The 112930-nt window shown below is 51.7% G+C and carries 116 protein-coding genes (2 of these 116 cut by a window edge); 81 read left to right on the forward strand and 35 right to left on the reverse strand.

What is annotated here, in order from left to right; all coding sequences use genetic code 11:
• Nucleotides 1–960, reverse strand: partial view of a fumarate reductase (quinol) flavoprotein subunit gene (frdA, locus tag JIG40_RS11140; RefSeq protein WP_020329420.1) — the 5' portion only. The gene continues 846 nt to the left of window position 1, outside the view; the window shows 960 of its 1806 coding nt (coding positions 1–960); the start codon lies at nucleotides 958–960; its stop codon lies off the left edge, out of view.
• 306 nt (nucleotides 961–1266) lie between these two features.
• Between frdA and epmA the strand changes: the two genes are divergently transcribed.
• From epmA to cysE, 5 genes are all read left to right on the forward strand, one after another.
• Nucleotides 1267–2241 (forward strand): elongation factor P--(R)-beta-lysine ligase, encoded by a 975-nt coding sequence (epmA, locus tag JIG40_RS11145; protein ID WP_154183954.1) that lies wholly within the window; start codon nucleotides 1267–1269, stop codon nucleotides 2239–2241.
• 169 nt (nucleotides 2242–2410) lie between these two features.
• Nucleotides 2411–2845 carry a rhodanese-like domain-containing protein gene (locus JIG40_RS11150; protein ID WP_020329424.1) on the forward strand — a complete coding sequence of 145 codons (435 nt, stop codon included), beginning with the start codon at nucleotides 2411–2413 and terminating at the stop codon, nucleotides 2843–2845.
• A 162-nt stretch (nucleotides 2846–3007) separates the two neighbouring features.
• Nucleotides 3008–3478: a protein-export chaperone SecB gene (secB, locus tag JIG40_RS11155; RefSeq protein ID WP_020329425.1), complete on the forward strand. Its 471-nt coding sequence runs from the start codon at nucleotides 3008–3010 to the stop codon at nucleotides 3476–3478.
• A gap of 190 nt (nucleotides 3479–3668) precedes the next feature.
• Complete coding sequence (gpsA, locus tag JIG40_RS11160) at nucleotides 3669–4703, forward strand: NAD(P)H-dependent glycerol-3-phosphate dehydrogenase (protein ID WP_024373665.1); 1035 nt, start codon at nucleotides 3669–3671, stop codon at nucleotides 4701–4703.
• A gap of 93 nt (nucleotides 4704–4796) precedes the next feature.
• Nucleotides 4797–5618, forward strand: a complete 822-nt coding sequence (cysE, locus tag JIG40_RS11165; protein ID WP_020329428.1) for a serine O-acetyltransferase — start codon at nucleotides 4797–4799, stop codon at nucleotides 5616–5618.
• A gap of 58 nt (nucleotides 5619–5676) precedes the next feature.
• On the opposite strand, the gene JIG40_RS11170 is transcribed toward cysE, so the two are convergent.
• From JIG40_RS11170 to argE, 3 genes are all read right to left on the reverse strand, one after another.
• Complete coding sequence (locus tag JIG40_RS11170) at nucleotides 5677–6216, reverse strand: PadR family transcriptional regulator (RefSeq protein ID WP_020429311.1); 540 nt, start codon at nucleotides 6214–6216, stop codon at nucleotides 5677–5679.
• A 356-nt stretch (nucleotides 6217–6572) separates the two neighbouring features.
• Nucleotides 6573–9206 (reverse strand): phosphoenolpyruvate carboxylase, encoded by a 2634-nt coding sequence (ppc, locus tag JIG40_RS11175; protein WP_020429309.1) that lies wholly within the window; start codon nucleotides 9204–9206, stop codon nucleotides 6573–6575.
• A gap of 229 nt (nucleotides 9207–9435) precedes the next feature.
• Complete coding sequence (gene argE, locus JIG40_RS11180; RefSeq protein WP_020329431.1) at nucleotides 9436–10572, reverse strand: acetylornithine deacetylase; 1137 nt, start codon at nucleotides 10570–10572, stop codon at nucleotides 9436–9438.
• A gap of 156 nt (nucleotides 10573–10728) precedes the next feature.
• Here argE and argC point away from each other — a divergent pair, with 156 nt between their 5' ends.
• From argC to argH, 4 genes are all read left to right on the forward strand, one after another.
• Nucleotides 10729–11733, forward strand: coding sequence for an N-acetyl-gamma-glutamyl-phosphate reductase (argC, locus tag JIG40_RS11185; RefSeq protein WP_032081689.1), 1005 nt, complete (start codon nucleotides 10729–10731; stop codon nucleotides 11731–11733).
• Between the two features lie 9 nt (nucleotides 11734–11742).
• Nucleotides 11743–12534 (forward strand): acetylglutamate kinase, encoded by a 792-nt coding sequence (argB, locus tag JIG40_RS11190; RefSeq protein ID WP_020429303.1) that lies wholly within the window; start codon nucleotides 11743–11745, stop codon nucleotides 12532–12534.
• Between the two features lie 84 nt (nucleotides 12535–12618).
• Entirely contained in the window at nucleotides 12619–13836 is a 1218-nt protein-coding gene (locus JIG40_RS11195; RefSeq protein WP_055451937.1) for an argininosuccinate synthase, read from the forward strand.
• Between the two features lie 251 nt (nucleotides 13837–14087).
• Entirely contained in the window at nucleotides 14088–15962 is a 1875-nt protein-coding gene (gene argH / locus JIG40_RS11200) for an argininosuccinate lyase (protein ID WP_020429301.1), read from the forward strand.
• A gap of 198 nt (nucleotides 15963–16160) precedes the next feature.
• Here the strand turns inward: argH and JIG40_RS11205 are convergent, their stop codons facing one another.
• Nucleotides 16161–16424, reverse strand: a complete 264-nt coding sequence (locus tag JIG40_RS11205; RefSeq protein ID WP_158125472.1) for a DUF3624 domain-containing protein — start codon at nucleotides 16422–16424, stop codon at nucleotides 16161–16163.
• Between the two features lie 128 nt (nucleotides 16425–16552).
• Nucleotides 16553–17287 (reverse strand): glutathione peroxidase, encoded by a 735-nt coding sequence (locus tag JIG40_RS11210; RefSeq protein WP_024374097.1) that lies wholly within the window; start codon nucleotides 17285–17287, stop codon nucleotides 16553–16555.
• A gap of 143 nt (nucleotides 17288–17430) precedes the next feature.
• On the opposite strand from JIG40_RS11210, the gene oxyR reads away from it, so the two are divergent.
• A complete protein-coding gene (gene oxyR, locus JIG40_RS11215) occupies nucleotides 17431–18327 on the forward strand; it encodes a DNA-binding transcriptional regulator OxyR (RefSeq protein WP_020329438.1) in 897 nt (298 codons plus the stop codon).
• A 60-nt stretch (nucleotides 18328–18387) separates the two neighbouring features.
• Here oxyR and JIG40_RS11220 read toward each other — a convergent pair whose 3' ends face one another.
• The gene (locus JIG40_RS11220; protein ID WP_199465350.1) at nucleotides 18388–20868 is read right to left on the reverse strand and encodes a PBP1A family penicillin-binding protein; all 2481 of its coding nucleotides are present in this window, start codon (nucleotides 20866–20868) and stop codon (nucleotides 18388–18390) included.
• A 142-nt stretch (nucleotides 20869–21010) separates the two neighbouring features.
• On the opposite strand from JIG40_RS11220, the gene pilM reads away from it, so the two are divergent.
• The 13 genes from pilM to JIG40_RS11285 all read left to right on the forward strand — a co-directional run bounded on the left by pilM (nucleotide 21011) and on the right by JIG40_RS11285 (nucleotide 35352).
• Complete coding sequence (pilM, locus tag JIG40_RS11225) at nucleotides 21011–22015, forward strand: type IV pilus assembly protein PilM (RefSeq protein WP_199465351.1); 1005 nt, start codon at nucleotides 21011–21013, stop codon at nucleotides 22013–22015.
• Entirely contained in the window at nucleotides 22005–22595 is a 591-nt protein-coding gene (locus tag JIG40_RS11230; protein WP_199465352.1) for a PilN domain-containing protein, read from the forward strand. Before pilM ends, JIG40_RS11230 begins: the two co-directional genes overlap by 11 nt.
• Nucleotides 22588–23178: a type 4a pilus biogenesis protein PilO gene (gene pilO, locus JIG40_RS11235; RefSeq protein WP_199465353.1), complete on the forward strand. Its 591-nt coding sequence runs from the start codon at nucleotides 22588–22590 to the stop codon at nucleotides 23176–23178. The genes JIG40_RS11230 and pilO overlap by 8 nt, the downstream gene beginning before the upstream one ends.
• Entirely contained in the window at nucleotides 23168–23680 is a 513-nt protein-coding gene (locus JIG40_RS11240) for a pilus assembly protein PilP (protein WP_020429290.1), read from the forward strand. Before pilO ends, JIG40_RS11240 begins: the two co-directional genes overlap by 11 nt.
• A gap of 24 nt (nucleotides 23681–23704) precedes the next feature.
• Nucleotides 23705–25441 (forward strand): type IV pilus secretin PilQ family protein, encoded by a 1737-nt coding sequence (locus tag JIG40_RS11245; protein ID WP_199465354.1) that lies wholly within the window; start codon nucleotides 23705–23707, stop codon nucleotides 25439–25441.
• Nucleotides 25442–25628: 187 nt separating this feature from the next.
• Complete coding sequence (gene aroK, locus JIG40_RS11250) at nucleotides 25629–26147, forward strand: shikimate kinase AroK (RefSeq protein ID WP_004728569.1); 519 nt, start codon at nucleotides 25629–25631, stop codon at nucleotides 26145–26147.
• A gap of 27 nt (nucleotides 26148–26174) precedes the next feature.
• Nucleotides 26175–27260, forward strand: coding sequence for a 3-dehydroquinate synthase (gene aroB, locus JIG40_RS11255; protein ID WP_020329448.1), 1086 nt, complete (start codon nucleotides 26175–26177; stop codon nucleotides 27258–27260).
• Between the two features lie 45 nt (nucleotides 27261–27305).
• Nucleotides 27306–28814: an AAA family ATPase gene (locus tag JIG40_RS11260; RefSeq protein WP_199465355.1), complete on the forward strand. Its 1509-nt coding sequence runs from the start codon at nucleotides 27306–27308 to the stop codon at nucleotides 28812–28814.
• 94 nt (nucleotides 28815–28908) lie between these two features.
• A complete protein-coding gene (locus JIG40_RS11265; protein WP_020329450.1) occupies nucleotides 28909–29739 on the forward strand; it encodes a Dam family site-specific DNA-(adenine-N6)-methyltransferase in 831 nt (276 codons plus the stop codon).
• Between the two features lie 125 nt (nucleotides 29740–29864).
• Complete coding sequence (gene rpe / locus JIG40_RS11270) at nucleotides 29865–30536, forward strand: ribulose-phosphate 3-epimerase (protein WP_020329451.1); 672 nt, start codon at nucleotides 29865–29867, stop codon at nucleotides 30534–30536.
• Between the two features lie 37 nt (nucleotides 30537–30573).
• Nucleotides 30574–31254, forward strand: a complete 681-nt coding sequence (locus tag JIG40_RS11275; protein ID WP_020429281.1) for a phosphoglycolate phosphatase — start codon at nucleotides 30574–30576, stop codon at nucleotides 31252–31254.
• A gap of 154 nt (nucleotides 31255–31408) precedes the next feature.
• A complete protein-coding gene (gene trpS, locus JIG40_RS11280) occupies nucleotides 31409–32425 on the forward strand; it encodes a tryptophan--tRNA ligase (protein WP_004728575.1) in 1017 nt (338 codons plus the stop codon).
• Between the two features lie 308 nt (nucleotides 32426–32733).
• Nucleotides 32734–35352 (forward strand): ExeM/NucH family extracellular endonuclease, encoded by a 2619-nt coding sequence (locus JIG40_RS11285; protein ID WP_199465356.1) that lies wholly within the window; start codon nucleotides 32734–32736, stop codon nucleotides 35350–35352.
• A 76-nt stretch (nucleotides 35353–35428) separates the two neighbouring features.
• Here the strand turns inward: JIG40_RS11285 and JIG40_RS11290 are convergent, their stop codons facing one another.
• Nucleotides 35429–36700 (reverse strand): FAD/NAD(P)-binding oxidoreductase, encoded by a 1272-nt coding sequence (locus JIG40_RS11290; protein ID WP_199465357.1) that lies wholly within the window; start codon nucleotides 36698–36700, stop codon nucleotides 35429–35431.
• Nucleotides 36701–36877: 177 nt separating this feature from the next.
• Between JIG40_RS11290 and JIG40_RS11295 the strand changes: the two genes are divergently transcribed.
• From JIG40_RS11295 to JIG40_RS11315, 5 genes are all read left to right on the forward strand, one after another.
• Nucleotides 36878–37456, forward strand: coding sequence for an aminodeoxychorismate/anthranilate synthase component II (locus JIG40_RS11295; RefSeq protein WP_055451933.1), 579 nt, complete (start codon nucleotides 36878–36880; stop codon nucleotides 37454–37456).
• Between the two features lie 432 nt (nucleotides 37457–37888).
• A complete protein-coding gene (locus JIG40_RS11300) occupies nucleotides 37889–39100 on the forward strand; it encodes an aspartate aminotransferase family protein (RefSeq protein WP_020329456.1) in 1212 nt (403 codons plus the stop codon).
• Nucleotides 39101–39199: 99 nt separating this feature from the next.
• On the forward strand, nucleotides 39200–40219 hold the full coding sequence (gene astA / locus JIG40_RS11305) for an arginine N-succinyltransferase (RefSeq protein WP_020329458.1): 1020 nt from the start codon (nucleotides 39200–39202) through the stop codon (nucleotides 40217–40219).
• A gap of 33 nt (nucleotides 40220–40252) precedes the next feature.
• Nucleotides 40253–41710, forward strand: coding sequence for a succinylglutamate-semialdehyde dehydrogenase (gene astD / locus JIG40_RS11310; RefSeq protein WP_024374086.1), 1458 nt, complete (start codon nucleotides 40253–40255; stop codon nucleotides 41708–41710).
• 185 nt (nucleotides 41711–41895) lie between these two features.
• Nucleotides 41896–42690: a DUF1338 domain-containing protein gene (locus JIG40_RS11315; RefSeq protein ID WP_199465358.1), complete on the forward strand. Its 795-nt coding sequence runs from the start codon at nucleotides 41896–41898 to the stop codon at nucleotides 42688–42690.
• 119 nt (nucleotides 42691–42809) lie between these two features.
• Here JIG40_RS11315 and crp read toward each other — a convergent pair whose 3' ends face one another.
• The 6 genes from crp to JIG40_RS11345 form a co-directional block, all read right to left on the reverse strand.
• Nucleotides 42810–43442 (reverse strand): cAMP-activated global transcriptional regulator CRP, encoded by a 633-nt coding sequence (gene crp, locus JIG40_RS11320; protein WP_004728582.1) that lies wholly within the window; start codon nucleotides 43440–43442, stop codon nucleotides 42810–42812.
• Between the two features lie 241 nt (nucleotides 43443–43683).
• Complete coding sequence (locus tag JIG40_RS11325) at nucleotides 43684–44553, reverse strand: phosphoribulokinase (protein WP_004728583.1); 870 nt, start codon at nucleotides 44551–44553, stop codon at nucleotides 43684–43686.
• 94 nt (nucleotides 44554–44647) lie between these two features.
• The gene (locus tag JIG40_RS11330; protein WP_020329461.1) at nucleotides 44648–44857 is read right to left on the reverse strand and encodes a YheU family protein; all 210 of its coding nucleotides are present in this window, start codon (nucleotides 44855–44857) and stop codon (nucleotides 44648–44650) included.
• Nucleotides 44858–44948: 91 nt separating this feature from the next.
• Nucleotides 44949–45926, reverse strand: coding sequence for a hydrolase (locus JIG40_RS11335; RefSeq protein ID WP_020329462.1), 978 nt, complete (start codon nucleotides 45924–45926; stop codon nucleotides 44949–44951).
• Nucleotides 45927–46038: 112 nt separating this feature from the next.
• Nucleotides 46039–46512, reverse strand: coding sequence for a TIGR02444 family protein (locus JIG40_RS11340; protein WP_020429267.1), 474 nt, complete (start codon nucleotides 46510–46512; stop codon nucleotides 46039–46041).
• Complete coding sequence (locus JIG40_RS11345) at nucleotides 46509–48431, reverse strand: ABC transporter ATP-binding protein (RefSeq protein ID WP_199465359.1); 1923 nt, start codon at nucleotides 48429–48431, stop codon at nucleotides 46509–46511. Before JIG40_RS11345 ends, JIG40_RS11340 begins: the two co-directional genes overlap by 4 nt.
• A gap of 136 nt (nucleotides 48432–48567) precedes the next feature.
• Between JIG40_RS11345 and kefG the strand changes: the two genes are divergently transcribed.
• The 7 genes from kefG to JIG40_RS11380 all read left to right on the forward strand — a co-directional run bounded on the left by kefG (nucleotide 48568) and on the right by JIG40_RS11380 (nucleotide 55305).
• The gene (gene kefG / locus JIG40_RS11350) at nucleotides 48568–49137 is read left to right on the forward strand and encodes a glutathione-regulated potassium-efflux system ancillary protein KefG (protein ID WP_158142557.1); all 570 of its coding nucleotides are present in this window, start codon (nucleotides 48568–48570) and stop codon (nucleotides 49135–49137) included.
• Nucleotide 49138: 1 nt separating this feature from the next.
• On the forward strand, nucleotides 49139–50941 hold the full coding sequence (gene kefB / locus JIG40_RS11355; RefSeq protein WP_032082363.1) for a glutathione-regulated potassium-efflux system protein KefB: 1803 nt from the start codon (nucleotides 49139–49141) through the stop codon (nucleotides 50939–50941).
• 13 nt (nucleotides 50942–50954) lie between these two features.
• Nucleotides 50955–51170 carry a YheV family putative zinc ribbon protein gene (locus JIG40_RS11360; protein ID WP_020329467.1) on the forward strand — a complete coding sequence of 72 codons (216 nt, stop codon included), beginning with the start codon at nucleotides 50955–50957 and terminating at the stop codon, nucleotides 51168–51170.
• Nucleotides 51171–51334: 164 nt separating this feature from the next.
• Entirely contained in the window at nucleotides 51335–51904 is a 570-nt protein-coding gene (gene slyD / locus JIG40_RS11365; RefSeq protein ID WP_020329468.1) for a peptidylprolyl isomerase, read from the forward strand.
• A 154-nt stretch (nucleotides 51905–52058) separates the two neighbouring features.
• Complete coding sequence (locus tag JIG40_RS11370) at nucleotides 52059–53000, forward strand: isoaspartyl peptidase/L-asparaginase (protein ID WP_104966447.1); 942 nt, start codon at nucleotides 52059–52061, stop codon at nucleotides 52998–53000.
• A 127-nt stretch (nucleotides 53001–53127) separates the two neighbouring features.
• On the forward strand, nucleotides 53128–54444 hold the full coding sequence (locus JIG40_RS11375) for an adenylosuccinate synthase (protein WP_020329470.1): 1317 nt from the start codon (nucleotides 53128–53130) through the stop codon (nucleotides 54442–54444).
• A 225-nt stretch (nucleotides 54445–54669) separates the two neighbouring features.
• The gene (locus JIG40_RS11380) at nucleotides 54670–55305 is read left to right on the forward strand and encodes a tetratricopeptide repeat protein (protein ID WP_032082232.1); all 636 of its coding nucleotides are present in this window, start codon (nucleotides 54670–54672) and stop codon (nucleotides 55303–55305) included.
• A gap of 53 nt (nucleotides 55306–55358) precedes the next feature.
• Here JIG40_RS11380 and JIG40_RS11385 read toward each other — a convergent pair whose 3' ends face one another.
• Nucleotides 55359–57194: a DUF3413 domain-containing protein gene (locus tag JIG40_RS11385; protein WP_199465360.1), complete on the reverse strand. Its 1836-nt coding sequence runs from the start codon at nucleotides 57192–57194 to the stop codon at nucleotides 55359–55361.
• A 182-nt stretch (nucleotides 57195–57376) separates the two neighbouring features.
• Here JIG40_RS11385 and rnr point away from each other — a divergent pair, with 182 nt between their 5' ends.
• The 30 genes from rnr to rplQ all read left to right on the forward strand — a co-directional run bounded on the left by rnr (nucleotide 57377) and on the right by rplQ (nucleotide 74673).
• The gene (gene rnr / locus JIG40_RS11390) at nucleotides 57377–59824 is read left to right on the forward strand and encodes a ribonuclease R (protein ID WP_199465361.1); all 2448 of its coding nucleotides are present in this window, start codon (nucleotides 57377–57379) and stop codon (nucleotides 59822–59824) included.
• Nucleotides 59825–59834: 10 nt separating this feature from the next.
• Nucleotides 59835–60575 (forward strand): 23S rRNA (guanosine(2251)-2'-O)-methyltransferase RlmB, encoded by a 741-nt coding sequence (gene rlmB, locus JIG40_RS11395; RefSeq protein WP_020329473.1) that lies wholly within the window; start codon nucleotides 59835–59837, stop codon nucleotides 60573–60575.
• A gap of 426 nt (nucleotides 60576–61001) precedes the next feature.
• Complete coding sequence (rpsJ, locus tag JIG40_RS11400; RefSeq protein WP_001181007.1) at nucleotides 61002–61313, forward strand: 30S ribosomal protein S10; 312 nt, start codon at nucleotides 61002–61004, stop codon at nucleotides 61311–61313.
• A gap of 14 nt (nucleotides 61314–61327) precedes the next feature.
• The gene (gene rplC / locus JIG40_RS11405) at nucleotides 61328–61957 is read left to right on the forward strand and encodes a 50S ribosomal protein L3 (protein ID WP_020329474.1); all 630 of its coding nucleotides are present in this window, start codon (nucleotides 61328–61330) and stop codon (nucleotides 61955–61957) included.
• A gap of 16 nt (nucleotides 61958–61973) precedes the next feature.
• Nucleotides 61974–62576 (forward strand): 50S ribosomal protein L4, encoded by a 603-nt coding sequence (gene rplD, locus JIG40_RS11410; RefSeq protein ID WP_020329475.1) that lies wholly within the window; start codon nucleotides 61974–61976, stop codon nucleotides 62574–62576.
• Nucleotides 62573–62875 carry a 50S ribosomal protein L23 gene (gene rplW / locus JIG40_RS11415; RefSeq protein ID WP_020329476.1) on the forward strand — a complete coding sequence of 101 codons (303 nt, stop codon included), beginning with the start codon at nucleotides 62573–62575 and terminating at the stop codon, nucleotides 62873–62875. The genes rplD and rplW overlap by 4 nt, the downstream gene beginning before the upstream one ends.
• A gap of 16 nt (nucleotides 62876–62891) precedes the next feature.
• Complete coding sequence (rplB, locus tag JIG40_RS11420; RefSeq protein ID WP_020329477.1) at nucleotides 62892–63716, forward strand: 50S ribosomal protein L2; 825 nt, start codon at nucleotides 62892–62894, stop codon at nucleotides 63714–63716.
• A 21-nt stretch (nucleotides 63717–63737) separates the two neighbouring features.
• Nucleotides 63738–64016, forward strand: coding sequence for a 30S ribosomal protein S19 (gene rpsS / locus JIG40_RS11425; protein WP_004394525.1), 279 nt, complete (start codon nucleotides 63738–63740; stop codon nucleotides 64014–64016).
• A gap of 10 nt (nucleotides 64017–64026) precedes the next feature.
• On the forward strand, nucleotides 64027–64359 hold the full coding sequence (gene rplV, locus JIG40_RS11430) for a 50S ribosomal protein L22 (protein WP_020329478.1): 333 nt from the start codon (nucleotides 64027–64029) through the stop codon (nucleotides 64357–64359).
• Between the two features lie 19 nt (nucleotides 64360–64378).
• Nucleotides 64379–65080, forward strand: coding sequence for a 30S ribosomal protein S3 (rpsC, locus tag JIG40_RS11435; protein ID WP_020329479.1), 702 nt, complete (start codon nucleotides 64379–64381; stop codon nucleotides 65078–65080).
• 11 nt (nucleotides 65081–65091) lie between these two features.
• On the forward strand, nucleotides 65092–65502 hold the full coding sequence (gene rplP, locus JIG40_RS11440) for a 50S ribosomal protein L16 (RefSeq protein WP_004728605.1): 411 nt from the start codon (nucleotides 65092–65094) through the stop codon (nucleotides 65500–65502).
• The gene (gene rpmC / locus JIG40_RS11445; protein WP_020329480.1) at nucleotides 65502–65693 is read left to right on the forward strand and encodes a 50S ribosomal protein L29; all 192 of its coding nucleotides are present in this window, start codon (nucleotides 65502–65504) and stop codon (nucleotides 65691–65693) included. Before rplP ends, rpmC begins: the two co-directional genes overlap by 1 nt.
• The gene (gene rpsQ / locus JIG40_RS11450) at nucleotides 65693–65947 is read left to right on the forward strand and encodes a 30S ribosomal protein S17 (protein ID WP_020329481.1); all 255 of its coding nucleotides are present in this window, start codon (nucleotides 65693–65695) and stop codon (nucleotides 65945–65947) included. Before rpmC ends, rpsQ begins: the two co-directional genes overlap by 1 nt.
• A gap of 162 nt (nucleotides 65948–66109) precedes the next feature.
• Nucleotides 66110–66481 (forward strand): 50S ribosomal protein L14, encoded by a 372-nt coding sequence (gene rplN, locus JIG40_RS11455; RefSeq protein ID WP_004394532.1) that lies wholly within the window; start codon nucleotides 66110–66112, stop codon nucleotides 66479–66481.
• Nucleotides 66482–66495: 14 nt separating this feature from the next.
• The gene (gene rplX, locus JIG40_RS11460; RefSeq protein WP_020329482.1) at nucleotides 66496–66813 is read left to right on the forward strand and encodes a 50S ribosomal protein L24; all 318 of its coding nucleotides are present in this window, start codon (nucleotides 66496–66498) and stop codon (nucleotides 66811–66813) included.
• 24 nt (nucleotides 66814–66837) lie between these two features.
• The gene (gene rplE / locus JIG40_RS11465) at nucleotides 66838–67377 is read left to right on the forward strand and encodes a 50S ribosomal protein L5 (RefSeq protein WP_020329483.1); all 540 of its coding nucleotides are present in this window, start codon (nucleotides 66838–66840) and stop codon (nucleotides 67375–67377) included.
• A 17-nt stretch (nucleotides 67378–67394) separates the two neighbouring features.
• Nucleotides 67395–67700, forward strand: coding sequence for a 30S ribosomal protein S14 (rpsN, locus tag JIG40_RS11470; protein WP_020329484.1), 306 nt, complete (start codon nucleotides 67395–67397; stop codon nucleotides 67698–67700).
• Nucleotides 67701–67729: 29 nt separating this feature from the next.
• Nucleotides 67730–68122 (forward strand): 30S ribosomal protein S8, encoded by a 393-nt coding sequence (gene rpsH / locus JIG40_RS11475; protein WP_020329485.1) that lies wholly within the window; start codon nucleotides 67730–67732, stop codon nucleotides 68120–68122.
• A gap of 12 nt (nucleotides 68123–68134) precedes the next feature.
• On the forward strand, nucleotides 68135–68668 hold the full coding sequence (rplF, locus tag JIG40_RS11480) for a 50S ribosomal protein L6 (RefSeq protein ID WP_020329486.1): 534 nt from the start codon (nucleotides 68135–68137) through the stop codon (nucleotides 68666–68668).
• A 9-nt stretch (nucleotides 68669–68677) separates the two neighbouring features.
• Nucleotides 68678–69031, forward strand: coding sequence for a 50S ribosomal protein L18 (gene rplR, locus JIG40_RS11485; RefSeq protein WP_020329487.1), 354 nt, complete (start codon nucleotides 68678–68680; stop codon nucleotides 69029–69031).
• 15 nt (nucleotides 69032–69046) lie between these two features.
• On the forward strand, nucleotides 69047–69550 hold the full coding sequence (gene rpsE, locus JIG40_RS11490) for a 30S ribosomal protein S5 (RefSeq protein WP_004728614.1): 504 nt from the start codon (nucleotides 69047–69049) through the stop codon (nucleotides 69548–69550).
• 7 nt (nucleotides 69551–69557) lie between these two features.
• Nucleotides 69558–69734, forward strand: coding sequence for a 50S ribosomal protein L30 (rpmD, locus tag JIG40_RS11495; protein ID WP_000201159.1), 177 nt, complete (start codon nucleotides 69558–69560; stop codon nucleotides 69732–69734).
• A 5-nt stretch (nucleotides 69735–69739) separates the two neighbouring features.
• On the forward strand, nucleotides 69740–70174 hold the full coding sequence (rplO, locus tag JIG40_RS11500; RefSeq protein WP_020329488.1) for a 50S ribosomal protein L15: 435 nt from the start codon (nucleotides 69740–69742) through the stop codon (nucleotides 70172–70174).
• Between the two features lie 20 nt (nucleotides 70175–70194).
• Nucleotides 70195–71529 (forward strand): preprotein translocase subunit SecY, encoded by a 1335-nt coding sequence (secY, locus tag JIG40_RS11505; RefSeq protein ID WP_004728616.1) that lies wholly within the window; start codon nucleotides 70195–70197, stop codon nucleotides 71527–71529.
• Nucleotides 71530–71566: 37 nt separating this feature from the next.
• Nucleotides 71567–71680, forward strand: a complete 114-nt coding sequence (gene rpmJ / locus JIG40_RS11510) for a 50S ribosomal protein L36 (protein ID WP_000868186.1) — start codon at nucleotides 71567–71569, stop codon at nucleotides 71678–71680.
• A 149-nt stretch (nucleotides 71681–71829) separates the two neighbouring features.
• Complete coding sequence (gene rpsM / locus JIG40_RS11515; RefSeq protein WP_020329489.1) at nucleotides 71830–72186, forward strand: 30S ribosomal protein S13; 357 nt, start codon at nucleotides 71830–71832, stop codon at nucleotides 72184–72186.
• A 19-nt stretch (nucleotides 72187–72205) separates the two neighbouring features.
• Nucleotides 72206–72595 (forward strand): 30S ribosomal protein S11, encoded by a 390-nt coding sequence (gene rpsK / locus JIG40_RS11520; protein ID WP_001118870.1) that lies wholly within the window; start codon nucleotides 72206–72208, stop codon nucleotides 72593–72595.
• A 27-nt stretch (nucleotides 72596–72622) separates the two neighbouring features.
• Nucleotides 72623–73243: a 30S ribosomal protein S4 gene (gene rpsD, locus JIG40_RS11525; RefSeq protein WP_020329490.1), complete on the forward strand. Its 621-nt coding sequence runs from the start codon at nucleotides 72623–72625 to the stop codon at nucleotides 73241–73243.
• Between the two features lie 24 nt (nucleotides 73244–73267).
• The gene (gene rpoA / locus JIG40_RS11530; protein ID WP_004728619.1) at nucleotides 73268–74260 is read left to right on the forward strand and encodes a DNA-directed RNA polymerase subunit alpha; all 993 of its coding nucleotides are present in this window, start codon (nucleotides 73268–73270) and stop codon (nucleotides 74258–74260) included.
• A 26-nt stretch (nucleotides 74261–74286) separates the two neighbouring features.
• Complete coding sequence (rplQ, locus tag JIG40_RS11535) at nucleotides 74287–74673, forward strand: 50S ribosomal protein L17 (protein ID WP_001216360.1); 387 nt, start codon at nucleotides 74287–74289, stop codon at nucleotides 74671–74673.
• A 66-nt stretch (nucleotides 74674–74739) separates the two neighbouring features.
• Here the strand turns inward: rplQ and JIG40_RS11540 are convergent, their stop codons facing one another.
• Nucleotides 74740–75228: a DUF2780 domain-containing protein gene (locus JIG40_RS11540; RefSeq protein ID WP_020429109.1), complete on the reverse strand. Its 489-nt coding sequence runs from the start codon at nucleotides 75226–75228 to the stop codon at nucleotides 74740–74742.
• 99 nt (nucleotides 75229–75327) lie between these two features.
• Nucleotides 75328–75948, reverse strand: coding sequence for an FKBP-type peptidyl-prolyl cis-trans isomerase (locus tag JIG40_RS11545; RefSeq protein ID WP_020329492.1), 621 nt, complete (start codon nucleotides 75946–75948; stop codon nucleotides 75328–75330).
• Nucleotides 75949–76178: 230 nt separating this feature from the next.
• On the opposite strand from JIG40_RS11545, the gene JIG40_RS11550 reads away from it, so the two are divergent.
• Nucleotides 76179–76757 (forward strand): LysM-like peptidoglycan-binding domain-containing protein, encoded by a 579-nt coding sequence (locus JIG40_RS11550; RefSeq protein ID WP_020429107.1) that lies wholly within the window; start codon nucleotides 76179–76181, stop codon nucleotides 76755–76757.
• On the opposite strand, the gene JIG40_RS11555 is transcribed toward JIG40_RS11550, so the two are convergent.
• Together JIG40_RS11555 and JIG40_RS11560 are read right to left on the reverse strand one after the other, a co-directional pair.
• Nucleotides 76703–77608 (reverse strand): DMT family transporter, encoded by a 906-nt coding sequence (locus JIG40_RS11555; protein ID WP_199465362.1) that lies wholly within the window; start codon nucleotides 77606–77608, stop codon nucleotides 76703–76705. The two genes, JIG40_RS11550 and JIG40_RS11555, sit on opposite strands and share 55 nt — an antisense overlap.
• Nucleotides 77605–78057: a GNAT family N-acetyltransferase gene (locus tag JIG40_RS11560; RefSeq protein WP_199465363.1), complete on the reverse strand. Its 453-nt coding sequence runs from the start codon at nucleotides 78055–78057 to the stop codon at nucleotides 77605–77607. Before JIG40_RS11560 ends, JIG40_RS11555 begins: the two co-directional genes overlap by 4 nt.
• Before the next feature lie 170 nt (nucleotides 78058–78227).
• On the opposite strand from JIG40_RS11560, the gene dbpA reads away from it, so the two are divergent.
• The gene (gene dbpA, locus JIG40_RS11565; protein WP_172567328.1) at nucleotides 78228–79610 is read left to right on the forward strand and encodes an ATP-dependent RNA helicase DbpA; all 1383 of its coding nucleotides are present in this window, start codon (nucleotides 78228–78230) and stop codon (nucleotides 79608–79610) included.
• Between the two features lie 3 nt (nucleotides 79611–79613).
• Here the strand turns inward: dbpA and JIG40_RS11570 are convergent, their stop codons facing one another.
• Nucleotides 79614–80180 (reverse strand): Crp/Fnr family transcriptional regulator, encoded by a 567-nt coding sequence (locus JIG40_RS11570; protein ID WP_024373769.1) that lies wholly within the window; start codon nucleotides 80178–80180, stop codon nucleotides 79614–79616.
• Nucleotides 80181–80265: 85 nt separating this feature from the next.
• Nucleotides 80266–82227 carry a 2',3'-cyclic-nucleotide 2'-phosphodiesterase gene (gene cpdB / locus JIG40_RS11575; protein ID WP_199465364.1) on the reverse strand — a complete coding sequence of 654 codons (1962 nt, stop codon included), beginning with the start codon at nucleotides 82225–82227 and terminating at the stop codon, nucleotides 80266–80268.
• Between the two features lie 304 nt (nucleotides 82228–82531).
• On the opposite strand from cpdB, the gene cobA reads away from it, so the two are divergent.
• From cobA to cysC, 5 genes are all read left to right on the forward strand, one after another.
• Nucleotides 82532–83410, forward strand: a complete 879-nt coding sequence (cobA, locus tag JIG40_RS11580) for a uroporphyrinogen-III C-methyltransferase (RefSeq protein WP_020329498.1) — start codon at nucleotides 82532–82534, stop codon at nucleotides 83408–83410.
• Nucleotides 83411–83483: 73 nt separating this feature from the next.
• Nucleotides 83484–84392, forward strand: a complete 909-nt coding sequence (cysD, locus tag JIG40_RS11585) for a sulfate adenylyltransferase subunit CysD (protein ID WP_020329499.1) — start codon at nucleotides 83484–83486, stop codon at nucleotides 84390–84392.
• A gap of 17 nt (nucleotides 84393–84409) precedes the next feature.
• Nucleotides 84410–85837, forward strand: a complete 1428-nt coding sequence (gene cysN / locus JIG40_RS11590; RefSeq protein WP_199465365.1) for a sulfate adenylyltransferase subunit CysN — start codon at nucleotides 84410–84412, stop codon at nucleotides 85835–85837.
• A 46-nt stretch (nucleotides 85838–85883) separates the two neighbouring features.
• Nucleotides 85884–87608, forward strand: coding sequence for an SLC13 family permease (locus tag JIG40_RS11595; protein WP_020329501.1), 1725 nt, complete (start codon nucleotides 85884–85886; stop codon nucleotides 87606–87608).
• Nucleotides 87609–87637: 29 nt separating this feature from the next.
• Nucleotides 87638–88258 (forward strand): adenylyl-sulfate kinase, encoded by a 621-nt coding sequence (cysC, locus tag JIG40_RS11600; protein WP_020429095.1) that lies wholly within the window; start codon nucleotides 87638–87640, stop codon nucleotides 88256–88258.
• Nucleotides 88259–88327: 69 nt separating this feature from the next.
• Here cysC and JIG40_RS11605 read toward each other — a convergent pair whose 3' ends face one another.
• The 8 genes from JIG40_RS11605 to msrA form a co-directional block, all read right to left on the reverse strand.
• On the reverse strand, nucleotides 88328–89227 hold the full coding sequence (locus JIG40_RS11605; protein WP_020329503.1) for a TIGR03899 family protein: 900 nt from the start codon (nucleotides 89225–89227) through the stop codon (nucleotides 88328–88330).
• 298 nt (nucleotides 89228–89525) lie between these two features.
• Nucleotides 89526–90026, reverse strand: a complete 501-nt coding sequence (locus JIG40_RS11610; protein WP_020429090.1) for a DUF3299 domain-containing protein — start codon at nucleotides 90024–90026, stop codon at nucleotides 89526–89528.
• A gap of 25 nt (nucleotides 90027–90051) precedes the next feature.
• Nucleotides 90052–91311 carry an ABC transporter permease gene (locus JIG40_RS11615; RefSeq protein WP_024374635.1) on the reverse strand — a complete coding sequence of 420 codons (1260 nt, stop codon included), beginning with the start codon at nucleotides 91309–91311 and terminating at the stop codon, nucleotides 90052–90054.
• A complete protein-coding gene (locus JIG40_RS11620) occupies nucleotides 91308–92024 on the reverse strand; it encodes an ABC transporter ATP-binding protein (RefSeq protein ID WP_020329507.1) in 717 nt (238 codons plus the stop codon). Before JIG40_RS11620 ends, JIG40_RS11615 begins: the two co-directional genes overlap by 4 nt.
• Before the next feature lie 54 nt (nucleotides 92025–92078).
• The gene (locus JIG40_RS11625; RefSeq protein WP_158142564.1) at nucleotides 92079–92738 is read right to left on the reverse strand and encodes a DUF2796 domain-containing protein; all 660 of its coding nucleotides are present in this window, start codon (nucleotides 92736–92738) and stop codon (nucleotides 92079–92081) included.
• 64 nt (nucleotides 92739–92802) lie between these two features.
• A complete protein-coding gene (locus tag JIG40_RS11630; RefSeq protein WP_038156540.1) occupies nucleotides 92803–93096 on the reverse strand; it encodes a DUF2607 family protein in 294 nt (97 codons plus the stop codon).
• A gap of 105 nt (nucleotides 93097–93201) precedes the next feature.
• On the reverse strand, nucleotides 93202–93753 hold the full coding sequence (locus JIG40_RS11635) for a YtfJ family protein (RefSeq protein ID WP_020329510.1): 552 nt from the start codon (nucleotides 93751–93753) through the stop codon (nucleotides 93202–93204).
• 110 nt (nucleotides 93754–93863) lie between these two features.
• The gene (msrA, locus tag JIG40_RS11640; RefSeq protein ID WP_020329511.1) at nucleotides 93864–94499 is read right to left on the reverse strand and encodes a peptide-methionine (S)-S-oxide reductase MsrA; all 636 of its coding nucleotides are present in this window, start codon (nucleotides 94497–94499) and stop codon (nucleotides 93864–93866) included.
• A 146-nt stretch (nucleotides 94500–94645) separates the two neighbouring features.
• Between msrA and JIG40_RS11645 the strand changes: the two genes are divergently transcribed.
• The 3 genes from JIG40_RS11645 to JIG40_RS11655 are packed head-to-tail and all read left to right on the forward strand — an operon-like array spanning nucleotide 94646 to nucleotide 100513.
• On the forward strand, nucleotides 94646–96361 hold the full coding sequence (locus JIG40_RS11645; RefSeq protein ID WP_158147924.1) for an autotransporter assembly complex family protein: 1716 nt from the start codon (nucleotides 94646–94648) through the stop codon (nucleotides 96359–96361).
• Entirely contained in the window at nucleotides 96358–100119 is a 3762-nt protein-coding gene (locus tag JIG40_RS11650) for a translocation/assembly module TamB domain-containing protein (RefSeq protein WP_199465366.1), read from the forward strand. Before JIG40_RS11645 ends, JIG40_RS11650 begins: the two co-directional genes overlap by 4 nt.
• 46 nt (nucleotides 100120–100165) lie before the next feature.
• On the forward strand, nucleotides 100166–100513 hold the full coding sequence (locus JIG40_RS11655; RefSeq protein ID WP_020429075.1) for a gamma-glutamylcyclotransferase: 348 nt from the start codon (nucleotides 100166–100168) through the stop codon (nucleotides 100511–100513).
• Nucleotides 100514–100563: 50 nt separating this feature from the next.
• Here JIG40_RS11655 and ppa read toward each other — a convergent pair whose 3' ends face one another.
• Together ppa and fbp are read right to left on the reverse strand one after the other, a co-directional pair.
• Complete coding sequence (gene ppa, locus JIG40_RS11660; RefSeq protein WP_020329515.1) at nucleotides 100564–101094, reverse strand: inorganic diphosphatase; 531 nt, start codon at nucleotides 101092–101094, stop codon at nucleotides 100564–100566.
• Between the two features lie 229 nt (nucleotides 101095–101323).
• A complete protein-coding gene (fbp, locus tag JIG40_RS11665; RefSeq protein WP_020329516.1) occupies nucleotides 101324–102334 on the reverse strand; it encodes a class 1 fructose-bisphosphatase in 1011 nt (336 codons plus the stop codon).
• Nucleotides 102335–102593: 259 nt separating this feature from the next.
• Between fbp and mpl the strand changes: the two genes are divergently transcribed.
• From mpl to thiQ, 5 genes are all read left to right on the forward strand, one after another.
• Nucleotides 102594–103964: a UDP-N-acetylmuramate:L-alanyl-gamma-D-glutamyl-meso-diaminopimelate ligase gene (gene mpl / locus JIG40_RS11670; protein ID WP_199465367.1), complete on the forward strand. Its 1371-nt coding sequence runs from the start codon at nucleotides 102594–102596 to the stop codon at nucleotides 103962–103964.
• 29 nt (nucleotides 103965–103993) lie between these two features.
• Entirely contained in the window at nucleotides 103994–104617 is a 624-nt protein-coding gene (locus JIG40_RS11675) for a flavin prenyltransferase UbiX (protein ID WP_024373400.1), read from the forward strand.
• Between the two features lie 258 nt (nucleotides 104618–104875).
• A complete protein-coding gene (gene thiB / locus JIG40_RS11680; protein WP_199465368.1) occupies nucleotides 104876–105865 on the forward strand; it encodes a thiamine ABC transporter substrate binding subunit in 990 nt (329 codons plus the stop codon).
• Nucleotides 105866–105872: 7 nt separating this feature from the next.
• Nucleotides 105873–107483, forward strand: a complete 1611-nt coding sequence (gene thiP / locus JIG40_RS11685; RefSeq protein ID WP_199465369.1) for a thiamine/thiamine pyrophosphate ABC transporter permease ThiP — start codon at nucleotides 105873–105875, stop codon at nucleotides 107481–107483.
• Entirely contained in the window at nucleotides 107477–108193 is a 717-nt protein-coding gene (gene thiQ / locus JIG40_RS11690; protein ID WP_199465370.1) for a thiamine ABC transporter ATP-binding protein, read from the forward strand. The genes thiP and thiQ overlap by 7 nt, the downstream gene beginning before the upstream one ends.
• 87 nt (nucleotides 108194–108280) lie before the next feature.
• Here the strand turns inward: thiQ and yjgA are convergent, their stop codons facing one another.
• The gene (gene yjgA, locus JIG40_RS11695; protein ID WP_172560490.1) at nucleotides 108281–108808 is read right to left on the reverse strand and encodes a ribosome biogenesis factor YjgA; all 528 of its coding nucleotides are present in this window, start codon (nucleotides 108806–108808) and stop codon (nucleotides 108281–108283) included.
• Between the two features lie 108 nt (nucleotides 108809–108916).
• On the opposite strand from yjgA, the gene pmbA reads away from it, so the two are divergent.
• On the forward strand, nucleotides 108917–110260 hold the full coding sequence (pmbA, locus tag JIG40_RS11700; protein ID WP_020329523.1) for a metalloprotease PmbA: 1344 nt from the start codon (nucleotides 108917–108919) through the stop codon (nucleotides 110258–110260).
• Between the two features lie 62 nt (nucleotides 110261–110322).
• On the opposite strand, the gene mgtE is transcribed toward pmbA, so the two are convergent.
• The 3 genes from mgtE to rapZ form a co-directional block, all read right to left on the reverse strand.
• A complete protein-coding gene (gene mgtE, locus JIG40_RS11705) occupies nucleotides 110323–111681 on the reverse strand; it encodes a magnesium transporter (RefSeq protein ID WP_020329524.1) in 1359 nt (452 codons plus the stop codon).
• Nucleotides 111682–111795: 114 nt separating this feature from the next.
• Nucleotides 111796–112074 carry an HPr family phosphocarrier protein gene (locus JIG40_RS11710; RefSeq protein WP_020329525.1) on the reverse strand — a complete coding sequence of 93 codons (279 nt, stop codon included), beginning with the start codon at nucleotides 112072–112074 and terminating at the stop codon, nucleotides 111796–111798.
• Between the two features lie 9 nt (nucleotides 112075–112083).
• Nucleotides 112084–112930: the 3' portion of an RNase adapter RapZ gene (rapZ, locus tag JIG40_RS11715; RefSeq protein ID WP_047462494.1), read on the reverse strand. The gene runs 14 nt beyond the window's last position; the window shows 847 of its 861 coding nt (coding positions 15–861); its start codon lies off the right edge, out of view; the stop codon is at nucleotides 112084–112086.

Consider the following 112930-nt stretch of genomic DNA (forward strand, 5'->3'; position numbering starts at 1 on the left):
CAGATGACGCAGGTCGAGGTGCACCACATCACCCAGTGGGTGTTTGATGGTGTTGCCTTTTTGCTGCTCATGCCAGAACGCTTGAGAAACTTTGTCGCGTGGACCCAGTTCCATATATTTGTTCTTTGGCTGGCCAACCGGTGTTTCCGGTCCCATGCCGTAATCTTGCAGGTAACGGTAGCCGTTTTTGTTGACGATGATACCGCCCTCACCACGACAACCTTCGGTCATCAGGATACCGGTACCTGGCAGACCCGTTGGGTGGTACTGCACGAATTCCATGTCACGCAGTGGAACGCCGTGGCGGTAAGCCATCGCCATGCCGTCACCGGTTACGATGCCGCCGTTGGTGTTGCAGTGATAAACACGGCCTGCACCGCCAGTCGCCAGCACGACAGATTTCGCTTTGATGGTCACCAGTTCACCTTCTGACATGTGAATGGCGATAAGACCCTGCACTTCGCCGTCAACCACCAGTAGGTCAACCACAAAGTATTCGTCAAAGCGTTTGATTTGAGGGTACTTCATTGAAGTCTGGAACAGGGTGTGCAGCATGTGGAAGCCGGTTTTATCGGCCGCGAACCAAGTACGTTCGACTTTCATCCCACCAAAACGGCGCACGTTGACCTCGCCGTTTTCTTTACGGCTCCAAGGGCAACCCCATTGCTCCATTTGGATCATTTCGCGTGTCGAGTTCGCCACGAAATATTCAACAACATCCTGTTCACACAGCCAGTCGCCACCGCCAACGGTATCGTTGAAGTGGTTGTCCAGGCTGTCTTCTTCCTTGATAACTGCTGCGGAGCCACCTTCTGCAGCGACCGTATGAGAGCGCATTGGATAAACTTTGGAAATAAGCGCGACTTCCAAGTTCGGGTTTGCTTCAGCCGCTGCAATAGCAGTACGAAGACCAGCGCCGCCGGCGCCGATGACTGCGATATCTGTGGTGATAGTTTGCACAGTTATCCTCCAGTGTAGTGAGTTTTTTATTGGGACCAGACAACGGTCCCTGATTATTATTCGCAGCTTGTTCGATATGAAGGGAAGCTTCTTCTCGGTACTCGCTACTTTCCACTTGTACCAAAGTGGTAGGGCTAGTGTAGAAGAGGAGTAGGCTGAAAAAATTGATTCTGTTGGGCTTTTGCTTCGGTAATGCAAGTGCGAGCATACTTATTCCTCTTTGTGTGATTTCGATCACGCACGGGTTTGGATTTTTTCTACTTCAGAGTAAAATCGGCCTCCTCTGTGATTATGTGAAGACCGAATATGAGCAAGTCAGAATGGATGCCGACCGCATCAATTGAGCAACTCAAACAACGTGCCACGCTGCTGCGTAGCATTCGTCAGTTTTTTGCTGAGCGTGATGTGCTGGAAGTGGATACACCAGCGATGAGTCATGCCACCGTGACCGATGTGCATCTGCATACTTTTCAGACCGAATTTGTCGGCCCGGGTTACGCCGATGGACGTAAGCTGCACCTGATGACCAGCCCGGAATTTCACATGAAGCGCTTGCTGGCTGCCGGCAGTGGTTCAATTTATCAGATGGGCAAAGCGTTCCGTAATGAAGAAAACGGCCGCTACCACAACCCGGAATTCACCATGCTGGAGTGGTATCGAGTCGGGTTCGACCATCACGATCTGATGGATGAGATGGATGCGCTGTTGCAAATGACGTTGCAAACCGGCCCCGCCGAACGCATGACCTACCAGCAGGCCTTTCTTGATGTGCTGGGCGTGTGCCCGCTGGAAGGCTGCATGACCGAGCTCAAGCAGGCCGCGGCAACGCTGGGGCTGAGTGATATCGCCGAGCCGGAACAGGATCGCGATACATTGCTGCAATTGCTGTTTAGCATGGGTATTGAAGCGAAGATTGGTCAGCACGTGCCGGCATTTGTGTATGATTTCCCGGCCTCGCAAGCGGCGCTGGCGAAAATTAACCCGAACGATGCGCGTGTGGCGGATCGCTTCGAGGTCTACTTCAAAGGTATTGAACTGGCGAACGGTTTCCACGAACTGGATAACCCTCGCGAACAGCTGGCGCGCTTTGAAGCCGATAATGCCAAACGCATCGAAATGGGGCTTACGCCACAACCGATTGACTATCATCTGATTGCCGCGCTGGAAGCCGGGTTGCCGGAGTGTGCTGGTGTGGCGCTGGGTATCGACCGTTTAATCATGCTGGCGCTGGGTGAAGATCATATTGATACAGTTACCGCGTTTCCGTTTCCACGTGCGTAACACAGACAAACTGGCTGACCCCGAATGAAGACGGTGGCCAGTTGGCAGCCTGACGAGGATCATTTTCGTGGCCTAAGTCAGCGATTCTGCGCGGTAAGCGCTCGCGTCAGGCTGGCAACCTCGTTATACTCTTTGGCTGTTTTGATCCACCATTGCAAGAGCGCAGGATATGCAAGAATACATTCAGTTTTTCCAACAGAACATGATCCTATCACTGGCCTGGGTAGGTATTTTGGTGGCGTTGATCGTCAGCATCTATAAATCATCAACGGCTGCTTACAAAGAAGTGACCGCTTCTCAGGTGACGCACCTGATGAACCGTGAAAACGGTGTGGTGGTGGATATTCGCACCAAAGAAGATTACAAACGTGGTCACATTACCGACGCAGTTCACATTTTACCGTCGGACATCAAAGCCGGTAACCTGGCTGCCCTTGAAAGCCACAAATCTGACCCAATCATCGTAGTATGCAAAACTGGTCAGACAGCGCGTGAAAGTGCTGAGCTGCTGGCGAAAGCAGGCTTTGCAAACGTCAACCTGCTGAAAAATGGCCTGGTAGCTTGGAACGAAGCGAATCTACCTCTGGTTCGTGGCAAAAAATAATCGGTCACGAACGTTCTGTAACAGGCGCTGAATAAAATGTCGGCGCCTGAAACCAAGAGTTGTGATGCTTGGCACGGATTGGGTTTCCCCTCTAGTGATCCCGCCAGCTCTCGGTTAGTCTCAGGACAATGACTCGAAATTCTCTGTATTAAGGACAAAATCATGGCTGAAGCAGCACAACAACAAGCTCCACAACAAAACTTCGCAATTCAACGCATCTACCTGAAAGATGTATCTTTTGAAGCACCAAACTCGCCAACGATGTTCCAAAAAGAGTGGAACCCAGATGTGAAACTGGATCTGGACACGCAAAGCCGTGAACTGGGCGACGGTGTATACGAAGTGGTGCTACGTCTGACTGTGACCGTGAAAAACGCAGAAGAAAACGCATTCCTGTGTGAAGTACAACAAGCGGGTATCTTTACTGCAGACCAAATGGAAGCTGGCCAACTGGCACATTGCCTGGGTGCATTCTGCCCGAATATCCTGTTCCCATACGCGCGCGAAACTATTGCTAGCCTGGTTGTGAAAGGTACGTTCCCACAACTGAACCTCGCGCCAGTGAACTTTGACGCTCTGTTCATGAACTACCTGCAACAACAAGCTGCACAAGGTGAAGAAGCGCAAGCATAAGCTGCCGCTTCTCACTGCATGCCTCTCTTCACCATAGGCGTTGAGGGGCAACGCTAATGCACAGCGCATCTTCCTAGCATGGTGCGATGTGCATTTTTGTTTTTACCCCCGGAGAAATACCAAGCTGCGTCTGCATGCCAAGGTGTTTTGGGTATAGAATTAGAACAACTGTTATCCATCAGGCGGAACAATGACCGATTCACACACAAACAATGCCTACGGTAAAGCGATTTCAATGACCGTCATTGGCGCGGGTTCGTACGGTACGTCACTGGCCATCTCTCTGGCTCGTAATGGCGCGAATGTCGTGCTGTGGGGACACGATCCCGAGCATATGGCGCAGCTGCAAGCTGATCGGGCGAACCACGAGTTTCTGCCGGGTATCGATTTTCCACCGTCGCTGATCATTGAGTCTGATCTGCAAAAAGCGGTGCAAGCGAGCCGCGATCTGCTGGTGGTAGTACCAAGCCATGTGTTTGCGATTGTGCTTAAGAATCTGCAACCTTACCTGCGTGAAGACACTCGTATCTGCTGGGCAACCAAAGGTCTGGAACCGGAAACCGGACGCCTGCTGCAGGACGTGGCTCACGAAGTGTTGGGCGAATCGCACCCGCTGGCGGTGCTGTCGGGTCCGACGTTTGCTAAAGAGTTAGCCATGGGGATGCCAACCGCCATCTCGGTTGCATCACCGGATGCGCAGTTTGTCAAAGAGTTGCAGGAGAAAATTCACTGCAGCAAAACGTTCCGTGTCTATGCCAACAGCGATTTCATCGGTATGCAGCTTGGCGGCGCGGTGAAAAACGTGATTGCGATTGGCGCGGGGATGTCTGATGGTATTGGGTTTGGTGCCAATGCGCGTACCGCACTGATTACCCGTGGTCTGGCGGAAATGACTCGCCTGGGCGCAGCACTCGGCGCGCAGCCGGAAACCTTTATGGGCATGGCTGGACTCGGTGATTTGGTGCTGACCTGTACCGATAACCAATCGCGTAACCGCCGCTTTGGTCTGGCCTTAGGTCAAGGTAAAGATGTCGATACGGCACAGCAGGAAATCGGCCAGGTGGTGGAAGGTTATCGCAACACCAAAGAGGTGTGGCTGCTGGCTCAACGCATGGGTGTTGAGATGCCAATAGTTGAACAAATTTATCAAGTATTGTATCAAGGAAAAGACGCGCGCATGGCAGCACAAGATCTGCTGGCGCGCGATAAAAAAGCAGAACGATAACCACAGCTTCTAAGCTGCTTGGCATTTTTTGAAGGATTAAAAGAGCGACCCGGCGTGAGGCTATGCCGGGAAAAGCCCGAGGCAGAGTGATCAATGAAACAGTGCGCACAAAACAAAGTCTGGCAGACCATCATTAATGAGGCCCGCGAGCAGTCAGAGCAGGAGCCGATGCTGGCGAGCTTCTACCATGCGACCATTATTAAACATGAAAGCCTGTCGGCGGCGCTGAGTTATATTCTGGCGAATAAGCTCAATACCGCCTCGATGCCGGCGATGGCTGTGCGTGAAGTGGTGGAAGAGGCGTTTGCCGCCGATCCTAAAATTACTGAAGCGGCGGCGTGTGATATTTGTGCGACAGTGAACCGCGACCCGGCAGTGTCCATGTATTCGATGCCGCTGTTGTATCTTAAAGGTTATCACGCGCTGCAAGGCTACCGAGTGGCTAACTGGCTATGGCGCCAGGGTCGTCAGGCGTTGGCGACCTACCTGCAAAACCAGATTTCTGTCGCGTGTCAGGTGGATATTCACCCGGCAGCGCGTATTGGCCGCGGCATCATGCTCGACCACGCTACCGGCATTGTGATCGGTGAAACGGCGGTGGTGGAAGACGATGTGTCTATTCTGCAAGACGTGACGCTGGGCGGTACTGGTAAAGAGTGCGGCGACCGTCACCCGAAAATCCGCGAAGGGGTGATGATTGGTGCCGGGGCGAAAATTCTTGGCAACATCGAAGTTGGCGAAGGGGCGAAAATCGGCTCGTGCTCGGTGGTGTTGCAACCGGTTCCGCCGCACACCACTGTGGCCGGTGTACCTGCGCGTATCGTCGGTCGTCCGAAAACCGACAAACCTTCACTGGATATGGACCAGAACTTTAACGGTCGCTCACAAACCTTCATCGGTGGCGACGGTATTTGATCCGCCGGTTACAGACAACAAAAAAGGGATGGTGCTGAGCATCATCCCTTTTTTCTGTTTACGCCATGGCGTCCAGTTCAGCGACCACTTCTTCGGCCCACTGAATCCAGGCCTGACGCACCAGCAGATTGCGGCGCAGAGTCAGACGCTCAAGACGTTGCTGCTTGTCCATGACCGCTGGATTAGCATAGTACGCCGCTTCGATTTCTTTGTAATGTGCGACCAGTTTGCGTGACTCTTCCACCAGTTCAGCAAGCTGAACACGGTATGGGTCGGCTGGCTGAACGGCACAAGCCATCAATTTAGCACTGAATTCATCCCTTACTGTCGGATGCGCGGTTGGTTGATCGAACCATTCGCCCAGAGCACTGCGGCCAGAGTCCGTGATCGAATAAACTTTACGATCCGGTTTGCCTTCCTGAGGTTCCAGTACGCAAGTTACCAGGCCTTGCTGACCCATCTTGTTCAGTTCGCGGTAAACTTGTTGGTGGCTGGCTTTCCAGAAATAGCCAATGCTTGCAGAAAACTCTTTAGTGATGTCGTATCCGGTTGCATCGCGTGTGCTAAGAACAGTAAGGATAACGTGTGGTAATGACATGTCTTCAATCCAAATGGTTAATAAACTTCTAACAGTAGACTCAGCCATCGTGCGTACTTCTATTGGTACACTAAGATTCTGGGTTTGAGTCTTGCCAGCAACGGAGTGCTGTCCTTGTCACCTTTAAAGCCGTTTATCACCTAGGATTGATATGTCTTTGCATATCGGACTGCGACTTGTAGTGTTTGAATGGATGTCGCAGAGGAGCAGTAGTATATCTAAATAATAAGCATAAAGTAGAATACAATAACGTTTTTCATAAAAAAACTGATATTATTCTCAATAAAATCATCCGAAAAAATAAAAGACCGCCATTTGGCGATCTTTTGTTAACAATTGGATTTTTATGCTGGTAATCAGCCAGTATTGCGCATGCCTGCTGCGATACCCGCAATCGTCACCATCAAGGCTTCTTCCAGTTCCGGATCCGCATCCTGAGATTGACGCGTACGGTACAACAGTTCGGCCTGAAGCATGTTCAATGGCTCCACGTAGATGTTGCGCAGACGAATTGACTCATGGCCCCACGGATCGCTCTGCATCAGGTTCTCATTGTTCTCTACGTTGAGCACCGTCTTAATGTCTTTTTGCAGTTGATCGCGCAGACGCTGACCGAGTGGGCGCAGTGATTCATCCACCAGACGCTCATCGTAATAACGCGCAATGTCCATGTTACATTTGGTGTACACCATCTCCAGCATACCCAGACGGGTCGAGAAGAACGGCCACTCACGACACATCTCTTCCAGCAGTGCTTGATGACCCTTATCGATCGAATATTGAATCGCTTCACCGGCACCCAGCCAGGCTGGCAGCACCAGACGGTTCTGGCTCCAGGAGAAGATCCATGGAATCGCACGCAGGCTTTCTACGCCCCCGTTCGGGTTACGTTTTGCCGGGCGCGAACCGAGCGGCAATTTACCCAGTTCCAGTTCTGGCGTAGCCTGACGGAAGTACGGGACGAAATCCGGCTCGCCGCGCACCACGGCGCGATAAGCTTCGCATGAGACTTCCGACAGCACGTTCATCAGATCGCGCCATTCCTGTTTTGGTTCTGGTGGTGGCAGCAGGTTCGCTTCCAGCACTGCACTGGCGTACAGGCTGAAGCTGTTGACCGCCACTTCCGGCAGACCGAGTTTAAAGCGAATCATCTCGCCCTGTTCCGTCACGCGCAGACCGCCTTTAAGGCTTTTCGGTGGCTGAGACAGCAGTGCTGCGTGCGCAGGGGCGCCGCCACGACCAATGGTACCGCCACGGCCGTGGAACAGGGTCAGTTCAACACCCGCTTCTTCGGCCACTTTAACCAGTGATTCCATCGCGTGGTACTGAGCCCATCCCGCCGCCATGACGCCGGCATCTTTGGCTGAGTCAGAGTAGCCAATCATCACCATCTGATGGTTCTGAATGAAGCCACGGTACAGATCAATCCCCATCAGTTGGGTAATGACTTTTTCAGCGTTATTGAGGTCGTCCAGCGTTTCAAACAGTGGACATACGTCCATACGGTAAGGGCAGCCGGATTCTTGCAGCAGCAGGTGAACCGCCAACACGTCGGATGCGGTGCGAGCCATCGAAATGACGTAAGCGCCAAACGCCTCACGCGGCTGCGCGGCAACGATTTTACAGGTGTCGAACACTTCTTTGACCGGTGCTGACGGCTCCCAGTCACGCGGCAACAACGGACGTTTTGAGGCCAGTTCGTTGGTCAGGAAGGCAATCTTATCCTGTTCGCTCCACTGATTGTAATCACCGATACCAAGGTAACGAGTCAGTTCAGACAGCGCATCGGCGTGGCGAGTACTTTCCTGACGAATGTCGAGGCGCACCAGATGAACACCGAACGCTTTGACGCGGCGCAGGGTATCGAGTAGTGAGCCGTCGGCGATCACGCCCATGCCACATTCATGCAGGGATTGGTAACACGCGTACAGTGGGTCCCACAGCTGGCTGACATTCTGCAGCGGTGCTTTCACTGCCAGCTTCTGGCCGTGAATTTTCGCATCCAGAATTTCCAGTGTTTCCTGAAGCAGGGAACGAACGCGTTTCAGTACCGCGCGGTACGGTTCATGTTCTTCTTCACCAGCCAGCGCGCGCAGCGCATCATTGCACTTGGTCATCGACAGCTCGGCAACCAGCTCGTTAATGTCACCCAGATAAAGGTCCGCGGCTTTCCAGCGCGACAGGAGCATTACTTCACGTGTGATGGAGTGGGTGACAAACGGGTTGCCGTCGCGGTCACCGCCCATCCACGATGAGAAGTGCACTGGGCGGGCATCGATAGGCAGGCCTTCGTCCAGATACTCTTTCACGCTCTCATTCAGTTCACGCAAAAATTCTGGCACGGCTTGCCACAGTGAATTCTCAACCACAGCGAAGCCCCATTTGGCTTCATCCAGCGGGGTTGGACGCTGTTTACGGATGACATCAGAATGCCAGCCCTGGGCAATCAACTGTTCTAAACGACGCTCAGTTTTTAGGCGTTCTTTAGAAGAAAGATCGCTCAGTTCCAGTTTGGACAGACATTCGTTAATTTTGACCAGATTGTTGATCATGGTGCGACGGGTGATTTCCGTCGGGTGCGCAGTCAATACCAGTTCAATATTCAGATCGCGAACCGCCTGCGCGGTATCCAGCTTGCTGATGCCGTTCTGGCTCAGTTTGCTGAACAGCGAATGCACCGCATCCGGCTCACACACATGCTCTTCGCAATGACGCGAAATCGTGTGGTACTGATCGGCGATATTAGTCAGATTCAGGAATTGGTTAAAGGCGCGAGCGACCGGAGTCAGCTCATCGTTATTCAGGCTTTTAATCTCTTCAATGAGATTCTCGCGGTCAGCTTGATTGCCGGCGCGGGCAGATTTAGAAAGTTTTCGGATGGTCTCCACTTTCTCTAAAATAACGTCACCATCCGCATCCTGGATAGTCTGACCCAGTAGTCGACCGAGCATGCTCACGTTACTTTTGAGCGCGGCGTATTTTTCGTTCATTGTCATCCTGCCTTGTAAAAAAATTACATCCATTGTTCTTTTCTTTAAGTACACAATCTAACGAAATTTGTCTAGTGCCGTCAAACGCAGCAGACTAAGATTCCATTTATTTCTCGGTTGGATCTTTTGAACATCTGTTAGGATAAATATCCATTTTTGTTGAAATTTTCTTACAAAAAGCCCTGAAGGGTAAAACCGCCTCAGGGCCACGTAACAGCTTGTTCACACTTTAAAAGCAGTATTTGACCATGGCTTTGGACAGCACATTGATGGTCGGATCGATAAAGTCAAATGCCAGAAATTCGTCCGGCTGATGTGCCTGATCGATTGAGCCCGGGCCTAAGACTAAAGTCGGACACAGCTCCTGCAAGAACGGTGCTTCCGTACAGTAGTTAACGGTTTGTGGTTCATGACCACAAATTTCACTTACTCCGGTAATAAACGGATGATCGTGCGCGCATTCGTAACCTGGAATCGCTTCGTGCAGCGGCTCCAGTTCGATACGGCCCGGCCATTTCTCTTGCACCTCTTTCAGCGCGCCGCGCAGCATATTATCCAAGCCATCCAAACTGATGCCCGGCAGCGGACGTACATCGTAATGCAGTTCACAGCAGCCACAGATACGGTTGGGCGCATCGCCGCCGTGAATATGGCCAAGGTTCAGCGTAGGGGTAGGAATTTCAAATCCCGGATGATGGTACTCTTTCACCAGCTTATCGCGCAGTTGCATCATCGCAAACAGCACTTCGTACATGATCTCAATCGCGTTCACACCCAGTGCCGGGTTGGATGAGTGGCCCGATTTACCTGTCACCCGAATGGCGTTGGCCACATGACCTTTATGGCCGTGGATCGGTATTAAGCTGGTCGGCTCACCGATGATGCAGTAATCCGGTTTGAACGGCGCGTTTTGCGTGAAGTGGCGCGCGCCCAGCATGGTAGTTTCTTCATCACAGGTCGCCAGCACATACAACGGCTTGCTCTGCTTGCTCCAGTCCACCTTCTTCACGGCTTCATAAATAAAGGCAAAGAAGCCTTTCATGTCGGCGGTGCCGAGCCCGTAAAAACGGTTGTTATCCTGCGTGAGCGCATGAGGATTGTAGTTCCAGCGCCCTTCATCAAACGGAACGGTATCACTATGGCCAGCCAGTAACAGGCCGCCTTCACCTTCGCCCTTTTTGGCGATCAGGTTCTGTTTACCCGGCGCAACCTGATCAATCTCTACTTTAAAGCCGAGATCGGTCAGCCAGCCTGCCAGTTTGGCAATCACCTGCTCATTACCTTGGTCCCACTTGGGATCCGTGGCGCTAATCGACGGGGTCGAAATCAAGCCTTCATAGACTTCGAGGAAACTGGGTAATTGCATATTATCTTCGCTCCTACTATTGACAGAATAACGCTGAAAATGTAAAACACATATTAAATCACTTTTAATGAATAAAAAACCGATTAAAGTGGTCTTTTTTGAAATTAATAGTCAGTTTTAAATGTTGTTATTCACCTTCTTTTTGGATGTTTTGAGATGCTAAAAACCACCATCATCGGCGCAAGCGGTTATACCGGAGCAGAGCTCGCTCTTATGGTTCACAAACACCCAGAGCTCACGCTATCAGGTTTATACGTTTCCGCCAACAGCGCGGATGCCGGAAAGTCGATTGCTCAATTGCACGGCAAACTGGCTGGGCTGGTGGATATGCCCGTCCATGCGCTGCTGGATGTAGAGCAGGTGGCCAAAGCGTCGGACGTGGTGTTTCTTGCGACCGCGCATGAAGTCAGCCATGACCTAGCGCCAGTGTTTCTCGCCAACAACTGTCAGGTATTCGACCTGTCAGGTGCGTACCGCGTGCAAAGTGAAGGTTTCTATCAACAGTTTTATGGCTTCGAACACCAGCATGGTGACTGGTTGTCTGAAGCGGCTTACGGACTGGCCGAGTGGAATCAGGAAGCTATTCTTAATAGTCAGCTGATCGCAGTTGCGGGATGCTACCCAACCGCATCGCAACTGGCGATTAAGCCGCTGCTGGTGGCGGGCCTGGTGGATAAATCTCAGTGGCCAGTCATCAATGCGGTAAGCGGTGTTTCCGGTGCCGGGCGTAAAGCCAGCATGACCAACAGCTTTTGCGAAGTCAGCCTGCAGCCTTACGGTGTGTTTACCCATCGTCACCAGCCTGAAATCGCGACGCATCTCGATTGCGATGTGATTTTTACTCCGCATCTGGGCAACTTTAAGCGTGGCATTCTGGCCACCATCACGATGAAGCTCGCCGCGGGTGTGACGGCGGCTCAGGTTGCTAAAGCGTTTGAGCAGGCATACCACGGTAAACCAGCAGTGCGTCTGCATACCAGCACACTGCCAAGAATTCAGGATGTGGAATTCACGCCTTTCTGCGATATCGGTTGGAAAGTGCAGGGTGAGCACATCATCGTCGTTTCGGCGATAGACAATTTATTGAAAGGTGCATCGAGTCAAGCGATGCAGTGTTTAAACATTCACTACGGTTTCGATGAACTAACCGCTTTGGTGTAAGGGTTAAAAATGACGGATACAAAGCAAAATCCATTGGTGATTAAGTTAGGTGGTGCCGCTCTGTCGTGTGCAGAGACACTCAGCAAGCTTTTCGGCGCAATCGCCCAGTATCAAGCCCAAGCACAGCGACGAATTGTGATCGTACACGGCGGTGGTTACCTCGTGGACGAACTGATGGAAAAACTGCAGCTCAAAACCGTGAAAAAAGACGGTTTACGTGTGACGCCTTATGACCAGATCCCGGTGATTGCCGGAGCATTGGCGGGGACAGCGAACAAGATGCTGCAAGGCCAAGCGATCAAAGATGGTCTTAATGCGGTGGGCCTGTGTCTGGCTGACGGCGGCCTGTGTCAGGTGGTCGAGCTGGATCCGGAACTGGGCGCGGTGGGCCTGGCGAAAGCGGGCGATGCCAAGATTGTTGAAGCGCTGCTGACGGCGGGTGCACTGCCAATCATCAGCTCAATCGGCCTGACCGCTGAGGGGCAGATGATGAACGTCAATGCTGACCAGGCAGCGGTTGCCGTTGCTGGCGCGCTGGACGCAGAGCTGGTACTGCTGTCGGATGTGAGTGGTGTGTTGGATGGCAAAGGTCATCTGATCCCAAGCATGGATGAGAAGCAGGCGGATGCCCTGATTGCCGGCAAAGTGATTACTGACGGCATGATCGTTAAGGTCAAAGCAGCGCTGGAAGCGGCCAAAGATCTGGGCCGCCCGATTGAAGTGGCGACCTGGCGCTATCCGGAAAAGCTGGCCAAGCTGTTCGCCGGACAAAGCATCGGCACGCAGTTTCTGCCTGAATAAACGAATTGAAATAACAAACGAATTAATGGACATAAACCTGAGCACTGACCGCCAAGCGCAGAGCCAGGAAGTTGGAGAGAAGTAATGAGCAAAGTTCAAGTAAACAAAGTGGTTGTCGCATATTCTGGCGGTCTGGATACATCAGTCATCATTCCATGGCTGAAAGAAAACTATGACTGTGAAGTCGTGGCGTTCGTGGCCGATGTCGGCCAAGGCGCGGACGAGCTGGTCGGCATCGAAGAGAAAGCGATCGCATCAGGTGCCTCTGAGTGTTACGTCGTCGATCTGAAAGAAGAGTTGGTCAAAGACTACATCTACCCAACGTTGAAAACCGGTGCTTACTACGAAGGTAAATACCTATTGGGAACCTCAATGGCGCGTCCGGTGATCGCTAAAGCGCAAGTTGAAATCGCACGTAAAGTGGGTGCGGATGCACTGGCTCACGGTTGTACCGGTAAAGGTAACGATCAGGTTCGTTTCGAAGGTGCCTTTGCGGCTCTGGCTCCGGATCTGCACGTGATTGCGCCTTGGCGTGAATGGGATCTGGTCAGCCGTGAAGAGTGTCTGGATTACCTCGCAGAGCGTAACATTCCATGTGCGGCTTCACTGACTAAGATCTACTCGCGTGACGCGAACGCATGGCACATCTCCACAGAAGGTGGCGTGCTGGAAAGCACTTGGAACGCACCTAACGAGGATTGCTGGGCGTGGACAGTCGATCCAGAACAAGCACCAAACGAAGCGGAATACGTGACGCTGAAAGTTGAGAAAGGTGAAGTGGTTGCGGTTGATGGCCAAGCGCTGTCACCTTACGACGCACTGGTTGCTTTGAACGAGAAAGGTGTGAAACACGGTGTGGGTCGTATCGATATCGTGGAAAACCGTCTGGTGGGCATGAAGTCTCGCGGCTGTTACGAAACTCCGGGGGGCACCATCATGATGGAAGCGCTGCGTGCAGTAGAACAGCTGGTTCTGGACAAAACCGCGTTTGAGTTCCGTGAAGAGCTGGGCATCAAAGCGTCTCACCTGGTGTACGATGGCCGTTGGTTTACGCCACTGCGTAAGTCAGTGTTTGCCGCGGCAGAAGAGCTGGCGCAGGACGTGAATGGTGAAGTGGTGATCAAGCTTTACAAAGGCCAGGCAACGGCAACTCAGAAACGTTCTGAAAACAGCCTATACTCTGAAGAGTTTGCAACGTTCGGTGCGGACGACGTGTACGACCAAAGCCACGCTGGCGGCTTCATCCGTCTGTACTCACTGTCTAGCCGTATCCGTGCGTTAAGCGCTGCGGCGAAGAAATAATCAGTGAAATAAATAGTCAAAACCGACATAAATATAAAAGCCCGTTTGCGTAGCAAGCGGGCTTTGTTGTGTCTGAGATAATAAGCAGATTAATGCGGGAATAGTTACTGAATAACTATGTTTAAAAAATGAATTTTTACTTTATTTTTTGTTCAACTTCCCGTAACTTTGACAAACACAATAAATCGCCTGATTCAGGTCGGATATTATACTAGCACAGCAAGTGACGAGTGAGCATTAGGAGACACGCAATGGCATTATGGGGCGGAAGATTTACCCAAGCGGCAGATACAAGATTCAAAGACTTTAATGATTCATTGCGCTTCGATTACCGATTGGCTGAACAGGATATTGTCGGCTCAATTGCCTGGTCTAAAGCTTTGCTGTCAGTGAATGTCCTGAGCGAAGAAGAGCAGCAAAAGCTGGAACTGGCACTCAATGAGCTCAAGCTGGAAGTGATGGAAGATCCTGAACAGATTCTGCTGTCGGATGCGGAAGATATTCACTCTTGGGTTGAGCAGCAACTGATCAGCAAAGTCGGCGATTTAGGAAAAAAACTGCACACTGGCCGTTCGCGTAACGACCAGGTGGCCACCGACCTGAAACTGTGGTGTCGTCAACAGGGCCAGCAATTGCTGATCGCGCTGGACCGCCTGCAAAACAAAATGGTGGAAGTGGCCAAAGAACATCAGGGCACGGTTCTACCGGGCTACACTCACCTGCAACGCGCTCAGCCAGTGACATTTGCGCACTGGTGTCTGGCGTATGTCGAAATGTTTGAGCGTGACTACTCACGTCTGAGTGATGCCATCAAACGTCTGGATACTTGCCCATTGGGTTCTGGCGCGCTGGCGGGGACCGCTTATGCGATTGACCGTGAAAAACTGGCACACAATCTCGGCTTTCGTCGTGCGACCCGTAACTCGCTCGATTCCGTATCGGACCGTGACCACGTGATGGAACTGATGACCACCGCGTCAATTTCAATGCTGCATCTGTCACGTCTGGCTGAAGACATGATATTCTACAACTCAGGTGAATCGGGTTTTATTGAACTGGCGGATACCGTCACTTCTGGTTCATCACTGATGCCACAAAAGAAAAACCCGGATGCGCTGGAGCTGATTCGTGGCAAGACCGGCCGTGTGTATGGCTCACTGGCCGGTATGATGATGACCGTTAAAGCGCTGCCACTGGCGTACAACAAAGACATGCAGGAAGACAAAGAAGGTCTGTTCGATGCGCTCGACACCTGGAACGATTGTATGGAAATGGCGGCACTGTGTTTTGAAGGCATCAAAGTGAACGGTGCACGTACGCTGGAAGCGGCGAAACAAGGTTATGCCAACGCAACTGAACTGGCAGACTATCTGGTCGCGAAAGGCATTCCGTTCCGTGAAGCGCACCATATTGTCGGGGTTGCGGTCGTGGGTGCCATTGCCAAAGGCTGCGCGCTGGAAGAGTTGTCGTTGGAAGAGCTGAAAGCCTTCTCACCAGTGATTGAAAATGATGTGTATGCGATTCTGACCATTGAGTCGTGTCTGGAAAAACGTAGCGCTCTCGGCGGCGTGGCTCCACATCAGGTCGCGTATGCGGTGGAACAGGCCGAGAAACGTCTGTCCAAACGTGATGCTTCATCGGTGAAAGTACGTCCTGCACGTCTGACCGACATTGAAACGTTGGAAGGCATGGTCACTTACTGGGCTAACATGGGGGAAAACCTGCCGCGCTCACGTAATGAAATCGTGCGCGATATCGGTTCGTTTGCCGTTGCGGAACATAATGGTGAAATCACCGGTTGCGCGTCACTCTATGTGTATGACTCCGGCTTAGCCGAGATTCGCTCACTGGGTGTGGAAGCTGGCTGGCAGGGGCAAGGTCAAGGCACTGCGATTGTCGATTATCTCGTCAAGAAAGCCCGTCAGATGGCGATCAAGAAAGTGTTTGTGCTGACGCGTACACCAGAGTTCTTTATGAAGCTGGACTTCATTCCGACGTCGAAAACATTGCTGCCTGAGAAAGTGCTGAAAGATTGCGAGCAGTGTCCGCGTCAGCATGCGTGTGATGAAGTGGCACTGGAAGTGAATCTGGATGATCAATTGATCATTAAGGCTAGTGTTGCATAAGCGATTGAATATAAAGAGTTAGATTTTATTGCTCAAAAAGATCAAAAAAAGATCGATTTTTTTGGGAACCATTGAGAGGAAGCTCGGTCTATAACTGTACCACTGCTTTTTCTTAGAAGAATCTAAGAGAGCCCTGAAACAAGATTCGTTTTAGGGCTTTTTTCTTTTCTGGCCCTGCCAAATCAAAGTTTCAGCCTGTTATTCACCCGGCTTATCATTACCTTGGCGTTTGCGCCATGGCAGAATGACATACTTCATCCACAGATGCAGAAACAGCAACGCGTTAAACGCAAAACCGGCAACGATCAAGGCGATCGACTGAATGCTGCGCGGATCGTCATTGAATGCAAAGTACCACACCACCCAACACAGGACCGACAGCGTCGTCAGTTGATCCATGCAGCGCTGACAGCGGCCAATTTTTTTCCAGAACCAGTTTTCGCGGCAATCATTACACGCCATCGAATCGCCTCACTTTGATATTTTCTGATACGACACCGCACTCAGTATACGTAAGCAGAGCGGCAAAGCGAAATCATCCCGATGCAGACGAAAAAAAGCCCCTGAACGAAGGGGCTATCGGCATGAAATTAGCGGTTGAGCAAGTGCGCTTCTAACTCTTCACTGCCACCAATGTGGCGTCCACCGATGAAAACTTGCGGCACTGTGGTACGGCCGGTAATAGCGCGCAGGCTCACGCTGGTGGCATCTTTGCCCAGAATCACTTCTTCGTATTGCAGACCGGCGTCAATCAGGTTTTGTTTGGCTTTGGCACAGAACGGGCAACCGGGTTTGGTGAAGACGGTAATCGACTCCTGCGTTTTGAAGTCCGGGGCCAGATAGCTGAGCATGGTATCGGCGTCCGATACTTTGAATGGGTCGCCTGGCTCATTCGGTTCGATGAACATTTTCTCAACGATGCCATCTTTTACCAGCATGCTGTAGCGCCATGAACGTTTGCCAAAGCCGAGTTCTTTTTTATCGACCAACATGCCCATGCCATCGGTGAACTCACCGTTACCATCGGGAATAAACTGAATGTGTTCTGCTTCCTGATCGTGTTTCCATGCATTCATTACAAAGGTGTCGTTGACTGACAAACACAGAATGCTGTCTACACCGTGATCTTTAAATACCGGAAACAGCTCGTTGTAGCGCGGCAGATGACTGGATGAACAGGTTGGAGTGAAAGCGCCCGGCAGGCTGAATACGATCACGGTTTTACCCTTGAACAGATCATCGCTGGTCACGTTGACCCAAGTATCACCCTGACGAACCGGAAAGGTCACTTGTGGGACAGCCTGGCCTTCTTTCGATGCAAACATGGTTTTTCCTTCTTAAGTTTTTAAATGAGGTTCAAGGGAGAGCGTGGTCTCCGTAAAGTTGTGGTTATTATTAAAGAAAAACTTTGATAGCTCTAATCGTTTGATGTTATGGTTTTGATAGGTGCATTCTATCGAGGTACAAGATGAACATTCGAGATTTTGAATACTTGGTGGCATTGGCTGAGCACAAGCATTTTCGTAAAGCCGCTGAGGCCTGCTTTGTCAGTCAGCCCACCTTAAGTGGTCAAATTCGTAAGCTGGAAGACGAACTGGGAACCGTGTTGCTTGAGCGTAGCAGTCGCCGCGTGCTGTTTACCGATGCGGGCTTGCAGCTGGTGGACCAGGCCAAGCGGATTCTGACGGAAGTTAAAACGTTTAAAGATATGGCGAGCGGCCAGAGCGGCGCGATGACTGGTCCGATGCATATTGGCTTTATTCCGACTCTGGGGCCTTATCTGCTGCCGCGGATTGTACCGACCCTGAAAGAGAGTTTTCCGGAACTGGAGCTGTATCTGCACGAAGCGCAGACTCACCAGTTAGTGCGTCAGCTGGAAGAGGGGAAGCTGGATTGCCTGGTATTGGCATCGGTGGAAGAGACCGCGCCGTTTAAAGAGATTGAGATTTTCAGCGAACCGATGAGCATCGCAGTGCCGTGCGGCCATGAGTGGGCCGGACGTGACGAAGTGGACATGCTGGAACTGAATGGTAAAACCGTGCTGGCGCTTGGCGACGGCCACTGCCTGCGCGATCAGGCGCTGGGTTTCTGCTTCGCCGCAGGCGCCAAAGATGACGAACGTTTCAAAGCCACCAGTTTAGAAACGCTGCGTAATATGGTCGCGGCGGGTGCTGGTATTACGCTGTTGCCGCAATTGTCTCTGCCGGGGGAAAAAGAAAAAGATGGCGTGTGTTACATCAAAGCCGTCAACCCTGTACCGTCGCGCCGTTTGGTGCTGGTGTACCGCCCGGGCTCTCCGCTGCGTCAACGATTTGAAAATCTGGCCAGTGCGATGCGTGACTGCTTGATGGCAACCGTGCACTGACTCGGATGCTACGCATAAAAAAAGAGGCTGAATATTCAGCCTCTTTTTTATTTTCTGCCATCAGAACAGCGATTCGTTGTCTTCACTGGTGTAGATGCTGTTGGTCGTCGATTCCGTCACGTAGTCCTTCGGTTCAGTACCGTCAATGAAGTACTCAAACATGGAGCTGGAATCGAGCTTGTTGGTCAGTAAGCCGCTATCACGGTCGATACGAACGCGGACGATATTATCTGGAATGCTTTGTTCCTGATAAGGCACGCCGTTCAGAGCTAAGCCCATGAACTCAATCCACGCGGGCTGTGCGGTTTTCGCACCCGCTTCGGCACCTGAGACATCATCTTCAATCGCCGGGTTAGGGACAGTGTGGCCGAGGTTGCGGCTGTGCTCGTCAAAACCAACCCAGGCGGTGGCGACAATACCCGGGCCATAACCGTTGTACCATGCGTCTTTCGAATCGTTTGTCGTACCGGTTTTACCACCGATATCACGGCGCTTGAGCGCCTGTGCCCGCCAGCCAGTACCGTTCCAGCCGGTGCCTTCACGCCAGTCACCGCCACCCCAGATATTGCTGTACATCATCTGACGAACCAGGAAAGCGTTCTGTTCAGAGATCACTTTTGGTGCGTACGGAGTATCCACATCCTGCTCGTCAACGCCGTTGCTCAGGCTTGACTCACAACCGCTATGACACACGATTTTCGGGCTGGCTTCGAATTCCAGATCGCCATAAGGACCTTCAACTCTGCTGATGTAGAACGGTTCCACATAGTAGCCGCCGTTAGCAAAGACTGAATAACCTTGCGCCATTTTGACCGGAGTCAGGCTGCCTGCGCCCAATGCAATAGTTTCAGAACGAGGCAGTTTGTCGAGTTCAAAGCCAAAACGAGTCAGGTATTGACGGGTATCGTCAAGGCCGACCTCACGCAGCACGCGTACCGCCATGACGTTTTTCGACTGAGCCAGACCGATGCGTACGCGAGTCGGGCCGCCGTAAGTTGGTGGCGAGTTCTTCGGACGCCATGCGGTGCCTTGACTTTCATCCCACTGGTTAATTGGTGCGTCGTTGATCAGCGTCGCCAGCGTCAGACCTTTCTCCAATGCCGCTGAGTAGATAAACGGTTTGATACTTGAACCCACCTGACGTACCGATTGGGTCGCGCGGTTAAATTTGTTGTGCACAAAGTTGAAACCGCCAACCAGCGCCAGTACGGCACCATTTTCCGGATTCATGGCGACAAAGGCCGTTTGCGCATTCGGAACCTGACTCAGTTTCCAGTGTTGTTGCTCGGCGCCGTCTTCGTGTAGCTGTCGAACCCAAATTTGTTCGCCAACAGCCAGAATGTCATCCGCTTTGCCTGGTAGTGGCCCCTGGCGTTCATCAGTAATGAAACGACGTGCCCAGTTCATATCATCCCAAGCGATGGTTTGCAGGCCAGAGCCCTTCACCCATATTTGCGCTGATTTGCTGTCGACTTTCAGAACCACCGCTGGGTAGAGATCGTTGTAAGTCGGCTCGTTTTTCAGGTGGTCAGCAATCTTGTCTTCATCCCAGGCGGCTTGCCCCGATTTCCACAGCTCTTTTTCCGCGCCGCGGAAACCGTGACGTTCATCGTACGCCAGCAGATTATCCAGCGCGGCTTTGTTTGCCGCTTTCTGCAGTTTTGAATCCACCGTGGTGTAGACATTCATGCCGGAGGTGTAGGCATCTTCGCCGTAGCGGTCGATCATCCACGCGCGGGCAATTTCCGCCACATATGGGGCGTTAAGCTCGATTTCCGCACCGTGATAACGTGACTCCATCGGCTCGTTACGTGCTACGTCGTACTGCTCTTGGGTGATGTATTTTTCGTTCAGCATGCGCAGCAGAACCACATTACGACGGTTGGTCGCACGCTCAACAGAATAGATCGGGTTCATGGTCGACGGCGCTTTTGGCAAGCCGGCAATCATCGCAATTTCACCCAGCGTCAGGTCTTTCACTTCTTTACCGAAGTAAGCCTGAGCCGCGGCGCCAACCCCGTATGAACGGTAGCCGAGGTAGATCTTGTTCAGGTAAAGCTCAAGAATTTCGTCTTTGGTCAGCAGTTGCTCGATGTGGACAGCGATGAAAATCTCTTTGATTTTACGCATGATCTTCTTCTCGTTAGAGAGGAAGAAGTTACGAGCGAGCTGCTGAGTAATAGTACTCGCGCCCTGAGATGCACTGCCGGACGCCAATACCGCAAACGCCGCACGGGTAATACCAATCGGGTCAAAACCATAGTGTTCGTAGAAACGGGAGTCTTCGGTTGCGATGACCGCTTCAATCAGCTCTTTCGGCATTTCATCCAGTTTGAGTGGAATACGACGCTTTTCCCCAAACTGAGCAATCAGTTTACCGTCCTGACTGAAAACCTGCATTGGCGTCTGCAACTGCACGTCGCGCAGCGTTGCCACATCTGGGAGATCAGACTTCACATAGAAGTAGAAGCCAAAGATTGTAGTGACTCCAAGAATAATGCAAATCAATGAAAATACTAATAAACGCTTTATGAACTTCACCGGAGAATCCCTGTTTAGTAGAGGCTGCCCTAATGCAAACCCTTGTACTCTAGACTAAAAACGCAGCACTTAAAAATGTAGCGTGACTATTTTTCAAATAAATAAATGCGCGCCACTGAGTGTAGTCACCGGAGTAAATGGCATGGGTAAATCATTAGTTACAGGTGTCGATATTGGCCACCACAGTATTAAAGCGGTGGTTTTAAAACCGAAAGGCGAATCGTATTCGCTGGTCGGTTACCAAGAGATAGTCGTATCCGAGGATATTTTCGCTGATAACCACACGCTGAATTATCAGAAAATTGTAAAGAAACTCAAAGAACTAAAAAAGGGATTACCGCTATTTAGTCGTAAAGTGGCGCTGGCTGTACCGGACAATGCAGTAATAAGTAAGGTATTACAGATAGATAGCGAACTGGATGCCAGCGAACAAGAGTTCGCGGTTTATCAGGCTTTTTCCCATCAATCGCCGCTACCCATCGAAGAGTTGAGCCTGGATTTCGTTGTCACCGGAGAAAAAACACTGGGGCGCAGCAGTTCGTTGACGTATCAGGTCTATGCAACCCGACGTGAAGTGATCGACAACCGTTTGTCTGCGATGAGCAAAGCGGGTTTTGAGCCGCTGCTGTTTGATATGCAGATTCACGGCCTGCTCAATATCTGGCAATGGGTCAGCCGTGCTCAGCAACGCACCGATTGGATGCTGGTCGATGTCGGGTTCAGCCAAACCTCATTGTGCATCGACTTTGCCGATAAAACGCCGTTTTACAAAGACATTCCGTTGGGAACCCGCCAACTGGTTGCGGCGACCTCCGGTGGTAACGCTGACCTTACCAGCCCGCAAGCACACTTCATTCAGGAGTTGGTTGAGCGTCTGGCGCGCCAGATCCAGCTGTTTCTTTCTCTGCAAGGCCATCAACCGCTGGCCGGTATCTGGCTATCCGGTGGCGGCGCGGCAACGGAAGGTTTGGCGCAGGCGATTAGCGAACGTCTGGCTCTGCCTTGCGAGCTGTTTAACCCTCTGGCGGAGTTTACTTGCCGCGCATCGCTACGCCGCCAGCCTCAGGTTGATTTGCAGCGTTTCAGTACTGCGGCAGGCTTGGCGCTGCGCGGGCTCAATTGGCTGGAGAACGGCCATGCTGCATAACATCAACCTTATTCCCTGGCGTGAAGCGCAGCGCGAGGCGCACAAACGCCGCTTCGTCGGACTGTGCATGCTCGCGTTGATGGTGGCATTGGGCGTGCAGTGGGGCGCTGGCTTTTATCTCGATCAGCAAACTCAGGCTCAGCAGCAGCGACTGGTATTTCTCAATCAGCACATTCGCCAACTGGATGCGCAGATTGCCGAGCTGAAAGTGACCGAGCAAGAGCATAAAGCGCTGCTGACCCGGCTCAATATCGTCGAATCGTTACAGCAAAAACGCAATAAGACCACAGAGTTCATGAACCTGATGCCGCAGTTGATTCCGGAAGGTGTCTACGTCGACAAGATCAAAATGAATGGCGAAGAAATTGAAATCAGCGGCATCAGTGACAGTACTGCCCGACTCGCCACCATGCTCGACAATCTGGAAAAATCGACCCAACTGTCTGAGGTCGGTATGCATTCGATCGTGTCAGGTAATCGACGTTTTGGTAAACAATTTCAGAGCTTTAAGGTGTCATTTCTGTTTCATGCGTCAGCTCATAAACCGCTCGCCACCGTGACAGGAGAGAAACATGGCTAACTTGCAGGAACTGGAACTGGATGAAATCGCTGAATGGCCTTTGTTGCCTCAGCTGGCCGTGTTGTTACTGCTGGTTCTGGCTCTGCAAGGTGCGGGCTATTGGTTATATATGTTGCCCAAGCAGGATGCGCTCGAAGGTTTAAAACAGCAGGAACAAACGCTCAAATCAACGATACGTATCAAAGCCAGCAAAGTGGCCACGTTACCCAAACTCAAAACCCAACTGGATGAACTGGCAGAACGGTATGACTTCCTGCTGCGTCAACTGCCGGTGCAAAAAGAGCTTGCCAGGATGCTGGCGTCGGTTAACGAGCTGGGGCTGGAAAATACGCTGACGTTCACGCGGATTGACTGGGGGGAGAAGCAGAATCAGGAGTTCCTCTATCGTCTGCCACTCAATATCGAACTGACCGGCAATTATCACAACATCGGCGACTTTTCCGAAGCGATTGCGCGCTTGCCACGCATCATCAACTTTGACGATGTCGATTGGCAGCGCGTCAGTCAGGAGAGCAGCACGCTGCACTTTCGCGTCCGCGCTTACACCTATCAGTTCAAACCGGAGGTGAGCGATGAAAAATAAGCGCTGCTGGCTGTTAGGAGCACTACTGCTCAGTGGTTGTAAAGCCAATCAGGAGTCGCTGTCCGATTACGTTAAACACGTCGAACAGCAGGCGCAGCGTGAAGTGGCGACACTGGCTCCGGTAGTTCAGTTCGACGTGTTTCATTATGCCCAACATCATCAGCGTGAGCCGTTTGTCTTGCCTCAGGAAGCGCTGGTGCAAAACCAGCCGCGAATGAAATCGGATTGCTGGCAACCTTCACCGCGCGCCAAAAGTGGTTCGCTGGAGCGTTACCCTCTCAGTCAACTGCGTTTACGAGGTGTCATGAGCAGTGGTGGCTCGGTCTCCGCGTTGATTCAAACGCCGCAAGGTTCGGTAATGAAAATTAAAGCAGGACAGTACCTGGGATTGAATAACGGTCGAGTGACCCGCGTGGCAGATGATTATCTGCTGATCAAAGAGACCCTGCCGGATGGATTGGGATGTTGGAATCAACGCAACGTTAAATTGGCTTTGAAATAAAATTTTGAGTTTAGAGACATAACTATGATTAAAGGACTAAATGCCTCCACGGCGTGGGGAATACGTTGTCTGTTTGTGGGCGTATGCATGCTGTTATCTGCCGCCACACTTGCTCAGGAGGCGGCGGCCAATCAGCTGAAGAATATCGATTTTCGCATCAACAAAGACAAAGCGGCGGTACTGATTGTCGGACTGGCTTCCGCCTCGGCCGTGGTGGATGTGCAGAAAACCGAGCAAGGCCTGAATATCGAACTGCTGAAAACCGATGTCAGCGACGACAAACTCTACCTGCTCGATGTGCGCGACTTTGCCACCGCCGTGGAAAACATCGAAGTGTTCCGCCAGCAGCCCAGCACCTTGTTGGTCGCAACGGTGCAGGGGGAGTTCAATTATGATTACAGTCTGAAGGGTAACTATCTGGAAGTAGTGATCCGCAAGCTAAAAGCCGAGGAGAAAGCCAAACCCAAAAGCGTACTAGAAAAAGAAGGCAAGCTGATTTCGATTAACTTTCAGGATATTCCGGTGCGCAATGTGCTGCAGTTGATCGCAGACTACAATGAGTTCAATCTGGTGGTTTCCGATTCAGTGCGCGGCAACCTGACGCTGCGCCTTGATGGCGTGCCCTGGCAGCAGGTGCTGGATATTATTCTGCAAGTCAAAGGTCTGGATAAGCGCGTCGACGGCAATGTGATTCTGGTGGCGCCCAAAGAAGAGCTGGATCTGCGTGAAAAGCAGCAGTTGGAAAAAGCCCGCATGGCGGAAGAACTCGGCGATCTGCAATCGGATATTCTCATCATCAACTTTGCCAAAGCGTCTGACATTGCGCAGATGATTGGCGGCGATGGGGCGGTCAATATGTTGTCGGAGCGTGGCTCGATCAGCATTGATGAACGCACCAATGCGCTGCTGATTCGTGAACTGCCGGAGAACATTGCTGTGATTCGCGATATCGTGGCGTCGCTCGATATTCCGGTCAAGCAAGTACAGATTGAAGCGCGTATTGTGACGGTCAATGAAGGTAACTTGGATGAACTGGGTGTGCGCTGGGGTTTCAGCTCCACCAATGGCAGCACGACCACGGGTGGCTCGATTGAAAGCAATCTGGGGGCAATTGGTTTGTACGATGGCGGTAATAATAGTGGCGGTTCTGGTGATGGCGTTGCGATTGATGATTTCCTCAATGTGAACCTCGCAGCCACCTCAGCCAATGCGTCCAGCATTGCGTTTCAGGTCGCCAAACTTGGCGCAGATACCTTGCTCGATCTTGAACTGTCAGCCATGCAACGCGAGTCAAAAGCGGAAATCATCTCCAGTCCGAGACTGATCACGACCAACAAGCAGCCGGCGTATATTGAACAGGGTACCGAGATTCCGTATCTGGAATCGTCATCCAGTGGCGCCACCAGTGTGGCCTTCAAGAAGGCAGTACTCAGCCTCAAAGTGACGCCACAAATCACCCCCGATAACCGTCTGGTGCTGGATTTGAGCGTCACTCAGGATCGGCCGGGTGAAGTGGTGAAAACCGGTACTGGCGAGGCGGTGGCGATCAACACGCAGCGTATTGGTACACAGGTGCTGGTCAACAACGGTGAAACCGTGGTTCTGGGCGGCATTTTCCAGCACAGTATTACGAATTCAGTCGACAAGGTGCCGCTGCTGGGTGACTTGCCCGTGTTAGGCGCGCTGTTCCGTCGCAGCTACGAACAAATGGGCAAAAGTGAGCTGCTGATCTTCGTAACACCGAAAGTTGTGATTCAGTAACTTATCGTCATTCTTGTCAGTCAAAGAAAATTAAAGTTGCATTAGTGGCACCAGATCTAGATAATTTCGGGTCTTATCACGAAATATCTGTGAGGAATAGGTGCCACAAGCATTCCTATCGCTGACTGCTGTCTGGCGCAACCTTGTGGCGATGTCATTGAATTAACGTTGTAAATTACTGCTAAACATGGCTGAAAAACGCAATATTTTCCTTGTTGGCCCAATGGGCGCCGGCAAAAGCACAATTGGTAGACACCTTGCTCAACAACTGCATATGGAGTTTGTCGACTCTGATACAGTGATTGAAGAACGCACAGGTGCCGATATCGCATGGGTATTCGATGTCGAAGGTGAGGAAGGCTTCCGCAAACGCGAAGAAGCTGTGATCAACGATCTCACTGAAGAACAAGGTATTGTTCTTGCCACTGGTGGTGGTTCCGTAAAGAGTAAAGAGAACCGCAACCGTCTTTCTGCACGTGGCATTGTTGTTTACCTTGAGACGACGATTGAAAAACAACTGGCGCGCACTAACCGCGACAAGAAACGCCCGTTGCTGCAAACTGATAATCCGCGCGAAGTTCTTGAAACCCTAGCGGGTGAGCGCAACCCTCTGTACGAAGAAATTGCAGATATTACGGTACGTACCGACGATCAAAGTGCAAAAGTGGTAGCCAACCAGATCGTAAAAATGCTAGAAGAACATTAAGTTGTTCTTTTACCTGGAGTACGAACCATGGAACGGATTACGGTCAGTTTAGATGAGCGTAGCTACCCAATCTCAATTGGTGCCGGATTATTCAATGATCCGGCTCTTCTTTCTTTATCCGCAAAACAAAAAGTTCTGATCATCACCAACCATACAGTGGCTCCGCTGTATGCTGGTAAAATCACGGCTCTGCTCGATCAAAAAGGCTGTCAGTCTGCAGTGTTAGAACTGCCGGATGGCGAGCAATACAAAAGCCTCGATACCTTCAATACCGTTATGAGCTATCTGCTTGAGCACAATTACAGCCGCGATGTGGTGATTGTGGCTCTCGGTGGTGGCGTGATTGGTGACCTGGTTGGCTTTGCGGCTGCCTGCTATCAACGCGGTGTCGATTTTATTCAGATTCCCACCACACTGCTTTCGCAAGTAGACTCTTCCGTTGGTGGTAAAACCGCGGTGAACCATCCACTGGGCAAAAACATGATTGGTGCGTTCTACCAACCTAAAGCGGTTATCATTGATACCAACTGTTTGTCGACACTGCCTGCGCGTGAATTTGCGGCGGGAATGGCGGAAGTGATCAAATACGGCATCATTTACGATTACGACTTCTTTGTCTGGCTGGAACAGAACATGGACTCACTCTATGCGCTGGATGAGCAGGCACTCTCCTATGCGATTGCCCGTTGCTGCCAGATCAAAGCGGAAGTGGTGGCGCAGGATGAAAAAGAGTCGGGTATTCGTGCGTTGTTGAACCTGGGTCATACATTTGGTCATGCGATCGAAGCGGAACTGGGGTATGGTAACTGGCTACACGGTGAAGCCGTGGCAGCAGGTACGGTGATGGCGGCAAAAACCGCTCAGCTTCAAGGGCTTATCTCTCAAGAGCAACTGGATCGCATTCAAGCGATTTTGCAAAAAGCCAACCTTCCGGTTCATACACCGGACAGCATGTCGTTCGACGATTTCATGAAACACATGATGCGCGACAAAAAAGTGTTGGCAGGTGAGCTACGCTTGGTATTACCGACCAGTATCGGTACATCCGATGTGGTCAAAGGGGTACCTGAAGCGGTGATTGAACAAGCCATCGACTACTGCCGTACGGTGTAATTCGAACTTTTTCAGTATGACTACTGACTGTCATTAGGAATCTTCATGAGTTTGGCACATGAGTTGACGTTGGATTCCCAGGTGGAGCTGCTTGAACGCTTGCAGCTGCTGACCCGTTTTGGTTCCAACTTCGTCAATGTGGTCGGTCCGCTGGGTGCGGGTAAATCCTGGCTGGCCCAACGTTATCTGGAACATTGGGCAGACGACAAAAATCAGTCGCTATTGATGTGCCATCCGAATCAGGATGACGAGCAGCGCCGCACCACGTTGCTGACCCAACTGGTGTCGGAACCGCTGTTCAATCCTAAAGACTCCCTGGTCGAAAGCTTTTCCCGCCTGTTTGAAGACAGCAGCTGCGATATCGTGGTGGTGGTCGACGACGCTCATCTGCTCACGGACACGATGATTTCAGAATTGTGGATGTGGGTGCTGGAAGCGCAGAGTAACCCGCGCTGGACAGTGAACGTTGTGCTGTTTGCGCAGTCCAACAGTCTGGACGCTCTGCTGACTCGTCTGAGCTATGGTCAGGAACTCAAACCGATTGACCTCGAAATTGAGGCGCTCTCACAAGATGAGTGTGACAGGCTGTTTGAGCAGCGCGTCATGCGTTATGTTGAAGACGATATGGAACGTCAGGTTCGTCAGGCCTACAAAAAAGTGCAGCCGTTACCGGGAGAGATTATGGCACTCGCAGATCAGAAAATGGAAAAACGTATTGTGATTCGTTCCATCATCGGTTCGCCGTTGAAGATTACGCTGCTGGTGCTGATTCTGTTACTGCTGATTGGCGGTGGTTACTGGTGGATGCTGTCGCAGCCATCACCGGACGACAAAGCGCAGCAACTGGCGCAAAATCAGGAACAAACGGCGATTCCGACGCTCAACACGGCTTCCGGTTCGTCAACCAAAATGGATTCAGTGCTGGCAGATAGCGATACTCAGCCCGCGCAGTTAGAAGACGATTCTTCTGCCTTGCCACCGGATGTGAAAGAGTTCACTGAAGGTGTGGGTCAGGCAGACAGCAATCAGCAGCGTGTCGTGATCACCTCTGATGTTGTTGATGCGTTACTGGAAGGCAAACCGCAGGCCGCCGATACCTCAGCGATCGATAAGGTCGTGGCAGCGGCGCCTCAAGTTGACGCACAACCCAAAGTGGCCGCAGAAACAGTACAAGCGGCGCAACCGGCATCACCGCCGGCGGTAGAACAACCAGCCGCAGCAGAGCAAACGCCACCGCAAACCAAGATTACTTTCTCTTTTGGCCGTGAAGAGCTGAAAGCGATGTCGCCACGCAGCTACACGTTGCAACTGGCGGCGGTCAACTCGCTGGCCGAAGTGCAGACGTTCATCGAACGTCATCAGTTGCAAGGCAAAGTGAATGTCTACCCGACACTGCGCAACGATGTCGAGTGGTACATCATTACCTACAGTAACTACCCAACCATTCAGATGGCGCGCGATGCGGTGGAAACGCTGCCGAAATCGTTGCAGGCGATGGGACCATGGGCCAAATCGCTCAGTCAGGTACACCGGGAAATTGAGCGTGGCCAGTAAGGCTGCGCCGTTAGGTGCCATTTACGTTGGGTCTGGCCTCAAAATGTGTTACATTCCGCAGCCTTATTTTTTCGGTGATTGATTAGAGCAGTAGATGAAAAAGCAGCGTGCCTTTCTGAAATGGGCGGGGGGAAAGTTTGGCCTCGTCGAAGACATTCAACGCCACCTGCCACCGGCTGATGAACTGGTTGAACCGTTTGTCGGCGCTGGGTCTATCTTCCTCAACACCGAGTTTAAGCATTACCTGCTGGCGGATATCAATCCTGATCTGATCAATCTCTACAATCTGCTTAAAGAGCGTCCAAGCGATTACATCGACGAAGCCAAGCGCTGGTTTACGCCGGAAAACAATCGCAAAGAAGCGTACCTGTCGATTCGTCAGCAGTTTAATCAGACGGACGATATCATGTACCGCTCACTGGCCTTTCTGTATATGAACCGTTTTGGCTTTAACGGCTTGTGCCGTTACAACAAAAAAGGCGGTTTCAATGTGCCGTTTGGTTCTTACAAAAAACCTTATTTTCCGCAAGCAGAACTGGAATTCTTTGCCGAAAAAGCGCAGCGCGCGACCTTTATCTGTGCTGGTTACGACGAGACGTTTCGCCGCGCGGCAGCCAGCAGCGTGGTGTATTGCGATCCCCCGTACGCGCCGCTGTCATCGACGGCCAATTTTACGTCTTACGCGGGCAATGGCTTTACACTTGATGACCAGGCAGCGTTGGCCGATATCGCCGAAAAAACCGCGACAGAACGCGGCATTCCGGTGCTGATTTCCAACCACGACACCATTCTGACCCGCCGTTTGTACCATGGCGCGCAGCTCAATGTGGTGAAAGTGAAGCGTACCATCAGTCGCAACGGCGCGGGTCGCAACAAGGTGGACGAACTGCTGGCGCTGTTCAGCCCGGCTCAACAGGATTTGTAATAACTGGCGCCGAATGTGCAGATTTGCCTGCTGGCCTGGCCCTTGGCGCTAGGATCTCTCCGCTCCCTTAGGTAGAATGTCGAACATAAACTGTTCACTGCATTCCATCGCCTAAGAGGTCAGGTATGAAAGATTTTCTCATTGCTCCATCCATTCTCTCTGCAGATTTTGCCCGTCTCGGGGAAGACGTCGAAAAAGTCCTGGCGGCGGGTGCCGACGTGGTCCACTTTGACGTGATGGACAACCACTACGTACCTAACCTGACGTTTGGCGCGCCCATTTGTAAAGCGCTGCGTGATTATGGCATTACCGCACCGATTGACGTTCACCTGATGGTTAAACCGGTCGATCGCATCATTCCTGATTTCGCTAAAGCCGGCGCTTCGATGATCACCTTCCATGTTGAAGCGTCTGAGCACGTTGACCGTACACTACAACTGATCAAAGAGCACGGCTGTAAAGCGGGCGTAGTGCTTAACCCGGCAACGTCACTCAGCCATCTGGATTACATCATGGACAAAGTGGATATGATTCTGCTGATGTCGGTCAACCCGGGTTTTGGCGGTCAGTCATTCATTCCGCATACGCTGGATAAACTGCGTGCGGTGCGCAAACTGATTGATGACAGCGGCCGTGATATTCGTCTGGAAATCGACGGCGGTGTGAAAGTGGACAACATTCGCGAAATCGCGGCTGCCGGTGCGGATATGTTCGTGGCTGGTTCAGCGATTTTCGGTCAGCCAGATTACAAAGCGGTCGTGGACGCGATGCGTGCAGAGCTGGCTCGCGTAGAATAACAACCGATTACAATTAGAAAGCCTTAGGAAGATTGTTTTGAACCAAATTAAGTTGATCGCTTTTGATCTCGACGGCACGTTACTCGACAGCGTGCCAGACTTGGCGGTTGCCGCCGATCAAGCGGTGCGCGCGATGGGATTCCCTGGCGTGACTGAACTGCAGGTGCGTGATTATGTCGGTAATGGTGCCGATGTGCTGATTGCCCGCTCTCTGAGCCAGAGCCTGACGATTGACCCGTCACTGAGCGACGAAGTGCGCAGCAAAGCGCGCGTGCTGTTTGATGATTTCTATGAACAGACTGGCCACAAGCTGAGCCACCTTTACGCCAATGTTAAAGAGACGCTGGCGCAGCTGCACCGCGCGGGTTTCACTCTGGCGCTGGTGACCAATAAACCGTCGAAGTTTGTGCCGCACGTGCTGGCTCAGCATGGTATTGATGGCTACTTCAGTGACGTGATTGGCGGCGATACCTTCCCGAACAAGAAGCCGGATCCGATGGCACTGAACTGGCTGCTGGACAAACACCAGCTGAGCGCCAGCGAAATGCTGATGGTCGGTGATTCCAAGAACGACATTCTGGCGGCGAAAAATGCCGGCTGTGCGTCGTTCGGTCTGACTTACGGTTACAACCACGGTGAGCCAATCGCTGTGTCTGAGCCGGATGTGGTGGCGGATAACATTGCGCAATTGCTCGATGTTGTGCTCGTTTCTGCGTAAAAGACCGCAATCTTCGCTGGCAAAATACTCGTTAATGAGTACACTGCTGGTTTGATGTTTTTCAAATAAAAGCGCGCTCAGAGTGGTCTGGGCGCGCCTTTTTCACAGATTTGTTCTGTCTTATCTCATATTAAGTAACAAGGAAATCATACTCATGAGCAAACCCATCGTATTGAGTGGTGTTCAACCGTCAGGTGAACTAAGTATCGGTAACTACTTGGGTGCTCTACGTCAATGGCAACAGATGCAAGACGACTATGATTGTCACTACTGTGTAGTGGATTTGCATGCGATCACGGTTCGTCAGGATCCGAAAGCGCTGCATGAAGCAACACTGGATGCATTGGCAATCTGTCTGGCCGTTGGTGTTGATCCGAAAAAGAGCACGCTATTTGTTCAGTCACATGTACCAGAGCATGCTCAATTGGGTTGGGTTCTTAACTGTTACACACAAATGGGCGAACTGAGCCGCATGACTCAGTTTAAGGACAAGTCTGCGCGTTACGCGAACGATGTAAACGCCGGTCTGTTTGACTACCCGGTTCTGATGGCTGCGGATATTCTGTTGTACGGCGCGCACCAAGTGCCTGTAGGCAGCGACCAGAAGCAGCACTTGGAGTTGGCGCGCGATATCGCCACCCGTTTCAACAACATCTACAGTCCTGAAACGCCAATCTTTGAAGTGCCGGAGCCGTACATTCCGACCGTGAATGCACGCGTGATGAGCCTGCAAGATGCGACCAAGAAAATGTCGAAGTCGGATGACAACCGCAAGAACGTGATCACGTTGCTGGAAGATCCGAAGTCGATCATTAAAAAGATCAACAAAGCCCAGACAGACACAGATACGCCGCCACGCATCGCACACGATGTAGAAGCGAAGGCAGGCATCTCGAACCTGATGGGGCTGTACGCAGCGGCTACCGGTAAAACGTTTGCCGAAATTGAAGCGCAATACGCGGGCGTGGAAATGTACGGTCCGTTTAAGAAAGACGTCGGTGAAGCGCTGGTGGCGATGTTAGAACCGGTTCAAGCTGAATACCACCGCGTGCGTGCAGATCGCGCGTACCTCGACAGTGTGATGCGTGATGGCGCAGAGAAAGCCTCAGCGCGTGCACTGCAAACCCTGAAGAAAGTGTTTGATGCCGTTGGTTTTGTGGCTCGCCCGTAAACGTTCTCTGAATGTAAAAAGCCCCGGCATTGTCCGGGGCTTTTTTATGCCTTGAAGAAATCTCTTTGTAATCAATGTTTAATCTAACATTCATTTAAGTTTTTACGTTAACTGTTGAAACTTTGCGTTCGGTTCAAACATTGGTCATAAGAATGCGAGATATGTCTCGATATGCATAGTGAATGGTTTGTGTTTGCAGTCAAAAGCACAACACTGGTTGATGTTTTTAACCGTGTTGCAGTGATGAATGTGACACATCGCACTTAACTTCATACCTAGATTACATCGTAGGGATGACGAGGCTAATCATGCATACCCAACCCACTTTTTCAGTTTCTTTTTCGGCACTGGCGCTGGCCATTGCTGCGGGACTCAGTGCGCCAGCGCGCGCGGAGATTGTGCTGTCGCAATACGTTGAGGGCAGCAGTTACAACAAAGCGATCGAGATCGCCAACACGGGCGACGCGTCGGTCAGTCTGGATGGCTACTCGCTGGCAATGTCGACCAACGGCAGTGGCAGCTGGGATAAAACCCTGCCGCTGAGCGGCCGAGTGATCGCCGCACACGATGTGTTGGTGCTGTCTAACTCCGGCGCCAACAGTGACATTCAGGCGGTCACCGATATCAGCAACAACAGCGTGATCAATTTTAACGGCAACGACCCGGTGGCGCTGCTTAACAGTGATGGTTCCGTGCATGATGTCATTGGCGACATGGGCGGCGCCGATTTCGCTAAAGACCGCACTCTGGTGCGCCAAGCTGATGCGCTGACGCCATCGGCGGTGTATCAGCCACAGCAGTGGATGGTGTGGGATGCCAATGTCATCGACGGTTTGGGTTCGCTTGATACAGAGCTGCCTGAGGCGTTCACCTGTAATCAGGATGGCAACGAGCCAACCTTTACCTCTATTCAGGATATTCAGGGCGAGGGCGATACGTCACCGTTTATCAACGGCTATCCGTACATCACCGACGACGAATACACGGTGAAAGGGGTGGTCAGTGCGGTGACGGGCGGCCTGACCAAAGGGTTCTATCTGCAAGCGTTGGACGATGACAACAATCCGTTGACTTCAGAAGGGCTGTTTGTGTTTACCGGTCAGTCGTCGAGCGATCTTCAGCCGGGGGATGTCGTGTGTACCCGCGGTAAAGTGCAGGAGTACTATAATCTGACCCAACTGAAAGTGGAGAACAATCAGTGGGAAAAATTGTCCCAACAAGCCGCACCAACCGCACACGAGGTCACCATTTTGGGCAGCGACGAGCACTTTGCCCAAACCATGGAACGCTACGAAGGCATGTTGGTGACGCTGCCTAAAGCGCTGGATATGCGTGTCACCCGCACCTTTGGTTACGATTACGATGCGCGCCGCAACAATATGGTGCTCGCCCAAGGGCGTGTGAACATGCAGCCGAACCAGTTGTTCCCGGCAGGTTCCGAACAGGCTCAGCAACAGAGCCTCGACAACGCTCAGCGCCGACTGTTTGTCGAATCGGATGCCAAAGCGGGTGATGGTCAGATCCCTTACTACCCGCAATTTGGCCGCAGCGATATCGATCAGGATGGCTCAACGGAAGACTACATTCGTGTGGATGATACGCTGTTCGATGTGGAAGGCGTGGTGACCTACAGCTACGGCGAATACCGTCTGGTGGTGACCAACACCATCAGCCAGGACAATCTGGTCCACAACGATCCGCGTACCGCAAAACCGAAGATGTACGAAGGGGATTTGCGCATCGCGTCGTTTAACGTCCTCAACTACTTCAATTCCCCTTATGGTGGTGACGCGAATCAGCACGGTGATAACCGCGGTGCCAGCAACTTTACTGAGTTCTCGATGCAGCAGGCGAAGATCGTCAATGCGATTTTGCGTCTGGATGCGGACATCGTCGGCTTGATGGAAATTGAGAACAACGGTTTTGGTGATGGTGCGGCGATTCGCCAACTGGTCGATCAGCTCAACGAACGTATCGATGACAAGAAAAAACGCTACCAGTTTGTAGCTGTGGATTCGAATCAGGATGGTCAGACCGATGAAAAAGATTCGGTTGGCAGCGACGCGATCACCACAGGCGTAATTTATCGCGACAAAGTGGTCAAGCTGCTGCAAAGCCGAGTGATCCCAATGCCGAGTCAGCAAGCACCTGAAGTGCTGAATGAGGAAGGCAAAGTGATTGAAGATGGTAAGAACTACCAGCGTGATACGCTGGCGCCGACCTTTAAAGTCAAAGGCGGGAACGAGACCATCACCGTTGCAGTCAACCACCTTAAATCCAAAGGTTCAGCTTGCTGGGAAGATGCGGCGCCAGTCAGTGAAGGCGGGCAGGGCGGCGCGGATGCCGATCTGCAGGGTTCGTGTGAGAACTTCCGTGTTGCCGGAGCGGTGGCACTGGGTGAAGCGTTGGCGAAAATCGACGGTCACAAAGTGATTCTTGGCGACATGAACTCGTACGGTAAGGAAGATCCGATGCTGGTTCTGACTGACTACACGCCAGAGAAATACGGCAAAGTCATTAAGGCAGCGCGCAATACCGTGATTGGTGAACAACCCCAGTTTGGCGATGACGGCGCGGTGATCACGCAAGGTTTCGGTTACCTGAGTGCGATGGAACTGGCGCACAAAGACAACAACTGGAGCTACTCGTACAACGACGAAGTGGGCGCGCTCGATCATCTGTTGGTCAGCGACAGTCTGAAGCTGCGTGTCGTCGATGCCATTGACTGGCACATCAACGGCGGTGAATCGACGCTGTTTGACTACAACGATGAATACAAAGGCGATCTGCCGAAATATGCGGACCATTTCCGCGCTTCTGACCATGATCCAGCCGTGGTTGAGCTCAATATCTACGGCGGCTCATTCAGCGTGGCAGGGTTGGGGTTGCTACTGGGTTTAGGTTGGTGGCGTCGTAAATCGGCTTAAGTCGAGTGACAAACTGAGGGGGAGCATCATGCTCCCCTTTTTTGTGTCTGCTGCCGGGGCAGGTAAGCACTAACGGCTATTTGGTGCGCTCAATGCCGGCTGCTTTCATTATGTATTTCTCATAAATCGGCTCGCTGGTGCCTTTCTTCACTTTGTAGAGAAAGTATTTCTCAAACGCAATTTTGGCCAAATGCACCCATTGCCCCATCCCCGTCCAGTTCGTGTTGCGCGGAGGATTTTGTGGCAATGCGACAAAAGCTGCCCCTTTATCGCCCATATCTGCCAGACACACCGCATTGAGTGTCGGCTTGGTGTGCATCGCTTCACCGCGCTCCAAGCTGAGAATATTCTCCACAATGGCCGTGGTCATCGATTCAATCATAAAACCCGTTTTGGGAGCACCCACCGGCACGGGAGTTTGCTCCAGAGGCGGAATAGCCACACACACGCCAGCGGCAAAAATATTGTCGTACACCGGGCTGCGCTGGTATTCATTAGTCATGACAAAACCTTTCGGGTTACACAGGTCAGGTACGGCCGCAATCGCCGCTGAGCCTTTAAACGGAGGCAGGAACATCGCCATGCTGAAGGGCAGTGCATGTTCGAAATCGACTTCGGCTTTGCGATTGAGCTCTTCAATGTGTGCCACGTCTGCTTCAAATTGAGTGACGCGAGCATTGCAAATCCATTTGATACCGCGTTCACGGAATTCATGTTCCATCAGCGCTTTGGAGTCGCCCACGCCACCCAGGCCCATGTGGCCGATATAGGGCTCGCTGGTGACAAACGTCATGGGCACTTTATCGCGGACTTTGAGTTTACGCAGATGGCTTTCGAGCGACAGAATATACTCGTAGGCGGGGCCAAAACAGCTTGCACCCTGCATGGCGCCAACGATGACCGGTCCCGGATTGTCGACCAGTTGCTGCAGAGCGTGGTAAGCTTTCACCGCGTGATCAACCGTGCAGATCGATTGAGTGTAGCCGTTCTCTGGCCCTGACCCCGGTACCGCTTCAAATGCCAGTTTCGGACCGCTGCAAATGACAAGGTAGTCGTAGCGATACTGCTGACCATCGCCAGTACTCAGTGAGTTCGCTTGGGCGTCGATGGCGGTGACCCCGGACGTGTTGAAGGGAATGCCGAATTTGTCTACGTAGGGGCTCAGTTCGAGAATCACCTGCTCTTTGGTCCGTTCGCCCAATGCGACCCAGGGATTGGACGGAATAAAGTGAAATTCAGAGCCTTCGTTGATCAACATGACTTCATGGTCAGCAGGCAGTTTTTGTCGTAGTTCGTAGCAGGCAGACATGCCGCCTAACCCGGCGCCGATAACGATGGTCCTCTTCATCTCGTTCTTCCTTACTATTAATTAGCAATAACTAAATTAATAGTAGCTAATGAAAATGGCCGTGCCATTATTCTTAAGTCGAAGATGAGAGAAACGTGATGAAATCTGCTTTATTGATTGAATCTGGCGCGCTGATTTGTAGAATGCGAGGGATTCTTGTCTCACGCTGGCGACGTTATGCTTCTGATTATCGATAATTACGACTCATTCACTTACAACCTCTACCAGTACTTTTGCGAGTTGGGTGCGACGGTGAAAGTGGTGCGTAACGATGAAATCACGCTGGAGCAAATTGAAGCGCTGGCGCCAAGCCATCTGGTGATTTCACCGGGGCCGTGTACGCCGAATGAAGCCGGTATTTCACTGGCGGCGATTGAGCATTTTGCCGGCCGGCTGCCGATTCTGGGGGTGTGCCTCGGCCATCAGGCGATTGCGCAGGTGTTCGGTGGTGAAGTGGTGCGTGCCCGTCAGGTGATGCACGGAAAGACTTCTCCGGTGCGTCATACCGGGCGCAGTGTGTTCGCCGGACTCAATAATCCGCTCACCGTCACGCGCTACCATTCGCTGGTGGTGAAAAACGGCACCTTACCGGACTGTTTTGAGTTGACGGCTTGGACGGAGCTGCCGGATGGCACTCCGGACGAGATCATGGGCTACCAGCATAAAACTCTGCCTATTGATGCAGTGCAGTTCCATCCGGAATCGATCAAAACCGAGCAAGGCCATGAACTGCTGGCCAATTTCCTGCGCCGATAATCCCTCATCCCAGTAAAACCGTACTCTGCCGCCGAATCGTGGTCGTGGGCGCCTGCGCGATTTTTCCTGATCACGATCACTATTCTTAACATTTTCGTCATCTAAATTTCTTTTTTTCTACATTGAAAATTTATTCGCCGCAGATCCTGCCGATCCCTTGCTACGCCTGATCTGACCGTGGTGTGGCACGGCTTTTTTTACCCATAATGAAAAAGTACTTCATAAAAGCGTTTACTTGGTGCATAAATAATCACGAGTGGTGAAGATTGTGAGCTGAATCGGCTGGCTGAAAGAATAAATCACTATTGAATTGGTTAATAATTTGTAAATACAATGCTGCATCGGCTTATATGCAAAACAAAATCTCAACGTCGGGATTTTGTGAAAGGACTGCCTTTCTGCCAGGCATGCGGTATCGAGAAGGAATGTGCAATGACAGTGGAAATTAAAGTAGAACGCGGTTTGTTTGATGAGGTAATGGTGCCTTGTTACAACCCGATGGAATTCATCCCGGTTAAGGGACAGGGCTCACGTGTGTGGGATCAGCAGGGCAACGAGTACATCGATTTTGCCGGCGGTATCGCGGTGAGCTGTTTAGGTCATTGTCATCCAGCAATGGTGAACGCGTTGACAGAGCAGGGCAACAAGCTTTGGCATCTGAGCAACGTTATGACAAACGAACCAGCACTGCGTCTGGCGAAGAAGCTGACTGAAATCAGCTTTGCGGAAAAAGTGTTCTTTGCTAACTCGGGCGCCGAAGCAAACGAAGCGGCACTGAAACTGGCACGTCGTTACGCTGCGGACGTTTATGGCCCTGAAAAGTCTGAAATCATTGCATTTAAACAAGGTTTCCACGGCCGTACATTCTTCACCGTGACTGTGGGTGGTCAAGCGGCTTACTCGGACGGTTTTGGTCCAAAACCAGGTGATGTGACGCATCTGCCATACAACGATGTGGAAGCGCTGCAGGCACACATCTCTGACCGCACTTGTGCTGTCATGATGGAACCTCTGCAAGGCGAAGGCGGTATTGTGTCGCCAACACCAGAATTTGTTCAGGCTGTGCGTGAGCTGTGTGACAAACACAATGCGCTGCTGATTTTCGATGAAGTGCAAACGGGTAACGGTCGTACCGGTCACTTCTACGCTTACCAAGGTATCGGTGTGACACCGGACATTCTGAGTACTGCCAAATCACTGGGCGGCGGTTTCCCAATCGGCGCGATGCTGACCACATCGAAACTGGCAGAGCACATGAAAGTGGGCGTGCACGGTTCGACCTACGGCGGTAACCCGCTGGCATGTGCGGTTGCAGAAGCCGTCGTGGATGTGGTGAGCAAGCCAGAAACGTTGGCTGGCGTCAAAGAGCGTGAAGCGCTGTTCCGTGAAGGTCTGCAAAAGATCAACGCGAAGTACAACCTGTTCAAAGAAGTTCGCGGTCAGGGCCTGCTGTTAGGTGCGGCGCTGAACGACGAGTGGCAAGGCCGTGCGCGTGACGTGTTGGTCGCATCAGGTAAACAAGGTCTGATGCTGTTGGTGGCCGGTGCGAACGTTGTTCGTATGACCCCATCATTGATTATTACTAAAGAAGAAATCGAAGAAGGCTTAGCACGACTAGACAAAGCAATTGCTACCCTAGTTTAAGCGAGCCCGTACGCCATACCAAACCCATGGGATGGGGGCGGTATGGCGACGTTATCAGGTCGAGGCATTCAGACCTGTTTGCATCTGGAGGGAGTATTGATGCTAGTTGTTCGCCCTATTGCAATTTCAGACTACGAGGCGCTGCACACCTGCGCAGTGGAATCGGGTCATGGATTCACCTCATTGCCGGTTAACGAAGAACTGTTAACCAATCGCATTAAACATTCCGAATACAGCTTTACCAAACCCGACGTGAACCAGCCGGGCGATGAAGGCTACCTGATGGTTGGCTTTGATTCCGAAACGGGGGAAGTCGCGGGGACCACAGGCGTTGAAGCTTCCGTGGGCTGGGATATTCCGTTTTACTCTTACCACATCAGCACCATCGTGCACGCGTCGCCAAAACTGGGCGTCAACAATGTGGTTAAGCTGCTGACGTTTGGTAACAACTACACCGGTTGTTCGGAAATCTGCACGCTGTTTCTGCGCGCTCCGTTCCGTGAAGGCCTGAACGGGCGTCTGATGTCGAAATGTCGTTTCCTGATGATGGCGGAACATCCGCATCGTTTCTCTAAAACCATCTTCGCTGAAATGCGCGGTGTCTCTGATGAACAGGGTAACTCACCGTTCTGGAAATGGTTGCAGGAACACTTTTTCTCAATCGACTTCACCATGGCGGATTACCTGACAGGTATTGGCAAGAAAGGCTTCATTGCCGATCTGATGCCGAAACTGCCGATTTACATCAACCTGCTGAGCAAAGAAGCGCAGGCAGTGATTGGTCAGGTGCATGAGAAAACCCGTCCGGCGCTGGCGCTGCTGGAAAAAGAAGGCTTCACCTGCCGCAACTATGTGGACATTTTTGATGCGGGCCCGTCAGTAGAATGTGACCTGCGCAATATCGAATCGGTACGTGATTCCGTGCGTGCCAAAGTGGAAATCGCCGAGCACTCCAGCTCGCAGGATTTCCTGATGTGTAATACCTCTTTTGAACATTTCCGCGCGACGGCGGCGAAAGCAGCCTATAACCGTGAGCGTGGAACCGTGATTATTGCGCCTAAAGTGGCTGAAGCGCTGCAAGTCGACAATGGTGACTTCCTGCGCATCCTTGCTCAATAGTCAGAGCACAGTAACGAATTGAAGGATAAGACAATGACTCAGTGGATTGCCGGTCAATGGGTGGCTGGTCAGGGTGAACACTTCACCTCTTTGAGCCCATACAACAACGAAATCGTCTGGCAGGGCGACAGTGCCACGCCAGCTCAGGTTGAAGATGCCGTAAAAGCTGCGCGCTCTGCGTTTGTTGAGTGGAAGAAACTGCCATTCGCGGAACGCGAAAAAGTAGTGCTGGCGTTTGCTGAAAAGGTCAAAGCCAACGCTGAAGCGATCGCTGAAGTGATTGCTAAAGAAACCGGTAAACCGATTTGGGAAACCCGCACGGAAGCCGCTGCGATGGCTGGCAAGATTGCGATCTCGATTCGTGCTTACCACGACCGTACCGGTGAAACCGTGCGTGAAGCGGCGGGCAACCAAATCGTGCTGCGTCATCGTCCGCTGGGCGTGATGGCGGTCTTTGGGCCGTACAACTTCCCGGGCCACCTGCCAAACGGCCACATCGTGCCAGCGCTGCTGGCGGGTAACACCGTGGTATTCAAACCGTCTGAACAAACACCTTGGACGGGTGAAGTCGCGATGAAACTGTGGGAAGAAGCGGGTCTGCCTAAGGGCGTGCTGAACCTGGTACAAGGCGGTAAAGAGACCGGGATTGCGCTGGCGCAGTCGAAAGGTATCGATGGTTTGCTGTTTACCGGCAGTGCCAACACGGGGCACCTGCTGCACCGTCAGTTTGCGGGTCAGCCAGGTAAAATGCTGGCGCTGGAAATGGGCGGCAACAACCCGATGGTGATCTCTGATCACTACGGCGACCTGGATTCCACCGTTTATACCATCATTCAATCGGCCTTCATCAGTGCCGGTCAGCGTTGCACCTGTGCACGTCGTTTGTACGTACCACACGGCGATAAGGGCGATGCGCTGATCACGCGTCTGGTTGAAGCGACTCAGAAACTGCGCATCGACCAGCCATTTGCTGAACCCGCACCGTTTATGGGGCCACAAATATCCAAAGCGGCCGCGGACTTTATTCTCAAAGCGCAGGCAAACCTGCAATCTTTAGGCGGCGAAATTCTGGTTGAAGCGCGCGGTCTGGAAGCGGCGTTTGTGACTCCGGGTATTATCGATGTGACCCCGATTGCCGAGCTGCCGGACGAAGAGTACTTCGGCCCGCTGCTGCAAGTGGTGCGTTACGAAACGTTGGCTCAGGCGGTTGAACTGGCCAATGACACCCAGTTTGGCCTGTCGGCTGGCCTGGTCACCACCGATGACAGCGAATGGGAATACTTTGTTGACCACATTCGCGCCGGCATTGTGAACCGCAACCGTCAGCTGACGGGCGCGAGTGGCGATGCGCCATTCGGTGGTCCGGGTGCGTCGGGTAACCTGCGTCCAAGCGCGTTCTACGCGGCGGACTACTGTGCCTACCCGATGGCGTCGATGGAAGGTTCGGCAACCGAACTGCCAGCCACGCTGAGTCCGGGTATCGAACTGTAATTGATGATTTAGCTAACGTCACAGGCTGAAGGCTACCCGGTCCTTCTCGGGCTTCGGACCGGGTAGCCACTTTTTACTATTACAACAATAAATATTCATATTAGCCCCAAGTAGTGAGTGGTCACTTGGGCAACAGAATCCAATAACCCAGGTTGCTTGCAGAGCAGCGCAGACAAGGAGGCGTTATGACGCCAGCAGTTCTCTTTGAATCCCTATGGAATGACTATATTCGACGTCTTTGCCCGTCGGCCGACAAAGTACACCAGTTGCTTCAGGAAGACGAAGCGCTGATCAACGATCACATCGCCCTGCGTACGTTTAACGTGGCACCGCTGGGGATTGATACGTTGGCGAAACCGTTTCTGGCGCTGGGCTACAAGCCGTGCGGTGATTACGTGTTTGAAAGCAAAAAACTGGTAGCGAAACATTTCGAGCATCCGGATCCGCTGCAACCCAAAGTGTTCATCAGTGAATTGAAAGTGGAAGAGTGTTCACCAGAGCTACAAGCGATTGTTGCTAAGCTGGTGGCGCAAGTTGATGCCACGAAGCTGGAAGGCGATGCTTTCCTCTACGGTGGCCGTCTGTGGGATCTGAGCTATGCCGATTATCTGCAACTGGCGAAAGAGAGCGAATACGCCTCTTGGCTGGCAGCACACGGTTATGGTGCCAACCATTTTACGGTGAGCGTTAACCAGCTGAATGCGTTGGATGAAGTGAAACAGGTGAACGATCATCTGCGCAGCGCAGGCTTTACCATCAACGAATCTGGCGGCGAAGTGAAAGGCTCACCAGAGGTGCTGCTGGAGCAGTCATCAACGATGGCAGACAAAGTGCCGGTGACCTTCATTGAAGGCACAGAAATCATTCCGGGCGGCTTTTATGAGTTTGCCAAGCGCTACCCAATGGCTAACGGTGAACTCTACACCGGCTTTGTGGCCGCTTCTGCAGACAAGATTTTCGAAAGTACCGACAGCAAGTAATTTCGCGAGTGGCTTTGGGTTGTCTGTAGTCCAGTGGCGGACAATCTTCCTCTCTCCTGGCCACAAGCAAATAAAAAAGCCACCGCAAGGTGGCTTTTCTTATTCTGTCTCGGTGACGATTAACGAGTACCGTATACCACGATAGTCTTACCGTGTGCAGAAATCAGGTTCTGCTCTTCCAGCATCTTCAGGATGCGGCCAACGGTTTCACGAGAACAACCAACGATTTGACCGATTTCCTGACGAGTGATCTTGATTTGCATACCGTCTGGGTGGGTCATGGCGTCTGGTTGTTTCGCCAGGTTCAGTAGGGTCTGCGCGATGCGACCAGTTACGTCTAGGAACGCCAGGTCACCCACTTTTTGGCTAGTCACTTGCAGACGGCGAGCCATCTGGCCAGACAGGCGCATTAGGATGTCCGGGTTAACCTGAATCAGCTGACGGAATTTCTTGAATGAAATTTCCGCGACTTCACAAGGAGATTTTGCACGAACCCAGGCAGTACGCTCCTGACCTTCTTCAAACAAGCCAAGCTCACCGATGAAGTCACCTTGGTTCAGGTAAGACAGAATCATCTCCTTACCTTCTTCATCTTTGATCAGTACCGCAACAGAACCTTTAACGATGTAGTACAAAGTCTCTGCTTTTTCGCCCGCGTGAATTAGCGTGCTTTTTGAAGGGTACTTATGAATGTGACAATGTGAAAGAAACCACTCTAGTGTCGGGTCGGTTTGAGGTTTACCTAGAACCATAATATCTCACTTCCTCTGCAGGGTACGCTTGCTGCTATCCATATTTTAGCGAAGCCTTATTTGGATTCACTAGAATAAGAGGACTTTCTTATTGCTGCAAGTTATCTTGTGTTTCGGTATGGAATAGTATCCTTTTTCCAAAACGATTTCTTGATTTTAATCGTGTAGGACAGGGGATAATCTACGCAAAACTGTGCACATGATCACGGTATGAAAAGTAATCGACACAGTAGGGCGTTGACTAGCCAATTTTCCCTGATTCTATCAATTGTTGCAGGAGCGGCCTGACGATCAGCTCCATCGCAAATCCCATTTTCCCGCCCGGCACCACGATGGTGTTGTGACGCGACATGAACGAACCATCAATCATCGCCAGCAGGTAAGGGTAGTCGACGTTTTTAATCCCACGCAGGCGAATGACGACAAAACTTTCATCCAGACTGGGGATGCCTTTCGCGTTGAGCGGGTTGGAGGTATCGACGGTCGGCACACGCTGAAAGTTAATGTGGGTGCGCGAGAACTGCGGCGTAATGTAGTTGAGGTAATCGTCCATCGAACGCACGATGGAGTCCATCACCGCTTCCCGGGAATGGCCGCGATCGCGCGTGTCACGTACGTATTTTTGAATCCATTCCAAGTTCACAATCGGCACCATGCCAATCAGAAAATCGACGTGCTGCGCGACGTTCACTTCGCCATCCACCACGCCGCCGTGCAGTCCTTCGTAGAACAGTACATCGGAGTTTTCCGGCAGTTGTTGCCATGGGGTAAAGGTGCCCGGCATCTGATTGTAGGGCACAGCTTCGTCAAACGAATGCAGATAGCGTCTGACCTGGCCGGTGCCGGATTTCCCAAACTGGCGGAAAAAGTCTTCCAGCGCGGTAAAGTCGTTGGCTTGCGGACCAAAATAGCTGATGTGGCGGCCTTGCTCGCGCGCCTTGCGAATCTCGACGTCCATTTCCGGACGGGTAAAGCGGTGGAAGCTGTCGCCTTCCACCCAAGCGGGCTTGATGTCCATCATATTGAACATCTTACGGAACGCTTCTGAGGTCGTGGTTGTGCCGGCGCCCGACGAACCGGTGACGGCAATAATTGGGTGTTTCGCTGACATGACAAACCTTGTCTCTGAGTCCTTAAAACAGGGCTGTATCAGTACAGCCCAAGCCGAATCACTATAGCACGTAAAACTTTGCTGTTGTCACTCGTTAGCGATGATTGACTTTTATATCAACGGTTTCATGCAATTCTGAATAGACGATCACGGCTTCTCCGGATTGCAACAGAGCCTTAACCTGATCGACTTTATCTTGCAGAGAAATCTCGACTTCACCGTAATCGGTGCCTTCGCGCAGCACGAATTCACGAATCAGACTGTCGAGCGTATCGGGCGCAATTTGCTGCCACGGAACGATCATAAATACCTCTTGCTTTTATGTTCGTGGTTGAATGCTGCCAAGTATAACGCCTCAGCGGTCCAGCGTCAGGTCGCAGCAACTTGGCAACGCACTAGGTTTTATCGCGCAGACTGGCGTAGTAAGCCGGCAGGGATTGTTCGAGCCAGAATTGCGGCTTGAGCAGCGACCCGCTGAGAAAGCCGACATGGCCGCCCTGATCAAACAGACGGTAATCGATGTTTTCCGGCAGGACAAATTTCGGGATCACCGCATCGGTCATGAACGGATCGTCTTTGGCATGGATGATTTGCGTGGGCACGCGAATGTCTTTCAGCTTGTTGATCCCCGAGCAGCGCTGGTAGTAATCCTGCGCGTCCTTGAAACCGTGCAGCGGCGCGGTGATCAGATCATCAAACTCCTGCAAACGGGTTACGCGTTTGATGCTGTGATAGGACAAGCCCAGTTCGCCCTTGAGCAGGTGATGCTTTTGCAGCGCATTGTGTTTGAGCGACGACAACAGGTAAGTGCGGTAGAGCTTGGAAAAGCCGCGTTCGATGCGCTCGGAACAGGCAGCGAGATCGAGCGGCGCCGAGACCACGGTCGCTGCGCTGACGATGGGATCGGCATTGAACTCGGCCAGATAGTTGACCAGCATATTGCCGCCGAGCGAAATGCCGACCGCAATCATGGTCTGCTCAGGAAATTGTTCGCGCAGGGTTTCCAGCACAAAGCGCGCATCCTGCACTTCTCCGGAGTGGTAAGCACGAGCCAGATGATTCGGTTTGCCGCTGCAGCCGCGAAAATGCATCATCACGGACAGCCAGCCGTCGCGGGCAAACGCGTGCATCAGGCCATTAGCATAAGGGCTGTAGAAGCAGCCTTCTAAACCGTGAAACAGCACAAACAGCGGTTTGTTTTGCGCGTTAGCGTGGTGTGGGTCTTCGCTCCAAGCGAGATCGAGAAAGTCGCCGTCCGGAGTGTCCAGCGTCTGCCACACCGGTTCAAACAGTGCTTTCTTTCGAATAAAACGCGGAAACAGCGTTTGCAGATGCGGGTTTTTCAGGCCGGTTGCGGCAACAAACTGGGTCATAATTCAAACCAATACAAAGTGATTTAATGAGTATATACCCAAGTTACCCCAGATTGGCGTATTCGGCGAGTCGTGGTGGTTTTTTATGAAGCGCTGCCCAAAACAGGCGGGATCAGAAGGATGGTGGTACTGGCTTCATAAACACGGTGCCCAGATGCTCTGCGCCGAGTTGGCGGCAGTAACGCAGTGTCAGGGCTTCACCGTGGCTGTTTTCCAGCGCCAGTCGGTTAATGCAGTCGACCAAATCCGATTGCTGCTGTTTTTCGAGTTGCAGTTCAAATTGCAGCGCTTCTCGGTAGAGCGTATCCGGCAGATGCGCTTTCATCTTGCGGCGCATGTCGCGATAGCTGTGGATCAGTGTTTCGGAGCGGCTGAGACAGTCAACCACCTGTTGCCAGTCGTGTTCCTGCGGCGTCACCTGCTGCTCGTCGAGGTACTTGAGCAGCAGCAGCAGATTGACGTTGCCGTTGAAGTTGTTCTGCAGGCTTAAGCACGCCTCTTTCACCTCGCGCACGCTGTAATACTGCAAACTAAATTGCCATAATCTTTCCAGCGTTAGAGGGATTCTGACGTGCTCTTGGCTCATTGACTGTTGAACTCCTGTTCCATCTCTTCCAAGACTTCCTGCTCTGCCATCCAGTCCATTTCGATTTCTTCGAGTTCGGACTTGGCACTGGCTTGAGTAGCGAGTACTTGAGTAAGTTTAGCTTTATTTTCCGCATCATACAGTGAGGAATCGGACAATTGTTCCTCAGCCTCGGCGACGATGGCATTCAACTTATCCATTTTCGTTTCCAGCTGTGTCAGCTTTTTGCGAATTGGTGCGGTTTGTTTGCGAAAATCGGCTTCACGGCGTTTCTGCTCTTTCTTCGCCGCGGCGCTGTTGGTGTTGTCTTTCGCCGGAGCTTGCGACTGTGTCTCTTTGCGTTCGGCTTTTTGTTGATCGGTCAGCCACTTGTAGTAGTCCGTCAGGTCACCATCAAACGGCGCAACCTGGTGGTCATGCACTAAGTACAGGTCGTCGGTCGTGGCGCGCAGCAGGTAGCGGTCGTGGCTGACGATCACCATTGCACCTTCAAAGCTTTGCAGTGCAAACGTCAGCGCCTGTCGCATGTCGAGATCCAGGTGGTTGGTCGGTTCGTCGAGCAATAACAGGTTGGGTTTTTGCCACACGATCAGCGCTAAGACTAAACGCGCTTTTTCACCGCCGGAAAACGGGCCGACTTTATCCAGTGCTTTGTCGCCGTGGAAACCGAAGCTGCCCAGATAGTTACGCAGTTCCAGCTCGTTCTTGTCCGGGGCAATCTGCATCATGTGTTGCAGCGGCGTTTCTTCCGGATGCAGTGTTTCCAGTTGATGCTGGGCAAAGTAACCGATCTTCACGCCCTGCGAATAGGTCAGGTCACCGCCTTGCTGTTTCAGTTCACCCGACAGCAGTTTGATCAGCGTGGATTTACCGGCGCCGTTGCGACCCAGCAGACCGATGCGGCTGCCCGGGACCAGATTGAGGCGAATTTTTTCCAGAATCAGATGATCGCCGTAGCCTGCGCTGACTTCATCCATCATCAGAATGGGGTTTGGCAGCGCCGATGGCTCGCGAAACTCAAAGCTGAACGGGTTATCAAATTGCGCCGGCAGCACTTTCTCCATCCGCTCCAGAGCCTTAATACGGCTCTGCGCCTGGCGGGCTTTAGATGCTTTGTAACGGAAGCGGTCGATGTAACTTTGCATGTGTGCCATCTGCTTTTGTTGCTTCTGGAACATGGCTTGTTGTTGCAGCATCTTCTGCGCGCGCTGAGTTTCAAACGATGAGTAGTTACCGGTGTACTCGTTGAGCTTTTCGTTTTCGATATGAATGATGCGGCCGACGATCGGATCAAGAAAATCGCGGTCGTGCGAGATCAGGATCAGCGTGCCCGGATAGCTTTGTAACCAGCGTTCCAACCACATGACGGCATCCAAATCCAAGTGGTTGGTCGGTTCGTCGAGCAGAAGCAGGTCTGAGCGGCAAATCAGCGCCTGAGCCAGGTTGAGGCGCATACGCCAACCACCGGAGAACTGAGTCAGGCTCCAGCTCATCTGTTCCTGAGAAAAGCCCAGACCATCAAGCAGCTCGGAAGCGCGGGCGCGAATGCTGTAACCACCGATGGTTTCAATGTGGCCGTGCAGTTCGGCCACTTTGTTGCCGTTATCCGCCAGCTCGGCTTGGGCCAACTGGCGTTCTAAATCACGGTATTCACGATCGCCGTCAATGACGTATTCCAGTGCGCTGCGATCCAGTGCCGGAGTTTCCTGTGCCACCCAGGCCAGTTCCCATTGCGCCGGTTTACTGAACGAACCGGCATCAATGCTCAGTTCATCTTTCAGCAGTGCGAACAGCGTGGATTTACCGCAGCCGTTCTTCCCGACCAGGCCGACTTTGTCGCCGGGCTGAATGGTGGCCGAAGCCTGATCGAGCAGTGGTTTTCCACCGCGCAGTAACTGAATGTCAGAGAAGGTAATCATAAAAATATCGTCTGTCTTGGCCTTAAACTTTTTCGCCCGGAATAGTAGGGGGAATAAGGATAAATGTCGATCATTATGCAAATTGGGTTATGATGCTAAGTCACTTATTGTTAACAAAACGGAGTGTGGTCAAGGAATGACAAACGCTGAAACGTTCACATCCAATAAGCCCAGAGTTCTGGTGGTGTACGCACACCCTGAGCCGGATCATTCGGTTGCCAATCAGGTGATGATCAAAAAGATCGCCACACTGGAACACGTCACTATCCTCGATCTTTATGCCACTTATCCTGACTTCTTCATTGATGTGAATACCGAGCACCAGCGTGTGCTGCAGTATGACGTCATTGTGTTCCAGCATCCGCTGTACATGTATTCCTGCCCGGCACTGTTGAAAGAATGGATTGACCGCGTGCTCGGCAAAGGCTTTGCGTTCGGCAATGAAAGCGCGATGAAAGACAAAGTGTGGCGCAGCGTGGTGACCACCGGTGGTCATCGGGATGCATTCACCAAAGAGGGCTACAACCGCTATACCATCGGCGAAATTCTCCAGCCGTTTGAACTGACCGCAGCACTGTGCTGCATGCAGTGGGTGGAACCGTTGGTGTTGTACTGGGCGCGCAACGTCAGCGAAGTAGAACGTTATCAGCACGCGGAAGAATATTATCAGTGGCTGCAAGACCCATTCAACGGAGGAGGACAGTAACATGGCCTCGTTAACCGGAGATTTCCTGCAGAGCGGTGTGGTGTTCCTGACGGCTGCGGTGGTGGCAGTGCCGCTGGCGCAGCGCGCGGGCTTGGGGTCGGTACTCGGCTATTTGCTGGCTGGGGTCGCGATTGGTCCGTGGGGGCTGGGACTCATCAGCGATGTGAACGCGATTCTGCATTTCGCCGAATTTGGCGTGGTGCTGCTGCTGTTTCTGATTGGTCTTGAGTTGAACCCGAAAAAACTGTGGCAGATGCGCGGTCCGATTCTGGGCCTGGGCGGCGCGCAGGTGTTGGTCACGGGGGCAGTGCTGGCCAGTGTTGCTCATTTATTGGGGCTTGCCTGGCAGAGCAGCCTAGTGGTCGGAATGGGGCTGGCGCTTTCTTCGACTGCGATTGCGCTGCGTGTGATTGAAGAGCAGGGGCTGTCGCGCAGTGAAACCGGGCAGTCGGGATTTGCGGTGCTCTTGTTTCAGGATATCGCGGTGATCCCGATGCTCGCATTGATGCCAGTGTTGGCGGGGAATACTGCGGGAAACTGGCTGGATGGCGTGTGGATGCTGTGTGGCATAGTTGGTCTGCTGGTTGGCGGTCATTATCTGCTCAGCCCGCTGTTTCGGTATATTGTGCTGAGTGGCGTGCGTGAGTTGTTCACCGTCGCGGCGCTGTTGCTGGTGATCGGCATTGCGCTGCTGATGCAAAATCTCGGTTTATCGATGGCGCTGGGTACCTTCCTTGCGGGTGTACTGCTGGCGGAGAGTGAATTTCGCCATGAACTGGAAATTGCGATTGAGCCGTTTAAAGGTCTGTTGCTCGGTCTGTTTTTCATCGCGGTCGGTATGGCGGTTGACCTCGGCCTGCTGGCTTTACTGCCCGTGCAGGTGCTGCTGGCGGTCGTTGGCTTGGTGGTAGTCAAAGGGCTGATTTTGTATCTGCTGGCCCGTTTATCCGGCACGCGGGCAAAAGCGCGCAGTAACATGGCGGCGATTCTCAGTCAGGGCGGTGAATTTGCGTTTGTGATCTTCACTGCGGCCAGGGGTGAAGGTTTACTGCACAGTGAGCAGGTGTCATTCCTGCTGGTGGTCGTGAGCTTGTCGATGGTGACGACACCGCTGATCCTCGCTGCGCAACGCAAATGGTTTGCGCGCAACCTCAATGTGTCGGCAGATGAAGCGCTCGACAGTGATATCGTCAACAAAGAACCCCGTGTGATCATTGCCGGATTTGGCCGCTTTGGCCAAATTGTCGGTCGTCTGATGTACGCGAATAAGATTAAAATCACCGTGCTGGAGAGTGACCCGAGTCAGATTAAACTGCTGCGCAAATATGGTTACAAGGTGTTTTACGGCGATGCCACGCATCTCGAACTGCTGCGCGCGGCGGGAGCCGATGAAGCGGAAGCCATCGTGATTTGTACCGACGCACCGGATGAAGTGATGAAAATTGTCGAGCTGTGTCAGCATCACTTCCCGCGCATGAAGATCCTCGCCCGTGCCCGCAGCCGGGTGGAAGCGTATCAACTGCTCAACCACGGCGTGGAGCGTTATTCGCGAGAAATGTTCCTCGGCGCGCTGGATCTCGGCCGACAGGCTCTGGTTACGCTGGGCATGCATCCGTATGAGGCGAAGCGGGCCGAAGCGCATTTCCGCAGGCTCGACAGTGCAATGCTTAAAGAGCTGCTGCCGCAACACAGTGAAGATAAAAAACTGACATTACGCGCCAAAGAAGCACGTAAAGAGCTGGAAGAAATTTTTGGCCGTGAGATGGACAACGATCGTCAATCGCGCGGCTATTGGGAAAAGTAACAGGACCAAGAACGTGAACAGCAATAACGTAAAATCAAAGAAACGCTTTATCGCCGGCGCGAGTTGCCCGAGCTGCAAAGCGCAGGATACGCTGCGCTGGTGGATAGAAAACAACATTGAGCTGGTCGAGTGTGTCGAGTGTGACTATCACGAGCAGCGCAAACCGAAATCGGTGGAAAGCAGTGAGCATGGCAGCGATCAGATGATCGGTATTTTTAAACCGGAATAAATCGCTGCAAGCGTCGCCAACATGGAGATTCAGCCTGTCTTCAACGGAGCGGCGATCACAGATGGCTTGAGGTGACTGGGGGATTACTCCATAATATCGGCCATCTCAGTCGTCAGCATGCTGGCGCGAATTGAGTATTGAATACACAACTCCTTGGAGCCGTTATGAAAATTGAAAAGAACGTGGTTGTAAGCCTTGCCTACCAAGTCAAACTGGAAGATGGCATCGTGGTTGACCAATCAACAGTGGAAGCACCACTGGATTACCTGCATGGTCACAACAACCTGATCATTGGTCTTGAGCGTGAACTGGAAGGCAAAGTTGCTGGTGACAAATTCACTGCGACTATCGCACCTGAAGACGCATACGGCGAACACAGCGATGCGCTGGTTCAGCGCGTACCAGCTGATGTTTTCCAAGGCGTAGATCAAATCGAAGTGGGCATGCGTTTCCTGGCAGACACTGACCAAGGTCCAATCCCAGTTGAAATCACAGAAGTCGACGGCGACGAAGTGGTGGTTGATGGTAACCACATGCTGGCTGGCCACACTCTGACATTCGAATGCGAAGTGGTTGCACTGCGCGAAGCGACTGAAGATGAGATCGCACACGGTCACATCCACCAGGCACACGATCACGACCACGAAGGCGGTTGTTGCGGTGGCCATGATCACGACCACGATCACGGTCATGATCACGAAGGCGGCTGCTGTGGCGGCGGTCACTGCCACTAAGTCTCAGTGACAAGCGACTGCGGCCGGGGTAAACGCCTTGGCCGGAGCAAGACACAGAAAGCGCGAATCGAGTGATCGGTTGGCGCTTTTTTATGCGCTGTAATCCAGCGTGCTCTGCGGCAGGATGTGCCGTTTGACGGTTAAGGAATCGAACATGTCTCAACCTTTTGCTATCGCCATTCACGGTGGTGCCGGCACCATTTTGCGCTCACAGATGAGCGAGGAGTTGAAAAGCGACATTCTGATGGTACTGGAACAGTCAGTGCGCGCCGGACATCAATTGCTGAGCGAGGGCGGTGATGCGCTGGATGCTGTGGTCGCGGCGGTCAAAGTGTTGGAAGACTCACCGCTGTTCAATGCAGGCAAAGGCTCAGTGCTGACCAACAAAGAAATGGTCGAAATGGATGCCTCGGTGATGCACGGCCGCCACATGGATGCGGGTGCAGTCGCGGGTGTGCGTCATATTCGTAACCCGATTGAGCTGGCGCGTGATGTGATGCGCCACAGCGACCATGTTCTGCTAATGGGCGAAGGGGCGGAAGAGTTTGCGTTTGGGCTCGGCTACGACTATACCGAACAAGATTACTTTTTCACTGAGCGCCGTTATGAACAGCTGCAATCGATGAAATCAAAAGGGCTGTTTGCGCTTTCAGAGTCCAAATATCCAGATGACAAGAAGTTTGGCACCGTTGGTGCGGTGGCGCTCGACCAGTTGGGTAATTTGGCGGCCGCGACCAGTACAGGCGGTATCACCAACAAGAAGTTTGGAAGGGTTGGCGATTCACCGCTGATTGGTGCTGGCACCGTGGCAGAAAACGGTAATGTGGCGGTATCGACGACGGGCATGGGTGAGTTCTTTATTCGCAAAATGGTGGCGGGCGATGTGGCGGCGCGTATGCGTTATCTGGGTGAAGATGTGCATACCGCGTGTGAGCAGGTGATTCAGGGCGAACTGAAAACGATGGGTGGCGAGGGCGGCTTGATCGCGATTGACGCATCGGGTGAGATTCACTTCGCCATGAACAGCAGTGGCATGTACCGCGCAGGCATCGATCGCCAAGGGGATTTACTCGTCAAAATTTATGCAGATGAGTGAATGTTTTTGTCATAACTGAATGGATTTTATCCGTCATTTTTTAAGACATTTTCATGCTTAAAAAATGACTGCATCGAATCAGATTCGGTGCTAGAATCCATTTTTAACTAGCAACAGACTTGGAAAGATGGGAAATAACGTAGTCGTTCTTGGCACCCAATGGGGTGACGAAGGTAAAGGTAAAATCGTAGACCTTTTAACTGAAGATGCAAAATACGTGGTTCGCTACCAAGGCGGTCACAACGCAGGTCACACTCTAGTAATCGACGGTGAGAAAACCGTTCTTCACTTGATTCCATCAGGTATCCTTCGCAACAACGTGAAATGCATTATCGGTAACGGTGTTGTACTTTCACCAGATGCACTTATCAAAGAAATGACTGGTCTAGAAGACCGCGGTGTTCCTGTTAAAGAGCGTCTTTTCATTTCTGAAGCTTGTCCTCTGATTCTTCCTTACCACATTGCTCTGGACCAAGCGCGTGAAGCTGCTCGTGGTAATAAAGCAATTGGTACGACTGGTCGTGGTATCGGTCCAGCTTACGAAGACAAAGTAGCACGTCGTGGTCTGCGCGTTGGCGACCTGTTTGACCGTGCCGCATTCGCTGAGAAATTAAAAGAAGTTATGACTTTCCATAACTTCCAGCTAGAACACTTCTACAAAGTTGAACCTGTCAGCTACGAAGACGTGCTTGAACAAGCCATGGGTTATGCCGATCTGCTGACTTCCATGGTGATTGACGTGACTGACGAGCTGGATGCAGCACGTAAGCGCGGCGACAAGATCATGTTCGAAGGTGCACAAGGCACACTGCTGGACATCGACCACGGTACTTACCCATACGTAACTTCTTCTAACACCACGGCAGGTGGCGTTGCGGCAGGTTCTGGTTTTGGCCCTCGTCACTTGGGTTACATTCTGGGTATTGCGAAAGCGTACTGTACTCGTGTGGGTGCAGGTCCGTTCCCGACAGAACTGTACGATGGTAAAGAGAAGCAAGATCCAGTTGGTAAGCATTTGGGTACTGTTGGCGCTGAATTTGGTGCAACAACGGGTCGTCTGCGTCGTACTGGTTGGTTCGATGCGGTTGCCATGCGTCGTGCTATTCAAATCAACTCAATTACAGGTTTCTGTATGACCAAACTGGACGTCTTAGACGGTCTAGAAGAAATCAAGATCTGTACTGGTTACCAAATGGCTGACGGTTCTGTGCTTGAAGTCTCGCCAATGGCTGCAGATGCGTACGAAAACGTAACGCCTATCTACGAAACCATGCCTGGTTGGTCTGAAAAAACGTTCGGTGCTAAATCTATCGATGCGCTGCCTCAAACTGCGCTTGATTACATCAAACGTATCGAAGAGCTGACAGGCGTTCCGGTTGACATCATCTCTACGGGTCCAGACCGTAACGAAACCATCATCAAAGTACACCCATTCAACGTGTAATTCGAACTGTTGATATTGAAAAGCCGGCCAAACAGGTCGGCTTTTTTATACCTGTTGCTTTCTCTGAGGTGATGCTATTTTGTGCGCTGGTGGCAAAAAATTGCCGCCGATTGGTAAGTTTTCACTAAAGCGTGCCGCCAAATGGCCGATACAGGAATCAGACCGAGCCAGCGCCGATGAAGCGCTATACTGTTATGGCTATCGGAGTGAACGAAGAGTGCAGGTATGAAGCTACGAACGGTAGCCGCTTCTCTAGTGTTAGCATTTTATTCGACTGTCAGTCACGCCAGTGTGGCGGAAGTCGGAGAACCCGTGCCGATCTATTCAGAAGCAGAGCTGATCAAATTAATCTCAGAAAATAAGCACCTTGAGCGTGTGAAGGCTGATAACTGTCAGTTGGTGGAAGACATCGTTGCCCGTGCAACCCGCATCAATCTACCGTCGTACGAGTTTTTGTATGGCGACATGCTGGCGTGGGGCGTGTGTGTGAACCAGGATGTGGAGCTGGGGCTTTACTACATGGAAAACGCTGCGCATCAGGGCCTGCCGGAAGCACTGGAGCAGTTAGGGCGTTACTATTCGCGTGGCACACTGGTGCAGCAGGACAAAGAGCGCGCGATCCCATACCTGCGTGAAGCGGCGGCTATGGGTAACCTGAATGCGCGTATTCAGCTGGCGGAACTGTTGCTGCGTGATTATGGCAGTCCGCTCGACTACGAAGATGCATACCGCTGGCTGTACAACTCAGTCACGGCGGACAAACGTACCCATAACCGCATTGCGATTCTGCGCCAGGGGCTGGAACAACGCATGCCGGAAAACATCATCGCTCGCGCCAAACGCCGCGGAACCTTTTGGTAACGGGAACTCATACCTGCCCGTTACCAAAGGTTGTCATAACCTGATCAATTCCATCAATTCAAAAATCGATTCATCTGTTTCAGCGCCTGCATCAAATCGCCACTGCTGAGTGAACGTTGTCGCTTCGGCTCGAGTTGCGGCGTCATAGTCTGTACCGCGCCGCTGGGATAAGTCACCATGATTTCATCGTCGGCTACGAGTGCGTAGTTGAAATAGCTGCCGATGATCAGCCACCCTCTGTCACGTTCCGTATCAAGCAGGTCATAGCCGACGGAATAATCATCGGTCGAATTTTGCACGCCAAGCACCCGATGCATAAAGGTTGGGGCAATATCCAGATGCGTTGTCTTCCCGTCGATTTTCTCCGGTCGTTCACCCGGCACATAGATATACAGCGGAACATGGATTTGCGCCATGCTGTAGTTACTGCCGTGGCCCCAATAGTTCTTGTGGTTGTCGTTAAACTCCTGACCGTGATCTGAGGTAATAACGATGATGGTGTTCTCCAGCCCGCCTTGCGCTTCAACGGCGTTCAGTACTCGCTCAATTTGTCCATCAATGTAATACAGGGCATTGCGATAGCGGTTACGGTACGGCTCTGGGTTGAAATCGTTATCCAGCTTGATGTGATCAACCCGATTCCACGACGGCGTAAAGTGCGGCTCCATGTCAGCCGGAAATTCTGTCGCGTGGGCCGAGTCATAAAACAAAAAGCCGAAGTAGGGCTGATTCGAGTTCCGTGTTTTGAGGAAATCGACAAAGTCATCAGTGATGCGTTGGTCGCGCAGCGGTGACGTCTCGGCAGGGGTATCAACACGCAGATTATCGATGCCACGAAACACCGTGCGATCAAATGGCGGGCTATTGAGCGGCGCAGAGGCGTAAATGGCAAACTGATAATCAAGCGCTTCCAGAGCTTTCATCATTGCCGGGCGCTTCTGGGTGGCGTGAAACGAGTCCCAATACGTCGCGGGTAAACCGTAAAACAAGCTGAAAATGCCTGCCTGAGTGGAGTTACCACCACTGAGATGCTGCTCAAAACGCAGCGAACGCTGAGCAAATTGGGCAATGTTCGGCGTGACATCCTGATTAGCATCGTCATAACGCCAGGTATCAATGGCAATAAACAGGATATTAGGCGTCTGCTCTGGCTGACGAATGTCCAGCGGATGCAGCGGGTAGTTGAGATGTGAATGACTTGGACGTGGCAACGTCAAGCTCTGTTCGCGCACGGTTTGCGTATCGACTAGCCCGAGTTTGTCCAACAGGCGCTTGCCGGTCAGCGGATAATACAGTGGCCAGTGCACGCTGTAGCTGGGTACGGTCGTGTCATAGTGGGCATCACGCCACATGTGAATCGACTGACTAATCAGCAGTGAAGCAAGCCAAATCACACTCGCGCCGACCATCCAACTTAGGCTCCGTTTGGCAAGGTAGTTACTCATCAGTGCAATGACCAAACAAGCCACAGCCACACCGAGGACCTGCAGAGCTGCGATGGCGATAGTATACCAAGAGAGGCTGATGACCTCGTCTCCGCCTTGCAGCAAAAGCTCCCAAATAAAACCGCTGAGATGAAAACGGTATTGCTGATAAACCGCGACATCAATCAGCAGCAGGACCGAGCTCAGCCAGGTAACCAAGGTGGCCAACGGCCGGACGACACGCAGGGGTAGCCAGCACAGTGGCAACATGATGGTAGCAATCAACCCGGCAAACAGACCAAACAAACCTGCCTGGGTGGTGAATAAATACAGTTGAGCGATGACATCATTGTCGGGTGGGGTCATCCATGTCAGATAAGGCAAGCCTAATGTTGCCAATAAAACAATGTTCAAAATAAAGTGACTAAAAAGCCAGCGAACGTTTTGTCGAATCGTTAACAGCATGAGAATTGGGTTCCCTGACGGGATTGAATGTGAAAATAAAGGGCGCTCAATGTACCGAATTATTTGAGCTATGTCACATCTTGTGGTTTGGTGATCTTGTTTAGGATATTGGTATTAGTCCTTAAGCTTAGGAACTCAGTAGGATATACTGTAATCCCCTACCTAAATAAGCAGGTCTGCCTATGTCTGACACCACCCATGTTGATCCTTTTGCGGATCGCGAAGCTGATAACTATGACAACCCAATTCCAAGTCGCGAATACATCATTGAATTTCTGACTAAGGCCAATGTGCCGATGAACCGTAATGATTTGTTCGAAGCGCTGGAGCTGTCCGGTGAAGATCAGTATGAAGGTCTGCGCCGTCGTCTGCGTGCGATGGAGCGTGATGGCCAACTGGTGTTTACCCGCCGTCAGTGTTACGCGCTGCCAGAGAAACTGGAAATGGTGAAAGGCTATGTGATTGGTCATAAGGACGGTCACGGCTGGGTGCGCCCGGAAGGCAGCACCAACAAAGATAACGATATTCTTCTTCCTCATCATCAGATGCGGACTATTATCCACGGCGACCTGGTGCTGGTTCAGCCAACGGGTACCGATAAGCGCGGCAGAAAAGAGGGGCGTCTGGTCCGCGTGCTGGAAGAGCGTCAGACGCAAATTGTCGGCCGTTTCTTCTTTGAACACGGTTACTCTTACGTCGTGCCGGATGATTCGCGTATTCATCAGGATATTCTGATCCCGAATGAACTGCGTGGCGGTGCGCGCATGGGGAACGTGGTGGTGATTGAGATTACCGATCGTGGCGGTCGTAACCGCGGCATGATGGGTAAAGTGGTGGAAGTGCTGGGCGAAAACATGGCGCCGGGAATGGAAACCCAGATTGCGATTCGTACTCACCAGATCCCGCATGTTTGGCCACAAGAAGTGGAACAGCAGATTGCTGGGCTGGGTGAAGAAGTACCGGAAGAAGCCAAACAGGGTCGCGTTGATTTGCGAGCTCTGCCTTTGGTGACCATTGATGGCGAAGACGCGCGCGACTTCGATGATGCGGTGTACTGTGAAGCGAAGAAAGGTGGCGGCTGGCGTTTGTGGGTTGCGATTGCCGACGTGAGTTACTACGTGCGTCCGAACACCGCTCTTGATAAAGAAGCCACACATCGTGGTAACTCGGTGTACTTCCCATCACAAGTGGTGCCAATGTTGCCGGAAGTCTTGTCGAATGGTTTATGTTCACTCAACCCGCAGGTAGATCGCCTGTGTATGGTGTGTGAGATGACCATCTCCGAGAAAGGTAAGCTCTCTGGTTACAAACATTACGAAGCGGTGATGAACTCTCATGCGCGTCTGACCTACACCAAAGTGCACGACATTCTGGAAGGTGACGAAGAGCTGCGTGTGCGTTATGCCGAACTGGTTCCGCACCTGGAAGAGCTGCATCGCATGTACAAGGTGCTGAAAGATGCCCGTGAACAACGCGGTGCGATTGAGTTCGAAACCGTAGAAACCAAATTCATTTTCAATGCGCAACGTAAGATTGAAAGCATTGAACCACTGGAACGTAACGACGCACACAAGCTGATCGAAGAGTGCATGATCATGGCTAACATTGCGTCAGCGTCTCTGGTTGAGAAGGCGAAAGAGCCTTCGCTATACCGTATTCACGAGCCGCCGGGTGAAGAGCGCCTGATGGGTTTCCGTGATTTCCTCGGTGAACTCGGCCTGGATCTGGGCGGCGGTCTGGAACCGTCACCGACCGATTACGCGCATCTGATGAGTCAGGTTGGCGAGCGCCCGGATAAAGAACTGATTCAGACTATGTTGCTGCGCTCAATGAAGCAAGCAGTATATAACGCGGACAACGCAGGTCACTTTGGTCTCGCGCTGCAACGTTATGCGCACTTCACTTCACCAATCCGCCGCTACCCGGATTTGCTGCTGCACCGTGCAATCAAGTATCTGATTGCCAAAGAGGAAGGCCGCAATCAGGATCGCTGGACACCAACGGGTGGTTATCATTACTCGTTTGATGATATGGATTACTACGGTGAGCAGTGTTCGATGACCGAGCGCCGCGCTGATGATGCAACTCGCGAAGTGTCTGACTGGCTGAAATGTGAGTACATGCAGGATCACGTTGGTGAAGAGCTCGACGGTGTGATTGCTAATGTTACGGGGTTTGGCTTCTTCGTTCGTCTGACAGAGCTGCACATCGATGGTCTGGTGCACATTTCTACTCTGGCCAACGACTACTATCAGTTTGACCCGATTGGTCAGCGCCTGATAGGCGAATCGTTTGGTGCGATTTACCGTCTGGGCGACGCTGTCAAAGTCAAAGTGCTGGCAGTTAACCTTGATGATCGCCAAATAGACTTTGAATTAGTCGAAACAAGTCGTAAGCTACGCGGCGAAGGTAAAACGGCGAAGAAACGCGCGGCTGAGGCGAAGGCTAAAGCCAAAGGCAAGAAAGAAGCGGCGACCCGTGGCGGCAAAGCCGTACCTTTGGTTGAAGCCACTAAGCGCCCGGATAATTCCGGTGAAGCGAAAGGGCCAAAACACAAAAAAACCAAAGCAGAAAAAGCGCGTAAGCAAAAAGCTCGCAGTAAAGCCGACAAAGCGCGAGCGAAAAAGTAATAGGTAAACAATGAGTAACGAATTTATTTATGGCATCCATGCGGTGAACGCTGTTCTTGAGCGCGATCCGGCTCGTTTTGTGGAAGCCTATGTGTTGAAAGGTCGTCAGGATGACCGTTTGCTCCCCGTGCTGAATGAACTGATGCGTTTGGGTATCTCGATTCAGGAGATGAACCGCAAAGCTCTGGATGATAAAGCGCAGGGTGCCAATCACCAGGGCGTGATTGCCAAAGTCAAACCGGCGAAACAACTGAACGAAAACGATCTGGATGACATCCTGGCTCAGCATTCACAGCCGCTGTTGTTGGTGCTGGACGGCGTGACCGATCCGCACAACCTGGGCGCGTGTCTGCGTAACGCGGATGCTGCTGGTGTTGCTGCGGTAATCGTGCCCAAAGATAAGTCGGCTCCGATGACGGCGACCGTCAGTAAAGTGGCCTGTGGCGCAGCGGAAACCGTACCACTGGTACGTGTGACCAACTTAGCGCGTACCATGCGTGCGCTGCAGGAAAAAGGCATCTGGTTTGTCGGCACGGCGGGTGAAGCTACCCATGACATTTATCAGAGCAAGCTGACCGGGCCTCTGGCTATCGTGATGGGCGCGGAAGGGGATGGCATGCGCCGTCTGACTCGCGAAACCTGCGATGACCTGATCAAAATCCCAATGGCAGGCAGCGTGTCCAGCCTGAACGTTTCTGTAGCGACCGGCATCTGTCTGTTTGAAGCGGTACGTCAGCGTTCTCTGGCTTAAGTCGCCAGTCAGTGCAACAGTAAAACGCAGGCTGAAACGCCTGCGTTTTTTATTGGAGCCAGTGGGGCGCTGAAAGAATCAGTGGCTTAGAATAAATAGCGATTATTTTTCAAACACTGCTTGCATGGAAGCAGGTGATCTGTATAATGCAGCCCCACTGGTTAAGCCAGTTGTGAACCAATGAGCAGCGAGGAGCTGGCGAATCTCAGGATTCGTTAGGTAATGTAAACTCAGCTTATGTTCGCAGTTAATAAAAATTTAGCTTTCACTATCTTCGCGATAGTTCAGGTTAATCACCTATTAGCTGACAATGCGTCCTAATCTTGGATGCTACGGTTTCACATAAATCAATCGGCATTCTCTCGTCTTGACGAGTTTGAGTGGCGATATTGTTTGTGTAATTTTTTAATATTGGAGCTCTGTCTCATGCAGAACCAACGTATCCGTATCCGCCTAAAAGCATTCGATTACAAACTGATCGACGCTTCTACCGCGGAAATCGTTGAAACAGCTAAGCGCACTGGCGCACAGGTTCGTGGTCCAATCCCACTGCCAACTCGTAAAGAGCGTTTCACAGTTCTTATCTCTCCACACGTTAACAAAGATGCTCGTGATCAGTACGAAATCCGTACTCACAAACGTCTAATCGACATCGTTGAGCCAACAGACAAAACTGTTGATGCTCTGATGCGTCTAGACCTTGCTGCGGGCGTTGACGTACAAATTAGCCTAGGTTAAGGGAGATTAGAAGAATGATTGGTCTAATCGGTCGTAAAGTGGGCATGACCCGCGTATTTACTGAAGACGGCGTTTCTATTCCAGTAACTGTTGTTGAAGTTGAAGCAAACCGCGTTTCTCAAGTGAAAACTCTTGAAACTGACGGTTACGCTGCAATCCAGGTAACTGCTGGTTCTAAGAAAGCTAACCGCGTAAACAAAGCTGAAGCAGGTCACTTTGCTAAAGCTGGCGTTGAAGCTGGTCGCGGTCTTTGGGAATTCCGTTTGGAAAACGGTGAAGAGTTTGAAGTTGGTGCTGAACTGACTGTTGAACTGTTCAACGAAACTAAGAAAGTAGACGTTACTGGTACATCTAAGGGTAAAGGTTTCCAAGGCGCTGTTAAGCGTTGGAACTTCCGTACTCAAGATATGACTCACGGTAACTCATTGTCTCACCGTGCTCCTGGTTCTATCGGTCAATGTCAGACTCCAGGCCGCGTGTTCAAAGGCAAGAAGATGGCAGGTCACATGGGTGCTGAGCGTGTAACGACTCAAAACCTAGAGATCGTACGTGTTGACGCTGAGCGCAATCTGCTTCTTATTAAAGGTGCAGTCCCTGGCGCAACTGGCGGTAACGTGATCGTTAAACCAGCTGTTAAAGCATAACGTCTAGGAGTAAGTAATGGAATTGATGGTTAAAGGTGCTAACGCACTAACTGTTTCCGAAACTACTTTCGGACGTGAGTTCAACGAAGCTCTTGTACACCAAGTAGTTGTTGCGTACGCAGCAGGTGCTCGTCAAGGTACTCGTGCTCAAAAGACACGTTCAGAAGTTTCTGGCGGTGGCGCTAAGCCATGGCGTCAAAAAGGTACTGGCCGTGCACGTGCTGGTACAATTCGTAGCCCAATCTGGCGTACAGGTGGTGTTACTTTTGCTGCGAAACCACAAGATCACAGCCAAAAAGTAAACAAGAAAATGTACCGCGGTGCTATGAAGAGCATTCTGTCTGAGCTAGTTCGTCAAGAGCGTCTGATCGTTGTTGAAGAATTCTCAGTTGAAGCACCAAAAACTAAAGAGCTAGTAGCTAAGCTTAAAGAACTTGAGCTTAACGATGTACTAATCGTTACTGGCGAAGTAGACGAGAATCTGTTCTTAGCTGCTCGTAACCTGTACAAAGTTGACGTGCGTGACGCTTCTGGTATCGATCCAGTAAGCCTGATTGCATTTAACAAGGTTCTTATGACTGCTGCTGCAGTTAAGCAAGTTGAGGAGATGCTGGCATGATCCGTGAAGAGCGTCTACTAAAAGTTCTACGTGCACCGCACATCTCTGAAAAAGCAACTATGGCTGCTGAGAAAGCGAACACTATCGTTTTCAAAGTAGCAAAAGATGCAACTAAGAAAGAGATCAAAGCAGCTGTAGAAAAGCTATTTGAAGTTGAAGTTAAGTCTGTAAACACTCTTATCATTAAGGGTAAGACCAAGCGTCAAGGTCTACGCCAAGGCCGTCGTTCAGACGTGAAGAAAGCGTACGTAACTTTGAAAGAAGGTCAAGATCTTGACTTTGTTGGCGGCGCGGAATAACAGGAGTAGTTGAAAAATGGCTATTGTTAAATGTAAGCCGACTTCGGCTGGTCGTCGTCACGTAGTTAAAGTTGTTAACGCTGACCTGCACAAAGGTAAGCCTTACGCACCACTTCTAGAGAAAAACTCTAAGAACGGTGGTCGTAACAACAACGGTCGTATCACTGTTCGTCACATCGGTGGCGGTCACAAACAACACTACCGTGTAATCGACTTTAAACGTACTAAAGATGGCATCCCAGCGAAAGTTGAGCGCCTAGAATACGATCCAAACCGTAGCGCTAACATCGCTCTAGTTCTGTACGCAGACGGTGAGCGTCGTTACATCATTGCACCAAAAGGTATGCAAGCTGGTGACGTTATCCAATCTGGTGTTGATGCACCGATCAAAGCGGGTAACACTCTGCCAATGCGCAATATCCCAGTAGGTTCTACAGTTCACTGTGTTGAACTGACTCCTGGTAAAGGTGCACAGCTAGCTCGTTCTGCGGGTGCATATGCTCAAATCGTTGCTCGCGACGGTTCATATGTAACTATCCGTCTACGTTCTGGCGAAATGCGTAAAGTATTGTCTGAAGGCCGTGCAACAATCGGCGAAGTAGGCAACTCTGAGCACATGCTACGTGAACTGGGTAAAGCTGGTGCTAGCCGCTGGCGCGGTGTTCGTCCAACCGTTCGCGGTGTGGTAATGAACCCGGTTGACCACCCACACGGTGGTGGTGAAGGCCGTACTTCTGGTGGTCGTCACCCTGTTTCTCCTTGGGGTATGCCAACTAAAGGCTTCAAGACCCGTAAGAACAAACGCACTGACAAGTACATCGTACGTCGTCGTAACAAGTAATCTATTTAAAGAGGAATCGCCATGCCACGTTCTCTCAAGAAGGGTCCATTTATTGACCTACACTTGCTGAAGAAGGTAGAGAAAGCGGTGGAAAGCGGAGACAAAAAGCCTATTAAGACTTGGTCCCGTCGTTCAATGATCATTCCAACAATGATCGGTTTGACCATCGCTGTCCATAATGGTCGTCAACACGTTCCAGTTTTTGTAACTGACGAGATGATCGGTCACAAACTGGGTGAATTTGCACCAACTCGCACTTACCGCGGTCACGCTGCGGATAAGAAAGCTAAGAAGCGTTAAGGAGTAAATAATGGAAGCATTAGCTAAACATAACTTTGCTCGCATTTCGCCTCAGAAAGCTCGCTTAGTTGCAGATCAAATCCGTGGTAAATCAGTTGACCAGGCTCTACAAGTTCTGACTTTCAGCAACAAAAAAGCTGCTGAACTGATCAAGAAAGTTCTAGAGTCAGCTATCGCGAACGCGGAGCACAACGAAGGTGCTGATATCGACGACCTACGTGTCGCTAAAATCTTCGTAGATGAGGGCCCAGTCATGAAGCGTATTATGCCTCGTGCTAAAGGCCGTGCGGATCGTATCTTGAAGCGTTCAAGCCACATCACTGTGGTTGTCGCAGATCGCTAAGAGACTAGGAGAGTAAGCAATGGGTCAAAAAGTACATCCAAATGGTATTCGTCTAGGCATCGTTAAGCCTTGGAATGCTACATGGTTTGCTAACACCAAAGATTTCGCTGACAACCTAGACGGCGACTTCAAGGTACGTCAGTTCCTAACTAAAGAACTGTCAAAAGCGTCTCTTTCACGCATCGTTATCGAGCGTCCTGCTAAGAGTATCCGTGTGACTATTCACACTGCTCGTCCAGGCGTTGTAATCGGTAAGAAAGGTGAAGACGTTGAGAAGCTACGCGCAGCAGTAGCGAAAATCGCAGGTGTACCAGCGCAAATCAACATCGCTGAAGTACGCAAGCCTGAGCTAGACGGCCAACTAGTGGCTGATAGCATCGCGTCTCAACTAGAGCGTCGCGTTATGTTCCGTCGTGCTATGAAGCGCGCAGTACAAAACGCTATGCGTCTAGGCGCTAAAGGTATCAAAGTGGAAGTAAGCGGCCGTCTAGGCGGTGCTGAAATTGCACGTTCTGAGTGGTACCGTGAAGGCCGTGTGCCTCTACACACTCTACGTGCTGACATTGATTACGCAACTTCTTCGGCTCACACCACATACGGTGTAATCGGCGTTAAAGTTTGGATCTTCAAAGGTGAGATTCTAGGCGGTATGCCAGCTGCTAACGCAGTAGAGCCAAAGGCTGACAAGCCTAACAAGAAGCCGCGTAAAGGCCGTAAGTAAGGAGTCGACAGATGCTACAACCTAAACGTACTAAGTTCCGTAAGGTTCATACAGGTCGTAACCGTGGTCTGGCAAAAGGTACAGAAGTAAGCTTCGGTTCTTTTGGTTTGAAAGCTGTAGGCCGTGGTCGTCTAACTGCTCGTCAAATCGAAGCGGCACGTCGTGCGATGACGCGTCACATTAAGCGTCAAGGTAAAATCTGGATCCGTGTGTTCCCAGACAAGCCAATCACAGAAAAACCACTAGAAGTTCGTCAAGGTAAGGGTAAAGGTAACGTTGAGTACTGGGTAGCCCAAATCCAACCTGGTAAGGTTATGTACGAAGTTGATGGTGTACCTGAAGAACTGGCTCGTGAAGCGTTCCGTCTAGCGGCGCGTAAACTGCCATTCAAGACTACATTTGTAACTAAACAGGTGATGTGATGAAAGCACAAGATCTACGCGAGAAAAGCGTTGAAGAGCTTAATGCAGAGCTACTGAATCTGCTTAAAGAGCAGTTCAACTTGCGCATGCAAGCTGCAACTGGTCAACTACAGCAAACTCATACTCTGAAAGCTGTCCGCCGTGATATCGCACGTGTGAAAACTGTTTTGACTGAGAAGGCAGGCGCATAATGAGCGACAAAATTCGTACCCAACAAGGTCGTGTTACTAGCGACAAGATGGACAAGTCTATCACTGTTGCTATCGAGCGTTTCGTAAAGCACCCAATCTACGGTAAATTCGTTAAGCGCACGACTAAAGTACACGCACATGATGAGAACAACGAATGTGGCCTAGGCGACTTAGTTGAAATCAAAGAGTGTCGTCCACTGTCTAAGACTAAGTCTTGGACTTTGGTGAAAGTAGTAGAAAAAGCAAAAATCTAATTTAGCTTGAACTACTAAAAAAAGCGGCCCCAATTATTTTTGGGGCCGCTTGTTTTTTGACTACCCAATCACAAAAAAGGGTGGTACAATTCGCGTCCCTTTAAAGAGGCAGCCCGACCCGAGATGGGTCTAGTTAATTTAAATATTTAGCGGAGCACTAACATGATCCAAATGCAAAGTATGCTGGACGCAGCTGATAACTCAGGCGCTCGCAGCGTAATGTGTATTAAGGTTCTGGGTGGCTCTCACCGTCGTTACGCCCACGTTGGCGACATCATTAAAGTTACTGTTAAGGAAGCAATTCCACGCGGTAAAGTTAAGAAAGGTGATGTACTGAAGGCGGTGGTAGTTCGCACCCGTAAAGGCGTTCGTCGTCCAGACGGTTCTGTCATTCGCTTCGACCGTAATGCTTGCGTATTGTTGAACAACAACACCGAGCAACCAATCGGTACACGTATCTTTGGTCCAGTGACTCGTGAACTTCGTAACGCGAAATTCATGAAGATTGTTTCACTGGCTCCAGAAGTTCTGTAAGGAGCACGTAAAAGATGGCAGCTAAAATCCGTCGTAATGACGAAGTAGTCGTTCTTGCCGGTAAAGATAAAGGCAAGAAAGGTAAAGTAACTAAGGTTCTAGCAACTGGTAAAGTTATCGTTGAAGGTATCAACCTTGTTAAGAAACACCAGAAACCTGTTCCTGCACTAGGTATCCAAGGCGGTATCGTAGAGCAAGAAGCAGCTATCGATGTTTCTAACGTTGCAATTTTCAACGCAGCAACTGGTAAAGCGGACCGTATCGGTTTCCGTATCGAAGACGGCAAGAAAGTTCGTTTCTTCAAGTCTAACGGCGAAACCGTTTCTAACTAATTAGAAGTAATTTGGAGTTCTACTATGGCGAAACTGCATGATTACTACAAGTCGTCTGTAGTCGCTGAACTGACCAAACAGTTCGGTTACACAAGCGTCATGCAAGTCCCTAGAATTGAGAAAATCACCCTCAACATGGGCGTTGGTGAAGCAATCAACGATAAGAAACTACTAGAAAACGCAGCAGCTGATATGGCTATCATCTCTGGTCAAAAGCCACTGGTGACTAAAGCACGTAAATCTGTTGCAGGTTTCAAAATTCGTGAAGGCTACCCAATTGGTTGTAAAGTAACCTTGCGTGGCGAACGCATGTGGGATTTTCTGGAGCGTCTGATTTCGATCGCTCTACCACGTGTACGTGACTTCCGTGGTGTTAGCGCTAAGTCTTTTGACGGTCGCGGTAACTACAGCATGGGCGTTCGCGAGCAAATCATCTTCCCGGAAATCGACTACGATAAAGTCGATCGTGTGCGCGGTCTTGATATTACTATCACGACAACTGCTGCAAACGATGAGGAAGGCCGTGCTCTGCTGGCTGCCTTTAACTTCCCATTCCGTAAGTAAGGTGAAGGGTTACTGTTATGGCTAAACAATCAATGAAAGCACGTGAAGAAAAACGTGCAAAGCTAGTAGCTAAGTTCGCTGAAAAGCGTGCAGCGCTTAAAGCTATCATCAGCGATGTAAACGCATCTGAAGAAGATCGTTGGAACGCAGTTCTGACACTGCAATCTCTTCCACGTGATTCAAGTGCATCACGTCAGCGCAACCGTTGTAACCAAACTGGTCGTCCACACGGTTACCTACGTAAGTTCGGTCTAAGCCGTATCAAAGTTCGTGAAGCTTGCATGAAAGGCGAGATTCCTGGACTTCGTAAGGCTAGCTGGTAATTGCCACTTAATCATTTGGAGTAAAGTTTATGAGCATGCAAGATCCGATTTCGGATATGCTGACCCGTATTCGTAACGGTCAGGCAGCAAACAAAGTTGCTGTTAAAATGCCTTCTTCAAAGCTTAAAGTTGCAATTGCTGCACTACTTAAAGCTGAAGGTTACATCGTTGACTTCGCTGTTGAAAGCGAAGCAAAACCTGAGCTGGAAATTACTCTTAAGTATTTCCAAGCAAAACCAGTAATCGAGCAAATCAAACGCGTTTCTCGTCCAGGTCTTCGTGTTTACAAGAAGAAAGACGAGCTGCCATCTGTGATGGGCGGTCTTGGTGTTGCTGTTGTTTCCACTTCCAAAGGTCTGATGTCAGACCGCGCTGCTCGCAAAGCAGGTCTTGGTGGTGAAATCATCGCTTACGTAGCGTAATAGGAGTAGAAAATGTCTCGTGTTGCTAAAGCACCTGTCGCTATTCCAGCTGGCGTAGAGGTGAAACTGAACGGCCAAGAGATCACTGTTAAAGGCGCTAAAGGTGAACTAACTCGCGTTGTTCACAATGGCGTAGTGATCGCACAGGAAGAAAACAACCTGACTTTCGGCCCTCGTGAAGGTGTTGAAAATGCATGGGCTCAAGCAGGTACTGCTCGTGCTCTTGTAAACAACATGGTTGTTGGTGTTACTGAAGGCTTTACGAAGAAGCTAGTTCTTAAAGGTGTTGGTTACCGTGCTGCTATCAAAGGCAACGCTGTAGGTCTGACCCTGGGCTTCTCTCACCCTGTTGAGCATGAACTGCCAGAGGGCGTTAAAGCCGAATGTCCAAGCCAAACTGAGATCATCCTGACTGGTTGTGATAAACAAGTCATCGGTCAAGTTGCGGCTGACATTCGTTCTTACCGCGCGCCTGAGCCATACAAAGGCAAAGGTATTCGTTACGCAGATGAAAATGTGCGTAGTAAAGAAGCTAAGAAGAAGTAAGGTAACACTATGGATAAGAAAGCATCTCGCATCCGTCGTGCTACACGTGCACGTCGTAAGATTGCAGAACTGGGTGCAACTCGCCTAGTAGTACACCGTACTCCTCGTCACGTGTACGCTCAAGTGATTGCAGCTAATGGCTCTGAGGTTATCGCAGCCGCTTCTACTGTAGAAAAAGCGATCCGTGAGCAAGTGAAATACTCTGGTAACATCGAAGCAGCAAAAGCAGTTGGTAAAGCAGTTGCTGAGCGTGCGCTTGAAAAAGGCGTAACGGTAGTTGCATTCGATCGTTCTGGTTTCCAATACCACGGTCGAGTGGCGGCGCTAGCAGACTCTGCTCGCGAAGCTGGTCTGAAATTCTAAGGTAGGGTTGGAAAGATGGCTAAAGAACAACAAGTTCAAGCGAATGATTTGCAAGAAAAGCTAATCGCCGTTAACCGCGTTTCTAAGACGGTTAAAGGTGGTCGAATCATGAGCTTTACTGCACTGACTGTAGTTGGTGACGGTAACGGTCGTGTAGGTTTCGGTTACGGCAAAGCTCGTGAAGTACCTGCAGCGATCCAAAAAGCAATGGAAAAAGCGCGTCGTAACATGACTACGATCGCTCTGAACGAAGGTACTCTTCACCACCCGGTGAAAGGTCGCCATTCGGGCTCTAAAGTTTACATGCAGCCTGCTGCAGAAGGTACTGGTGTAATCGCAGGTGGTGCGATGCGTGCAGTACTTGAAGTTGCTGGTGTACACAACGTTCTGTCTAAAGCATACGGTTCTACGAACCCTATCAACATCGTTCGTGCAACGATCGATGCACTAGCAAGCGTTAAGTCACCTGAAATGGTTGCTGCTAAACGTGGTCTGACTGTTGAATCTATTTCGGAGTAAGAACACCATGGCAACTATTAAAGTAACTCAAACTAAAAGCTCAATTGGTCGCCTGCCTAAGCACAAAGCTACTTTGCGCGGTCTAGGCCTTCGTAAAATCAACCACACAGTAGAACTTGAAGATACTCCGTGCGTGCGCGGTATGATCAACAAGGTTTACTACATGGTTAAAGTTGAGGAGTAATCATAATGCTTTTGAATACTCTATCACCGGCTGCGGGTTCTAAGCCTTCTAAGAAGCGCCTAGGCCGTGGTATCGGTTCTGGCCTTGGTAAAACTGGTGGCCGTGGCCACAAAGGTCAAAAGTCACGTTCTGGCGGTACTGTTCGTCCAGGTTTTGAAGGCGGTCAAATGCCTCTGAAACAACGTCTACCAAAATTCGGTTTCACTTCTCGCAAGAGCCTAGTGTCTGCTGAAGTTCGTCTGGCTGAGCTAGCGAAAGTAACTGGTGACGTAGTTGATCTGAACAGCCTGAAAGCGGCTAACATCGTTACTAAGAACATCGAGTTTGTTAAAGTTGTTCTTTCTGGCGAGATCAACAAAGCAGTGACTGTTAAAGGTCTGCGCGTGACTAAAGGCGCTAAAGCTGCAATCGAAGCTGCAGGCGGTAAAATCGAGGAATAATCTCGAGGATTGAGGTACAGATGGCTAAGAAACCAGGACAAGATTTTCGTAGTGCTCAGAGCGGCTTAAGTGAACTGAAGTCGCGCTTGTTATTCGTAGTGGGTGCGCTTCTAGTATTCCGAGCAGGCTCTTTTGTGCCGATTCCTGGTATTGACGCTGCTGTACTTGCCGATTTGTTCGAACAGCAAAAAGGCACCATCATTGAAATGTTTAACATGTTCTCTGGTGGTGCACTTTCGCGTGCATCTATATTCGCACTGGGCATCATGCCGTATATCTCGGCATCTATTGTTGTTCAGTTGTTGACTGTAGTTCATCCAGCGTTAGCGGAACTCAAAAAAGAGGGTGAAGCAGGCCGTCGTAAGATCAGCCAATATACGCGCTACGGCACGCTTGTACTTGCAACTTTCCAAGCTATTGGTATTGCAACTGGCTTACCAAACATGGTCGACAATCTGGTTGTTATCAACCAAACCATGTTTACGCTAATTGCTACCGTGAGTTTAGTAACCGGCACCATGTTCCTGATGTGGTTAGGTGAACAAATTACAGAGCGTGGAATTGGTAATGGTATTTCATTGCTAATTTTTGCAGGTATTGTTGCTGGATTGCCAAAAGCAATCGGACAAACAATCGAGCAAGCGCGTCAAGGTGAACTGCATGTACTTCTTCTACTGTTAATCGCAGTAGTAGCTTTTGCTGTTATTTACTTCGTTGTTTTCATGGAACGTGGTCAGCGTCGAATCGTCGTGAACTACGCGAAGCGTCAACAAGGTCGTAAAGTATTTGCAGCGCAGAGCACGCATCTGCCGTTGAAAATCAACATGGCGGGTGTTATCCCTGCGATTTTTGCGTCAAGCATTATCCTGTTCCCTGGAACACTGGCTCAGTGGTTCGGTCAGAACGGTGAGAGCAGCACATTCGGTTGGCTAACTGATGTGTCTTTGGCTCTTAGCCCAGGCCAGCCTCTGTATGTAATGCTTTATGCAGCAGCGATTATTTTCTTCTGTTTCTTCTATACAGCGTTGGTATTTAACCCACGTGAAACAGCAGATAACCTGAAGAAGTCTGGTGCATTCGTACCCGGTATCCGCCCAGGTGAACAGACAGCTAAATACATTGATAAAGTAATGACTCGCTTAACCCTTGCTGGTGCGCTATACATTACTTTCATCTGTCTGATCCCTGAGTTCATGATGGTCGCTTGGAACGTACGTTTCTACTTCGGCGGCACATCACTACTGATTGTAGTTGTCGTAATCATGGACTTTATGGCACAGGTACAGACACATATGATGTCAAATCAATATGAGTCTGTGTTGAAAAAGGCAAATCTGAAGGGTTACGGCCGTTAATCGGTCGCCATTCAGAGTAGATTTACGGAGTTTAGCAATGAAAGTTCGTGCTTCCGTTAAAAAAATCTGCCGTAACTGTAAAGTTATCAAGCGTAACGGTGTCGTTCGCGTGATTTGCAGTGAGCCAAAGCACAAGCAGCGCCAAGGCTAATAAGCAGAAATTTTTACTTGAAAAGTAAAGGTCGGTCGAGTATATTCCTCGGCCTACCTTTTGCGTGCAAAAGAAGTAGTATCCCGCAGCGTATCCTCTACGGGCTTTGCTGCGGATAATTCTTTTATAGAAAGTACTAGGAGTGAATAGTGGCCCGTATAGCAGGCATTAACATTCCTGATCAAAAACATGCTGTAATCGCACTAACAGCGATCTACGGTATCGGCAAAACTCGTTCTAAAGCTATCCTAGCTGAAGTGGGTATTGCTGAAAGTGTTAAGATCAGTGAACTAACTGAAGAGCAGATCGATCAACTGCGTGATGGTGTAGCTAAATACACTGTAGAGGGTGATCTACGTCGTGAAGTTTCCATGAACATCAAGCGTCTAATGGACCTTGGTTGTTACCGTGGTCTTCGTCATCGTCGCAGTCTACCACTACGTGGACAGCGTACTAAAACCAATGCTCGCACCCGTAAGGGTCCGCGTAAGCCGATCAAGAAATAATCGGGAAGGGTAGAGTACAATGGCTAAACAACCAACTCGCGCACGTAAGCGTGTACGCAAGCAAGTTGCTGATGGCGTAGCGCACATTCATGCATCTTTCAACAACACAATCGTTACCATTACTGACCGTCAAGGTAATGCACTAGCTTGGGCTACTGCAGGTGGTTCTGGTTTCCGTGGTTCTCGTAAATCAACTCCGTTCGCTGCACAGGTTGCTGCTGAGCGTTGTGCTGAAATGGCTAAAGAATATGGCCTGAAGAACCTGGAAGTTATGGTTAAGGGTCCTGGTCCAGGTCGTGAATCTACTGTTCGCGCACTGAACGCCGCTGGTTTCCGTATCACTAACATCGTTGATGCGACACCAATCCCTCATAACGGTTGTCGTCCACCTAAGAAACGTCGCGTTTAACGTTTCTGGGAACATTGGAGAAAGATCATGGCAAGATATTTGGGTCCTAAGCTGAAGCTTAGCCGCCGCGAAGGTACTGACTTGTTCCTTAAGTCAGGCGTTCGTGCGATTGATACCAAGTGTAAAATCGATAACGCACCAGGTGTACACGGCGCTCGTCGCGGTCGTCTATCTGAGTATGGCGTTCAGCTTCGTGAGAAGCAAAAAGTTCGTCGTATCTATGGCGTTCTAGAAAAACAATTCCGTAACTACTACAAAGAAGCAGCTCGCCTTAAAGGTAACACTGGTGAGAACCTACTTCAGCTTCTTGAAGGTCGTCTAGACAACGTAGTTTACCGCATGGGCTTTGGCGCAACTCGCGCAGAAGCACGCCAACTAGTTAGCCACAAAGCTATCCTAGTTAACGGTAAAGTTGTAAACGTTCCTTCTTTCAATGTTGCGGCTAACGACGTTGTTGCAATCCGTGAGAAAGCGAAAAAGCAATCTCGCATTAAAGCAGCTCTAGAAGTTGCAGAACAACGCGAAAAACCAACTTGGATTGAAGTAGATGCTAGCACGATGGAAGGTACTTTCAAGCGTTTGCCTGAACGTTCAGATCTATCAGCTGACATCAACGAACAATTGATCGTCGAGCTTTACTCTAAGTAAGGTTTAAACTAAAGAGAGGACACAATGCAGGGTTCTGTAACAGAATTTCTTAAGCCACGTCTTGTTGATATCGAACAAATCAGCACGACACACGCAAAAGTAACTCTTGAGCCATTAGAGCGTGGTTTCGGCCATACTCTGGGTAATGCACTTCGCCGTATTCTTCTATCTTCTATGCCGGGTTGTGCCGTAACAGAAGTAGAGATTGAAGGCGTACTTCACGAGTACAGCACCAAAGAAGGTGTTCAGGAAGATATCCTTGAGATTCTACTGAACCTGAAAGGTTTGGCTGTTCGCGTTGCCGAAGGCAAAGATGAAGTGTTCATTACACTAAACAAATCAGGCTCGGGCCCTGTGGTTGCAGGTGACATCACCCATGATGGTGATGTAGAGATCGTAAACCCTGAACACGTTATTTGTCACCTAACTGATGACAACGCTGAGATCGCTATGCGTATCAAAGTTGAACGTGGTCGTGGTTATGTTCCAGCTTCTGCGCGTATCCATACCGAAGAAGACGAGCGTCCAATTGGTCGTCTGCTTGTCGACGCGACTTTCAGCCCAGTAGACAAAATTGCCTACTCTGTTGATGCAGCGCGTGTTGAACAACGTACTGACCTGGACAAGCTAGTTATCGATATGGAAACTAACGGTACTCTTGAACCTGAGGAAGCAATCCGTCGTGCAGCAACTATTCTTGCTGAACAACTGGATGCATTCGTAGATCTACGTGATGTACGAGTTCCTGAGGAGAAAGAAGAGAAGCCTGAATTCGATCCGATCCTACTGCGTCCTGTAGACGATCTTGAACTAACAGTTCGCTCTGCTAACTGTCTGAAAGCAGAAGCGATTCACTACATCGGTGATCTAGTACAGCGCACTGAGGTTGAGCTACTTAAAACGCCTAACCTTGGTAAGAAATCTCTTACAGAGATTAAAGACGTGCTTGCATCACGTGGTCTGTCTCTGGGCATGCGCCTAGAAAACTGGCCGCCAGCGTCAATCGCTGAAGATTAATCGATACTAGTTAGAAGGATTTGGTCATGCGCCATCGTAAGAGTGGTCGTCAACTCAACCGCAACAGCAGTCATCGCAAAGCGATGTTCAGCAACATGGCTAGCTCTCTAGTACGTCATGAAGTTATCAAGACTACTTTGCCAAAAGCTAAAGAGCTACGTCGCGTAGTTGAGCCTTTGATTACACTAGCTAAGACTGACAGTGTTGCTAACCGTCGTCTAGCATTTGCACGCACTCGTGACAACGAAGTCGTTGCTAAACTGTTTAACGAACTAGGTCCACGTTTCGCTGCACGTCAAGGCGGCTACACTCGCATTCTGAAGTGTGGTTTCCGTGCAGGCGATAAAGCTCCAATGGCTTACATTGAGCTTGTTGATCGCCCAGAAGCTGCTGTTGAAGCTGCTGCTGAGTAATCAGTTCGTGATTAAAAAAGCCGAGCATCTGCTCGGCTTTTTTGTATCTGCAGTTTCTGAAAAGCTTTATGCTCCCCACAAACTGCTCAGCGAGCTGAGCAAACCTTCACTGGCACCCTGACCCGTCAGATATTGCAGTAGAAGTGGTGCAAACTGCGACACCATACTCGAATCCAGACCCAGTTGCTCAAACACTTTATTCACCGACTCTAAGCTTTGAATGCCCGACAACATGTCTTTGCTGCCTGACAGATTAAGATTGGTCAGTTGATCCATACCCGGAATGAGTTTGCTGAGCTCAGCGCTGTTGCTATCGGATAATTGGTTTTGTGCCAAAGATAATAGTGCTCCAACCCCACCAGTGGCTTGTTGATCGGAGATCGGGAGTTGGCTGGTTACTTGAGAGATGAGTGCTGAATTACTTTCTGCCTGACTGAGCGTACTGCTGACCATGCTGGCGAGATCATCGTTACTGCTGCCTAGGTTGAGGAAGGCATAACTTGGGGCACTGAATACGGTTCCTAGCATCAGTGTCCAGACGAGAGAGTGTTTCATGATGACGGTCATTCCTAAATGTTGGCTGAAGTTTAAGTTTAGATAAAAAAAGCGGCGCTGAGCGCCGCTTGATGTTAATTCTTTGCTAATTCGTTCTGCTTACAGAATGTCCAGCAGTTCCACTTCAAATACTAGGGCAGCAAATGGAGGGATAGCGGCACCTGCGCCACGCTCACCGTATGCCAGGTCGTGTGGAATGTACAGTTTCCATTTAGAACCCACAGGCATCAGTTGCAGTGCTTCAACCCAACCTTTGATTACGCCAGTCACTGGGAACTCAGCTGGTTGACCGCGCGATACTGAGCTGTCGAATACCGTACCGTCTACCAGTTCACCGTGGTAGTGAACACGTACTGCTTTATCTGCAGTTGGGATTTCACCAGTACCTTCAGTGATCACTTCGTACTGCAGGCCAGATTCCAGAACGGTTACTTCTGAACGCAGAGCGTTGTCTTTCAGGAATGCATCACCTTCAGAGGCTGCTGCTTTTGCTGCTTCTTGGCGTGCTTCTTCAGCGCGCATGTGCAGAGCTTGCAGAGCTTGGTTGATTTCATCGATTTCAATTGCTGGCATGTCGCCAACCAGTGCAGTGGCAATACCCGCTGCAATTGCATCAACACTCAAGCCTTCCAGACCGCTACCTGCCAGTTGCTGGCCCATTTGCAGACCGATACCGTAGCTTGCTTTCTGTTCTACGGTTTCAAATTTTACGTCAGACATAAAAGTCACTCTTTGTCGTATCAATAAAGGCCACAGGATAACAGGTTCAGCATAGGGATGAAACGCCCGGCGGGAAATCGTTACAATAAGGGCGCAAGGTGTGACTTTGCGCAGAATACCAGAGGAAAATCTTCAGGATTATGTCAACCTTTAGCAGATTAGGGGCCTGCCTCTATACTCTCGGCACATGAGTTTTTATACTGTGGCAAGGATTTTAGGGACGGATTAACATGAATCGTCGACATAAGAAAAAGCAACAGACAGATTATCTCGCACTGATTCAAAGCAAGTGGGCAGCTATCGACTTCCAATTTGACTGGCGCCAATATCAGCAAAAAGTGGTGCAGTTCTGGCAACGACTGCCAAAGTTGCATCAACGTGCTCTGATGGTGTTGGTGCCGGTGGTTTTAATATTGATGGTGATTCCGTTGCCTCAGCATTCGGCTGAAGCACCACAAACGCCAGCGTCAGGCCAGCGTGTGGAAGTGAACATTAATACCCGTGGTTTGAGTGAGCAGCAGTCAGCAGAGCAAAGCAAACTCAAATCGACTGCCTGGCATGAATACATCGTGCAGCAAGGTGATACGCTTTCGCAGGTGTTTCGTAACAACGAACTGCCAATGGCCGATTTGAACGATCTGGTGAAAATCGAAGGCAGTGACAAACCACTGAGCCAAATTCAACAGGGCCAACTGATTCGGTTTAAACTCTCCAGTGAGGGTAAGTTGGACATTCTGCAACTCGAGAAAAATAATCAATCGGTGATGTTTTTCCGTTTGTCCGACGGCGGCTTTGGCCGCAGCAAATGACGCCCTGCCAAGCTTGCCCGTTTGAGAATTCTGACGGGCAGCAGCGGTAACACAATCAGTGCGATGCCAAGCCAGGTCAGGCTATCAGGCATCTCGTTGAACCACCATATTCCCATCAGTGCGACGAAAATCAACCCCGAATATTCCGCCAGTGCAATCTGGCTGGCTGGCGCACGTCGGTAGGCGGCGACAGCGAGGCCGTTGTAGGTCAGAACTAGCAGCGCACTGCTGGCAACCCAGCCGATCTGTTCCAGAGTCATCGGGTGCCATTGCCACAAGGCGAGAGCCGCCGACAGCGGCAACGAAAACAGCGAAGTCCACATCAGGGTCGTGACGACTGTCTGCCTCGCGGGAATCTTCCGCGCCAAAATGTTAAACAGGGCTAACGTCATCGCTGTCCCGAGTGCAAACAAGGCTGCCCAGTGAAACTGCGAGGGACGCAGTACCACCAACACGCCAATAAACCCCAACACCGTCGCCACGACTTTGCCCAGTCCGGGTGTTTCCTTAAGCAATACGATTGACAGCGGCAGCATCAGCAATGGCGCGGCGTAAAACACCGCATTCGCGGTCGCCAGCGGCAAATAGGTAATCGCAACCAACATGCAGCCACTGCCGATTAATACCAGGTGGGCGCGTAATGTGGTCACGCCTGGATTCAGCAATGCGCGCTGCGCGCGAGGTTGTCGCCACCACAAGGGCAGAATGACAACCAACGAAATCAACTGGCGCAAAAACATATACTGAAAGGGCGACACTTCTCCATCAAGCAGCTTGACCGCAACATCCGAGAGTGACGCGGCCAGATTGCCCAGAACCAGTAACCACAGTGCCAGGGTATGAGGAGTCATGCGCCGCGCTTCATGTCCACATGCGCAATGCCATCTTCGAGATAGGTGGATGAGGTTCGTACAAAACCGTGACGGGCATAAAACTCCGACAGATGCTCCTGCGCGCCGATCTCAATTGCCTGATTGGGCCACAAGCTTTGGCACTGCTCGAGTGCTTCGCGAATCAGTTGATGGCCAAGACCATCTCCGCGGGCGGTCTGCAATGTCGCGACACGGCCGATACTGACGCTGGGGTAGCTGACTCCGGGTGGCAGAAGACGAGAACAGGCGATCAACTGCCCATTTCGGTAGCCAAGCAGATGCTTGACGCCTTCGGCAATATCTTTGTTGTCGAGTTCCGGATAGGGACAGGTTTGTTCAACGACGAACACGTCGACCCGCAGTTTAAGCAGTTCGTACAGTTGTTGGTTGGTGAGTTCAGAAAAAGAAAGGCATTGCCAGGTTACCATGCGTCACTCCTTAGGATGGTTAGCGCTTTACTCTAGCAGCGCACTCCGGCTTCAGCATTAACAAAAGTTAAGCGTCGGCAGCAAAAAAATTAAATCAATATTCACTGGTGCTGACGATTAAAATAACGATAATAGCCGCTCGTTTTTTCGTCTGACCTAAGGACACTCCCTTGAACCCAACATCTTTTGCTGCTTTGAACCTCAAGCCAGAACTGCTCTCAAACCTCGATACCATGGGGTTTACTCATATGACGCCGATTCAGGCGCAATCTCTGCCAGCAATCCTCAACGGTCAGGATGTGATTGGTCAGGGGAAAACCGGCTCAGGTAAAACCGCAGCGTTTGGTCTGGGCGTGTTGCAAAACCTCAACGTGAAGCGTTTTCGTGTGCAGTCACTGGTGCTGTGTCCGACTCGTGAGCTGGCCGATCAGGTCGCCACCGATATTCGCACGCTCGGACGCGCGATTCACAACATCAAAGTGCTGACTCTGTGTGGCGGTATGCCGATGGGGCCTCAGATTGGTTCGCTGGAACACGGCGCGCACATTCTGGTGGGGACACCGGGGCGTATTCTGGATCACCTGTCCAAAGGACGTATCGATCTGTCAGAGCTCAACACTCTGGTGCTCGATGAAGCGGACCGTATGCTGGAGATGGGGTTTCAGGAAGCGCTGGATGCGATCATCGCCGAAGCGCCAAAACAGCGTCAGACACTGCTGTTCAGTGCTACCTATCCGCAGGCGATTCAAGAGATCGCTCAATCGGTGACCCACGATTCGCTGATGATCAAAGTGGCCTCGACACATGAAGCATCGAGTATTCGCCAACAGTTCTACAAAGTAGAAGGCACGGAAGCGCGTGATGAAGCGCTGGCGACACTGCTGCTGAATCACCAACCGGAATCGGCTGTGGTGTTCTGTAACACTAAACGTGAAGTGCAGAGCGTGGCCGATGAGTTGCACCACAAAGGCTTCAGTGTGATTGAACTGCATGGTGATATGGAACAGCGCGAGCGCGATCAGGCACTGGTGCAGTTCGCCAACAAGAGTATCTCAATTCTGGTCGCCACGGATGTCGCGGCGCGTGGTCTGGATGTCGACAACCTGGATGCGGTATTTAACTTCGAACTGTCTCGCGATCCGGAAGTGCACGTACACCGCATCGGCCGTACCGGTCGCGCGGGCAGTAAAGGTCTGGCGATCAGTTTCTTCAGCGATAAAGAGATGTATCGCATCGCGCAGATCGAAGAGTACATGGACATCGTGGTGTCACCAGCTGAACTGCCTGCACCGATGAAAGGTGTCGCACCATACCGTTCGAACATGGTGACGATTCAGATCGACGGCGGTAAGAAACAGAAAGTGCGCCCGGGTGATATTCTTGGCGCGCTGACCAGCGATGGCAGCCTGACGGCGGATCAGATCGGTAAGATCAACTTGTTCCAGATGCGCGCCTATGTCGCGGTGCAAAAGAGCGTGGCTAAAGTGGCGCTGGAAAAACTCAGCAACGGCAAAATGAAAGGCCGTCAGTTCCGCGCCCGTTACATCAAATAAGCATCACTCGTTTCTCAGCCGGGCTTTGATTCGGCTGAGACTGATGGGCGTGATCCCCAGATAGGCGGCGATGTGGGTGTCGCTGACGCGCGGAATTAATTCCGGAAACTGCTGACACATCACCTGATAACGCTGTTCTGGGCGATAGAGCAACATAAACCGTTCTTTGTTTTCCTTGTGCATCAGCTGCGCTTCCAGCAGCTTGATATACAACGGATGAAAGCGTTGACGCCATTGGTGCAGATACTCAATCGGTAAGCACAGCAGCGTGACCGGAGTGAGGCTCTCGAGCAGATACGGCGACGGAGCACGGTGAATCAGGCTTTCAAAACCAATGATCCAATCCTGTTCCCAGTAAAACTCCTTACTGAACTCCTTGCCTTCTGGCGTCAGGTAGCTGGCGTGGCAAATTCCCTTACAGATGAAGTAAAAATGCGTCGGGTTTTCCCCCTGATTGACCAGAATATGGCGTGTCGGCAGCTCCAGCGGTGTCGCGGCTGCCAGCAGTTCGGCTGTCTCGTCGCTGCTAAAACCGTGTTCGCTCATCAACTGATGAAACTGCTGCTGAATGTCTGTCTCGGCGAATGACATGCCAGTTTGCTCCCATAAAAAAGCCGCAGCACATGCTGCGGCTGATACTGTACTCAATATCGGGTTACTTTTGTAGATCGATACGGTACACCGCAAAGCCCACCTCATCGGTGGCCACTTTACTCATCGGATACTGGCCTTTATTGGCAATAAACTGCGCCGCTTTGTCACTCGGTGAGGTCTCAAAACGAATGTCGAGTTTATGCGTGCTGTGGATGGGCGCAAATGACCAGTTGTTGTCCGCACTTGGCGTCACTTGTCCTTGCTCTTTGCTGACACGCGAAATGTAATCGGCGACCACAGTACGGTTCTCGTCCGGAGAATCAAACGCGATGAACTCACTACCCGTACCCGGGAACTTGTTGCTGTAGGCTCGGTAGTTATTGGTCGCGATCAGGAAGGTTTGATCATCACGAATCGCTTGGCCCTGATAGGTCAGATTGACGATACGCTGCGCATTCGGATGGGTTACCTTGCATTCGCCATCGTATTTGGCGGGCTGAGTTACATCAATCTGATAGTTCACGCCATCGAGCACATCAAAGTTGTAGGTACGGAAACCATCCCAGTTGATCAGCGATTGCGGTTGCTCAGAATTCACGTCGATCTGATTGAATTGTCCCGCAGAACATTCCAGCCACTCTTTGACCTCTTTACCGGACACTTTCATGGTCACCAGCGTATTCGGATAAAGGTAAAGGTCGGCGGCGTTGCGGAATGTCAGCTCGCCTGATTCCACTTCGGTAAAGTTAGAAGGATCGTTTTTGCGTCCACCGACTTTAAATGGCGCGGCGGCAGACAGCACCGGCAGACCATCCAGATTCGGGTCGCCCTGAATGAAGCGTTCAACGTAATCTTTCTGCGCCAGGTTGACGATTTGAATCGTCGGATCGTCCTGCACCAGTGCCAGATAGCTGTACATCACATCGTTGGCTTGTCCGATCGGCTGGTTGACGAAGTCACGCGTGCCTTTGTGATCGGCTTCCAGCGCTTTAACGATGCCTTTGTCGGCATCAACCAGTGGTTTGTTGTGAGCTTTGTCGAAGATAGGGCGCGCTTCTGACTGACCATGCGTCACTACCCACTGGCCGCCTTTTTGTTCCAGCGTCAAATCCATAACCCCGACATGGCTGCCCCAGCGGCCTGGCATCACGGCGGTCACGCCGTTAATCGTGCCTTGCGTGATGTCAGCCCCTGGAAGAGAGGCGAAGTCTTTACCCGGGAACACCGCGTGTGAGTGACCAAAGGCAATGGCATCAATACCCGGTACCTGCGTGAGGTAGTAAACCGAGTTTTCCGCGCCCAGTTTATAAGGGTCTGAAGAGACGCCAGAGTGAGGAATGGCCACAATCACGTCCGCGCCCTGAGCGCGCATTTCCGGCACCAGCTTTTCGGCGGTGGCTTTGATGTCTTTGGCAATCACTTTGCCGTCAAGGTTCTTCTTATCCCACACCAGAATTTGCGGTGGCACAAAACCGATGTAACCGACTTTAACTTGATGCGCCTTGCCATCGGTGTCTTTAAAGGTGTGCGTTTTGATCAGATACGGCTTAAAGAAGTGCTCGCCTGATTTTGCGTCGTAGACGTTGGCGTTGATGTAGGGGAAGTTCGCATCGTTGATCGTTTCGAGCAGAAATTTCAGCCCGTAGTTGAATTCGTGGTTACCGATGTTGCCCACATCGTAGCTGAGCTGATTCATCGCTTTGTAGGCTGGATGGACTTCGCCCGGCTTAATGCCTTTGGCCGCCATGTAATCGCCCATCGGGCTGCCCTGAATCAAATCGCCGTTATCCACCAGAATGCTGTTGGCGGCTTCGCTGCGCGCCTCTTTGACCAGACTGGCCGCTCGTGCCAGACCAATCTGTTGTGATGGTTTGTCTTTGTAGTAATCGTAATCCATCAGGTTAGTGTGGATGTCGGTGGTTTCGATAATGCGAAGTTTGATCGTTTCTGCCATCGCCGGGCCAGCTAACGTCAGCAGGCCGCCGAGAATGGCAACAGATAATGGTTTGATTGCCGCTGTCATGGTGCGCTCCAATCGGGTTGAGGGAAGTCAATAACTCGATAAATGTAACAAATAGTGATGAAACAATGACTTCAATGGGTAGTGAAATGTGATTTTAAGCACCTTATTGCGTACAGAAAGCGAGATTTTCCGGACCGTTCGCGCACTTCTTATTCACACCTTACCCGCTATTTTTGCCCCCTCAATGCTTCAACTGTGCCAATCCTATATCAGTTTTTCGAATAAAAAATGAAATTTTAGAATTTCAGGTAATAAAAGGAACTGCCCATAATGCAATCATCAATCGGGTAAGGGATGACAAAACATGGCGGGTTCACAAACAGTGTCAACGCTGACAACAGCAGCTCCACGCTTAGTGGCGGTCGATGGCGGCGCACACAACCAGACATGGTCCAAGATTGCCCGCAGCCAACTGCAGCCGGGAGAAGTGGCATTGGTGGGTGCCGGGCCGGGTGATCCGGAGCTGCTGACGGTGAAAGCGCTCAGCTATCTGCAACAGGCGGATGTGGTGCTGTATGACTACCTGGTGTCTGACGACATTATGGCCCTGATCCCGAGCGACACCATTCTGGTGTGTGTGGGTAAGCGCGCGGGTCATCACAGCGTGCCGCAGGAAAAAACCAACCAGTTGCTGGTCGATTTTGCCAAGCAAGGCCACCGTGTGGTGCGCATCAAAGGCGGCGATCCTTTTATGTTTGGTCGTGGCGGTGAGGAGCTGGAAGTGCTGTTTGATGCTGGCGTTCAGTTTCAGGTTATTCCGGGCATTACTGCCGCTGCTGGTGCAACGGCCTATGCAGGTATTCCGCTGACCCACCGTGATTACGCGCAGTCCGCGCTGTTTGTCACTGGTCATTTGAAAGCCGAAGCCGCCGATATGGACTGGTCAACGCTCGCTCGCAGTCAACAGACGCTGGTGATTTATATGGGGCTGATGAAATCGAGCACCATCGCCACGCAGCTAATTGAACATGGCCGCAACGCTAGTACGCCGATTGCGATCATCGAACGTGGCACGCAGTCAACGCAGAAAGTTTTTCGCGGCGCACTCAGTGAGTTACCTCAGTTAGCGGCACATGCTCAGTCGCCGTCACTGATTGTCATTGGTGAAGTCGTGACGCTGGCCGACAAACTGGCCTGGTTCGGTGACAACACCAACCCGTCAGCTCAATACCAATACGCATAACCCAATTATTCAAATTGCGAGACCCGGTCGCGGGTCTTTCAAGCCAACAGGCAGCTAAAAGGAAGCACGCAAAATGGATCAACAACGCTTAACCCATTTAAAACAGCTTGAGGCAGAAAGTATCCACATCATTCGTGAAGTGGCTGCGGAATTTGCCAATCCAGTCATGATGTATTCGATCGGTAAAGACTCTTCGGTCATGTTGCATCTGGCGCGTAAAGCGTTTTATCCGGGCAAGATCCCATTCCCCTTGTTACACGTCGATACCGACTGGAAATTCCGCGACATGATCGCGTTCCGTGACGCGACAGCGAAGAAATACGGTTTCGAGCTGCTGGTGCACAAAAACCCGGAAGGGATGGCGATGGGTATCAACCCGTTTGATCACGGCTCTTCGAAGCACACCGACATCATGAAAACTCAGGGTCTGAAACAGGCGTTGAACAAGTACGGTTTTGATGCGGCCTTCGGTGGCGCGCGCCGCGACGAAGAAAAATCTCGTGCGAAAGAGCGTGTCTACTCATTCCGCGATAAGAATCACACCTGGGACCCGAAAAACCAGCGTCCTGAGCTGTGGAAAACCTACAACGGCCAGATCAACAAAGGCGAAAGCATTCGTGTGTTCCCACTGTCGAACTGGACCGAACTGGATATCTGGCAATACATCTACTTAGAAGGCATCGAAATTGTACCGCTGTATCTGTCGGACGTGCGTCCGGTGGTCGAGCGTGACGGCATGCTGATCATGGTGGATGACGACCGCATGAAGCTGCAACCAGGCGAAAAGATTGAACACAAGAGCGTACGCTTCCGTACTCTCGGTTGCTACCCACTGACTGGCGCAATTGAATCGAACGCCAAAACACTACCGGAAATCATCGAAGAGATGCTGGTGGCGACGTCGAGTGAGCGTCAAGGCCGAGCGATCGACCACGATCAGTCTGGATCGATGGAACTGAAAAAACGTCAAGGTTACTTCTAAGGGTCTAAGGAAAGAAAATGAATAGTGCAGTTCAAGCTCAACTTGCTGAGCTAGGTATTGAAGGTTACCTCAATCAACACCAACACAAATCGCTACTTCGCTTCCTAACCTGTGGCTCGGTAGACGATGGTAAAAGTACGCTGATTGGTCGTCTGCTTCACGACTCAAAACAGATTTATGAAGATCAACTGGCCGCGGTGCATTCCGACAGCCAACGTGTCGGTACCACGGGTGAGCGCCCGGACTTAGCGCTGCTGGTCGATGGCCTGCAAGCTGAACGCGAACAGGGCATCACCATTGATGTTGCGTACCGTTACTTCTCGACGCAGAAGCGCAAATTCATCATTGCCGATACGCCGGGACACGAACAGTACACCCGTAACATGGCGACGGGTGCCTCGACTTGTGATCTGGCGGTGATCCTGATTGATGCGCGCAAAGGCGTGCTGGATCAAACGCGTCGTCACTCGTTCATCTCGAACTTGCTGGGGCTGAAACACTTCGTGGTAGCGGTCAACAAGATGGACCTGGTTGAATACTCGCAAGCGCGTTTTGAAGAGATTCGTGCCGAGTACCTTGAGTTTTCTAAACACCTGCACGGTGATATCGACATTCAGATCATTCCGCTGTCGGCGCTGGAAGGCGACAACGTGGTAGATAAAAGCGCGCACATGGACTGGTATCAAGGTCCGTCACTGCTCGAATTGCTGGAAACCGTCGATGTTGATCAGGAAAAAGGCAGCGGCGAGTTCCGTTTCCCGGTGCAGTACGTTAACCGTCCAAACCTCGATTTCCGCGGCTTTGCTGGCACGATCTCGTCGGGTTCAGTCAAAGTGGGCGACAAGATCAAAGCACTGCCGTCAGGCAAAACCTCCACAGTCGCTCGCATCGTGACGTTTGATGGCGATCTGCAACAAGCGCGCGCTGGTCTGGCGGTGACGCTGACGCTGGCGGATGAAATTGACATCAGCCGAGGCGATCTGATTGTGCAGGAGCAGGATCAGGTTGAAAGTACCAATCATCTGCTGGCCGATGTGGTGTGGATGACGGAGCAACCGCTTCAACCGGGCCGTGATTACGATGTGAAGATCGCCGGTAAGAAGACGGTCGGTCAGGTTTCAGCGATTCGTCACCAATACGACATCAACAATCTGTCGACTTATCAGGCAGCAGAACTGCCACTGAACGGCATTGGTCTGTGTGAGTGGACGTTCAATCAGTCTGTCGCACTGGACAAATATCTCGACTGCGCAGACACCGGTGGTTTCATCATCATCGACCGTCTGACCAACGTCACCGTTGGCGCAGGCCTGGTGCGTGACAGTCTGCAAAGCGTGGCACAAGCCGAAGGTCAATTCTCTGCGTTTGAAGTTGAACTCAACGCGCTGATCCGTAAGCACTTCCCACACTGGGATGCCAAGGATCTGAGTCAATTGCTTAAGTAATAAGTGATGGAGGGTGGGTAACCACCCTCGTGTTGAGGGATGTGTTATGTGGGAACAAGGGCTGGTACTGGCGATTCTGCTGGGCATCGTGACCTGTCTGCTGGTCACGCGAATTAAGCCGAGTTTCATTTTTGCCGGCGCGGCGTTTGTGGCGTTTATGTCCGGCATGATGGATGTGAACGCGCTGGCGTCGAACTTCACCAACACGTCTCTGCTGACTCTGGTTTTGTTGATCTTAGCCTCCAGCGCGTTGGAAAAAACACGTTTGGTCAGCTGGGTGAGCCGCAATATTTCAGAAGGCAACTTGGGCACCGTGGTGGCCAAACTGGGCTTGTCGACCGCGTTTCTCTCGTCATTCACGAATAACACCGCGGTGGTGGTGTCGCTGATTGGCGCGATCAAACGCAATCAACAGCATGCGCCGTCGAAGTTATTGATCCCGCTGTCGTACACCGCGATCTTTGGAGGCACGCTGACGTTGATCGGCACCTCAACCAATCTGATCATCAACAGCTTTGTCGAAGATGCCGGCCTGCCAAGCCTCAACTTTTTCGCGCCCTCGATGATCGGTCTGGCGGTGCTGGTGGGCGGGGTGATCATTTTGATCCCGCTGAGCTATCTGCTGCCCAGTTACGATGAACAGAATCAGGACGATCTGCCGTATTTCCTTGAAGCGATTGTCGAGCCGGGCTCGCCGTTGGTCGGACACAGTATCGCCGAAAACAACCTGCGCGCATTGCGTAAGCTGTTTCTCGCCGAAGTGATTCGCGATGGTGAAAGCGTACCGTCGGTCGGTCCGGATTTCGTATTGCAGGCGCGCGATCGTCTGCTGTTCTGTGGCGATGTGGAAAGTGTCTCGACGCTGCAGGAAATTCAGGGTCTGACGCTGTTTGGTCAGCATCACCTTAACGGCCAGAACTTCGTTGAAGTGGTTGTTAGCTCCTCGGCAAGCTTCTGCAACAAAACCCTCAAATCGAGCCGTTTTCGCGACCGTTTTGATGCGGTGGTGGTGGCGATACGTCGTGGGCATGAACGGCTGGAAGGCGGGCTGGGCAATATTACGCTGACCGCAGGTGACACATTGGTGTTGGTGCCGGGCAAACGCTTTGATGCGCAGCGCCGTGCCAACAGCCGCGAGTTCGTGCTGATCAACGATCTGGATTCCAGCGCCAAACTTGATACCAGTAAATCCACTCTGGTGCTGGTGGGGTTTGCCGCTGTGATTGGCGCGTCGCTACTGGGGTTTGTGCCGATCATCAAAGGGCTATTGGCGTATCTGCTGCTGCTGTTTGTGTTTGGCATTGTGCAAATCAGTGAGCTACGTCGCCGTTTCCCGGTCGACATCGTGGTGATCGTCGGCTCGGCGTTGTCGATTGCGCAGTTGATGATTTCGTCCGGCTTATCCGAGCGCATGGGCCAAATGTTTATTCAGGCCTTTAATGGCTGGGGTGTCTTCGGCGCGCTGGTGGCGACCTATCTGGTCACTCTGGTACTGACGGAACTCATTACCAACAACGCGGCGGCGGCGCTGGCATTTCCGATTGGCTACAGCATGGCTGTGGGCTATGGCGTGGATCCGATGCCGTTCATCATGGCGGTGCTGTTTGGCGCCAGCGCGAGTTTTATCTCGCCCTACGGTTATCAGACCAATCTGTTGGTGTACAGCGTGGGCAATTACAAACTGAGTGATTATGTGCGAGTCGGCATTCCGATTTCGCTGGTTTACTCAACGTTGGTGTTGACGCTGATCCCGGTATTTTTTCCGTTTTAATTTTTAAAATCTGTGCAAAAGGATGACATATGAGCACCGCATCGAATGTGAAAGACGACAACATCGTGTGGCATCAACACTCGGTTGATAAACACTTTCGCGCTGAGCTGAAAAAGCAGAAACCAGCGGTACTCTGGTTTACTGGCCTGTCTGGTGCGGGCAAGTCAACTGTGGCTGGCGCGCTGGAAAGCCGTCTGGCGACGCTGGGTTATCACACCTATCTGCTGGATGGCGACAATGTGCGTCACGGCCTGTGTAGTGATTTGGGTTTTTCTGAGCAGGATCGCCGTGAAAATATTCGCCGTATTGGTGAACTGGCCAAACTGATGGCCGATGCAGGCCTGATTGTGCTGACGGCATTTATCTCGCCGCACCGCGCAGAGCGTCAGTTGGTGCGTGACTTGTTGCCGCAGGGAGAGTTCATCGAAGTGTTCGTCAATACGTCACTGGAAGTGTGCGAGCAGCGTGACCCGAAAGGGCTGTACAAGAAAGCTCGTGCCGGTGAGATCGCCAATTTTACCGGGATTGATTCTGCGTATGAAGCGCCGCTCAATCCGGAAATCGACCTGCCTGCCGGCGATGCCAGCATTGATGAGCTGGTGGCGCAGTGTGTGGCTGAGCTGAACGCGCGCGGCATCATTGCTCAGTAAATCCATGGACTGAAAGCGATAAACAAAAAGTCAGGCTAAGCCTGACTTTTTTGTCTCTGCGGTTTGCCATTACACCGTGTGGTGAATCGTCGACGCACTGGCTTCGGTGTGCACGGTAAATTTCTGGCTCAGCAGTGCCACCAGTTGATCGTAGTAGCCCATATTGGGCTTGTTGCCGAGCAGGCGACACAGTTCATTGCCGGTAGGGGAGAAGCGGTAGTAGAGCAGACGCACGCCGCGCGAGTTGGCGTTGAGCGATAAATGCTTGCCCTGATAGCTCAGCGTCAGTGGCGGGTCGAGTTCAATTTCGCCGGATTCCAGTTCGGTGGCATGCAGCAGACCAAGCTCAATCAACACCAGTAAGTTGGAGTAGGGCATCTGGTGGCTGCCGATATTCAGGGTGTTGGTCACCGCCCGCTTGCCAAAACTGAACAAGCTGTTTTGAATCTTCAGTCCGAACAGCAGTTTCAGGCTCTGGTCACTGCCAAAACTGCAAGCCAGCCCCGCTGCGCGTTGCAGAATCTGTGCTTCTTTGGGCGTCATGTCCTGCAGTACTTTTAGCGCTTTCATCGAGGTAAAGCCCGGGTTGGTCACTTCACGTTTGAGTACCTGAGCCCACAAGCGCTGCATGGACGAGTTGTGAATGTCCTGTGCCATGTCGAAAAAGCGGTACAGCCAGTCCTGATCTGGATCACCGGCCGTCTCATTGCGACATGAGACATGGGCAAGACGCACAATCTGCTCCAGATTCTTCTGACGCTGCTCTTTACGATCACGCTCGCGCTTCAACGCGCGGTCGAGCGGGGTTTTCTTCGGAGCTTCACTCAGCAGCAGAGCATCAACACCATGCTGCTGCGCGATACTAAAAATGCGGTTGGCGCTGTCTTTGACGTAATTGGATTTTCTTTCCTGCGATGAACCGGAAGTCGGCTCGTGATCAATCACTACAGGTTGTTTCGATTCGGCCATGTTTTACCAGCAGTTATGCTTTTCTGACATGGTTTAAAATGTACCCTGTCTGCCGTGTTGCCTCCAGCGAAACTCTTGGTTGCAGCGCACAAATTTGCGCTATGCCAAATGATAATAATTTGTTAAAATTGTTACCGCTGTTTGTGGGGGTGCCAATGAAATACGGGAAGGATATAAAGCTGCGCAAGCACCTATCGATTGCTCTACTATTCGTTGTTTATCTGGGAGTACTGACGTATCTCTCCAAGTACATCGTTTAGACAGCACAATCAATAGGTTACTTGATTGTTAACACGATTTACATATCGTCGTATTCGGCGATCTCACTGCCTTCAATCACATAACCTGTTTCCGCCAGATCCAAACTGACCGATTCCGTCTTGAGCGTCCCAATCACGTACACCACATCCCATAGCTCCTGCACTGGCGCACCTTTCGGGAATTTCACGTAAATAATCTGATTCGGTGGCGGTGGTGGCACATGAATGCAGGCACCAAAATACGGCACCAATAAAAATTCCGTGACGGTATTTTCATCCCCTTCCAATGGGATCACAAAGCCGGGAATTTTTACCGTGCTGCCATTAAGTTCAGAACGCACATGGCCGATTTTGGATTGCTTGGCTGGTGCGCTGCCGTTGTGATCCGGCATCGGCATGCCCTGCTGATCAAACAGATTGCGTTCGTTTTCCGGAATCAAATCGATCCAGTCCAGTTTCAAGACTTCATCACTGCTAAATGCCGGTGCCGCGACGACAGTCATTAGCATCAGGGCGGCGCTCGCCAGCCATTTTTTCATCTCTTTCCCCAGTTATTCAGGTTGTTTACAGTCGAATCGTCATGCCGTCGCTGAGCGACTGGCGATAGGCGCGCAGCGCGGGAATAAAGCCAATCACGATGCCAGCCGCTTGCACATAGCCGAGTAGCTGCCACTCATAACCGGACAGCGATTCCAGCTGCAGACGGATGCCATACTGACTTTCAATCAATGGTGCGGCGATCGCCAGCAGGGCATAGAGTCCTGCCAGCCCGAGCACGATGCCTGAGAATGTCAGTACACTGGCTTCACTCACCAACAGCGCGAATACATGCTGTGGCCGGGCACCCATGGCACGCAGAATCGACATTTCCCGTCGGCGCTCCTGCAAGCTGGTAAGCAGGCTGCTGAGCATGCCGAGCAGCCCGGCGACCACCACAAATACTGAGACCGCCATCAGCGCCTGTTCTGCCACCGACATCATGCCCCATAATTCATGCAGCGCGACCCCCGGCATAATGGCACTGAGCGGCTCTTTGCGATACTCATTGATCTGGCGTTGCAGTGCAAATGTCTGAATTTTGGATTTGAGACCAATCATCATCGCGGTGATCTGCTTGGGTTCGAACTGACGCTGCTCTAGCTGAGTGGCATCCGGAGTATTTCCCAGATGCGCTCCGGACTCCCAGCCAACGTGAATCGCTTCAATGGCACCAAGCGAAACATGAACGGTTTTGTCAACCGGGGTACCCGTTGGCGCCAGAATACCCACCACGGTAAAGGGCAGATTGTCATGACGGGCAAAACCGACGTCACTGATACCATGAGCAATAATGATTTGGCTGCCAATGTGGTAACCCAATTGACGGGCAACATCGGCGCCCAGCACGGTCTCAAACAAACCGTTGAACTCGCGACCTTGAGAGAAAGTAAGTGGTTGCTTACTCCCATAGCGATAGTGTTCAAAGTAACTATGGTTGGTCCCCATCACACGGAAGCCTTTGTGCGAGTCGCCCAGTGATATCGGAATCGCCCATTTCACGGCCGGATGAGTACTGAACTCCTGATAGCTTTTCCAGTCGATATTGTTGGTGGCATTACCAATGCGAAAGACCGAGTAGAGCAGCAGATTGACTTGTCCGCTGCGGCCACCCACGATCAGGTCGGTACCCGATATGGTGTTGGCAAAACTGCTTTTGGCCTGAGTACGAATGCGTTCTACACCCAGCAGCAGAATAACGGAAATGGCGACGGTCAGAACCGTCAGCAGCGCGGTCGTCTTGCGGTTGAGCAGGCTTTTCCAGGCCAGTTTGACGGTGACGCTCATAACATCCCTCGCGCACGGTTGAGAGTAGGTAAGTGAACACTGCGGCTGAACAAGCTTTCCAGTGTCGGGTCATGGCTGACAAACACCAAGGTAGAGCCGACACGGTTTGCCTCTTCCAGCAGCAATTCAATGAAAGCGCTGCGATTGTCGTAATCGAGTGACGAAGTCGGTTCATCGGCGATGATGAGATGGGGCTCGCCAATCAAGGCGCGCGCGGCGGCCACGCGCTGCTGTTGGCCGATACTCAGTTCTACAACTGGTTTTTCCAGCAGAGCTTGCGGCAAGTGTAGACGCGTCAGCAGTGCTTTGGCCCGCTCAGTTAAAGGCTCGTTGACTTTGCTGCGGCGCAGGGCCGAGAACTGGCACGGCAGAATAACGTTGTCGATCACTGACAGATAAGGCAACAGATTAAATTGCTGAAAGATATAGCCAATATGATCGGCGCGAAAGCGATCGCGGGCGCTGGCTTTTAGCTGACTCAAATCCTGTCCGAGCAGGCGCACTTCGCCGCTGCTGGCGGTATTGATGCCGGTCAGCAAGCTGAGCAGGGTGGATTTACCGCACCCGCTTGGGCCTTTGATAAACAGATGCTCTTTGGCTGCGACACTCAGCTGTTCGATATCTAATGTCGGGCTGTCGCTGTCTGGCCAGCGAAAAGTGACCTGATTGAGTTCGATCACCTGCTTGGCCGAATAGAGATGGAGTTCACTCATCACAGTTCCTTGCAAAATAGTCTCGGGTAAGTAAGTACTTACCCGAGAGGTCCATTACAGTGAAATTCGAGCCTGACCCGGACGCAGTTCCGTCGCCGTCTGTACGCTGTCGGTCAGCAGATTCACGTCCATTTCCTGGGTGTTCGGGAACAAATCAAACCAGTGACTATCGATTTGCTTCAGCTCAGTAATCTGATCGCAATGGTACTGATATTGTACTGTGAACGAACCGTGCTGGTGCTCATCGTGATGCTCATGACCTTCATGCGCCTGTTCATGATCATCGTGGTGTTCATGGTCATCATGGCCTTGATGTTGCTCGTGGTCATGATCATCATGCTGGTCGTGGTCGTGGTCGTGGTCGTGGTCGTGGTCGTGGTCGTCCGCCCCACCCAATGTATGCTTGACGTTGGCCGTTTCCAGATGGCAACGCGCACCGTCACTCAGGGTGAAAATCGCCTCGGCGTTGTTGAGGTTTTCCAGCGCCTGATTGAGGCGTTGTGTCTGCTCATCTGTTTGCGGTGCGTGTTCAAAACCCACCACGTCAGCGCCAGGCGCGGTGATTTCAATCAAAAGATCCTGACCATCCTGAGCGATATTGAGTTCGACATGGCCATGGACATGGGCTTCGTGTTGGCGAAATTCTTCTTGAGCGAAAGCGCTGCCACACAGAGCGGCAGAAATGCTGAGTGCCAGCACAGGTTTAGTAAACATTGTTTGACTCCATAAATACTGAAATAGGTAATAGGCGCGCACAGCACGCGGGAATAGCAGTGATTTACAGAGTAGGCGGTGAGCGGGCCAGATAGGCCAGATAGAGCCGAGTAATGTTCAGCGTGGCCGCGACGGGCTGCAGATAATCGTGTTCGATCCACACCGGCAGTTCTGGCAGTGTAGCGGCAAGGCCGTGATGGGCACCGGAAAATAGCTGACAATGATGCTGCGTGTGATGCGATGGCGTGATATCCAGTTGATGTTCGACGTAAGCAAAATTGAGCCATAGCGTCAGCAGGATAGCCATTAAGGTGACTACCCGAGCATGCAGTCGCAGACTGTGCAGGCTATGGTTCATGGTGAATCCACTGGATGAAAAAAGAATTGTTATAGTATAACAATTAGACGTAGAGGCAAGTACGGATTGTGCCGTGAGCAGAGATTTCTCCTCACGGCATGAGAATTACAGGCTCTGTTTCACCAAGCCAAGTACTTGTTCGATTTCCGGTTCGCTGAGTGAACCTTCTTTAACAAACAGCACTTTCCCCGCTTTATCCTGAACGATAATTGCCGAGGATTCTTCCTGAAGATCCCAGCTTTTCGCAACTTTTCCGGCTTTATCCAGCACGATAGAGGACCATGGGAACTCTTTCTTGCTGTCCTGCGCGGACGATTTCACGAATGAACCGGTTCCCCAAATTGCATCATCCTGGTTGATGATCGAGGTGGTTTGGTACTGCTCTTCTGGAAAGTGCGCGGCAGTGATGGCGGCCATCAGCGCGGCGTTCATCTCTTTCGCACTGCTCCGCCCGGCAATCGCCTGAATGATGCGAACTTTGCCCGGCATCTGAGCACTGTTCCAGGGTTGGAAGGTGGTATCTTTGTTTTGCAGAACAACTTCCCCGTAACTGTCGACTTCGACATTCGGCACCGATTGGCCGAGCTGAATGTTGTGAGCGAGAGCGAGGGTTGGAGAGCACGCCAGCATTAAGGCGATAAGTGTTTTATTTTTCATTGTTTTTGTTCCTTTGGTTGAGCACCCAAAGGTATAGCACAGAAAATGAGGTTGCGAAAAATTCAGGTTACAGGAATGTGGGTTCCGGCAACCTGAAGCATCAGAGCGGTTTACGCCAGGCTCGGCGGGAAGCACACACCAGTGCCGCCTAAGCCGCAATAGCCTTGTGGATTTTTCGCCAGATATTGCTGGTGGTAGGTTTCCGCGAAGTAGTAAGGACCCGCTGGCAGAATCTCAGTGGTGATCAGGTCGCGTTGGTGCTCTTCCAGCAGCGCCTGATAATCGGCTTTGCTCTGCTCGGCAATGGCCTGCTGCTCGTCGCTGTAGGTGTAAATCGCGGAGCGATACTGAGTACCCAAATCGTTCCCCTGACGCATGCCTTGCGTCGGGTCATGGCGTTCCCAGAATGCGTGCAGCAGGGCGTTCAGTGACAGTACACTTGGGTTGTAGATGACGCGTACCACTTCGGTATGGCCAGTGCGTCCGGTACACACTTCTTCGTAAGTCGGGTTTGGCGTGTAGCCGCCTGCGTAACCAACCGACGTTGAGACTACGCCATCCAGCTGCCAGAACAGGCGTTCTGCGCCCCAGAAACAGCCCATGCCGATCAGAATTTCTTCCTGACCCGCCGCGGGTGCTGCCGAAAGACTGGTTTGATTGACGAAGTGAGTGTCTTCTACACTCATAGGAGTCGAGCGTCCTGGTAATGCCGTTTCAGCGGTGACCATCACTTGTTTGTCTAACATGATATTTCCTTTTTAATTCGCTGACTGTGTGACCATGAACAGAGAGACCGGATAATTGACTGTTTTCATACAGACTAAATTGCATATTGACGGTATGATTCTCAACTAGCTAAATCTTAACTGCTGTATAACGCCAATAATTAAGCATGAGACGAACCCCATTACCAGTGCTAATCTCGGCTTTATGCTTTTCTGCTGCTTCTTTCGCCGACGTGGATTTAACCATTAAAGGGCTGGAAGGCGGGCTGAAAGACAATGTCGATGCTTATCTCTCTTCTATACCCAAGAGCGACTACTCCACTCAGTTGCGCTTTCAGTCGCGTCTGGAGAAAACCATCACCGAGGCGCTCAATGCACTGGGCTACTACCACCCGCAATTTGACTTTGATGTCACCAAACCTAATCAGGCGATGACCCTGACGGTGGAGCCGGGGGAAGTGGTGCGTCTTAAGCTGGTGGACATCGTGATCACAGGCGAAGCGGAGAGCGACAAAGACTTTCAGCGCCTGATTCGCCGCAGCGGTCTGACGGTTGGTGAGCCGCTCAATCATGGTCAGTACGACAGCTTGAAATCGGGTCTGCGCAACTTGGCGCTGCAAAAAGGCTATTTTGATGGCGAGTATATCGTCAGCAAACTTGAAGTCGCGCCAGAGCTCAATGAAGCGTTTGTGCGTCTGCATTATGCCAGTGGCATTCGCTATCACTTTGGTGCCAGCACGATTACCGGCAGCCAGATCTACGAAAACCGTGTGCGCTCGCTACAACCGTTCAAACAGGGTGACCCGTATCTGGTGTCACAGGTGGGGCTGTATAACCAGAACCTCTCTAATACCGATTGGTTCTCGTCGGTGTTGGTTGAACCCGATCTCAGCCAGTTGACCAATGGCCGCGAGCTGCCGATGAATGTTTCATTGGCACCGCAATCGCGTAACCAGCTCGAAACGGGTATCGGTTATTCGACCGACGTCGGGGTGCGTGGCTCACTCAAGTGGAAAAAACCGTGGGTAAATGAACGCGGCCACAGTTTTGACAGCAGCTTTTCGATTTCCGCACCAGAGCAGAGCATTACCGCTGGCTACAAGATTCCGCTCGAAGACGTATTGCATGAGTACTATCGCATTCAGTACGGGATGAAGCACGTCGATAATCGTGATACGAAAAGTATCGAATCCAACTTGGCACTGGAACGTCACTGGTTGCTGGATAACGGCTGGCACCGTACCGTATTTGTTCGCTATCTGATTGAAGACTATGAGCAGGGTATACAGGACGATGCGGCTCAATTCGTCTTACCCGGTGTGACCTATACCCGCACCCGTTCGCGCATGAACGGTTCGCTGCTCACTTGGGGCGACAAACAAACCATGACGCTGGAATATGGCGACCCGGCTTTTATCTCGGATACTCGAGTGACACGGGTACAGGCGGGCACTTCCTGGTTGCGCAGCCTCGGAAATAACCACCGCGGTCTGATTCGTCTGGATGGCGGTGCGAACTTTGCCGAAGATTTCGATAAGTTGCCGCCATCGTTGCGTTTCTTTGCTGGTGGCGACAATAACCTGCGTGGTTACGGCTATGAATCGATTTCACCACGCGATGAAAGTGGTTCGTTGACCGGTGCGAAATACATCGCCACCAGCTCGCTGGAGTATCAGTACCGTCTGACGGGGAACTGGTGGGGAGCGCTGTTTGTCGATTACGGTGATGCATTTAACGATACACCGGATTGGAAAACCGGTACCGGTTTTGGTATTCGCTGGATCTCGCCAGTCGGCCCGATCCGACTCGACTTTGCCTGGGGGTTAGACTCAGATCCGGGTAGCCGCTTCAAGATCCACTTCACGCTGGGGCCGGAATTATGATCAGGCGCGCGATCAAATGGACCAAATGGTTCACCGCAGCTCTGGTTGCTCTGACCATCATTCTGACGCTGGCGATTGCCGGATTGCTGTTTACCAACCAAGGCTTGAATCTGGTGGTGTGGGGGGCGCAAAAAGCGCTGCCTCAACTGTCCGTTGGCGCCACGCAGGGCGCGCTGTTTCCTCGTTTTACTCTGCAGCAGGTTCGCTTCAACGATGCTGAGCTCAACATCGACACCGAGGTCGACAGTCTGACGCTGGCAGTAAAAGCCAGCTGCCTGCTGGATCCGGTGTTGTGTGTCAATGAAGTCGCCATTCGCGGCCTGCATCTCAATCTGCCTTCGCTGCCCGCTTCCAGTGACGAGGCGCCAAGCGCACCGTCTGAGCCGCTGACCAATCTATCGACGCCGGTGCCGATCAAACTGGGTCGTTTGGTGCTGGATGATATTCATCTCAATGTACTGGGTCACCAGCTTGACTGGCAACATTTCGCGACCAGCGCGACCTTTCAGAGCAATCGTCTGAGAATCGGCCAGACCGACTGGCAGGGCGTGCGCGTGGCACTGGCCCCGGCCGCTGAGACACCAACCTCCGCTGCGCCGCCAGCCGCCAATGAACCGACTCAGGATATCGTGTTGCCAGAGGTGATCATTCCGCTGCGCGTCGAACTGAACCGCTTTGATCTGCGTGACTTCACGCTGGTGCAAGAGACGCCGGTTCAGATTCATCATTTGGGGCTCAAAGCTAGCGCCTATCAGTCACAAGTGAGTGTTGATACGCTGGAACTCGACATGCCGCAAGTGAACGCCAAGCTCAATACGCAAATCACGCTGAGCGGCGATTATCCGTTGTCGCTCGCTCTCGATGCCACCGCGAAACTGGCAGAAGCCAAAGGGCAGACGCTGACGCTCAACGCCAGTGGCAGCGTCGCCAATCTGGCCTTGAAAGCTCAGCTGGCAGGCCGCGCTGAAGCTCAATTGAATGCCAAACTGCAGCCGCTGAACAGAGAGTTTCCGTTTGATGTCACCATCGACTCACTCAAAGCGCAGTGGCCGCTGGTGGAAAAGGGCGAGTATTTTGTTGAAGCGCCGCGTATCGCCGCCAAAGGATCGCTGCAAGGCTATCAGCTTGAGCTGCAAAGCCATCTGAAGGGCAATGCGGTGCCAGAAGTGGATGTCGCTCTGCAAGGTGAAGGGAATCTGCAACGCATTTCGCTCAATGAACTGAAGGTTCATACTCTGGGCGGGGATATTCAAGGGCAGGCCAGTGCCGACTGGAGTGCATTGGTCAAATGGCAGGCTTCACTGAACCTCAAGCAAATTCAGCCCGGACTGCAATGGCCGCAAGCCGAAGGCGTCGTCAGCGGCGATGTGGCGACCTCAGGCCAACTGACCAAGCAAGGGGGCTGGCAAGTTGAACTGCCGACTCTGGCGATTCATGGCATGGTGCGTGACTACCCGCTGGACATTAACGGCACGCTCAGTGCGTCGGATGTCAGCGGAACAAGTGATTTCAAATTTTCTACTCCCGGACTGACACTGGCGCACGGGCCGAACAAAGTCACGGCGCAGGGCCAGTTGGACAAAACATGGCGTTTAGGATTGTCTCTCGATCTGCCGGATTTAGCCAAAAGTGTGCCGGATTTAACAGGCAAGGTGATTGGCGATGTGACGTTGCTGGGGCCGCTTAAAGAGCCGAAAGTGAAGCTGGCGCTTGATGCTGACCGCCTCGCCTGGCAGCAAGAAGCAAAGGTAAAACACGTGACTCTGAGTGGCAGTGTGGTGCCGATGCCAACGCCGCAGGCGGATATCAGTCTGCGTGTACAAGGAATGGAGTATCAGGATCAGGTGGTGCGCACGGTGAATCTGGTTGCGCGTGGCACGCAGGCGCAGCATGAGCTGACGCTCGACGTAGACTCCGATTTAGTCTCGACTCAGCTTGCGGTGACGGGGAGCTTGTTGGAGAAACCCGCGATGATCTGGGACGGGCGTTTAGAGCGTGCGCGGATTGAGTCTCAACAGGGCGTGTGGGAGCTCAATCACGCAACCGAGATCAAAGCCGATATTGACCAGCAGAATGCAACGATCGCCGCTCACTGCTGGCGCCAGGCGGGTTCGTCCCTGTGTCTGGATAAGCCGGCTACCGTCGGTGCAAGTGGCGAAGCGCAGCTGTCGGTCAATCAGTTTGACTTTGCTCAGGTGAAAGCTTTCTTACCACCTGAAACATTGCTGCGGGGTTCTGTGGATGCTGACGTGTGGGCCAAGTGGTCACCGGATCAACCGCCGCAGGTGAAGGCAAAAATTCGCATGCCTGAAGGCAATGTGGAACAGAAACTGGAACAGACACTCAAACTCGGCTGGGACAAGATTGAGCTCAACGCGATGCTGGTGAAAAACCGCCTGCAGGTCGACTGGCAGGTGGATGTGACGGACAACGGCGATGTCAGCGGCAAGCTGACGATTCCGAATGTCATCGCTGAAGACAAGCAGATGCAGGGCGCGCTTAAGCTCACTACGTTCAACATTGATTTTCTCGCACCGCTGATTGGCGAATACAGCGAAGTGAAATCCAACATTGAAACCGATGTGACTTTCAGCGGCGCGATGTTGCATCCACAGGTCAATGGCCGTTTTAGTGTCAGCGATATGCAGGTGCGCGGTGACATTGCGCCGGTGGAAATCAACGCTGGCACGCTGGCCGTCAACTTCAACGGCTATCAGGCGACGTTGGACGCGGGCATTGAAACCACCGATGGCAAACTCAACGTGACTGGTGATGCCAACTGGCAGCAACTCGATGACTGGCGGGTCAATGCCCATGTCGGAGCGGAGTCTTTGCTGGTGGATCTGCCGCCGATGGTGAAAATGAAAGTGGTGCCCGATCTGACGCTGGCCATGCAGCCGAAACTGGCGAAAATCGACGGTTCGATAGCGCTGCCGTGGGGACGGGTTGTGGTCGAAGAACTGCCGCCGAGCGCGATCAGTGTCTCGAAAGATCAGGTGCTGGTGAATGCGGATCTGCAGCCGATTTCAGAGCAGAGTAGCATACCGTTTAACGTCGAAACCAACGTCAGCATCGTGATTGGGAATGACTTCAAACTGAGTGCGTTTGGTTTGGAAGGTGGTCTGGTGGGACGTTTGCAGGTCAGCCAGAAAGACCAGGGGCCATTTGTGACCGGTGAGGTGAATATTCAAGATGGTCAGTACCGCTCGTTTGGTCAGGACTTGATCATTCAGGAGGGTAAGATTCTGATGAATGGCCCGGTGGATCAGCCATACGTGTCGATCAAAGCGATTCGTAACCCGGACAACACTCAGGACGATGTGGTTGCCGGGGTGCAGGTGACGGGACCGGCCGATGAACCGACGGTGTCGATTTTCTCCGACCCGAGCATGCCGCAGGCCAACGCGCTGTCTTACTTGCTGCGCGGTCAGGACATTGATGGTGAAACGGGTGGCAACGCGATGACCACGACCCTGATTGGTCTGAGTCTGGCGAAAAGCGGTAAAGTGGTTGGCCAGATTGGCGAAGAGCTGGGCGTGCAGGATTTGCAGCTTGATACCGCCGGCTCGGGCGATGACTCACAGGTCACCGTAAGTGGTTACATTCTGCCAGGCTTGCAAGTGAAGTACGGTGTGGGTATTTTTAACTCGGTTGGCGAGTTTACGGTTCGCTACCGATTGATGAAAGATCTGTATCTTGAGGCGGTTTCAGGTCTCGACAGTGCTGTCGATCTGCTGTACCGGTTTGAGTTTGACTAACGCGTTGGCGGCCGAAAATGAGCCGAATGCAAACAGGGAGAAGAGTGTGCAGCATCTGGTATTTGTTTATGGCACGTTGCGTCAGGGCGAAAGCAATCACAACTATCTGACCGACAGTGAACAACTCGGACGGTTTGATACGCAGCCAGAATATGCGCTGCACGACTTGGGGCCGTATCCGGGCTTAGTCGCCGGTCATCAGTCGATTCATGGTGAAGTGTATCGGGTTGATGAGGAGACGCTGGCGAAGCTGGACATTCTGGAAGATGTACCAGTGGAGTACCGACGTGAAACGATTGAAACCCCCTATGGCACCGCCTGGATATACATCTATCAGGATGCCAGCCGACTCGATTCCATCATTGATTCCGGTGACTGGTGTCAACGGATTTAAGCCACAAAAAAAGCCAGCATCGTGCTGGCTTTTTTCACGTTGCTTAGCGCTTATTTTTGCTGAGCACGCTCGTAAGAAGTCAGGATTTCAGCGCGAGCTGAAGCTGCGTCTTCCCAACCATCTACTTTAACCCACTTGCCTGATTCAAGCTCTTTGTAGCGCTCGAAGAAGTGAGTGATTTGTGCTTTCAGAAGCTCTGGCAGGTCGTTTACGTCCTGAATGTGGTCGTACTCTTTAGACAGTTTAGAGTGCGGTACCGCAACAACTTTCGCGTCTTCACCAGACTCATCAGTCATTTTCAGAACGCCAACCGGACGGCAGCGAATAACTGAACCCGGGATAAGCGGGTATGGAGTTGGGACAAGTACGTCTACCGGGTCACCGTCCAGAGACAGAGTGTGGTTCACGTAACCGTAGTTACATGGGTAGAACATCGGAGCAGACATGAAACGGTCTACGAACACAGCGCCAGACTCTTTGTCTACTTCGTATTTGATCGGATCAGCGTTCGCTGGAATTTCGATTACAACGTAGATGTCATCAGGAAGCGATTTGCCCGCTGGCACATTGTTTAAGCTCATTAAGGTTTCCTTTTTCGTTAGCCGGACTTCAAAAAATCGAGACTTATTATTATTCAAGATTAGCTGAGGTGCAAAAATCAACGCACAGCAAAGCAGAGAGTTTACTCTCAAATTGCCTGATTCCCAAGTAAACCTAAGTCTAAGCACGACAATTGGCCACGGCTTGCCGCTAACTGCCTGAATTTTATCAGCCCTAAAAAACAGCGCCGCAAGTGCGGCGCTATCTGACTTAATCTGGGTTGGCTTCGAGGAACTCTTCCACTTTCGCCACCATGTTCTTCGAACCAACGAAGAACGGTACGCGCTGGTGCAGTTCGGTCGGTTTGATGTCCATGATGCGGTTGACGCCGTCAGAAGCGGTGCCGCCAGCCTGCTCAATCAGGAATGCCATCGGGTTGCATTCGTACAGCAGACGCAGTTTGCCGTTCGGATGGCTCTGCGTGCTCGGATAGAGGTAGATACCGCCTTTGAGCAGGTTGCGATGGAAATCCGCCACCAAGGAACCGATGTAACGTGAAGTGTAAGGACGGCCATCTTCCGGCACATTTTCCTGACAGTACTTAATGTACTTTTTCACGCCGGTCGGGAAACGAATGTAGTTGCCTTCGTTTATCGAGTAAATCTTACCGTTTTCCGGGATGCACATGTTTTCATGCGACAGACAGAACGAACCGATCGATGGATCGTAAGTAAAGCCGTTCACGCCGTTGCCGGTGGTGTACACCAGCATGGTTGAAGAGCCGTAAATGACGTAGCCCGCCGCTACTTGTTTGTGGCCAGGTTGCAGGAAGTCCTCGGCAGTCGGTGGACCGCCTACCGGCGAGATGCGACGGTAGATAGAGAAAATGGTGCCCACTGAAACGTTCACATCAATGTTGGATGAGCCGTCAAGCGGATCCATCAGCACGACGTATTTGGCGTTTTTGTTCAGTTCTTTGTTGAACGCGACGGCTTCATCTTCTTCTTCACTCGCCACGCCACACACTTGATCGCGCGCTTCGAGAGCGGATTTGAATTTTTCGTTCGCGTAAACATCAAGCTTCTGTTGTTCTTCGCCTTGAATATTGTCGTTACCAGACGCGCCAGTGATGTCGGCCAGGCCCGCTTTGTTGATTTCGCGGTTAACAATTTTCGCAGCAAGACGAATCGATGCCAGAAGGGAGGATAGTTCACCACTTGCATGGGGGAAGTCATGTTGTTTCTCAACAATGAACTCACCAAGGGTGCGCATCTCAGACATGTTGTTTCCTTAACACTAATTTTTTGGGGGAGTATGTCGGCGCGGTGGCGGGTTCTTTGGGGGGAACTTATTTGCACTCGCGCCTAGCGAGGATTTTAGGGGTTAGATCTTTTTATGGGTAATGAAGTAACAGACGGAGATCTCAATTTGTTTGTCGACTTTTTGGAAATTACATTGCTCTGATTTGCGACGCTCGCTTTTGCGATGCGAATCAGGATAATGGAGCGCAATACAAAACAGTCGTAATGAGGCTAGGTTTATGCACATTCATATTCTGGGAATTTGTGGCACGTTCATGGGTGGTGTCGCCATGTTGGCTCGCCAATTGGGCCATAAAGTGACCGGTAGTGACGCCAATGTTTACCCGCCAATGAGCACTATGTTGGAGGCTCAGGGCATCGAAATTATCGAAGGTTTTGACCCGGCACAATTGGAGCCGAGGCCAGACCTGGTGGTGGTTGGCAACGCAATGAGTCGTGGAAACCCTTGCGTGGAATATGTGCTGAATCATAACCTGCGTTACACCTCAGGGCCGCAGTGGCTGCAAGATTTTCTTTTGCATGATCGTTGGGTGCTGGCAGTTTCGGGAACGCACGGAAAAACTACCACTTCGAGCATGCTGGCATGGGTGTTAGAGCATTGTGGCTACCAACCCGGCTTTCTGGTCGGCGGGGTGCTGGGCAATTTCGGCATTTCGGCGCGCTTGGGCGATAGCATGTTTTTCGTTGTCGAAGCGGACGAATACGACAGTGCTTTTTTCGATAAGCGTTCGAAGTTCGTTCACTACCATCCTCGCACCTTGGTGATGAATAACCTTGAGTTCGATCATGCAGATATCTTCGATGATCTGGAAGCGATTAAGCGCCAATTTCACCATCTCGTGCGTACCGTGCCGGGCAATGGCCGTATTTTGGCACCGCAACAAGACGCCGCTTTAGCCGATGTATTGCACCGCGGATGTTGGAGTGAAACCGAATTCACTGGCGAGCAGGGCGACTGGCAGGCGGAAAAAGTCCGTAAAGATGGCTCTGAGTTCCATGTGCTGCTCAAGGGTGAACGTGTCGGCAGCGTAAAATGGGATTTGGTCGGCGACCACAACGTCAATAACGCCTTGATGAGCATCGCAGCGGCACGCCATGTCGGCGTCACGCCGGATCTGGCGTGTGAGGCGCTCGGACTGTTTGTGAATACCAAACGCCGCCTGGAACTGAAAGGTGAAGAAAATGGTGTCACGTTGTATGACGATTTTGCCCATCATCCTACGGCGATTGAACTGACATTAGGCGGACTGCGTAATAAGGTCGGCGACAGCAAAATCATTGCGGTGCTGGAGCCTCGTTCGGCGACGATGAAACTGGGTGTGCACAAAGAAACCTTGGCAGCATCATTGGCGGCAGCGGATTCGGTCTATCTGTTCCAGCCTGCTAATATTCCATGGTCAGTGCAAGATGTGGCACAGCAATGTTCGCAGCCCGCTCATGTGGGCGACAATATGGCTGACTTTGTGGCGCAAATCTGCCAGGAAGCCAAGCCGGGCGATCAGATTCTGGTGATGAGCAACGGCGGGTTTGACGGTATTCATGGCAAACTGCTGGCGGCGCTCAAAGCCAAAGCGCAGCAGCCTGCGTGAAGATTAAACAGTGAACGTGCGATAACGCTATGACAAAACAACAAAAAGCCATCACGTTGGCCTGGACGGGTGCCTCTGGCGCGCCTTATGGCCTGCGCCTGCTGCAATGTCTGCTGGCGGCGGACTACACCGTCTACCTGCTGATCTCATCAGCTGCGAGAGTGGTACTCGCTACGGAACACGGCCTCAAACTCCCTGCCGGACCGGAAGCGGCCAAAGAAGCACTGGTCGCCCATTTGGGGTGTGACGCCGACAAGCTGGTGGTGTGCGGTAAAGAAGACTGGTTTTCTCCGGTGGCGTCGGGTTCTGCGGCGCCGAAGCAGATGGTGGTCTGTCCGTGCTCAGCCGGCAGTGTGGCGGCGATTGCCCACGGTATGTCGGACAATCTGATCGAACGTGCAGCCGATGTGGTGATGAAAGAGCGTGGCCAGTTGTTGCTGGTGGTGCGCGAAACGCCGTTCTCGACGTTGCACCTCGAAAACATGCACAAGCTGTCGCAAATGGGCGTGACGATCATGCCGGCGGCACCGGGTTTTTATCATCAACCCCAGTCGATTGACGATCTGGTCGATTTTATGGTGGCGCGCATTCTCGATCATCTCGGCATTGAACAGAAACTGGTGGCGCGCTGGGGTTACGACCAACGCGTGTGAGTCGCTTTTTTACGCGAATAGAATTACAATCCGTACCACTCATCGGGGAGCCCACCATTCACCATGTGAATGGCGCTGAGATCAAGCCTAGCTTGGGACCCGCATTAGTCACAAAGGTTGTGCCCTGCACAATACTTTGCGGTTATACACCTGAACCAGATAATGCTGGCGTAGGAATTGAGCTGGGTTTGCGAAACCGATTAACGGACTGATCACATCCTCCCTCAAGCCTGTGCCGCTCAATGAGGAGAGCGAGCCTTGAATACCAAACTGACGGCCATTGCGATGGCAACCCTGTTTTCTTCTGCAACCTTTGCGGCGCCGACGTTAACCGTCTACACCTACGACTCTTTTGCTGCGGATTGGGGCCCTGGCCCGGCTGTAGAAAAAGCCTTTGAAGCTCAATGCGGCTGCGATCTCAACTTCGTTGCGCTCGATGACGGCGTGTCGATTCTTAACCGCTTGCGCCTGGAAGGTAACAAGACCAAAGCCGACGTGGTGCTGGGATTGGACAACAACCTGATGGTGGAAGCCAAACAAACAGGCTTGTTGGCCAAACACACCACCGATACGCACGCGGTGCACCTGCCAAACGGCTGGAGTGATGACACCTTTGTACCGTACGATTACGGCTACTTTGCCTTTGTATACAACAAGCAAAAACTGACCAACCCGCCGACCAGCCTGAAAGAGCTGGTGGAAAAGCGCGACGATTTGCGCGTGATTTATCAGGATCCGCGTACCTCCACGCCAGGCCAAGGTTTGTTGCTGTGGATGAAGTCGGTGTATGGCGATGACGCCGCGCAGGCGTGGCAGAAACTGGCCAACAAAACCGTGACCGTGACCAAAGGCTGGTCGGAAGCGTACTCGATGTTCCTTGATGGCGAATCCGACATGGTGCTGTCTTACACCACATCGCCGGCTTATCACCTGATTGCTGAAAACGATGACAAGTACGCAACGGCGAACTTTGCCGAAGGTCATTACATGCAGGTCGAAGTGGCGGCCAAAGTGAAGGGGTCGCCAAACGACAAGTTGGCGGATGAGTTTCTGCAATTTATGCTCAGCAACGAGTTCCAGTCATTGATGCCAACGGGCAACTGGATGTATCCGGTGACCGACGTGGCGCTGCCAAAAGGTTTCGAGACCTTGAGTGTGCCAGCCAAATCGCTGTCGTTCAGCGCAGAAGAGGTGGCAGCGAAGCGCAAAGGCTGGATTCGTGAATGGCAAAACGCCCTGACGTTCTGAGTCATTAATGCAAAGTCATACACCTAAACTTGGCATCGGGGTCGCGGCAGTTGTCGCGGCCTTTGTCCTTTCTGCGCTGAGCGCGTTATTGTGGCAAGCGCCGAATCTCAATCTGGGGCAGATCTGGGGCGATGCCTATTATCGCCACGTCACCTGGTTCAGTTTTTATCAAGCCCTGTTGTCGACGCTGCTCAGCGTTGGTCTGGCGGTGCCTGTGGCGCACGCGTTAAGCCGCCGCCGTTTCCCCGGGCGTGGACTGCTGCTCAAACTGTTTGCCATGACGCTGGTGCTGCCGGTGCTGGTCGGGGTTTTTGGCCTGCTGGCGATCTATGGTAACAGTGGTTTACTGGCAAGCGGGCTGCAACACTGGCAGCTCAAACTGCCGTTTTCACTCTATGGTCTCAACGGCATTTTGCTCGCTCATGTGTTTTTTAATCTGCCGTACGCCGCGCGTTTGCTGCTGCAAAGTCTGGAAACCATTCCGGCTGAACAGCATAAGCTGTGCGCTCATCTCGGTATGACGGGATGGCACAAATTTGTCGCAGTGGAGTGGCCGCGTCTGCGTCAGCAACTGCCGCATGTGTTTGGCTTGGTGTTTATGCTGTGTTTTACCAGTTTTGCCACCGTGATGGCACTGGGGGGCGGGCCGAAATCGACCACGATTGAGCTGGCGATTTACCAGGCGATCAAGTTCGATTTCGATCTGCAAACCGGCGCGCTCTTGGCACTGTGGCAGATGTTGCTGTGTGGTTTGCTGACCCTGTCGATTCAACGCATTTCGCGTCCGTTGCCGGTCAATAGTGGCAGTTTATCCGAGCAGCGCTGGCTGCGTGATTCGCGCTGGAGCCGCTTGTGGGATGGGGCATGGATCAGCCTTGCTCTGCTGCTGGTCATTCCACCGCTGCTGATGGTGGTACTGAGTGGTCTCAACGGTAAGTTCGTCAGTGTGCTGAGCAGCGGCGATTTCTGGAGTGCGATGGGCGCATCGTTGCAGGTCGCTGTGCTGGCGAGTTCGCTGGCGCTACTGGCGGGGGCGGCGATCATCATCACCAGTCGTCACTGGCGTTTGCAGTCACACCCGCGCCGGGCAAACGGACTCGAGCTGATTGGCACCATCATTCTGGTGACGCCGGGGCTGGTGATCAGTACCGGATTGTTCTTACTGCTGCGTAATCTGACTGATGTGTTCAGCCTCGCATATTGGGTTGTGGTCGCGGTCAATGGCCTGATGGCGTTGCCGTATGTGGTCAAGACGCTCAGCCAACCGATGCTGCATCTGGCGCAGCAATATCAGTTTTTGTGTGCCAGTTTAGGCATGCGCGGCTGGCAGCGCCTGCGCTTGATTGAACTGCGGGCACTGCGCAAACCGCTGGCGCATGCGTTTACCATCAGTTTTCTATTGTCGATGGGCGATTTGAGTGCGATTGCGCTGTTTGGCAGCCAAGATTTTCGCACGCTGCCGCTCTATCTCTATCAACTGCTGGGCAGCTATCAAATGCAGGCTGCGGCGGTGGTATCACTGGTGTTGCTGGTGCTGAGTGTTGGCCTGTTTTATCTGATTGAACGCCTGTTTCGAGTGCGTTCGTCTTCTACATCATCGCGGAGAAGTTCATGTTAGTGCTGGATAATGTGCGTTATGAATATCAGGATGAGTGGTTCGTGTTTGACCTCAGTGTCGCGCAAGGCAGCATTGTCGCACTGATGGGACCAAGCGGAGCGGGCAAGTCGACGTTGCTCAGCTTGGTGGCCGGTTTTATTGAACCGCACAGCGGGGATATTCACGTGCAAAGCAATGGTGAAGCTGTGTCGGTGGTAGGGAAAGCGCCTTACCTGCGTCCGTTTTCGATGCTGTTTCAAGAGCACAATCTGTTTGCGCACCTGAGCGTGCGTGACAACATTAGTTTGGGATTGCATCCGGGGCTCAAACTGAGTGCCGCGCAGCGTGAACAGGTGGTGCGTGCTGCTAACATGGTTGGGGTGGGGGATTTTCTCGATCGTCTGCCGGAGCAACTGTCTGGTGGTCAACGCCAGCGCGTCGCACTGGCCCGCTGTTTTGTTCAGCCGCATCCGGTGTGGTTACTGGATGAGCCGTTTTCCGCACTGGATCCGCTGCTGCGTGAGGAAATGTTAACGCTGGTAAAAACCTTGGCAGCGGAGCGCAATATCACCGTGTTGATGGTGACGCACCACATCAGTGATGCCCGTGCTATCGCCACGCATTTTGCGTTTATGGCCCAAGGCCAAGTGCAGCGTATGGAGCCGATTGCCGCATTGACGGCGCAGCACAGCTACGCGCCACTGGTGGAATTTGTTCGCGCAGGTGAATAAGCGTTTTTCGAAGATTTGCTCAATGACAAGCAAGAAAAAAAGGTTGGCATAGACCAACCTTTTCGTTATTACCCCAGGCAGAAACACTCAGAACTCTTGGTCGTTGAGGGTTTTCAGCATCTGGAAAATTTCGCGAGAAGCTTTTGGCGGTTTCTCGCCTTGTTTCTCTTTTTTCGCCTGACGTGCCAGCAGACGCAGACGTTGACGATCGGCATCCGGATACAGTGTCATCACATCTTCGATTGCGTCATCACCTTGCTCAACGATGCGATCGCGCATCTGTTCCAGCTTGTGCAGCACCGCAGTATTTTGCGAGTGCTTGTTGCGCAGTTTGTCCAGCGCCGCCTGTAGCGGTTCTGGGTCAATATTACGCATCAGACGGCCAATGTATTGCAGTTGACGACGACGTGCTTCGTTTTTAAAACGCTGCGCATCTTTGATCGCGGCTGCCAAGTCATCGGGTAGCGGGAATTTCGCCAGCACAGACGGCTTGAGTTCAACCAGTTCTTCGCCCAGTTTTTGCAGCACAATCATATCGTTCTTCATCTCGGTCTTACTTACCCAGATGATTTCGTCTTCGTCTTCCCAAGGGGCTTTTTGATTCTTACGAGCCATTTTCTTCACTAATGAGTTATTTATGTCTGCTATTTTAGCAAGAATCGTGGGGAGAAAGCGAAATTCTTGTTATCCTAACCACATTAAAGCGCAATAGTTGGATGAGATATGGATGTAAGACAGCAAGTCGCTGTGCAGCGTACCGAGCTTGAAGCGGCCGTTGCAAAAGCGCTCGACATGGCCTCAGCCGGTGCTGACGCCGCTGAAGTTGCCATTACCAAAAGCACAGGTTTAAGTGTTTCGACTCGCATGTGCGAAGTGGAAAACGTGGAATTTAACAGTGACGGTGCGCTGGGTATCACGGTGTACCGTGGTCAGCGTAAAGGCAGTGCATCTACCTCTGATTTAAGTGAAAAGGCGATTCAGCAAACCGTGTTGGCGGCGCTGGACATTGCTCAATACACCTCGGAAGACCCGTATGCCGGTCCGGCACCGAAAGAGCTGATGGTGACCGATATTCCGGATCTGGATCTGTTCCACCCGGATGAACCGAATCCAGACAAAGCGGCACAAATTGCCATTGAAGCGGAGCGTGCTGCGCTGCAATACAGTGACAAAATCAAACAGAGCGATGGCGGCAGTTACGACAGCCATTACGGCGTTAAAGTGTATGGTAACAGCCATGGTTTGCTGGCCAGCTACGCCTCGAGCCGTCAGAGCATCAGCTGCTGCGTGATTGGTCAGGGCCAGAATGGCGAGATGGAACGCGACTACAGCTACACCGTAGCGCGCCATATCGATGATCTGTGGTCTCCTGAACGTGTTGGTCTTGATGCTGCGGAGAAAACGGTGAGCCGTCTCGATGCGAAAAAGCTCAAAACCGGCAAATATCCAGTGATGTTCGCATCGGATGTCGCGACCGGCCTGATGGGCCATCTGGTCATGGCGATCAGTGGTGGCAACTTGTACCGCAAATCGTCATTCTTACTCGATCATCTTGGTCAGCAGATCTTGCCTTCCTGGTTCAACATCTCAGAGCGTCCTCACGTATTGCGCGGCCTGGCATCCAGCCCGTTTGACAGTGAAGGTGTGCGCACGGAAGATCGCGAAATCATCACCGACGGCGTGCTGGCGACTTATCTGCTGACCAGCTATGCAGCGCGTAAGATGAAAATGACTCCAACCGGCCATGCGGGCGGTATTCACAACTGGTTTGTTAAACATACCGGACAGAGCTTTGAGCAGATGCTTAAAGAGCTGGGTACTGGTCTGTTGGTGACCGAAGTGATGGGCCAAGGGGTAAATGTGGTGACCGGTGATTACTCACGCGGCGCCGCCGGCTTCTGGGTTGAGAATGGCGAAATCCAATACCCGGTATCGGAAATTACCATTGCGGGTAACCTCAAAACCATGTTCAACCAGATTGTGGCGGTGGGCAGCGATACGGAAACCCGTTCGCAAATCCAGACCGGTTCGATTCTGTTGGAAACCATGAAAGTGGCGGGTGAATAAGCCCGGCAGGATAAAAAAAAGCGCAGACCAAGGTCTGCGCTTTTTTTACGTTGGATTTCACTTCAGCGGATAAACAGTGTCGCCAGCCCCAAAAATACCGAAAGGCCGACCACGTCGGTGACGGTGGTCAGCGCCATACCGCCAGCGAGAGCCGGGTCGATTTTCATCTTCTTGAGCAGCACTGGGATGGTTACGCCTGCCACACCAGCAACAAACAGATTGGTCATCATCGCCGCAGATATAATGCCGCCCAGCAACCATTCGCCTTTCCACACCACGACAATCGCGCCGATGATCAGCGCCCATAGGATACCGTTGAGAAAGCCGATCGCCGCTTCTTTGAGCAGCAGTTCACGCCGGTTACTGTCACCGATATGACCGAGAGCCAGGCCTCGAATTACCAGGGCCACGGTTTGGTTACCCGCGACACCGCCCATCGACGGTACGATGGTCATCAGGACCGCAATCGCCGCCATCTGTTCCAGAGTGGCTTCGAACATGTTGGATACCGATGCCGCTGCCAGAGCAGCCAGTACATTGGCACCCAGCCAGACGCTGCGTTTGCGCGCGGATTTGACCACGGGTGCGAAGGTATCTTCGTCATCGTCCATACCCGCCATACTCATCATCGAGTGTTCGGCGTCTTCACGGATCACGTCGACCACGTCATCGATGGTAATACGGCCGACCAGATGCTGGTTCTCGTCCACCACTGGCGCCGAAATCCAGTTACGGCGTTCAAACAGGCTGGCGATGTCAGAGTCTTTGGTATCGACTTTGATCGCTTCGTCAGCGTCGTCCATCACTTCACTGACCTGAACATCCGGCTGAGTGGTCAGCAGAGTGGCCAGCGATAAGTGGCCAATCAGTTTACTCTCATCGTCAATGACATACAGGGCATCGGTGGCTTCGGGCAGTTCGCCTTTCATGCGCAGGTAACGCAGGACTACGTCGACGTCGACGTCACCACGAATGGTGATCACGTCGGTATTCATCAGGCCGCCAGCGGTATCTTCCGGATACGCCAACGCGGTTTCAACGCGCAGTCGATCAGCTGCGTCCATTTGCGCCAGAACTTCACGGGACAGGTCGTCGGGTAAGCTACGCAGAACGTAAGCGACGTCATCCGTGTCCATACCCTCGGTGGCTTCCGCGAGCTTTTCCGGAGCCATTTTGGACACCAGCGCGTCTTTGACGTCTTCGCTTAGCTCGTCAAGGATTTCACCGTAATCTTCAGGGTCGGTCAGTTGCCACAACACATCACGTGCTTTGCGGGGAGAGGCTTCTAAAAGGCTGGCAATATCTTCCGGTTCCATGTCCTGCAATTGTCGGCGGACATGGACGAAGCGGCCGTTTTCCAGCGCTTCTGTGATTTCTTGGAGGGTTTGGTGAGCTTGGTCAAATTCGATTTGCTCGGCCATCGCTTCCCCCTAATGCTTGAATTGTGACAATGCGTTGAATAGTAACTTAATTTTAGGTCTTATTTAATACGTTATTATTAATCATGAGCATTTAATTTCGTTTTCGAAAGTGCGTCATTCTTCTTCTTCGAACTTATCTTCAATCAGGTGACATACGGCATCGAGCGCTTGCTCTGCCTGAGAACCTTCGGCGGAGATGGTCACGTTTTGCCCTTGCGCAGACTCAAGCATCAGCAACCCCATGACACTGTCAGCCGTCGCTTCTTTGCCTTCCTGACTCTGAATGGTCAGCACAGCATCAAACGATTGGGCCAGTTCAACCAGCTTAACGGCAGCGCGGGCATGCAAGCCCAGGCGGTTCTGGATCAGGACGGTACGGCTGGCTTGTGGCATATCATTTCCTTATGACAGATTTTTTTCCAACGAGGTGTGACGAATTTGTACCTGATGACCCATTTCAGCAAAGTATTCGCCAAGCTGTTGAGTCAGGTAGACTGAGCGGTGTTTCCCGCCGGTACAACCGATCGCGATGGTCAGGTAACTGCGGTTATTCTTTTCCAGCAATGGCAGCCAGTGTTCAAAGAATTTCTGAATCTGCAGCTTAAGTTCCATCACTTCAGCATGGCTTTCAAGAAACGATTTGATCGGTGCGTCCAGCCCCGTCAGCGGTCTGAGATCCGGTTCCCAGTGTGGATTGGGCAAAAAGCGCACGTCGAACACATAGTCGGCGTCGCTGGGCAGGCCGTATTTGAAACCGAAGGATTCAAATACCATCACCAGATCTTTGCGTTCTCGGCCTTCAACCCGCATGCGCACGGTTTCACTCAATTCATGCAGCGATTTGTTGCTGCTGTCGAGCAACAAATCCGCCTGCTCTTTGAGCGGCTCCAGTAAACGGGTTTCCAGTTCAATGGCCTGAGCCAGTGTCGGCTTGCCTTCACTGAGCGAGAGCGGATGAATACGACGGGTTTCGCTATAGCGTTTCATCAGCGTCTCTTTGTTGGCATCCAGAAAGAGCACGCTGACATCGTTGTTTTGTTTGAGTTGGTCAAGAACATTCTCCACCAAGCCGGGTTCTTTCGGCAGGTTGCGGATATCGATACTCACGGCGACATTTTGTTTGCTGCCCTGAACCGATTGCATAAAGGCATGCAGCAAACCGACGGGCAGGTTGTCCACGCAGTAGTAGCCCAGATCTTCTAGGACACGCAACGCGACGCTTTTGCCTGCGCCAGATTGACCACTCACA

The sequence above is a fragment of the Vibrio sp. bablab_jr001 genome, assembly GCF_016464285.1.
GTDB classification, from domain to species: Bacteria; Pseudomonadota; Gammaproteobacteria; order Enterobacterales; family Vibrionaceae; genus Vibrio; species Vibrio fluvialis.

Bases quoted from the DNA above. Each gene is read 5' to 3' on its own strand.
- epmA (WP_154183954.1), top strand. From the start codon at position 1,267: ATGAGCAAGTCAGAATGGATGCCGACCGCATCAATTGAGCAACTCAAA.
- JIG40_RS11150 (WP_020329424.1), top strand. From the start codon at position 2,411: ATGCAAGAATACATTCAGTTTTTCCAACAGAACATGATCCTATCACTG.
- secB (WP_020329425.1), top strand. From the start codon at position 3,008: ATGGCTGAAGCAGCACAACAACAAGCTCCACAACAAAACTTCGCAATT.
- gpsA (WP_024373665.1), top strand. From the start codon at position 3,669: ATGACCGATTCACACACAAACAATGCCTACGGTAAAGCGATTTCAATG.
- cysE (WP_020329428.1), top strand. From the start codon at position 4,797: ATGAAACAGTGCGCACAAAACAAAGTCTGGCAGACCATCATTAATGAG.
- JIG40_RS11170 (WP_020429311.1), bottom strand. From the start codon at position 6,216: ATGTCATTACCACACGTTATCCTTACTGTTCTTAGCACACGCGATGCA.
- ppc (WP_020429309.1), bottom strand. From the start codon at position 9,206: ATGAACGAAAAATACGCCGCGCTCAAAAGTAACGTGAGCATGCTCGGT.
- argE (WP_020329431.1), bottom strand. From the start codon at position 10,572: ATGCAATTACCCAGTTTCCTCGAAGTCTATGAAGGCTTGATTTCGACC.
- argC (WP_032081689.1), top strand. From the start codon at position 10,729: ATGCTAAAAACCACCATCATCGGCGCAAGCGGTTATACCGGAGCAGAG.
- argB (WP_020429303.1), top strand. From the start codon at position 11,743: ATGACGGATACAAAGCAAAATCCATTGGTGATTAAGTTAGGTGGTGCC.
- JIG40_RS11195 (WP_055451937.1), top strand. From the start codon at position 12,619: ATGAGCAAAGTTCAAGTAAACAAAGTGGTTGTCGCATATTCTGGCGGT.
- argH (WP_020429301.1), top strand. From the start codon at position 14,088: ATGGCATTATGGGGCGGAAGATTTACCCAAGCGGCAGATACAAGATTC.
- JIG40_RS11205 (WP_158125472.1), bottom strand. From the start codon at position 16,424: ATGGCGTGTAATGATTGCCGCGAAAACTGGTTCTGGAAAAAAATTGGC.
- JIG40_RS11210 (WP_024374097.1), bottom strand. From the start codon at position 17,287: ATGTTTGCATCGAAAGAAGGCCAGGCTGTCCCACAAGTGACCTTTCCG.
- oxyR (WP_020329438.1), top strand. From the start codon at position 17,431: ATGAACATTCGAGATTTTGAATACTTGGTGGCATTGGCTGAGCACAAG.
- pilM (WP_199465351.1), top strand. From the start codon at position 21,011: ATGGGTAAATCATTAGTTACAGGTGTCGATATTGGCCACCACAGTATT.
- JIG40_RS11230 (WP_199465352.1), top strand. From the start codon at position 22,005: ATGCTGCATAACATCAACCTTATTCCCTGGCGTGAAGCGCAGCGCGAG.
- pilO (WP_199465353.1), top strand. From the start codon at position 22,588: ATGGCTAACTTGCAGGAACTGGAACTGGATGAAATCGCTGAATGGCCT.
- JIG40_RS11240 (WP_020429290.1), top strand. From the start codon at position 23,168: ATGAAAAATAAGCGCTGCTGGCTGTTAGGAGCACTACTGCTCAGTGGT.
- JIG40_RS11245 (WP_199465354.1), top strand. From the start codon at position 23,705: ATGATTAAAGGACTAAATGCCTCCACGGCGTGGGGAATACGTTGTCTG.
- aroK (WP_004728569.1), top strand. From the start codon at position 25,629: ATGGCTGAAAAACGCAATATTTTCCTTGTTGGCCCAATGGGCGCCGGC.
- aroB (WP_020329448.1), top strand. From the start codon at position 26,175: ATGGAACGGATTACGGTCAGTTTAGATGAGCGTAGCTACCCAATCTCA.
- JIG40_RS11260 (WP_199465355.1), top strand. From the start codon at position 27,306: ATGAGTTTGGCACATGAGTTGACGTTGGATTCCCAGGTGGAGCTGCTT.
- JIG40_RS11265 (WP_020329450.1), top strand. From the start codon at position 28,909: ATGAAAAAGCAGCGTGCCTTTCTGAAATGGGCGGGGGGAAAGTTTGGC.
- rpe (WP_020329451.1), top strand. From the start codon at position 29,865: ATGAAAGATTTTCTCATTGCTCCATCCATTCTCTCTGCAGATTTTGCC.
- trpS (WP_004728575.1), top strand. From the start codon at position 31,409: ATGAGCAAACCCATCGTATTGAGTGGTGTTCAACCGTCAGGTGAACTA.
- JIG40_RS11285 (WP_199465356.1), top strand. From the start codon at position 32,734: ATGCATACCCAACCCACTTTTTCAGTTTCTTTTTCGGCACTGGCGCTG.
- JIG40_RS11290 (WP_199465357.1), bottom strand. From the start codon at position 36,700: ATGAAGAGGACCATCGTTATCGGCGCCGGGTTAGGCGGCATGTCTGCC.
- JIG40_RS11295 (WP_055451933.1), top strand. From the start codon at position 36,878: ATGCTTCTGATTATCGATAATTACGACTCATTCACTTACAACCTCTAC.
- JIG40_RS11300 (WP_020329456.1), top strand. From the start codon at position 37,889: ATGACAGTGGAAATTAAAGTAGAACGCGGTTTGTTTGATGAGGTAATG.
- astA (WP_020329458.1), top strand. From the start codon at position 39,200: ATGCTAGTTGTTCGCCCTATTGCAATTTCAGACTACGAGGCGCTGCAC.
- astD (WP_024374086.1), top strand. From the start codon at position 40,253: ATGACTCAGTGGATTGCCGGTCAATGGGTGGCTGGTCAGGGTGAACAC.
- JIG40_RS11315 (WP_199465358.1), top strand. From the start codon at position 41,896: ATGACGCCAGCAGTTCTCTTTGAATCCCTATGGAATGACTATATTCGA.
- crp (WP_004728582.1), bottom strand. From the start codon at position 43,442: ATGGTTCTAGGTAAACCTCAAACCGACCCGACACTAGAGTGGTTTCTT.
- JIG40_RS11325 (WP_004728583.1), bottom strand. From the start codon at position 44,553: ATGTCAGCGAAACACCCAATTATTGCCGTCACCGGTTCGTCGGGCGCC.
- JIG40_RS11330 (WP_020329461.1), bottom strand. From the start codon at position 44,857: ATGATCGTTCCGTGGCAGCAAATTGCGCCCGATACGCTCGACAGTCTG.
- JIG40_RS11335 (WP_020329462.1), bottom strand. From the start codon at position 45,926: ATGACCCAGTTTGTTGCCGCAACCGGCCTGAAAAACCCGCATCTGCAA.
- JIG40_RS11340 (WP_020429267.1), bottom strand. From the start codon at position 46,512: ATGAGCCAAGAGCACGTCAGAATCCCTCTAACGCTGGAAAGATTATGG.
- JIG40_RS11345 (WP_199465359.1), bottom strand. From the start codon at position 48,431: ATGATTACCTTCTCTGACATTCAGTTACTGCGCGGTGGAAAACCACTG.
- kefG (WP_158142557.1), top strand. From the start codon at position 48,568: ATGACAAACGCTGAAACGTTCACATCCAATAAGCCCAGAGTTCTGGTG.
- kefB (WP_032082363.1), top strand. From the start codon at position 49,139: ATGGCCTCGTTAACCGGAGATTTCCTGCAGAGCGGTGTGGTGTTCCTG.
- slyD (WP_020329468.1), top strand. From the start codon at position 51,335: ATGAAAATTGAAAAGAACGTGGTTGTAAGCCTTGCCTACCAAGTCAAA.
- JIG40_RS11370 (WP_104966447.1), top strand. From the start codon at position 52,059: ATGTCTCAACCTTTTGCTATCGCCATTCACGGTGGTGCCGGCACCATT.
- JIG40_RS11375 (WP_020329470.1), top strand. From the start codon at position 53,128: ATGGGAAATAACGTAGTCGTTCTTGGCACCCAATGGGGTGACGAAGGT.
- JIG40_RS11380 (WP_032082232.1), top strand. From the start codon at position 54,670: ATGAAGCTACGAACGGTAGCCGCTTCTCTAGTGTTAGCATTTTATTCG.
- JIG40_RS11385 (WP_199465360.1), bottom strand. From the start codon at position 57,194: ATGCTGTTAACGATTCGACAAAACGTTCGCTGGCTTTTTAGTCACTTT.
- rnr (WP_199465361.1), top strand. From the start codon at position 57,377: ATGTCTGACACCACCCATGTTGATCCTTTTGCGGATCGCGAAGCTGAT.
- rlmB (WP_020329473.1), top strand. From the start codon at position 59,835: ATGAGTAACGAATTTATTTATGGCATCCATGCGGTGAACGCTGTTCTT.
- rpsJ (WP_001181007.1), top strand. From the start codon at position 61,002: ATGCAGAACCAACGTATCCGTATCCGCCTAAAAGCATTCGATTACAAA.
- rplC (WP_020329474.1), top strand. From the start codon at position 61,328: ATGATTGGTCTAATCGGTCGTAAAGTGGGCATGACCCGCGTATTTACT.
- rplD (WP_020329475.1), top strand. From the start codon at position 61,974: ATGGAATTGATGGTTAAAGGTGCTAACGCACTAACTGTTTCCGAAACT.
- rplW (WP_020329476.1), top strand. From the start codon at position 62,573: ATGATCCGTGAAGAGCGTCTACTAAAAGTTCTACGTGCACCGCACATC.
- rplB (WP_020329477.1), top strand. From the start codon at position 62,892: ATGGCTATTGTTAAATGTAAGCCGACTTCGGCTGGTCGTCGTCACGTA.
- rpsS (WP_004394525.1), top strand. From the start codon at position 63,738: ATGCCACGTTCTCTCAAGAAGGGTCCATTTATTGACCTACACTTGCTG.
- rplV (WP_020329478.1), top strand. From the start codon at position 64,027: ATGGAAGCATTAGCTAAACATAACTTTGCTCGCATTTCGCCTCAGAAA.
- rpsC (WP_020329479.1), top strand. From the start codon at position 64,379: ATGGGTCAAAAAGTACATCCAAATGGTATTCGTCTAGGCATCGTTAAG.
- rplP (WP_004728605.1), top strand. From the start codon at position 65,092: ATGCTACAACCTAAACGTACTAAGTTCCGTAAGGTTCATACAGGTCGT.
- rpmC (WP_020329480.1), top strand. From the start codon at position 65,502: ATGAAAGCACAAGATCTACGCGAGAAAAGCGTTGAAGAGCTTAATGCA.
- rpsQ (WP_020329481.1), top strand. From the start codon at position 65,693: ATGAGCGACAAAATTCGTACCCAACAAGGTCGTGTTACTAGCGACAAG.
- rplN (WP_004394532.1), top strand. From the start codon at position 66,110: ATGATCCAAATGCAAAGTATGCTGGACGCAGCTGATAACTCAGGCGCT.
- rplX (WP_020329482.1), top strand. From the start codon at position 66,496: ATGGCAGCTAAAATCCGTCGTAATGACGAAGTAGTCGTTCTTGCCGGT.
- rplE (WP_020329483.1), top strand. From the start codon at position 66,838: ATGGCGAAACTGCATGATTACTACAAGTCGTCTGTAGTCGCTGAACTG.
- rpsN (WP_020329484.1), top strand. From the start codon at position 67,395: ATGGCTAAACAATCAATGAAAGCACGTGAAGAAAAACGTGCAAAGCTA.
- rpsH (WP_020329485.1), top strand. From the start codon at position 67,730: ATGAGCATGCAAGATCCGATTTCGGATATGCTGACCCGTATTCGTAAC.
- rplF (WP_020329486.1), top strand. From the start codon at position 68,135: ATGTCTCGTGTTGCTAAAGCACCTGTCGCTATTCCAGCTGGCGTAGAG.
- rplR (WP_020329487.1), top strand. From the start codon at position 68,678: ATGGATAAGAAAGCATCTCGCATCCGTCGTGCTACACGTGCACGTCGT.
- rpsE (WP_004728614.1), top strand. From the start codon at position 69,047: ATGGCTAAAGAACAACAAGTTCAAGCGAATGATTTGCAAGAAAAGCTA.
- rpmD (WP_000201159.1), top strand. From the start codon at position 69,558: ATGGCAACTATTAAAGTAACTCAAACTAAAAGCTCAATTGGTCGCCTG.
- rplO (WP_020329488.1), top strand. From the start codon at position 69,740: ATGCTTTTGAATACTCTATCACCGGCTGCGGGTTCTAAGCCTTCTAAG.
- secY (WP_004728616.1), top strand. From the start codon at position 70,195: ATGGCTAAGAAACCAGGACAAGATTTTCGTAGTGCTCAGAGCGGCTTA.
- rpmJ (WP_000868186.1), top strand. From the start codon at position 71,567: ATGAAAGTTCGTGCTTCCGTTAAAAAAATCTGCCGTAACTGTAAAGTT.
- rpsK (WP_001118870.1), top strand. From the start codon at position 72,206: ATGGCTAAACAACCAACTCGCGCACGTAAGCGTGTACGCAAGCAAGTT.
- rpsD (WP_020329490.1), top strand. From the start codon at position 72,623: ATGGCAAGATATTTGGGTCCTAAGCTGAAGCTTAGCCGCCGCGAAGGT.
- rpoA (WP_004728619.1), top strand. From the start codon at position 73,268: ATGCAGGGTTCTGTAACAGAATTTCTTAAGCCACGTCTTGTTGATATC.
- rplQ (WP_001216360.1), top strand. From the start codon at position 74,287: ATGCGCCATCGTAAGAGTGGTCGTCAACTCAACCGCAACAGCAGTCAT.
- JIG40_RS11540 (WP_020429109.1), bottom strand. From the start codon at position 75,228: ATGAAACACTCTCTCGTCTGGACACTGATGCTAGGAACCGTATTCAGT.
- JIG40_RS11545 (WP_020329492.1), bottom strand. From the start codon at position 75,948: ATGTCTGACGTAAAATTTGAAACCGTAGAACAGAAAGCAAGCTACGGT.
- JIG40_RS11550 (WP_020429107.1), top strand. From the start codon at position 76,179: ATGAATCGTCGACATAAGAAAAAGCAACAGACAGATTATCTCGCACTG.
- JIG40_RS11555 (WP_199465362.1), bottom strand. From the start codon at position 77,608: ATGACTCCTCATACCCTGGCACTGTGGTTACTGGTTCTGGGCAATCTG.
- JIG40_RS11560 (WP_199465363.1), bottom strand. From the start codon at position 78,057: ATGGTAACCTGGCAATGCCTTTCTTTTTCTGAACTCACCAACCAACAA.
- cpdB (WP_199465364.1), bottom strand. From the start codon at position 82,227: ATGACAGCGGCAATCAAACCATTATCTGTTGCCATTCTCGGCGGCCTG.
- cobA (WP_020329498.1), top strand. From the start codon at position 82,532: ATGGCGGGTTCACAAACAGTGTCAACGCTGACAACAGCAGCTCCACGC.
- cysD (WP_020329499.1), top strand. From the start codon at position 83,484: ATGGATCAACAACGCTTAACCCATTTAAAACAGCTTGAGGCAGAAAGT.
- cysN (WP_199465365.1), top strand. From the start codon at position 84,410: ATGAATAGTGCAGTTCAAGCTCAACTTGCTGAGCTAGGTATTGAAGGT.
- JIG40_RS11595 (WP_020329501.1), top strand. From the start codon at position 85,884: ATGTGGGAACAAGGGCTGGTACTGGCGATTCTGCTGGGCATCGTGACC.
- cysC (WP_020429095.1), top strand. From the start codon at position 87,638: ATGAGCACCGCATCGAATGTGAAAGACGACAACATCGTGTGGCATCAA.
- JIG40_RS11605 (WP_020329503.1), bottom strand. From the start codon at position 89,227: ATGGCCGAATCGAAACAACCTGTAGTGATTGATCACGAGCCGACTTCC.
- JIG40_RS11610 (WP_020429090.1), bottom strand. From the start codon at position 90,026: ATGAAAAAATGGCTGGCGAGCGCCGCCCTGATGCTAATGACTGTCGTC.
- JIG40_RS11615 (WP_024374635.1), bottom strand. From the start codon at position 91,311: ATGAGCGTCACCGTCAAACTGGCCTGGAAAAGCCTGCTCAACCGCAAG.
- JIG40_RS11620 (WP_020329507.1), bottom strand. From the start codon at position 92,024: ATGAGTGAACTCCATCTCTATTCGGCCAAGCAGGTGATCGAACTCAAT.
- JIG40_RS11625 (WP_158142564.1), bottom strand. From the start codon at position 92,738: ATGTTTACTAAACCTGTGCTGGCACTCAGCATTTCTGCCGCTCTGTGT.
- JIG40_RS11630 (WP_038156540.1), bottom strand. From the start codon at position 93,096: ATGAACCATAGCCTGCACAGTCTGCGACTGCATGCTCGGGTAGTCACC.
- JIG40_RS11635 (WP_020329510.1), bottom strand. From the start codon at position 93,753: ATGAAAAATAAAACACTTATCGCCTTAATGCTGGCGTGCTCTCCAACC.
- msrA (WP_020329511.1), bottom strand. From the start codon at position 94,499: ATGTTAGACAAACAAGTGATGGTCACCGCTGAAACGGCATTACCAGGA.
- JIG40_RS11645 (WP_158147924.1), top strand. From the start codon at position 94,646: ATGAGACGAACCCCATTACCAGTGCTAATCTCGGCTTTATGCTTTTCT.
- JIG40_RS11650 (WP_199465366.1), top strand. From the start codon at position 96,358: ATGATCAGGCGCGCGATCAAATGGACCAAATGGTTCACCGCAGCTCTG.
- ppa (WP_020329515.1), bottom strand. From the start codon at position 101,094: ATGAGCTTAAACAATGTGCCAGCGGGCAAATCGCTTCCTGATGACATC.
- fbp (WP_020329516.1), bottom strand. From the start codon at position 102,334: ATGTCTGAGATGCGCACCCTTGGTGAGTTCATTGTTGAGAAACAACAT.
- mpl (WP_199465367.1), top strand. From the start codon at position 102,594: ATGCACATTCATATTCTGGGAATTTGTGGCACGTTCATGGGTGGTGTC.
- JIG40_RS11675 (WP_024373400.1), top strand. From the start codon at position 103,994: ATGACAAAACAACAAAAAGCCATCACGTTGGCCTGGACGGGTGCCTCT.
- thiP (WP_199465369.1), top strand. From the start codon at position 105,873: ATGCAAAGTCATACACCTAAACTTGGCATCGGGGTCGCGGCAGTTGTC.
- thiQ (WP_199465370.1), top strand. From the start codon at position 107,477: ATGTTAGTGCTGGATAATGTGCGTTATGAATATCAGGATGAGTGGTTC.
- yjgA (WP_172560490.1), bottom strand. From the start codon at position 108,808: ATGGCTCGTAAGAATCAAAAAGCCCCTTGGGAAGACGAAGACGAAATC.
- pmbA (WP_020329523.1), top strand. From the start codon at position 108,917: ATGGATGTAAGACAGCAAGTCGCTGTGCAGCGTACCGAGCTTGAAGCG.
- mgtE (WP_020329524.1), bottom strand. From the start codon at position 111,681: ATGGCCGAGCAAATCGAATTTGACCAAGCTCACCAAACCCTCCAAGAA.
- JIG40_RS11710 (WP_020329525.1), bottom strand. From the start codon at position 112,074: ATGCCACAAGCCAGCCGTACCGTCCTGATCCAGAACCGCCTGGGCTTG.